Below are 115,343 nucleotides of genomic sequence, written 5' to 3' on the forward strand. Positions count from 1 at the left end.
CCGGCAACCGCGCCCAGGCGCTGGGCTACCCGGCCCTGCAATTGTTGATCGAGCGGGCCATGTCCCATCAGGACAGCTTTGAACTGAGCGAGGCCGAGCTGCCGCTGGCGATTGATATCTGCCAGCGCCTGGACGGCATTCCCCTGGCCATCGAACTCGTGGCGGCGCAGATCGAACGCTTCGGCCTGCCCGGACTGCTGGTGCAAATGGAAGACAACTTTCGCCTGCTCACCCGAGGCCGGCGCAGCGCCCTGCCCCGTCATCAAACCCTGCGCGCCACCCTGGACTGGAGCTTTGCGCTACTGACCGCCTGCGAACAGATCTGCCTGCGTCGCCTGGCGGTATTTCGCGGTGGGTTCAGCCTGGCCAGCGCAGCGGCGGTGATTGCCGGGGAGCAGATTGCACCACACGAAGTGCTGGGTTCGATCACCCAGTTGGTCGCCAAGTCCTTGCTCAATGTGGAAGCCGGCGATGACGAGATGGTCTACCGCCTGTTGGACATCACCCGCACCTATGCCCTGGAAAAACTCAGCGTCGCCCAGGAACTCCACGCTACCCGCCAGCGCCACGCCGAGCGCTGCCTGGCGCTGATGAACCAGGCCCAGGACGATTGGGAGCTGATCGCAACCCAGACCTGGATCGACCGTTATGCGCCGCTGCGCGAAGACATCCGCGCCGCCCTCGACTGGGGCCTGGGCGACCAGGGTGCGCACCTGCTGGGCATTCGCCTGACGGTGAGTGCGATGCCGTTGTGGCAGGAGCTGTCGCTGCTGCGCGAACATGGCTTGTATGTGGGCAAGGCCCTGGCGCGACTGAGGCAATCGAATGCGCCGAGCCAGCGCTTGAACATGGCCTTGCAGCTGGCGCTGGGCAGTTTTTCCTATCACACCCAGGGCGGCACGCCGCAGACCATTGCAGCATTCAGTTGCGCGCGTCGCCTGGCGGAAGCCGGCAAGGACCTGGCCGGCCAGTTACGTGCGGTATCGGGGCACATGGCGGTAAACCTGTGCTGCGGCAACTACCGGGAGGCCTTGGCGCAGAGCCTGCACTTCGACCAGCTCGGCCCCCGTGCCGAGCCTTTGCTGTCCCTCAGTGCCCAGCGCCTGCGGGTGTTGGCGCAGCACTTCGCCGGTCACCAGGCCCTCGCGCAGCACAATGCCGAGCAAGTGATCCAGCGCATGGCCCAGAGCGGCCATCTCAACCGCTTTACCCATGGCTTTGGCGTGCAGTACGACCAGAGCGTCGCCTCGCTGACCATCCTTGCACGCATCCTGTGGCTGCGCGGTTATCCGGAGCGTGCGTGGCGTACGGCGAGCCAGGCGCTGGCGCTGGCCTTGCAAATCAATCACGGTACGTCGATCTGCTACACCCTGGCATTGGCCGGGGTGGTCATCGCTCGCTACAACGGCGACAGCGCCATGGCCCACGAACACCAGGATCAACTGCTGCAGCAGGCGCAAAAGCACTCGGTGCAGTTGTTTCACACCTGGGCGCGTTGTTATGAGGGCACGCTACCCATCGCGGATGTGCAGGGGTTGGGCCTGGTCGAGGATATCCTGGTGACCTTCAATGCAATCGAGGTCAGTGACGCGGCCTTCGAGCGCGCCAGAAGTGGCGCAGCCGGCTGGTGCACCCCGGAAATCCTGCGAGTGCGCGCCGAAAGCCTGGCCGACAGCCGTGCGGCAGAAGCCCTGTTGCTGGAAGCCCTGGGCCTGGCGCACCAGCAAGGCGCGCTGGCCTGGGAATTACGCAGTGCAACCTCGTTGGCAAGCCTGTGGCAGACGCAAGGCCGCGTACAGGCGGCGCGCGATTTGCTGGGTTCGATCTACGCCCGCTTCACCGAAGGCTTTGCCACCCAGGACCTAGTCCGCGTACGCAGCCTGCTCGACCAGTTGCAGGACAAACGGCCGGCCTGAAAACCGCCCTAGGTAATGCCCGTAGCCCTGTTGCAAACGCGCCACCTGCAACGGGTCGCGCAGTTGCGCCAGGGCGTAGCTGCGCATGCAATTGAGCAGGCGGTAACGCGGGCTGCCTGGGCCCGGCTCTCGGGTCAGCAGCGACGTACCCACCAAGCGCCCCAGCAGGTAGGACAGGTCGGCGTGTTCCAACTCGGTCCCGGCGACCAGTTCACTCAAGGTGGGCAAGGTCACGGCCATCTTGAATAAACCCAATTGCAGGAATAGCCAGCGCTCCGGCAGGCTCAGGCGCTGGTAGGTCCAGTCCAGGGCCGCCGTCAGGGATTGGTGGCGTTCCACCGCGGTGCGCCGGCCTCGGGTCAGCACCTGCAAGCCCGCGCGCAACTGCTGCTGCAAACCGCGCACACCGAGTGCATCCACTTGGGCGGCGGCCAACTCCAAGGCCAGTGGGATACCGTCCAGACGCCGACAGATGTCTCGCAGCGGCGCCAGGTCATGGAGGCGCAGCGCGAACCCTTGCTGGCTGGCACGCACCCGCGCAACAAATAACTGCACCGCCGGGTAAGCCATCGCCTGTTCGATACTGCCCATGGCCGCCGGCGCCGGGATCGCCAGCCTCGGCACACGCTGTACCCATTCACCGGGGACTTGCAGGCTTTCACGGCTGGTCACCAGCACGCTGACCTGAGGCGCGGTTTCGCGCAGCACACGCACCAGATGCCGGCAGGCGCCGAGCAGCAGGTCTGCGCCGTCGAGCACCAGCAACAGTTGGCGCGAGGCCAATTGACGGCACAGCTCGCTGGCGTGGGCGCAGGGTTCCAGGTGCAGCGCGGCAGCCAGGTCGCGCAGCATGGTCATCGGTGCTTCCACCGTGGCCAGGTCAACCCACCACACGCCGTCCCGGTAGCGCGGCAACACGCGCTGTGCCAATGCCAGGGCCAGGGTGCTTTTGCCGACACCGGCGCACCCGGTGAGGGTCATCAGGTGTTGCCCGGACAGACGCCGAACCAGCACGCCCAACACCTCGTCACGGCCCACCACCGCACTGAGCCGCGCCGTCAGGTTGTGCCGAGGCAGCGCGGCGGGCTGCGCGCCCTGCACCGGGGCTGCGAAACAGTAGCCGCGCAGAGGGTCATTAAGAATGAACTGCTGCCCATCGAGCACGCGACGCAGTGCGGCGATGTGCACCCTCAGGTTGTTTTCTTCCACCACGCTGTTCGGCCAGACCCGCTCGATCAGGGTGGCTTTGCTGATGAACTGCCCGGGCGCTTCGAGCAGCGCCGTGAGGATATCCAGCGCACGCCCGCCCACAGGCACCGGCCAACCCGACTTGCTGACCAACCGCTGCTGCCGGTGAAACACATAGGCACCGAAGCGTACCGTGCCATCAGCGTCAATCGCCTGAGGATTGTTCATGTGTGCAATAGCGCTGAAACACCCGGCCCTGGGCGTTTGCGCATCCTTTTCCGTGGGCTTGACGCTATCTTGCCAGCTACCCGTGACAGGACAATGCTGGCACAGGGAGCGATACGGACATTCGGGTGCGCGAGACGGACATTCTGTCGTTAACTGAACTGCTGTCGGTATTGGGTCGGGTTGAGGCCCAGTTTTTCACTGAACAGAAAGCGCATATGCCGCACGCTGCCGAAGCCTGCGTGAAAAGCCACGGTCTTGAGCGGCAGGTCGGTGGTTTCCAGCAATTGCCGGGCGCGGTCGATGCGCGCGCCTTGCAGGAAGACCATGGGCGTCATCTGCACTTCCTTGGCGAACAGCCGCGCAAAATGGCGGGCGCTCATGCCGGCCAACTCAGCCATGGACTCGATGGTGAACGGTTGGTCCAGATGCGCCAGCACATGGTTCTGTACCCGGGTAATCGTGGTTTCCTGCGGTGCCACCGCCGCCGTCATCGGGCTGAACTGCGCCTGGCCGCCCTGGCGTTTCATCACCACCAGCAACACCTTGGCCACGTCCACGGCGACTTGTTTGCCATGGTCCTGGGCCACCACCGACAGCGCCAGGTCGATGCCGGCCGTGACGCCGCCCGAAGTGATCAGGCGCCCGTCCTGCAGGTAGATGCGATCCGTTTCGACCATTGCCTTGGGAAACGCCTTGATCAGTCGCTCGGTGTAGTGCCAGTGCGTGGTCACGCGGTGACCGTCCAGCAGCCCGGCATGCCCCAGCACAAAGGCCCCGGTGCAGATCGAGCCGAAGCGCCGCGCCCGCGGAGCCGCGGCCCTCAGCCACGGCAGCAGCGCCGGATGACATTCGTTATAGGCACCGGGGCCGCCGGGTACCAGCAGCAGGTCGTAGGCATCCTGGGCCTGGTCCAGCAGCAGGTCAGTCTGCACGGCTACGCCATTGGAGGCGCGCAATGGACCGGGCTCGGTGCCGAGGGTGAGGATCTGGTAGTGCGCCGACGCCGGCAGGTAACGGTTGGCAATGGAAAACACCTCGAGCGGCCCTGCCATATCGAGCAGGAGAAAGTCCGGAAACAGCGCCATGGCCACGGTTTTCATAGCGGGAAAGGTCCATCGGGAAGGAGTACGGCAGGCATTATGACACGCTTGAAACTGTCAACTTTAAAGCGACAGTAATTCAGTTTTCATCTTCTTAATGAATATTCCAGTAACCATTAACCTTCTTCTCAACGCAAGAGCCCTGCATCCCGCAGCCCGCTCTCACTTGAGGACAAGGCCATGCTGACCCTTCGCAAAGCTTCCGAACGCGGCGCCGCCAATCACGGTTGGTTGAAGTCGTTCCACACCTTCTCGTTCGCCAACTACTGGAACCCGCAAGAACAGGGGTTTTCCGACCTGCTGGTGATCAACGATGACCGTGTCGCCGCCGGCAAAGGTTTCGGCCAGCACCCACACCGCGATATGGAGATCTTCTCTTATGTGCTCGAAGGCGCCCTGGAACACAAGGACACCCTGGGCACCGGCTCGGTGATCCGCCCCGGCGATGTGCAACTGATGAGCGCCGGCAGCGGCGTGGCCCACAGCGAGTTCAACCACAGCCAGACCCGTGGCGTGCACTTCCTGCAAATCTGGATCGTGCCTGCCGTGGCCGGTGCCGAACCGCGCTACCAGCAGGAACACTTCAGCGAGGCCCAGAAGCGTGGGCGCCTGCAGTTGATCATCTCGCCGGACGGTGCCGATGGTTCCCTCAGCGTGCGCCAGGACGCACGGGTGTATGCCGGGCTGTTCAACGGTGATGAAACCGCGACCCTGGACCTGCCGCCCGATCGCCATGTGTACCTCCATATGGCCCGGGGCAGCGTTGAAATCAACGGCCAGCGCTTGCGCGAAGGCGACGGCGCCCGGGTGCGGGATGAGCGGCAGATCCGCTTGAGCCACGGTGAAGATGCCGAGGTGCTGGTGTTCGACCTGCGCCCGCAGGAACTGCCGCAGATGCCATGACCGGCCCCGCGATGGCTCGCAAAAACGAGCCATCGCTGGCGTCGATAGTCACCATCAGCCCAATGAAGTTCTCTTGAAAAATGCAACGCGTAACATCAACCCCATACCAGGCAACACCCCAACCAACACACTCGGAGCACACTCTCATGAAACGCCAAATCTTGCTTAGCCTCGCTTTCTCGGTACTCGCTGCCAATGCTTTTGCCCACCCGGTCGTGGCTGAAGGCGGTTCGGATCGCCTGATTGAAAGCCGCGTCGCCGAGGGTGGTGCCGACCGCCTGCAAGGCAACCGTGTTGCCGAAGGTGGTTCGGATCGCCTGCTGGAACGCCGTGTCGCGGAAGGTGGTGCTGACCGTCTGCAAGGTAACCGCGTAGCCGAAGGTGGTGCTGATCGCCTGCAGGAACGTGGCCTGGCCGAAGGCGGTGCTGATCGTCTGCAAGGCAACAACGCATAATCCCGCGCTGTTTGCGGGAACCCCAAACCGGCCTGATCAGCCGGTTTTTTTTCGTCTGCGGGCGCTTGATGGACCTGATCGGCGCGACCACCGAATAGGCGACACCGACCCGTTAAGATCCAGGCCTTCAGTGCCGGGGACAATACAACGTTATCCAAGGTCAGCCTTGGCGCATGCAAAACCGGTGGATAATTCGCCCGGACATTAAAAATGCAATTAATTGATATCCAATCAGTTGGATAATTCCACACTTTAATAATTAGGTTAGAACCAATCGGCATTTTACAGACCCCGCCCCTGCCCCTACTTTGGACGCGAATAACCGACCCCCTGCCCGGTGGAGGTGGTAATCACACCCAAGACAAGGACAGACCATGAGCATCGAATTCATCGGCTACATTGGCGGCCATCACGCTTCCGAGATCCATCCGCGCAGCGGCCCTACCCTGCAACCCGACTATGTCGAGAGCGTGGCCCGCGCCCACGAAGAGGCCGGTTTCGACCGTGCCCTGGTGGCCTTCCACTCCAACAGCCCGGACAGCACGCTGATCGCCTCCCACGCCGCCAGCGTGACCACCAGGCTGCAATTTCTCATCGCCCATCGCCCCGGTTTCGCCCAGCCCACACTGGCCGCGCGCCAATTCACCACCCTTGATGTATTCAACGGTGGGCGTACGGCGGTGCACATCATCACCGGCGGTGACGACCGCGAACTGCGCGCCGATGGCAGCCATATCGGCAAGGACGAACGCTACGCCCGCACCGACGAATACCTGAGCGTGGTACGCCAGGAATGGACCAGCGAACAGCCCTTCGACTTCAAGGGCACCTACTATCAGGTCGAAGGTGCGCACTCCACGGTGAAGTCGCCGCAGCAGCCGCATATCCCGCTGTATTTCGGCGGCTCGTCCAAAGCCGCAATCGAAGTGGCGGGCAAGCATGCCGACGTGTATGCGCTGTGGGGCGAAACCTACGAGCAGGTGCGCGAGATCGTGACCCAGGTACGCGCCGAAGCAGCCAGGCATGGGCGTACGATCCGTTTCAGCTTGTCGTTGCGGCCGATCCTCGCCGAGACCGAAGAGCTGGCATGGGCCCGGGCCGAGCGCATCCTGCAGCAGGCGACCGAGCTGGCCGAGAAAAACGGCTTTGTGCGGCGTGAACCGCCCAACGAAGGCTCGCGCCGCCTGCTCGCCGCGGCGGCTCAAGGTGCCCGGCTGGATAAGCGCTTGTGGACCGGGATTGCCGGGTTGCTCGGTGCACAGGGCAATTCCACCTCGCTGGTGGGCACCGCTGAGCAGGTCGCGGAAGCCTTGGTGGATTACTACGACCTGGGGATCACCACGTTCCTGATTCGCGGGTTCGACCCGCTCAATGATGCGATCGATTACGGCAAGCGCCTGATCCCCCTCACCCGCCAATTGATCGCAGAACGCGAACAGGCACAACAAGTAGCCTGAGAAAAACACAAAAACCAATGTGGGAGGGGGGCTTGCCCTCTCCCACATCAAGCTCAGTTTTTGTAGTCGGTATCGCTACGCTCCAACTGCCGGACCAGCGCATTCCAATGCCGCGCCACGCCCGGACCTTCGCCGCTGGCGTGCGCCTTGGCCTGTTGCTCGACTTTGCCCACCACTTCCTGCGGTGGGAAGATCAATTGCGCATTCCCCGCTGCCTGGGCTGCAATCTGGATATTGCAGGCCCGCTCCAGTTGCTGCAGTTGCTGAAACGCATGCTCTACGCTGACGCCCGCGGTCAACAACCCATGATTGCGCAGGATCATCACACTTTTGTCGCCCAGGTCAGCGACCAACCGCTCGCGCTCGTCAAGGTCGAGGGCAATCCCTTCATAACCGTGATAGGCCACGCGCCCGGAAAAACCGATGGAGTGCTGGGAGATCGGCAGCAAGCCGTCTTTTTGCGCCGATACCGCAATGCCGTCGCGGGTGTGGGTGTGCAGCACGGCTTGCAGGTCGTGACGCGCGCCATGGATGGCGCTGTGGATCACATAGCCGGCGTAGTTGATGCCCAGGCCCGTCGGGTCATCCACGATAGTGCCGTCGAGGTCGACCTTGACCAGGTTGGACGCACTGATTTCATCGAACAGCAGCCCAAAGGCATTGATCAGGAAATGCTCCTCCGGGCCCGGCACACGGGCGGAGAAGTGGGTATAGATATGGTCGGTCCACTTGTACAAGGCCGCCAGACGATAGGCGGCGGCCAGCTTGACGCGTACTTCCCATTCTTCTGGCGTGACGCGTTGTCGGACGGTGTTGCTGGAAACGCTGGAAATCGAGGTGACGCTGCTCATGGCAAAACTTCCTGGATGGCCTTAAGGACTTCCAGGCAAGCCTAGGGGATGCAAAAAAATAATAAAAAGCACATTTTAATCTAAGCTAATTATTATTTTTTTTCATATCATGCAGCCTCCTTGATCTTGTGCAACGAGGCAGCGACCAGCTTGCCAAACGCATCCACCGGCCCCTGCAGGTTGCCCAGGAAGTGCGGATAGATCAGCCACAGGTCCATCACCGGCTTGAAGTCCTTGAGCGGCATCACCGCCAGGTGTTCGCGATGGGCGCTGCGCTCCAGCAACGGTCGCGGCACCAAACCCAGGCCCAGGCCGTCCGCCACCAGGCCCAATTGCAGCTCGGTGCCGAAGGTTTCCAGGTTGACCCGCAACGCCAGGCCCTGGTCAGACAAGGTGCGCTGCAGACCGGCGCGGAAGCCGCAACCATCCGGGTTGAGAACCCAGCCGTTCTGGTACACATCCGCCAGCTTGCACGGTTTCTTCGGCAACTGCGCCTTGGCGCACACCACCACCAGTTCCATCTTGCCGATGGACTCGCCGACGATGTTGTCCGGGAAAATCTTGCCCGCCGGGAACAACGCCGCCGCCGCATCCAGCTCGCCGCGCTCGATCTTGCCCACCAGTTGGCTGCCCCACCCCGTAGCGACCTGGGCACGCAGGTCGGGGTATTCGGTGCGCAGGTGCTTGAGGGCATCCAGCAGCACCACGTCGCCGATGGTCTGCGGCACGCCCAGGCGCAACAGGCCAGTGGGGGGCGCATCGGTGGCTACCAATTCGCGCAGCGCGTCCATCTCGCGCAGGATCAACCGGCACTGCTCGTAGACGCGGGTGCCGATCAACGTGGGCTTGAGGGGCTTGGTGTTGCGGTCGAACAACTCCACCCCCAATGCCTGCTCGAAGTTCTGCACGCGACGGGTAATGGCCGGCTGGGTCAATTGCAACGACTCGGCGGCGTGGCTGATGGACTGGCAACGAATCACTTCGACAAAGGCATCGATGTCGTCAATTTTCATTTGGGCCGCACATAGAGAACAGTCATTAAGATGTGTGCGAAGCATAGTTGCAGGAAAGCCGCCTGGATAGCCCGCGCTGTGATCGATAACGTCTAACGCTATTCAGACCAGTTCTAAATTACCTTCAGCTATAAGCTAATCATTAAAAAATAGCATATTAACTATAAACATTATGCTTAGATAAACCCATCACCACCGACCACACGATGGAACTGTCATGACCCAGGCCCGACACCCCGAGAGACTCAGAGCCTTCATAGGCGCCCTGGCGGAATTGATCGACGGTAATCCACGCGAAGGCGACCTGCTGCACCGTGGCGGCAAGCTGCTGGCGCAACTGGTCAGCCATGACGACTGGCTTCCCGACGAATTCGCCCAACCCGATCCCGAGCGCTACCAGCAGTTCCTGCTGCATGCCGATTCACGCCAGCGTTTCAGCATCGTCAGCTTTGTGTGGGGGCCGGGGCAAAGCACACCGATCCATGACCACCGGGTATGGGGCCTGATTGGCATGCTGCGCGGCTCAGAGTTTTCCCAAGGGTTTGAACGCGCCCCTGACGGCAGCCTGGTGGCTGAAGGCAAGCCGATACGGCTGGTGCCGGGCCAGGTTGAAGCGGTGTCGCCCAAGGTCGGCGACATCCACCAGGTGAGCAACGCCCATAGCGACCAGGTGTCCATCAGTATCCATGTGTACGGCGCCAATATCGGTGCGGTGCGCCGCGCGGTGTACCAGCCCGACGGCAGCGAGAAACTGTTTATCTCCGGTTATTCCAACGCCTTTCTCCCGAATATCTGGGATTTGTCCAAAGAAAAGAGCCCTGCCCTATGACCACCCTCTCCACCCGCAGCTTTGCGCGGATTCGCCAAGCCCTGTTGGACCAAGAAGAAGTCGCCCTGATCGATGTGCGCGAAGAAGCGCCGTTCGCCGAATCCCATCCACTGTTTGCCGCGAACATCCCGCTGTCCAAGCTGGAACTGGAGGTGTATGCGCGCATTCCGCGGCGCGATACCCAGGTCACCGTGTATGACAATGGTGAAGGCCTGGCTGCCCGCGCTGCCGAACGCCTGGTTGCCTTGGGCTACACCCAGGTCAGCCTGCTTGAAGGAGGCCTGGACGGTTGGCGCAAGGCCGGTGGCGAGCTGTTCATCGACGTCAACGTACCGAGCAAGGCGTTCGGCGAACTGGTGGAAAGCGAACGCCATACGCCGTCCCTGGCCGCTGAAGAGGTGCAGGCGCTGCTCGACAGCCAGGCTGACGTAGTGGTGCTCGACGCCCGGCGTTTCGACGAATACCAGACCATGAGCATTCCCACCGGCATCAGCGTGCCGGGGGCCGAACTGGTGTTGCGCGCCCGCGAACTGGCGCCGGACCCGGCCACCCGCATCATCGTCAACTGCGCCGGGCGTACCCGCAGCATTATCGGCACTCAGTCGCTGATCAATGCCGGCGTGGCCAACCCGGTGTCGGCCCTGCGCAACGGCACCATCGGCTGGACCCTGGCCGGGCAGAAGCTTGCCCATGGCCAATCTCGACGTTTTGCGCCGACCAGCGAGGAGCATCGCCTGGCCGCCGCCATCGATGCACGCCGCGTGGCCGACAGGGCCCGCGTGGGCCGTGCCACCCTGAGCGACCTGCGTACCTGGCAGCAGGACACCACACGCACCACCTACCTGTTCGATGTACGCACCCCGGAAGAATTCGAAGCCGGCCACCTGCCAGGCGCGCGCTCCACACCGGGCGGGCAACTGGTGCAGGAAACCGATCACGTTGCCAGCGTGCGCGGTGCGCGGCTGGTGCTGGCGGATGACGACGGCGTACGCGCGAACATGTCTGCGTCCTGGCTGGCCCAACTGGGCTGGGAAGTGCATGTGCTGGATGACCTGCAAGCGGAGCACTTCAGCGAGCAAGGTACCTGGGTCGCGCCGGTGCCGGCGCCGCCCCAGGCCGAACCGATCAGCCCCTCGACCCTCGCCGACTGGCTGGCCCATGGCGACACGGCGGTACTGGATTTCACCGCCAGCGCCAACTACGTGAAGCGCCATATCCCCGGAGCCTGGTGGGTACTGCGTGCGCAACTGCCCCAGGCTCTGGCCAAGGTGCCCGCCGCCCAGCGCTACGTGCTGACCTGCGGCAGCAGCCAACTGGCGCGCCTGGCGGTGGCTGAAGTCGAAGCCCTTACCGGCAAGCCAGTGTTCCTGCTGCAGGACGGCACCGCCGGCTGGATCAATGCGCAACTGCCGCTGGAAGAAGGCGAAACCCACCTGGCCTCGCCGCGTATCGACCGCTACCGCCGCCCGTACGAAGGCACCGACAACCCCAGGGAAGCCATGCAGGCCTATCTTGACTGGGAATTCGGCCTGGTCGACCAGCTGGCACGCGACGGCACCCACGGTTTCTATGTGATCTGACCCGCCCACCGCGCAGCCTCGAGCGTGCAAGGTCACCCCGGCGACCAATGAGCACGCGATCCCTTGTGGCCGGGGCTGCCCCCCTCTCACACCTTTCCAAGTCCATCGGGAGATACTAGTGTAGGAAGCGAAACAGGATGATTGGCATGGAGCATTGATCAATGAACAGGTCAGAACAGGCAAAGCCCGCCGCCGCACACCTGCACTGCGCGGACACCCCAGCGCTCTTCAGCATCCAGAACAATGATCTCGGTATCAAACTACCTCTGCACCTGAAACAGATGGGTGCTCCCGAACATTGCGGTCACCGCTCGGGTTGGCGCCATGTCATGGATCATCTTCGCCAATGCCAACGACCTGCCGGCATGCTGCTGGATGACTTTGTCGAGCGCACCTTCCAACACCCAGGCTCCACGCAGGAGTGGCACGAACCCTGGATCGGAATTTTTCATCACCCACGCCACGTGCCCCACTGGTACGACCCCAGCGCCGTGCCATCGGTGATCTTTCAAAAAACCACCTTTCGCAACAGCCTCAAGCACCTGGCCGGCGCTGTGACGTTGAGTACCACCCTCGGCGATTGGCTGGCAAAGGAGCTGGTCGTTCCAGTGAAGGTACTCAAGCACCCCACTGAAATTCCCGACCAACAGTTTTCCATCAACCAATGGGAACAGCAGGCGACCAAGACCATCGTGCAAGTGGGCTGGTATTGCCGCAACAGCCGGGCGATTTATCAGCTGCGCGTACCGGATGACTACAAAAAGGTGCATCTACTGCAAGATCGCCCCTGGGTACACAACGCCCTGCAACGAATCGACAACCTGTCACCGACCCGACACCGCCCGCTGATCGGTGATGTCCAGGTGATCGAGCCGCTCGACAATCCGTCCTACGATAGCTTGCTCGCCCACAACCTGGTGTTCTGTGAATACCTGGATGTTTCCGCCAGCAACACCGTCATTGAAGCCATCGCGCGCAATACTCCTATCGTAGTCAACCGACATCCCGCTCTCGAAGAATACCTCGGCATCGACTATCCGCTCTTCTACGAGCACCTCGATGAAGTGGCCGCCCTTCTCACACAACCGGGATTGATTCGCAGCGCCTACCATTACCTCGGTGCGCTGGATAAAAGCTGGTTATCTGCCGAGACCTTCACCCGGCAGCTGATGACTTTCGTTAACCAGATCGGCACTGGAACGACAAAATGAGGGCCGCTTATGGCTACCGGGTCGAATCCGTTTTCTGTCCTGGGTGAGCGCGTACCCGCCGACGTTGTCCAGGCGCTGCGCCAAGAGATCGTCGAGCACTATTCCCTTGGCGCAACGCCTGCCCAACGACGGGAAGTCGCCTACACCACAGCCTGTCGCGAGCTGGTGGACATCAGCAGTCAAGCTTGGCGGCGCGGCTTGCACGACACAACCCCACTCAATCGATTACAGCATCTGGTACAGGAACGACTACGACCGGTGCTTCCCCATCTCGATGAACAGCGCTCGTTTGGCCGCCCGCAAATCGCCGTGCGCGAACCCGCAGGGCTGGCTACCTCACCTCATCTTGACGGACTTGAACAGGGCGCGTTGACGCAACACCCAGACCTGCCGACCGCGATCATAGGGGTCTACCTGGACGATGTGCTGATCCCGGACGACGCAGCACTGACTATCTGGCCCAGACAGGCGGACCAGGTCGCTCAGCTCCTGGCAAGCGGTACTGAGGGCTGCGCATTGTCAGCACACCTTGTCGCCATTAGCGATGCCTGCCTCGTGGGCGATCCGCATGCTCAAAATGTGCTTGGGCCATGCGGGTACATCTTTCTCCTCCTCGGGACCGTTCCCCACTGCAGCCTCAAGCGCATCACCGCAGGCCTGCGAATTGCCGTTTATTTTCGAGTGTATGCCACCCGAAAATCCGAATATAAAATGCATGATAAAAATAATAAATAATAAATGTCATCAGCTTTTTCAATAATTACGATATAACCAAAAAGAACTTCACATCAGTTTTTTATAGGAATAGTGTTAAATCACTCACCGACCCCTTCTCCAGGCGGAGGTAATCGAACCCTGACTTGATCTGCCTGGAGCCTGCATCCCATGGTCATTACCCTCCCTTTCAAACGCCTGCTCCTGGGCACCGCCCTCGCCCTTGGCCTGATCGGCAGCGCCGCTGCCGCCGACCTGCAACCGCTGCGGGTGGCCAACCAGAAATCGACGATCAAGGCGCTGCTGGAAGCCTCCGGCGAAACCCGGAACGTGCCTTACACAATCCAGTGGTCGGAATTCCCGTCTGCCTCACCGTTGGGCGAAGCACTCAACGCCGGTGCCGTGGACATCGGCGCCCTCGGTGATGCGCCGTACGTGTTCGCCCTCGGTGCCGGTGCGTCTCTCAAGGTGGTCAGCATCATCCACTCCGAAGGGCGCAACACCACCGCCCTGGTCGTGCCCAAGGACTCACCGATCAAGACCGTTGCCGACCTCAAGGGCAAGAAGATCGTCACCGGGCGCGGTTCCATCGGCCATTACCTGGCGATCAAGGCCCTGGCCACCGCCGGCCTGACCACCCGGGACGTGCAGTTCATTTTCCTGCTGCCCAGCGAATCACGCCTGGTGCTGGATAACGGCACCGCCGACGCCTGGGCCACCTGGGACCCATACACCACCGTAGTGACCTCGCAAAGCCAGGCACGCGTGCTGGTCAGTGGCAATAAACTGCTGAGCAACCACCTGTACCTTGCCGCCACCAGCCAGGCCATCGCCGACAAGCGCCCGCAGCTCGACGACTTTGTCGCCCGCGTTGACCGTGCCTATGCCTGGGCCAACACCCACCCCGATGAATACGCCGCCGCCCAGGCCAGGATCACCGGCCTGCCGCTGGACGTGCATGTGACGGTGGCCAAGGACACCCGCCTGAACCCGGTCACGATCGACGACGCAGTGATCAGCGGCCTGCAAGCGACCGCCGACACCTATCAACAGGAAGGCCTGCTGCTCAAGCACATTGACGTATCGCAGGGCTTCGACAAGAGCTTCAACGCCAAGCGTGTCCCCTTCAACCAAGCCTCGCGCTAAAAGGAGCAGCACATGAGCAAGCCACGTCATTTGAAACTGGGAGCCATGGTCCATGGCGTCGGTCACGGCTGGGGCGAATGGCGCCACCCGCAGGCCCAACCGAATGCCAGCACCAGCTTCGGCTTCTACAAGCAGCAGACTGAATTGGCCGAAGCCGCCAAGTTCGACTTCGTGTTCATCGCCGACAGCCTGCATATCCACGCCAAGTCCAGCCCGCATTACCTCAATCGCTTCGAACCACTGACGATCCTGTCGGCACTCGCCGCAATCACCACACATATCGGCCTCGTCGCCACGGTGACCGTCAGCTACACCGAGCCCTACCAGGTGGCGCGCCAGTTCGCGTCCCTGGACCATATCAGCGGCGGTCGCGCCGGTTGGAACGTGGTCACCTCGTGGCTCAGCGGCACCGCCGACAACTTCGGCAAGGCCGAGCACCCGCCCCACGCCGTGCGGTACCGCATCGCCAAGGAGCACCTGGATACCGTCAAGGGCCTGTGGGACTCCTGGGAAGACGATGCCTTCACCTACAACAAACAGTCCGGCGAATTTTTCGCCCCAGGCAAGCTGCATGCACTCAACCACAAGGGCGATTTCTTCTCGGTGAAAGGCCCGCTGAACATCGCGCGTTCGCGCCAGGGCCAGCCGGTGATTTTCCAGGCCGGCACCTCGGAAGACGGGCGCAACTTCGCGGCGCAGAACGCCGATGCGATCTTTGTGCACGTGGACAGCATCGAAGAAGGCCTGGCCTATTCCCAAGACCTGAAACGCCGCGCCAAGGGCTTTGGCCGCGATCCGCAAAGCCTGTCGATCCTGCCGGGCATCCGCCCGATTGTCGGCCGCGACGAGGCCGAAGTGGAAAGCCGCTACCAGCAGGCCGTGGAGCTGGTCACCGTGGAAGATGCCATCGTCGCCCTCGGCCGCCCGTTCAATGACCACGATTTCAGCCAATACCCGCTGGACGCGCCGTTCCCGGAACTGGGGGACCTGGGGTCCAACAGCCAGAAAGGCGGCTCCGACCGCATCAAGCAACTGGCCAGGGACGAAGGCCTGACCCTGCGCGAAGTGGCCCTGCGTTTCTCGCGGCCCAAACGTGATTTTGTCGGCACCCCGGAACAGGTCGCCGATGCGATCCAGACCTGGTTCAAGCGCGGTGCCAGTGACGGTTTCATCATCAACTCGGTGCTGCCGGATGGCTTGCAGTACTTCACCGAACTGGTGGCGCCGGTGTTGCAACAACGCGGCCTGCTGCGCAGCGAATACAGCGGCCAGACCCTGCGCGACAACCTGGGCCTGGAGGTGCCGGTGAACCGCTACAGCGTCGCCGCCGAGGTTGAAGCGCAGCAAGAGGCGCTGGCATGAGCCAATCCTCGCAGCCCTCCTTGCGCTCCGTGGAAGTCGCCCACTTCGACGCCTTGCTCGAACGCCTCACCACCGAGCTGACCAGCACCGCCCATCTCTACGACGAGAGCGGCGCCTTCCCTCACGCCAACTTCAAGTTGCTGCACGAGCACGGCCTGCTCGCCCTCACCGTGCCCAAGACCCTGGGCGGCGGCGGGGCCAGCCTGTCCCAGGCACGCAAGGCGATCAGTGCGATTGCCAAGGGCGAGCCGTCCACTGCGCTGATCCTAGTGATGCAATACCTGCAACACACCCGCCTGCAAGACAGCAAGACCTGGCCCGCGCACCTGCGCAGGCAAGTGGCCGTAGACGCGGTGCGCAATGGCGCCTTGATCAACGCCCTGCGCGTCGAGCCCGACCTCGGCACCCCGGCCCGTGGCGGGCTGCCGGCGACCACCGCCGTGCGCACCGCCGAGGGCTGGCGCATCAGCGGGCGCAAGATCTACTCCACCGGCAGCCACGGCCTGAGCTGGTTCAGCGTGTGGGCCCGCAGTGACGACGCCGACCCGCTGGTGGGCGCCTGGCTGGTGCCCAAGGCCAGCCCCGGCGTGAGCATCATCGACACCTGGGACCACCTGGGCATGCGCGCCACCTGTAGCCATGAAGTGGTGCTCGACAACGTGCTGGTGCCGCTGGACCACGCTGTCAGCGTCAGCCCCTGGAGTGCGCCGGCGCCAGAGTTGGACCCCGAGGGCTTCCTGTGGATGTCAGTGTTGTTGTCCTCGGTGTACGACGCCGTGGCCCAGGCCGCCCGGGACTGGCTGGTGAACTGGCTGGAGGAGCGCCAACCGTCCAACCTCGGTGCGGCGCTGTCGACCCTGCCACGCTTCCAGGAAACCGTTGGACATATCGACACCCTGCTGTTTGCCAATCGCAGCCTGCTCGACGCTGCTGCCGAGGGCCACACCCCGGCCGCCAACGCCGCGCAATTGAAGTACCTGGTAACGAACAACGCGATCCGCGCCGTGGAGCTGGCCATCGAAGCCTCGGGCAACCCTGGCCTGTCGCGCCATAGCCCGCTGCAACGGCACTACCGCGACGTGTTGTGCAGCCGCGTGCATACCCCACAGAACGACGCGGTATTACAAGGTGTCGGCAAGGCCGCCTTCGCCCAACGCCACAAGGAGCGCACATGAGCCAGGTGATTATCGCCAGCCAGCTGGACGAGGATTACAACGAGGTGATCCGCCAGCGCCTGGCGTCGATCCATCCCGAAGCCCAGGTGATCGGGGTGCCCGTCGGGGTGCCCAGCGACCTGCCGCCCCAGGCGAATATCCTGCTGCTGCGCCCGATCAACGTGCGCGGCTACACCGCCCCGGACACTCCGCCACCCGGTTGGCCCTATGGCGCACAGTGGGTGCACCTGGTGTCGTCGGGCATCGACTTCTACCCGCAGTGGCTGTTCAACGGCCCTCCGGTGACGACATCGCGTGGCAGCGCCGCCGACAACCTGGCCGAATTCGCCCTGGCGGCGATCTTTGCCGCGTCCAAGCACCTGCCGGCCATCTGGGTCAAGGATGACCAGTGGCACTTCACCCCGCTGCGCCCGCTCAAGGGCACCACACTGGGCATCCTGGGGTTTGGAGCGATTGGCGAACGCCTGGCGCAGAAGGCCCTGGCCCTGGGCATCAGGGTGGTGGCGCTGCGTCAAAGCCCGGCGCCGTTCAGCGCAGGCGTGGAAGCCGCCAGGGACATCCACGACCTGTTCGCCAGAGCCGATCACCTGGTGGTGGCGGCGCCGCTGACCGAGGCCACGCGGCATATCATCAACCGCGACGTCCTCGCCAGCGCCAGGCCGGGGTTGCACCTGATCAACATCGCACGGGGTGGGTTGCTGGATCAGGAGGCGTTGCTGCAAGCGCTGGACAATGGGCAGGTTGGTTTGGCGTCGCTGGACGTGACCGAGCCGGAGCCATTGCCGCTGGGGCATCCGTTGTACACCCATCCGCGGGTAAGGCTGTCGCCGCACACCTCGGCGATTTCCACCCGCAGCAAGGAGGAAATCGCCGATACGTTCCTGGCGAACCTGGCGCGGTATGCTGCCAATGTTGAGCTGTACAACCGTGCCAATTGATCGCCGCTTACTTGATGCGGTAATGAAAGGTATTGCGCACCGCCGGCACCGCAACAGCCTTGCCATCGACGATCCTCGGCTGGTAACGGAAGGTATTCGCCGCCGCCAGTGATGGCCGCATGAACAGCGGATGGCAGCCGTCCAGCACCCTGGGGTTTTCCACGCGGCCCTGGGTGTTGACGGTGTACTCCACCGAACAATCGCCTTCGATGTTTTTGTCCAGGGCACGCTCGGGGTAGTCCGGCGCTTCCTTGCTCAAGGGCTGGTACTGGCGACTGTCGAACGCCGGTGCCGCAACCGGTGTCGCGGCCCGCGCTGTTTCAGCGGCCAGGCGCTGCTGGTCAGCACGCTGTTGTGCCTGCTCACGATTGTGCTGTTCAGTGGCCAGCCGTTGCTGCTCCTGCTGTTTTTCATCGACGCGTTTGCGCGCCAGGGCGGCCTTTTCGAGTTTGCGCGCCTGGATCTGCGGATCGAGCGTGGGCTTTACCGGTACGGGAACCGCGACGGGCTCCGGGGGTGTGACGGCCACCGGTTCAGGCGCTGGAGCTGGAGCTGGAGCTGTCGCCGCCGGCAGCATCACCAGTTGGGTACGCATCACCCTGGGGGCCTCCACTGGCGGTACTTCCGTGGACCAGCCAAGCATCAATGCGGCCAACACCCCCACATGCAGCGCCACCGCCAGGCTGGCCGCCAAACTGTTTCGCCAGAATCCGGAAGGCCTCCGGGAAGGCATCGTCAGCGTCGGACTGTGCATGATCATCGCCGTCATTGCGGGGCCTCGGTCACCAGCCCCAGGTTGCTCACCCCACCCTTCTGCAACACCGCCATGGCCGCGACCACACGGCCGTAACCGGCGTTATCGTCGGCGCGGATGTACACCTGGGTGTCGCTGCGCGCCGCCACCACCTGCATGACCTTGGCGCCCATTTCGTCGAGGGTCACCGCGCTGTCGGTCTGGTGCCGGGTGTCGAGTTCACCGCCGAGGTTCCAGTAGTAGCCGCCATCGGCCTTCACCGACAGCGTGAGGATCTGCTGGCGGGTGTCGGTGGCCAGTGCCTCGGCGGCGACCTTGGGCAGCTCGATCTTCACGCCCTGGGTGAGCATCGGTGCGGTGACCATGAAGATCACCAGCAGCACCAGCATCACGTCGATATAGGGCACCACGTTCATCTCGGCCTTGGGCCCGTGCTTGCGTTGCGGCCTTGCTAACATGAAATCGCTCCTGTTCAGGCGGCCACGGCCAGGTGGCTCGACGTGCCGCGCAGCGTGCGGTGCAGGCGTACTTGCAGTTCGTTGCCGAAGGCGTAGTAACGGGTGAGCAAGGTCTGGCCGCGTGCCGCAAAGCGGTTGTAGGCGATCACCGCCGGGATGGCCGCGAACAGGCCGATAGCCGTGGCGATCAGCGCTTCGGCGATGCCCGGCGCGACCGTCGACAGCGTGGCCTGCTGCACCTGGGACAGGCCGATGAACGAATTCATGATGCCCCATACGGTGCCGAACAGGCCGATGTAGGGGCTGACCGAACCCACCGTCGCGAGGAATTGCAGACCTTTTTCCAACTCGATTTCCTGCTCGGTGATCGCCACCTGCACGGCGCGCTCGACACCGTCCAGCACCGCCGGATCATGGCTGTGCAGGTGCTGGTATTCCTGAACGCCGGCGATAAAGATCGGCGCAATACCGCCCTCGCCCGCCTGCACGGTGTCGCGGTACAGCGGTTGCAAGTCCGGCGCAGCACGAAAGCGCTGCACAAAGCCATTCAACTGGCGCTCCAGGCGCCGCAGCACACTGCCGCGCTGGATGATCAGGTACCAACTGAGCAAGGAGGCCAGCAGCAAGGTGATCATCACCGCCTTGACCAACAGGCTGGCGTCGCTGATCAAGCCCCAGATCGTCATATGTTCCATCGTCGCGTGCATGGTGAAGCTCCTATTCGATAAAAAAGTGATGACCAGGTGATGACGGCTCAGGGCAACTTCAGCGCGCGAGTCACCTCGACCCAGGGCACCAACTTGAAGTTCTGGGTCTGCTCGGGCATGCGCTTGCGCCCGTCCTGCACCACCAGCATGCCTTGGCTCCACGGCCCGCCGAGGTTGAGGGCGGTGACTTCCAGGCCATCGGTTTCCGAGGCTCCATCGATCCCGGCCGGCGCATTCAGGCCGACGCGGAAGGCACCGTGGGTCGCGAACGGCGGCTCGGCATCCAGCACCAGGTAGCTGTCATTGCCCTGGCTGGAGATCACCAGGTAGTCGCGCTTGTCGCTCTGGTACAACGCCAGGCCCTCGACATCGGCGTGCAGCTGCGGGCCAACCTTGATCACGCTGGTGAGGGTGGCCGGCTGGTCGGCACGCGCATCCACCGCCCAGACACCGACGTCTTCTTCCCCGATAAACAGACGCTGGCGCTGGTCATCGGCCACGCAACCCTCGGGCTGGCTGTCGACCTTGAACTGGCGCACCAACTCGCCCTGCACACGACCATCCGGTGCGCTGAGGCGGTATTGCAGTAAGGTGCCGTCCTTGCCGTTGGCGATCGCGTAGATCTCGCCACTGGCGGGCTGGTACAGGCAGATACCGTAGATCTCCTTGAGCGGTGTCGGCACTTCACCGGCTTCGCGCAGTTCGCCGCTCTGGCGGTCAATGCTGAACAGGCTCAGGCTGTTGTGATCGCGATTGCTCGCCACGGCCAGGTCGACAGTCTGCGCGCCGAGCTTGAAGTCGGGGCGTACGTCGACATTGTTGAGACGGCCCACCGCCAGCTCCTGCAACAGCTTGCCGTCAAGGTCGTAGGCCAGCAGGCCCTGCTTCTTGTTGGTGCCGAGTACGCGGCTTTTTTCCGGTTGCGCGGGGTGAACCCAGATCGCCGGGTCATCCGCCGCGTCGCCCTGGCGACCGACCGGGTCGGTCTGGCGTACAGCGGCGACTTCCGGCAGTACCGGTCCAGCCGTCACGGGTTTGGCTTTCCAGTCAAGCCTGCCCTGGTAAAGCTTGCCATTGTCGTCATCGCGCACCAGCAGTTGCTGACCGTTGACGCTGAGTTGTTCCGGCTCCTTGAGGCCTGGCAGCGTCAGGCTCGATTGTTCGACCCAGCGCTTGCCGGTGTGCTGGAACAGGTGCAACTGGGCCGTCTTCGGATCGAGGGCGACCATCCCGCCCGGCACCAGCGCCATGGCGCCCGCTTCACGCCTGGGGTTGTCGAACAGCGCTACCGGCGTGCGCTTGACCTCGGCTTCCGGGTGCGCCGGGTAGGCCCACCAGCCGACGTTTTGTTCATTCACCACCAACTGATGGGTTGTGTCATCCACCTGGCAGAACTGCGCCGACGGCGGCAACGGCAGACCGCGTACGCGCTGGGGTTCGCTGAGCAGTGTGGCGCCATTGCCCACCAGCCATTGCTCGCCCTTGCCCTCTTCACCCACCAGGAACACAAACAGGTGGGCGGCGCCGTCACGATAAAGGCACAGGCCGTTTACCGGGTAGTCGCGAGCGGGCAGGTACAGCGGTGTGCCAAAGGTTTTGGCGGACGCGTCAAGGTTGATCAGCACGGCTTGCTGGCGGTCGTTGTCGAGGCTGGCGACCAGTACCTGGGTGCCTGCAGCGCGGGTGTCGAGGCTGCTGAAGTTGCCGTTGAAACGGGCGAGTTCGGTGCCTTTGGCGTCGAGCAGTTGCAGGCCGTTGCGGGTGCTGGCGGTGAGGCGCTCGGTGCTGCTCAGCACGGCCATGGCCTCGGCATTGAGGCTGGGTGCCCAAGGGGTCAGGGCCAGGTCCGTGGCCATTGCCGGCGCACAGAGGGTCAAGGCTATTAGTAGGTACAGCTTGGAAATCTTCATGTACGGCTCAATCCGTCAAAAACAATGGAGATCCAATGTGGGAGGGGGCTTGCCCCCCGATAGCAGTGTGTCAGTCAACACAGATGCCAGCTGGGCCACAGCCATCGGGGGCAAGCCCCCTCCCACATTGGAATGGAGGTGTGGGTTAGAAGTGGGTGAAGGTCAGGCCCAGCTTGTAGGTCGGGCCGTACTCTTCGTATTGGCCGTTGTAGCTGCGGTGGCCGGTGTAGACGAAGTACGACTCATCGGTGAGGTTCTGCGCTTCGAAGCTGACTTGCAGGTTCTTGGTCAGCGAGTAGCGCGCGCTGAAGTCGACAAAGGTCTGCGCGTCCACATGCAGGTCGTGGGCCTTGTCGTTGATCGACGCCAGCTCAAAGAGGTAGGCCGATTTGTAGTTGGCCGACAGGCGCAGACTGAGCGTGTCGTCTTCCCAACCGAGCATCAGGTTGCCGACGGTGTCGGACTGGTTGGGCAGGCTGATGTGGCGCTTGCGGTTCGTACCACTGGCACTGTCGAAACCTTCGATGTCGGCGCTGGAGCGGCTGAACGTAGTGTTGGCGCCGATCAGCAGGCCGTTCCACGGCGCGGGCAGCCAGTCGAATTTCTGTGAGTAGGCCAACTCCAGGCCGTAGAGCCTGGCGCTGTCGCCGTTGGCGTAGGTGTGGGCCTCGGCGAAGTTGGTCCAGGCGCCGGTGCCGGCCAGGTCGGTGTTGTAGACGAAGTTCTTGATGTCCTTGTAGAACACGAACGCCGAGACGGTGCCGGCGCGGCCCATGAAGTGCTCGATGCCCAGGTCCAGGTTGCTCGATTCCAGGGGCTTGAGGTCCGGGTTGCCGAAGGTGGCTTCGTCATCATCGATCACAAAACCCGGCGCCAACTGGCCAAAGGTCGGGCGGACCACGGACTTGGTCCAGGCCGCGCGCACCTGGGTGTTCTTGTCGATCTGGTAGCGCGCATGCAGGCCCGGCAGCCAATGGTGATAGCGACGCTGGGTGTCGGTCGGGGTGAACACGCCATCGGTGGCGCCGGTGCCCTTGGCTTCGAACTCGGTGCCTTCGTAGCGCAGGCCAGCGATGAAGCGCCAGTCGTCGATGTCGACGGTGTTCATCAGGTAGCCGGCGTTGATGTCTTCGCGAATGGTGAAGTCGTTGACCCGGGATTCGGTCTCGTCGTAGAAGTCCGCCGGGTTGAGGCCGCCTATCAGCTGCTTGATCGCGCTGGGGCTGATGCCGGGGCCGTAGCTGCCCAGGCGGTAGTCGACAGTGCCCTTCTGGAACTGGCTGAGATTGAGCTGGTCGGCAGTGAAGCCGAGGGTGTCGAAGTCTTTGTAGACCCAGGCCTCCAGGTCGTTGTCCTTGTTACGGCGGCTGACCTTGCCGCCAAATTTGACCTGGGACGCATAGCCGTTCAGGTCGTAGTCGCGGGCCAGGTCCAGGCGCAGGTTTTTCTCGGTGTCCTGGGTGTTCTGTTTTTCCCAGTCGACTTTGTCGAGGCTGAAGTTGCGCGCGTCGTAGAAGGCGCTGCCGATGATCGGGCGTGGCTTGTCCTTGTCATGGAAACCACTGTTGGCAAAGTCGCCGCCGTCAAAGGTGGCACCGGCGATGTGCGCCGGGCTGTCTTCGCTGGATTGGCTGAAGCCGGCCTGGCCGCTCAGGGTCCACAGGCCGAGCATGCGTTCGCCGCCGAATACGTAGGACTGGATTTCCTGGGTCTCTTCGCGGTTCTTCAGCTTGCGCTTGCCCTCGGCATCGCCCAGTTGGCCGGGGGCCTGCGGGTCGGCGAATTCGAGGCTGGTGGAGTTGCGGGTTTCGGTGTCTTTGTAGCGGCTGTAGAGAGTGCGCAGGTAGTAGCTGCTGAAGTCGTCGGGCTTGTAATCGAAGTTCAGGCCGCCACCGGCCCGTTCGCGGCTGATGTCGTAGTCACGCTGTTCGAACTCGTTGAGCCGGGCGCCGTCGGTGAAGTCCCAGGCGCCGCCGGTCTCGACGTTGTCCGAGCCGAAGTCGCGCTTCTGCCAGCTCAGCGCGGCGGCGACGCCGAAGTTGTCGATGCCGTCGCCGAGGCTGAAACGGTTGCTGGCCGCGCCGGAGAATTTGGGGCTGGTCTGGCTCGTGTTCTTGTCGTAGCTGGCCTCGGTGCTGCCGGTGTAGAACAGGCCCTTGTGGTCGAAGGCCGACAGGCTTTGCACATCGACGGTGCCGCCAAGGGAGTTGGCGTCCATGTCCGGGGTGAGGGTCTTGATCACCGACAGCGACTGCACCAATTCCGCGGGCAGCACGTCGAGGGCCACGGCGCGGCGGGCGCTCTCCGGGGCAGGCACCAGGGTGCCGTTGATGGTCACGCTGTTGAGGTCCGGGCCCAGGCCACGCACGCTGACGAAGCGCCCTTCGCCCTGGTCGCGCTCCACGCTGATACCCGGCAAGCGCTGCGCCGCTTCGGCGACGTTTTCATCCGGTAGCTGGGCCACGCCGTCGGCATGCACCACGCTCTTGATGCTGTCGGAATTGCGTTGCTCCTTGAGCGCCTGGTCGATGGCCGCTGCCTGGCCGACCACTTCGACGTGCTCAGTGTTGGCCGCCTCGGCCGCGTTGAGCCGCTCACTGGCAATCGCCAGGGCCAAGGCAGTTAGCGTAAAGCTGACGAGCCCGGTGCGCTTGTACATGCAATCCTCCCCAAGAGTCCGTTGGCGCCAGGCAAGAGGCCCGGCAACTGGGAGGGCACGCTAGGGGTGGGGGATGACGGTTCTGTGACAGAGTGTGGTAGGAAGGCCCGTAAACCGGGGGTTTGAGCAGGATCCTGAGTTGGAATGAGCTGAAATGACCTGTGAAGATCAACTGTGGGAGGGGGCTTGCCCCCGATAGCGGTGGTTCAGCCCATGGTTTCTCACTGACGCACCGCTATCGGGGGCAAGCCCCCTCCCACATTTTCTGCTTTTCATTGTCGACGGGATGAGCTGATTCGACCCTCCCCTACCGTCATGCAACCGTCACATCCATCTGCTGTGCTGGCGCCCACGACTGAACCTTGCAAGGACTCGCGGCCATGTTTTCCGTGCTCAAACCCCACCGCTGGAAACTCTCCCTGCTGCTGATCGCGGCCAACCTGGGGCTGATCCTGCACCTGGCCTGCGGCGAGTTGAAAAGCGTCAGCGAGTGGGCATGGCTGGATATCTTCGGCGAAGGCGGTTCCGCCCTGCTCGCCCTGGTCTGGCTGGGGCTGGTGCTGAAAAGCCGACCGGCCGGGCGCGTGACCAACTACCTGGCGCTGGGCCTGTCATGCATCTTCTTCTCCTGGTGGATCGACAGCCTCGACGAATTCATCCGCCTGCCCGACAGCATCACCTGGGACCACTGGCTGGAGTCCGGGCCGATGCCGGTGGGCATGATCCTGCTGACCATCGGCATCTACCACTGGCACCGCGAACAACTGGCGATCAGCGCACAGATGGAGAAACGCGAACGGTTGTTCCGCGAGCATCGGCTGTTCGACAAACTCACGCCCCTGGCCGGCGCCGACTACCTCAAGCGCCAGTTAGCCGACAGCCTGCAAGACAGCCAGACCCAGCAGCAACCACTGTCCCTGCTGGCCCTGGACCTGGATCACTTCGCCGCCATCAACCAGGCCTACGGGCATGCCGAAGGCGATGCGGTGTTGCAGGCCCTCAGCCATTTGCTGTTGCTCAACCTGCGTCGCCAGGACCTGCTGTGCCGCCTGGCCGGCGACCGTTTTGTGGTGCTGCTGCCCAACACCGGTGAGCGCCAGGCCAAGGAGCTGGCGCTGGAGTTGCAGCAGGCGGTGCGCGGCCTCGCACACAAGACCCGGCTGCACGGGGAACGCCTGCAACTGGTAGCGACCACCGCCGTGGTCATGGCCCTGGACGAGCCGCCCCAGGACTTGCTCAAACGCCTCAACCTGGCGCTGGCCAGGGCCAAGCAACCCCTGGCGAAAAGCGCCTGAGATGGCCGTGAAAACCAGCTGGTATGAAGCCGACAGCCGCTTCATACCAGGGCACTGCCAACCCGCCACGCTGATCGACCTGGCCTTGTCCCGGGACATCGACAGCCATCGCCTGCTGCGCGGCACGGGACTGTTTCACGAGGACATCCTGGCCGGTACGGCGCGGTTGAGCCCGCAGCAGTTTTTCGGGTTGATCGGCAACAGTCGCAAATTGCTCGACGCCGACGACAGCAGCTTTCTGTTCGGCCAGCGACTCCTGCCCGGTTATTACGGCGCGGCCAGCCATGCCCTGGGCCATGCACAGAACCTGCACCAGGCCCTGGAGATCCTGATCCAGCAACAGGTGCTGCTCAGCCCGCTGGTCACCTTGCACCTGGAACTGGATGCGCACCATGCCTACCTGTACTGGCGGGACAGTTGCGGCGCCGGCGAGCATTGGCGGTTTTTACTGGAAGCCAGCATGACCTCGCTGGTTGCCATGAGCCAGTGGCTCAGTGGCGAGCGCTTGCCGTGGGTGTGCTGTTTCAGTCATGCCGAACCGCGCTACATCGAGCAGTATTGGGTGCACCTGGGCGAAGAGACGCGCTTCGAACGGCCGCTGGATATGCTGAGCATCCCCCGCGAGTACCTCACCCGCGCGTGGCCGGGCGCCTCGGCCACCGCCGGCCAGGTCGCACGCCAGCAGGCCCGCGAACAGATCGAACAGCTGGGCTTTGCCAGCAGCTTTCTCGACTGCCTCTACGACTACCTGCGCGAACAGGTACGCCAACCGCCCAGCCTGGAACAGGCCGCGCAGGCCTTCGCCATGAGCCCGGCGACCCTCAAGCGCAAGTTGCACAAGCATGACACCGGCTTTCAGCAGCAGGTGGACCGCGTGCGCAAGCAGGTGGCGCTGCACCTGTACCAGGTCAAGGGCTACAGCAATGATGAAGTGGCGGCGTACCTGAACTTCAACGATGCGGCGAACTTTCGCCGTTCGTTCAAGCGCTGGACCGGCAGTACGCCCAACCTGATCCGCCAGCTGTTCAACAGCCGCTAGCCAGGCGTTCGCGCAGGAACTCCACCAGCGCCTGCACCGGCCGCGAGCTTTGCCGGTGCTGGGGGTACACCGCCGACAGTGTCAGGTCTTCGGGGGCGAACTCATCCAGCACCGTGACCAGGCGGCCATCCTTCAACGCCTCGCCGACGATAAAGGTCGGCAGGTAGGTCACGCCCAGGCCGGCGATGGCGGTATCGCGCAGCAAGTCGCCATTGTTCACGCGCATGCGCCCACTCACGCTCAGCGCCTGCAACTTGCCCTTGAAGCGCCACTGCACCTGGCGGCCATGGCCGTAGGGCAGGCAATCGTGGTCGGCGAGGTCATCGGGTTTCTGCGGCGTGCCGCGCACGGCCAGGTAGTCGGGGCTGGCGCAATACACCCGGGGGATGCTGGCGATACGCCGAGCGATCAGGGTGGAATCTTCCAGGGTGCCGATGCGCAAGACCAGGTCGTAGCCTTCGCCGATCAGGTCCACGGGGCGGTCGCTCAAGTCGACCTCCACCGCCACCTGGGGATGGCGCTGCAGGAACAACGGCAACAGACAACCCAGATGGGCCATGGCAAACGACAACGGCGCGCTGAGGCGAATGGTGCCGCGCGGTTCGCTGTTCTGGCCGGCAATGCCCTGCTCCACTTGCTCGACTTCACTGAGCAGGCGCAAGGCGGATTCGTAGTAACTCTGGCCGAGTGGCGTGACATCCAGGCGGCGGGTGGAGCGATTGAGCAGGCGTACGCCAAGGCGATCTTCCAGCTGGATCAGGCGGCGGCTGACGAATTGCTTGGACAGGCCCAACTGTTCGGCGGCGGCGGTGAAGCTGCCGGATTCCATGACTTGGCAGAACAGGCGCATGTCTTCGAAGGGGTTCATTGTCGCTTCTCGGTGGACATTTGGTGGTTTTTATAACGGGTATGTCGCCACACCACAAATCAAATGTGGGAGGGGCGGTGCGACGATTCGACTTGCCCCCGATGGCAGTGTGACTGACACACCGCTATCGGGGGCAAGTCGAATCGTCGCACCGCCCCTCCCACAGGGATCACCTACAGACTTGAGAGCCAGTTACTTGGTAAACGCCGAGTAGCTGTTCATCAGGTTGCGGTAGTTGGGGATGCGTGGCGACAGCAGGTTGGCCAGGCCTTCCATGTCGTTGCGCCAGTCGCGCTGCAGTTCGCAAGCCACGGCGAACCAGTTCACCAGTTGGGCACCGGCGGCGGTCATGCGCGCCCAGGCGGCTTGTTGTACGGTTTCGTTGAAGGTGCCGGAGGCGTCGGTGACCACGAACACCTCAAAGCCTTCCTCCAGGGCGCACAAGGTCGGGAACGCGACGCACACGTCCGTCACCACGCCGGCAATGATGATCTGCTTGCGGCCGGTGGCCTTGACGGCCTTCACGAAGTCTTCGTTGTCCCAGGCATTGATCTGGCCAGGGCGGGCGATGTACGGCGCGTCCGGGAAGAGTGCCTTGAGTTCGGGCACCAGTGGGCCGTTGGGACCGCTTTCGAAGCTGGTGGTGAGGATGGTCGGCAGGTTGAAGAACTTCGCCACATCGGCCAAGGCCAGGACGTTGTTCTTGAATTCGTTGGGGGAGAAATCCTGCACCAGGGAAATCAGGCCAGTCTGGTGGTCGACCAACAGTACAACGGCGTCATCTTTGTTCAAACGAGGGCTAGCCATGGTTCAACTCCTACGGGGGGATGGGTAATCAAAACGCAAAACACGAGCAGCCGAACGCACCCCAGAAACCCTGGAAGTCGCTGACCGGCACGCTGGAATGGCGGGCTTTTTCGTGGCTGTGGGCATGCACGCCGCACGGGCCGCTGCACTGGTGCACCTGCGCCTGCAACGGCGAGCCTGGACGCCAGTGCCCTGGCACCTTGACCACCGGCGACCAATCCGGCAGTACCGGCACGCGCGGGGGTGCGAAGTCTTCGAAGTCACCGGCACCGTAGACCACCTTGCCGCCGACCACGGTGAGGACCGACTCGATCCACTTGATGGCTTCCTCATCGACACTGAAGAAGTCCGCCGACAGCGCCGCCACGTCCGCCAACTGCCCGACCTTGATCTGGCCCTTCTTGCCCTGCTCGGACGAGAACCAGGCGCTGCCGTGGGTGAACAGTTCCAGCGCGGTCAGGCGCGGCAGGCCTTCGGCATGCAGTTCCAGGCCACCGACGGTGCGGCCGCTGACCATCCAGTACAGCGAGGTCCACGGGTTGTAGCTCGATACCCGCGTCGCATCGGTGCCCGCGCCCACCGGCACGCCTTCGGCCAGCATGCGTTTGATCGGTGGCGTGGCTTCGGCGGCCTTGGCGCCGTAGCGCTCGACAAAATATTCGCCCTGGAACGCCATGCGGTCCTGGATCGCAATACCGCCACCCAGGGCACGTACACGCTCGATATTTCTCGGGGTAATGGTTTCGGCGTGGTCAAAAAACCACGGCAGGCCATTGAACGGAATGTCGCGGTTGACCTTCTCGAACACGTCGAGCATGCGCGAGATGGACTCGTCATAGGTGGCGTGCAAACGGAACGGCCAGCGCTGTTCAACCAGGTGGCGCACCACCGGCTCCAGTTCCTGCTCCATGGTCAGCGGCAGGTCGGGACGCGGTTCCAGGAAATCTTCGAAGTCGGCGGCCGAGAACACCAGCATTTCGCCAGCGCCGTTGTGGCGCAGGTAATCGTCGCCCTGGTGCAGGGTGACGCTGCCGGTCCAGTTCTTGAAGTCGCTGAGTTCTTCCTTGGGCTTCTGGGTGAACAGGTTGTAGGCGATACGCACCGTCAGCTGTTGGTCCTTGGCCAGTTGCTCGATCACTGCGTAGTCATCGGGGTAGTTCTGGAAGCCGCCGCCGGCGTCGATGGCACTGGTGAGGCCCAGGCGATTGAGTTCACGCATGAACTGGCGGGTGGAGTTGACCTGGTATTCCAACGGCAGTTTCGGGCCCTTGGCCAGGGTCGAGTACAGAATCATCGCGTTCGGCCGCGCCACCAGCATGCCGGTGGGGTTGCCGTTGCTGTCACGCACGATCTCGCCACCCGGCGGGTTCGGCGTGTCCTTGGTATAGCCGGCCACACGCAGCGCTGCGCGGTTGAGCAAGGCGCGGTCGTACAGGTGCAGCACGAACACCGGCGTATCGGGCGCGGCCTGGTTCAACTCTTCCAGGGTCGGCATGCGTTTTTCGGCGAACTGGAATTCGTTCCAGCCCCCCACCACGCGCACCCATTGCGGGGTCGGCGTGCGGTCGGCCTGGTCCTTGAGCATGCGCAGGGCATCGGCCAGGGACGGCACGCCTTCCCAGCGCAGCTCGAGGTTGTAGTTCAAGCCGCCACGGATCAGGTGCAGGTGCGAGTCATTGAGGCCGGGGATGACGGTGCGGCCCTTGAGGTCGATGACCTGGGTACCACTGCCGCGCAGGGCCATGGCTTCACCGTCGGTGCCCACGGCTACAAACCGCCCCTCACGGATGGCGACGGCCGTGGCGCGCGGGTTTTCACGGTCCACGGTGTGGAACTGGCCATTGAACAGAATCAGGTCGGCGTTCATAGGGTTTCCTTTACAGAGGCTTCGAGCCAGGGAGCGAACAGGCGGGTGGCCGCCGGCATCAGCAGGTAGACCACCAGCACGACGATGGTCACGGTTACCAGAAACGTGGCGACCACGTAGTTGGAGAGAAACGGGTGCAGGCGCAGCACCGGGCCCCATACGATCGGCACCAGCAGGGTCAGCGGCAGGATCACGCACAGGGTGACCACCGCCTGCTTCCAGCGCGGCGGCTTGGCGGCGTTTGGGGTTTCGGGGTTGAACCAGAATTCGTTGACCCCATTGATTTCGGTGTTGTCGCCGTCGGCGAGCATGGGCGCGGCTTCGGCGATCAGGGTTTTGCGCTCGGGGGAGTCGAGCCAGGTTTCCAGGTCGTCGGTGGAGCGGTAGCGCAACACACAGGTAAACAGCGCCAGGTTGCCCTGTTTGCCGCGTACCACGTCGACACCGAGGTGGCCGGCACGGGCGCCGGCGATACGCACGATGCGGCGCAGCCAGGCTTCGTAGTCAGCCTCCAGGCCGGGTTTGATGAGGTGCTTGACCACCAGGGTGACGACTTCGTCGGGGCCTGGTTTTGTGGTTGGGTCCATGGGGTATCCCTCTGCCGTGAAGATTCAGCGATGAGGGAGTTTGAGGGGCGATGGGGTGGGGAAAATTGGATGTACGTGCTGTTTGGGGGGGGGTTGTGCTGAGTACATATCCGTTATTTGGGTGATGGCGGATATTGGTTCCGCCCTTACGGCGGGTCACTTTTGAAAAGAGCCCAAAAGTAACCAAAAGGCTCTTGCCCCAACACTCGGCACCTCGCCTAGGCTCGGTGTGCCCGTAATCCGACAGGGATTTGGGGGGGGGCGCCTAACATCAAAATCAAAAGCAGATCAAAAGCCAGAGCCAGAGCAAACCACCCTTCAACTGATACATGAAGATCAAACTGTGGGAGGGGGCTTGCCCCCGATGGCGGTGTGTCAGCCAACTCATCAGCGACTGACCCACTGCCATCGGGGGCAAGCCCCCTCCCACACTTTGACCGAGTACCGGCCATACAATCCGGTCGGCTCTAAGGTCGCCGCGCTCTTGCTTTTGATCTTGGGCGCCCCGTCAAACACGCTGGCCGGAGTGAGGGCATGCCGAGCCTAAGCGAGGCACCGAGTGTTGGGGCGAAGGCCTTTTGCTTACTTTTGGCTGGGCCGGCTTCCGGCCTTTCCAAAAGTGAGCCGCTGTAAGAGCGGAACCATAGGTGGCCGTTACCGAAGCAACGGATATGTACACAACACGACACCACCCCGCCATCACCCCGGCACCGGAATCACCCGCAACCCCCTCACCGACTTATAGGAAAAACTTGAATAAATCTCCTTGACGCAAGGCAACGTCTGCAACACCTCCCGCGCAAACTCCCCAAACGACTCCAGATCCCTCGCCACCACTTCCAACAAAAAATCATACCGCCCCGACACGTTATGGCACGCCACGATCTCGGGAATCGCCAACAACCGCTGCTCGAATGCCCGGGCAATTTCCTGGGTATGACTCTCCATCATGATGCTGACAAACGCCGTCACCCCATACCCCAGCGCCTTGGGCGAGAGAATCGCCTGGTACCCGCTGATCACCCCGCTCTCCTCCAGGTTGCGCACCCGGCGCCAACAGGGCGAGGTCGTCAGGGAGACGCGGTCGGCCAATTCAGCCACCGTGAGGCGGGCATTGCCTTGCAGCGCGTTTAAAAGCGCTTTATCGGTGCGATCCAGACGGATGGGCATAACGTGCCTCTATTCGTTATTTTTATGAGGTTTTTATCCCGGGACGCGGGAATTACCGGCAAATATTGCAAAGTTCATCTCTGGTTATGAGCATAGCATTGTAGGAAATAAGGAGCGTCCGACATGAACAATAAACACAATGCATTCGGCTTTTCCACCCGCGCCATCCACCACGGCTACGACCCCAAAGACCACCACGGCGCGCTCGTCCCGCCGATTTATCTGTCGGCCACCTTTGCCTTCCCCACCGCCGAATACGGCGCCGCCTGTTTTGCCGGCGAAGCCAGCGGCCACTTCTATACGCGCATTTCCAACCCGACCCTGGCGCTGCTGGAGTCACGCATGGCGACCCTGGAAAACGGCGAGGCGGCGGTGGCCTTCAGTTCCGGGATGGGGGCGATTGCCGCGACGTTCTGGACCCTGCTACGCCCCGGCGACGAGGTGATCGTCAGCCAGACGCTGTACGGTTGTACCTTCGCCCTGCTGCACCACGGCATCGGCGAGTTCGGCATCAAGGTGCGGCATGTCGACCTCACGGACCTGGCGGCCCTGCAAGCCGCGCTCAGCCCCGCAACGCGCATGATCTACTGCGAAACCCCGGCCAACCCCAACCTGCAACTGGTAGATATCGCCGCCGTCGCCACCCTCGCCCACCACCAGCCCAATGTCACCGTAGTGGTCGACAACACCTACTGCACGCCCTACCTGCAACGCCCCCTGGAACTGGGCGCCGATGTGGTGGTGCATTCGGCCACCAAATACCTCAGCGGCCACGGCGATATCACCGCGGGCATTGCCGTGAGCAGCCAGGCGCTGGCCCAGCGTATTCGCCTACAAGGCCTCAAGGACCTGACCGGCGCCGTCATGTCGCCCCAGGATGCCTCGCTGTTGATGCGCGGCCTCAAGACCCTGGCCCTGCGCATGGACCGCCACTGCAGCAACGCCCAGGCCGTGGCCGAAGCCTTGCAGGCGCACCCGGCCGTGGAGCGCGTGACTTACCCGGGCCTGCGTTCTTTCCCTCAATACGAACTGGCGACACGCCAGATGAAAATGCCCGGTGGCATGATCGCCTTCGAACTCAAGGGCGGGATCGAAACCGGCCGGCGCTTCATGAATGCACTCAAGCTGTTTACCCGCGCGGTCAGCCTGGGCGACGCCGAATCACTGGCCCAGCACCCGGCGAGCATGACCCACTCCACCTACACCCCGGAAGAGCGGGCCGCACACGGCATCAGCGAGGGGTTGGTGCGCTTGTCGGTGGGGCTTGAAGACATCGCCGACCTGCTGGCGGATGTACAGCAGGCACTGGCCAAATGCACGCGCACGCTGCAACGTCCTTCCAGGCTCGTGAGTCTTTAAATCCGATTTTTTAAGATTGGATCCCCTTCCCGCCGCCAGGCTGTACTAGCATAGGTTCCGGCGGGAAGGACTATCACGGTAGGTTATTCGCATTGGCTTGCATCTTAATCCCCGCTGCTATAAGGCCGAATACCTGCACGCCTCATGGATGAATTGATGAACTCACAGTTGTTTCCGCATATTGGCAAGGTCATCGCCAGCACCGGCAGCCGCCATTTTCCGCGCATGCTGCATGACCTGATCCTCACCCAACTGGCCGTGGACGCCACCCATATCACGCAACTGCAGGTGAGTGCCGAAGGGCAGGTCCGGCGCAAGATCAGCCCGGTCTACACCGACTCGGTAGAAGCCTTGGGCGAAGAGCAACCTGCCGCACAATTGCACCTCACCCGCCGCCGCGACGACGTGCGCTATGTGTTGTCGGTGTATCGCTCACACCAGTCCGAAAATTTCTCGCCGCAGGAGCGCAGCATGCTGCAGGACTTCTCCACCCTGCTGCTGCCCATGGTCGAAAAACACATCGCCGCGATCCAGCCTTGCCGCCAGGACAGCGAGCCGGTGACCGCGGAAAACCAGGGCCTCGAAACCCTGCGCCGGCGCATCGAGGAACGCCTGGTGCAATCGGGGCTGACCCTCTCCAACCGTGAACTCGAAGTGTGCGTCGGCCTGCTGGCCGGGCGCACGGCGCCGGAGCTGGCGGAGCAATTGGCATTGAAGGTCAACACCATCGAGAGTTACCTCAAACGTGCGGCGATCAAGCTGGGGATCAGCGGGCGGCATTCGTTGTTGCGGTGGATGTATGCCACCGAGGAAAGTACGGGGCTTTAAGCTCACACCGATCAAAATGTGGGAGGGGGCTTGCCCCCGATGGCGGTGGGTCAGCAACCGAAATTGTGGCTGATACACAGCAATCGGGGGCAAGCCCCCTCCCACATTGGGTTCTCATTGACAAGCAGGACTCAATCCCTTGCCAAGGCCTCGATCGGATCGAGCCGCGCCGCATTCCGCGCCGGCACAAAGCCAAACACGATGCCGATCAATGTCGAACAGGCAAACGCGGTCAGAATCGAGCCCAGGGAAAACACCATCTCCCATTCCTTCACGAACACTGAAAACAAAAAGCCCAGGGCATAGGACAGCGAGATTCCGATCAGCCCACCGATCAAACACACCATCACCGCCTCCACCAGGAACTGCTGGCGAATGTCCGATTGCCGGGCGCCTACCGCCATGCGAATACCGATCTCGCGGGTACGCTCGGTCACCGACACCAGCATGATGTTCATCACCCCGATACCGCCCACCAGCAGCGAAATCACCGCGATCAACGACAGCAACAGCGCCAGGGAGCGACTGGTTTTCTGCACCGTCTGCATGATGCTGTCGAGGTTGTTGGTGAAGAAATCCTTGGTGCCGTGACGTTGCAGCATCAGCTTGTTGACGTTGTCTTCCACCACCTTGCTTGGCTGACCGTCCTTGATGCGCACGGTGATACTGTCCAGATGGCGCTGCCCCAACAGGCGCCCCGCCGCCGTTTCATAGGGCACCCACACATTCAATGCCTTGCTGGCGGCGAACATGTTTTTATTGTCGGCCGTCACGCCGATCACCGTGCACGGCAGGTTACCCACCAGGATCACTTGGCCCAGCGGGTCGACGTTCGGCCCGAACAGGCGATGGCGGGTGTTGTGGTCGATCACCACCACTTGGGCCTGGCGCCGTGCGTCGCTTTCGCTGAAGGCGATGCCGGCTTCAAGCTTCAGGCCCTTTACCTTGAAATAGCGGTCACTCACACCGTTGACCTGCGCATCCAGGTCGATATTGCCAAAGCGCAGCAACAGGTTGCGGCCCACCACCGGCGTGGCGCTGTCGACGTAATACAGCTGGTTCAACGCGTCGACATCCGAGGGCATCAACGTCTCGATGGCCGAGGCGCGGCTGTCACCGAAACTGGTGCCGGAAAAGATATCGATGGTGTTGCTGCCGATCGCCTGGATGTCCTTGAGCACATAACGCTTGGCGCCTTCGCCGATGGCCGAGATCGACACCACCGAGGTAATACCGATGACGATACCGAGCATGGTCAGCAAGGTGCGCATGCGATGGGACACCAGCGCGACCCAGGCCATGTTGAACGCTTCCTTGAACAACCCCAGGCTCGCCACCAGACGCCTGGCGCCATTGCGCCTGGGTTCGATGGGCGTTTCGCCGGGCAGCGCCAGGCCGACACTGTCGTTGGCCTTGTCGCTGACAATCTCGCCATCGCACACCTCGACGATGCGCTGGGCGTTCGCCGCGACCTTGGGGTCGTGCGTCACGATAATCACCGTGTGCCCCGCAGCGTGCAGCTCGGCGAGGATACGCATGACCTCCTTGCCGCTGTGGGTGTCGAGGGCGCCGGTGGGTTCGTCGGCCAGGATCACTTCACCGCCGTTCATCAACGCACGGGCAATACTCACCCGCTGCTGCTGCCCGCCCGACAGCTGGCTGGGACGATGGGTGGTGTGGCTGGCCAAGCCCAGGCGGGCCAGCAACTCCCGCGCACGGCTATGGCGCGCGGTCTCCGGCGTACCGGCATAGATCGCCGGCATCTCCACGTTGTGCAACGCGCTCAAGTGCGCCAGCAAGTGGTAGCGCTGGAAGATAAAACCGAAGTAGTCACGGCGCAGTTCGGCCAATTGCTCGTCGCCCAATGAGCGGGTTTCGATGCCATTGATCTTGTAGCTGCCGGCCGTGGCGTAATCCAGGCCGCCGAGGATGTTCATCAGGGTGGACTTACCCGAGCCCGAGGCGCCGATGATCGCGACCATTTCCCCGGCGTGAATCGTCAGGTCGATGCCCTTGAGCGCAATGAACTCACGCTCGCCGGCCATGAAACTGCGGGTGATGCCCTTGAGTTCCAACAGTGGCTGGGTCATCCGTCAGTTCCCCGCCACAGCCGGCGTGGCTTCGCCGATCACCACTTTGTCACCTTCGGCCAGGCCTTCGAGGATCTGCACCTTGACGTTGTTGTTGATCCCGGTCTTCACATCCCGCGACACCGCCTTGCCCTTGGCATCCAGCACCCGCAGCGGGTAGCTGCCATCGTTGTTGCGCGCACCGAGCGCCGCCACCGGCACCATCAACGCGGCCTGGGCGGTGTCGAGCACGATACGCACCTGGGCGGTCATGGCGATACGCAGGCGGTGATCGGGGTTGGGCACGTCGAACAGCGCGTTATAGAACACCGCGGTGTTCTGCTTTGGCGTACCGGCGGTCTGGGTTTCCAGGAAATTCTGCGGCGCCGGCTCGGTGCCGCGCAGCTTGGCGTAGTAGCGCTTGTCGGCCTCGCCGAGGATGGTGAAGTACACCTGCTGGCCGGGGCTGATGTGGATCACATCCGCCTCGGAGACCTGGGCCTTGACGGTCATGGTGTCCAGGTCCGCCAATTTGAGCAGTACCGGCGCCAGTTGGCTGGCGATCACGGTCTGGCCTTCCTGGGTGACAATGCCCACCACATCGCCGTCGATGGGCGCGACGATGCGGGTGTAGGCCAGGTTGACCTTGGCGGTGTCGATCTGGATGTGCGCGCTTTTGATCTGCGCATCCAGGGACAGCAGGTTGGCCTGTTGCACCTGGAAGTTGGACTCGGCGTCTTCGAAGTCCTGACGGGATACCGACTCGTCGATCTGCAGGCCTTTATAGCGCTCGTACACGGACTTGGCCTGCTTGAGCTGGGCCGCCGTGGCGCGGCGTTGGGCCTGAAGGTTTTCTTCGTCGACCTGGGCCTTGCGCAGGGTGTTTTGCAGGACCAGTGGGTCGATTTCGGCGAGCCATTGACCCTTTTTCACTTTGTCGCCGACCTTTACTTTCAGGGACTTCAATTGGCCGGAGACTTGGGCGCCCACGTCGACCTGTTTGATGCCTTCGAGCAGGCCGGTGGCCAGCACGGCGTTTTCGATGTCACCGCGTTGAGCGGTGGCTGTGAGGTATTGGGGGGCGTCGGCGGGGGCCTGGACCGTGTAGATGATCAGGCCGATGGCGACTGTGATTACTGTGAGCATTCCTAGTTTGCGTAACTTTGACTTTTCCATGGGTGGCCTTTGATCGAGTACATATCCGTTACTTGGGTAACGGCTGATAGGGGTTCCGCCCTTACGGCGGGTCACTTTTGAAAAGAGCCCAAAAGTAACCAAAAGGCTCTTGCCCCAACACTCGGCACCTCGCTTAGGCGCGGTGTGCCCGAACGCATGCCAGCGTGTTTGACGGGGCGTCTGAGAGCAAAAGCCAGATCACCAGCAGATCAAAAGCAGGCTGATATCTACCTGATGTATGGAGATCAAACTGTGGGAGGGGGCTTGCCCCCGATTGCAGTGGGACAGCCACAGATGCATCAACTGACACACCGCCATCGGGGGCAAGCCCCCTCCCCCATTTGAGCCGCGCTCGACAAACACAATACCGGTCGGCCCTGAGGCCGCCGGGCTAGCCGTTACCGAAGCAACGGATATGTACACCGACAATCCACTCACGAAACCACCTCCCCAACCACCACGCCCCCCAGCCACCACCGTGCCAACCCCGCCACATTCGGCGCCTTGAGCAACGTAAAGTGATTCCCCCCGCCATACCAAACCTGCAACCCACTCCCCTGTCGCCGCCACCCCTCGACCATCATCCCCTGCTCCCGCTGATTCCCCGCCGCATCCAGCGCCGGATCCTCAGCCAACACCAACCGCACCACGCCCTTGAACCGCGCACCAGGCCGATACGCCGTACGCAACGCCGCCGCATAAGTGCGCGCCGGCCCCTCCATCGCATCCACCGCAGAACGCCCCGGCAACAATCCCACCCCGACCATGCCGGCATGTAACCGCTGCCGCTGCGCCTCCTCATCACACGCGGCAAAATCTCCAGGATCAATTCCCAGCGACCTGCCCGCCGACAACTGCATCGCCTCGATCAACCGCAGCAACGCCGCCGTCGTGGTGTACACCTTCGCGGTCCCCCCAGGTGCCTCACTGTCGATCACCGTCAATGACGCCACCTCCCGCCCGGCCGCCTGCAACCGCAGCGCCATCTCCAGCGCGACCCAGCCCCCGAACGAATGCCCCACCAGATGCACCGGCCCGTGCGGACATTCCTGCTCCAAGGCCATCAAGTAACAAGCCGCCGCCGCTTCCACCTGGCTATGGGGCACCGCTTCGCCGTCCAGCCCACGCGGCTGCAAGCCAAACAAAGGCCAGTCACGCCCCAGTGCCTCGCCCAAGCCGACGAACCCGGTGACACTGTCTCCTGCCCCCGGTACGCAGAACACCGGCGCATACCCCGCCCGGCCACTCTGAATGCGCAACAACGGCTGATGCGGCGCCTGGGCCTGCGGCAAACAGGCCGCCAGCACCTCGCTCATCGCTCGCCCCAGTGCCTGGATATGCGGCGTTTGCATCATGCTCTGGTGATCCCCCGGCACCTGTACCTGGCGCAACTGGCCTGGCGCCAATACCTCATGCCACCCCAGGGACTCACTGCGCCGCGACAACTCGGTCGGCCGCTCATCCGCGCTGAACAGGTGCACCGCCACGGGCAACGGGAACAGGCTGTAGTGCGCCAGCGCATGCCCGTGCCCCACTTCCCGTTCGATAAAGCTCAAGAGGTCCGCGTCCGCAGCCGCCGCCATTTGCGCGTATAGCAGACCTTGATCGCGACAGCGTTGCAGCAGGCCCGCAAAGTCCAGCTGTTCAATCTGCGACGCCAACTGCCCAACGTTCGCCAGTTCATCCACACCTCCCTGTGCTTTCCAATACGCCGTGCACTGCAACAACAAATGCCGCTTGAGCGCGTCCGGCCCACTCCAGCGCGCCTTGCCCTGGTCGGTCATACGCGGCACGTAGCTGTCGATCAAACCGAGGAATGCCACCGGTTCATCCAGCCCCACTAGTTGCATCGCCACTTCATAGGCCAGCACCCCGCCAAACGACCAGCCGGCGACCCGGTAAGGCCCATGGGGTTGAATACCCCGAATCAACCCGACCAGGCGCGCCGCCAGGCCTTCCATGGTGTCCAGGTGCGGCTCGCCGAGCGCCAGGCCCGGCAGGCCGTAAATCGGGTAGTCGCCGGGCAGATGCTGGCCCAGCGCCGGGAAATACACATCCATGCCACTGAATTCATGCACAAGGAACAACGGCGCCTGCGAACCACTGCTGCGCACCGTGATCACCGCAGGATCGCGCACCGGCTCATCAGTGCGCTGACGCAGCATCGCGGCGACGGAGGCCACGCTGGCATGCTGGAACAACTCCGCCAGGGACACGGACAAACCCGCTTCCTCCATCAGGTTGACCAACCGGATCGCCAGCAGTGAATGCCCGCCCAGTTCGAAAAAGCTGTCGTGACGCCCGACCTGTTCCAGCTTCAATACCTCTGCCCACAGCGCTGCCAGGGTCTGCTCCAACGCATCCACCGGTGCTTCAAACTCGCGGCGGTGCAAAGCTTCCAGGGCGGGCACCGGCAAGGCTTTGCGGTCGATCTTGCCATTGGCTGTCAACGGCAGGGACTCCAGCGGCACAAAGGCCGACGGCAGCATGTAGTCCGGCAACTGGTCTTGCAGGCAAGCCCGCACGCTGTCGATGCCGACAGGCGTGTCGCCCCAGGTGAAATACGCCACCAGGCGCTTGTCCCCTGGGGCGTCCTCGCGGGCCAGCACCACCACATCCTGGATACCCGCAACGTTGGCCAGGCGCGCTTCGATCTCACCCAGTTCGATACGGAAACCACGGATCTTCACCTGGTCGTCATTGCGCCCGATGCACTCCAGCAAACCCTGCGCCGTCCAGCGGCCAAGGTCGCCGGTGCGGTACATCAAGGCGTCTGGGATAAACGGGTCCTGCACAAACTTTTCAGCGGTCAGTTCAGGACGGTTCAGATACCCCTTGGCCACGCCATCCCCACCGATGCAGATTTCACCGGTCACGCCCACGGGCACCGGTTGCAACTGCGCATCCAGCACATGCACCTGCGTATTGGAGATCGGCCGGCCGATGGGAACGCTGTCGGCCGTTTCGGCCAGCGACCGCACTTCGTAGGTGGTGGCGTAGGTGGTGGTTTCGGTCGGCCCGTAGCAATGCACCAGGCGCAATGCCGGTGCCTGGGCCAACAGACTGCGGAACGCCGCCGGGTCGGCCCGTTCACCACCGCACAGCAGGATGCGCAGGCCCGCCAGGGCCTGGGGAATCAGCTGCACGTACTGGTTGAACAACGCCGTGGTGACGAACAATACCGTCGCATCCGCCAACGCCAGGCCAAACGCAGCGGGATCGAGCAAGGTGGCGTGGTCGATCACCTGCACCTGGCCGCCATTGAGCAACGGCCCCCACACGTCCATGGTACTGGCGTCAAACGCCGGGTTGGAGGCGAAGGCGACGCGGTCACTGGCGTTGAAGTCGGCGTAGCCGTTATTCAGCACCAGGCGCGTGATGCCGCGATGGGGCACCAACACGCCTTTGGGCGTGCCGGTGGAGCCTGAGGTGTACATGATGTACGCCACGCTGTCCGAGGACTGCGACAGGTCCGGGTTGTGGCTCGGTTGCGGATCGAGGGCCAGGGTGTCGAGGTCCAGGCGTTGCACGGCGTAGTCGACGGCACGCTCGCTGCCGGTCAACAACCAGGCCGCGCCGCTGTCCTGCACCATGAACGCCTGGCGCTCCGCCGGGGCGTTGATGTCCAGCGGCACATAGGCGGCGGCGCACTTGAGCACGGCCAACTGGCTGACCAGCAGGTCCAGCGAACGCGGCAACAGGATCGCCACGTGATCGCCGGGGCGTACTCCAAGGCCCAGCAAATGATGGGCCAGGCGATTGGCGCGGCTGTTCAGCTCGCCATAACTGAGTGACTGCTCGCCCTGCAGCGCCGCCAGCGCAGCCGGCCGTGCATGGGCCTGGGCTTCGAACAGGCGTTGCACCGTATGTTCACGCGGGAATGCCCGGGTGGTGGCGTTCAGGTCCAGCAATTGCTGGCGTTCGGCGGCGGGCAGGATCGGCACATAGGCGATGGCAAGCGTACCGCCCTGTTCCAACGCCTGTACCAGTTGCTCCACCGCGATGTGCAGGTAGTCGCACACGCGACGGGCGCCCTGCCCCACGACTTTCAAGGAGAAACCCGCGCCCAGGTCATCCACGCTCACCGACAGGCCATAGTTGCTGTGTTCCTCGGCCTTGAGCAACCGGATGCCCTGCCAGGCCTCGCTCGCCACCTGCGGCGCACTGTGGCGATAGTTGAACAGCGTATCGAACAGCGGCGTGGTCACCGGCACGCCACTGCAGCGCTGGGCCAAGGCCAACGGCGCCTGCTCATGGCTGAGCAATTGAGTGAGGCGTGCGTGGGTGGCGCGCAACGCGTCGCGCACGCTGTGCCGACCCAGGTCGACCCGCAGCGGCAGGGTGTTGATGAACACGCCCATGGCCCGCTCGGCCCCTTCGCCGCCTTGCAGCCGGCCAAGCATCACGCTGCCGAACACCACTTGCTCCCGACCCGAGACCTTGCCCAGCACCTGCGCCCAGGCCAGGTGCATCAGGCTGGCGGCGCTCACCCCGGATTGCCGGGCCTGGGTGCGCAGGCGTTGGCTCAGCTCCAGGTCAAGGGGGCAGTGAACCTGCTCATTGCCGCCAAGGGTTTCCAGGCGGGTCGGCTCGTCGATCTCGCCCAGCATCTCACGGAAGAATGCCTCGTGATCGTCAACCCCAAAGCGGGTCTGGGCCACATAGTTGCGATACGGCACCGGCGCGCCCAGGGTGTGTGGCGTGCCCGAGAGAAACGCCTGCATTTCGTGCTGCAAAATCTCCAGGGCGATGTGGTCCATCACCAGGTGGTGGAACAGCAAGATGGCACTGCCGTCACACACCACCAGGCGCATCAGCGGTGCCTGGGACAGGTCCAGACGCTCCGGCACCGGCCCGTGTTCGACCCGCAGCGAAGCCTCGCGCCACACCACCTGAACCGGTTCTTCCAGGCCGTCCCAATGGAACGACGAACGCAGGATGTCGTGACGCTGGATCACCGCCTGCAAGGCCAGGGCAAATGCCTCCAGTCGCCGGGCGCTGTCGAATGCAAACTGCGCCCGTAGCACATAGTCGTCACCGCCCTGCGCGGCGCGATGGTGATAGAGCATGCCGGCCTGCAACGGCGCCAGCGGGTAGATGTCCTGCACATTCGCCGCGCCGCCGGGGATACAGGCGACGATACGCTCGATGGCCGGCTGATCCAGTTGGATCAGCGGCAACATGTCCGGGGTGATCGCCGTGCAATCGGCCGTAATGCCATTGACCGGCACCGCCACTTCACGCCCTGCGCCCAAGGCCGCCGCCAGGGCCGACAAAGTCGGCTGGCCAAACAGCACTTTCACATCCGCCGACAACCCGAGGCCGCGCATGCGCCCCATCAGGCCCACCGCAAGCAACGAGTGGCCGCCCAGCTCGAAGAAGTTGTCGTGACGGCCCACGCGCTCCACGTTGAGCAGCTCGGCCCACAGGCTGGCCAGGGCGATCTCCGTGTCGCCCTGGGGCGCTTCGTACTCGCGCACCACCACCGAGTCCAGGCCCGGCGCGGGCAGTGCCTTGCGGTCAAGCTTGCCGTTGGGGCTCAAGGGCAAGTTATCCAGGTGCACGAAAATCGACGGCACCATGAATTCCGGCAGATGCTGCAAAAGATGCGTGCGCAAGGCGTCGATCTCGCTGGACACACCGGTGTAGTAGGCAATCAGGCGATTGTCGCGGGCGATCACCGCGGCTTCATTGACCTGCGGGTGGTCGGTGAGGCGCGCCTGGATTTCCCCCAGTTCGATGCGCAGGCCACGGATCTTCACCTGATCGTCGTTGCGCCCCAGGTACTCGATCGTCCCGTCCGCCAGGTAGCGACCAACGTCGCCGGTGCGGTACAGGCGCCCATCGGTGAACGGGTCCTTGAGGAAGCGTTCGGCGGTCAGTTCCGGCCGGTTCAGGTAGCCGCGCGCCACTTGCACGCCACCGATGAACAGCTCGCCGACCACGCCCAATGGCACGGGCTGCATCTGTGCGTCGAGCACGTACATGCGGGTGTTGGCGATCGGTTTGCCGATCGGCGTGTTGTCCGGCGTCACCGGCCCGGCGCAGTTCCATGCGGTCACATCGACAGCGGCTTCGGTCGGGCCGTACAGGTTATGCAATTGGCTACCTGGCAATTGCTGCTTGAAGCGCCGCACCAGGCTGCCCGGCAGGGCTTCGCCGCTGCACATCACACGCACTAACCCTTCGGCCTGGCTCACATCGCCATGGGCCAGGAACACATCCAGCATCGACGGCACGAAGTGCAGCGTGGTGATCTGCTCGGCGGCAATCACCTCGCACAGGTACGCCGGGTCTTTGTGCCCGCCCGGGCGCGCCATCACCAGGCAGGCGCCGGTGAACAGCGGCCAGAAGAACTCCCACACCGACACGTCGAAGCTGAACGGCGTTTTTTGCAGCACCCGGTCATGGGCTTGCAGGCCATAGGCGTCCTGCATCCACAGCAGGCGGTTGACCACGCCGGAGTGGTCGTTGATCACGCCCTTGGGCTGGCCGGTGGAGCCGGAGGTGTAGATCACGTAGGCACTGACGGCTGGCACGTGAGGGTTGCTGACAGGCTGGTGCTGCCAGCTCGGTTGGTCGAGATCGACCACCGGCACATCCCCCAGCAATGCCCGCGTCGCCCCCTGGGCCAGCACCGCCACCGGTGCGCTGTCCTCCAGCATGTAGGCAATGCGCTCCAGCGGATACGCCGGGTCCAGCGGCACATAGGCGGCACCGGCCTTGAGGATCGCGTACAGGCCGATGACCATGTCCAGGCCGCGCTCCACGCAGATCGCCACCCGTGAATCCGGCTGCACACCCAATTCCAGCAGGTGGCGGGACAGTTGATTGGCCCGCGCATTCAGCTCGGCATAGGTCAACACGCCGTCATCGGCTTTGACGGCAATGGCGTCCGGCGTCCGCGTCGCCTGCGCTTCGAACAGGCCATGCAAGGTCTGCTCGAGGTCATAAGCGACTTCGGTGGCGTTGAAATCAAACAGCAGGTGCTGGCGCTCACGCTCATCCACCAGCGGCACCTGTTCCAGCACCGCCTGGTCGTTATCCACCATGGCCTGCAACACGCGGGTGAAGTAGCCGACGTAACGCTGCACCGTCGATGCGTCGAACAGCGCCACTGCGTATTCCAGCGCGCCGATGAGGGTGCCCTGCACTTCCGACAGGTCCAGGGACAGGTCGAACTTGGCGAAGTGACTGTCCTCGACGATGCCTTCCAAGGCCAGGTCGCCCAGGGCCAGGGTCGGCGCACTGCTGTCCTGCCAGGTCAGCAGGGTCTGGAACAGCGGGCTGTGGGCCAGGCTGCGCGGTGGCCGGGTGATCTCTACCACTTGTTCGAACGGCAGGTCCTGGTGGGCCTGGGCTTCCAGGGCCTGGGCCTTGACCCGCGCCAACAGCGCTTCGGTGCTCAGCTCGCCCGAGGTGTCGATGCGCACCGCCAGGGTGTTCACAAACAGGCCGATCAGTCCTTCCACTTCGCTGCGCGTGCGGTTGGCCACGGGTGAGCCGATCACCACATCGTGCTGCCCGGAGAGCCGTGCCAGCAGTGAGGCCCAGGCGCTCATCAAGGTCATGTACAGCGTGGTGCCGTGGCGTTGGCTCAAGGCCTTGAGCCCGGCGGTGAGGCGTTCGTCCAGGCGCACCTCGACGCTACTGCCGGCGTAGTCCTGCTGCGCGGGGCGCGGGCGGTCGGTGGGCAGCGTGAGCAAGGCCGGCGCACCGGCCAGCGCCTGTTGCCAAAAGGTGCTCTGGCGCTGCAGCACTTCACCGCTGAGCCACAGACGCTGCCATACCGCGAAGTCGCCGTACTGGATCGGCAGCGCCGGCAAGGGGTCGGGCTGGCCGTGGCTGAAGGCCTGGTACAGCGCCATCAGTTCGCGGGTGAGCACGCCCATGGACCAGCCATCGGACACGATATGGTGCAGCGTCAGCAACAGCACATGGTGATCGTCGGCCATTACCACCAGACGCCCGCGCAGCAGCGGGCCGCGCTCCAGGTCGAACGGCGCCGAGGCCTCGCCATGGATCAACGCGTCCAGCGCCTGCTGTGGTTGCGGGTGGCGGCGCAGGTCCTGCACTTGCAGGGGCAACACGTCTTCGGCGGGCACGATCACCACCTGGGCCTCGTCGCCGCGCTGGGCAAAGCGGCTGCGCAGGGTTTCGTGGCGTGCGACGATGCGCGCCAGCGCCCGTTGCAGCGCCTCCACATGCAACTGCCCACGCAGACGCAGCCCGATGGGAATGTTGTAGGCGGTGTTGGCGCCTTCCATCAGCGCCAGGAACCACAGGCGCTGCTGGGCGAAGGACAGCGGCGTGGGCTCATCACGATTGGCCGGGAGGATAGCTGGCAAGGTGCTGCGACCGGACTGGGCCAGCACCTCGGCCACCACCGCCAACTCGGCATTGGCAAACAAATCGCCGAGCAGCAACTCCACACCCAGGCGCTGGCGGATCTGCGAGACCATGCGCATCGCCAGCAAGGAATGCCCGCCCAGTTCGAAGAAATGATCGCGACGCCCGACGCGCTCCACCTGCAGCACATCGGCCCAGATCTGCGCCAGTACGGTTTCGATTTCACCTTCGGGAGCCACGTACTCGCGGGTAAACACTGCGGCCATGTCCGGCGCCGGCAGGGCCTTGCGGTCGAGCTTGCCGTTGGCGGTCAGGGGCAACGCGTCCAGCTTCACATAGGCGACCGGCACCATGTAGTCCGGCAGGTGCGCCACCAGGTGGGCGCGGAGTTCGGCTACCACCAGCGGGTCGAGCTGGCGGTTTTCGGTGAAATACGCCACCAGCCGCTCTTCACGCACCAGCACCACGGCTTCCTGGATACCCGCCAACTGGTTGAGTTGGGCTTCGATTTCGCCCAGTTCGATGCGCATGCCACGGATCTTCACCTGGTCGTCATTGCGCCCCAGGTACTCGATAGTGCCGTCCGGCAGCCAGCGTGCCAGATCGCCGGTACGGTACATGCGCCCGGCGTTGAATGGGTCCTGCAGGAAACGTTCGGCCGTCAACTCCGCACGGTTGAGATAACCCCGCGCCACGCCTTTACCGCCCACATACAACTCCCCCGCCACCCCCAGCGGTACCGGCCGCTGCTGCTCATCCAGCAGGTACACCGTGGCATTGGCGATGGGTTTGCCGATGTGCAACGGCTGGCCGGCCTCGACCTTGCCGGAGGTGGCGACCACCGTGGCTTCGGTCGGCCCGTAGTTGTTGATCAGGTCGAAACGTTGGGCGCGACCGAACTGGCGCAAGCGATCACCACCGATCAGCAGCGTGCGCAGCGTCGGGTGTTCGAGCTGCTGGCTGAATGCGTACTCGGCCACCGGCGTGGGCAGGAAGCATACGTCCAACGGCTGCGCGCACCACCAGGCCAGCAGTGCGTCGACATCCTCGGTGCCGTCATGGGCCGGTGGCAGGTGCAGGGTCGCGCCCACGCACAGCGCCGGCCAGACTTCCCAGGCCATCGCGTCAAAGCCGAACCCGGCGACGCTGGCGGTGTGGCGCCCGGCGCACAGGTCAAAGGCATGGCAATGCCAGTCAACCAGATTGGCGACGGTGTGGTGCTCCACCATCACGCCCTTGGGCAGACCGGTGGAGCCGGAGGTGTAGATCACATAGGCGAGGTTGGACGGCGTGACCGCAACCTTCGGGTTGCTCGCCGAATGGTGCTGCCAGGTGTAGCGGTCGAGGTTGATCACCGGCACGTCAAGGGCCGGCAGGCGCTCGAGCAAGGCGTGCTGGGTCAACACCGCCACCGGGGCGCTGTCGCTGAGCAGGTAGTTGAGGCGCTCAGCCGGGTGCGATGGGTCCACCGGTACATAGCAGGCGCCGGCCTTGAGAATCGCCAGCAGGCCGGCCAGGGTATCCAGCCCGCGACGGGCGACGATGGCGACGCGGTCGTCAGGCCTGACCCCCAGCGCCAGCAGATGATGGGCCAGCAGGTTGGCTTGCTGGTTGAGTTCGGCATAGGTGAGCTGGCGACCCTGATGCACGGCGGCAATGGAGTCGGGGCTCAGCGCGGCCTGGGCTTCGATGCGCCCGTGCAGCGTGGTGCCTTGGGGGAAATCCGTGTGGGTGGAGTTGAAGTGTTCCAACAACCACTGCTGCTCGGCGAACGGAAGCACTGACACCTGGTTGAGCGCAGTGTCTGGCGCCTGTTCGAGCGCAGTCAGCAGGTTTTCCAAGGCGGTCTGCACGTAGGCACAGACGCGCTGCGGATCCACCAAGGTGCTGGCCAGCAGACTCAGGGCAAAGTCATCGCCGAAGTCGTCGACACTCAGGGTCAAGGGGTAATTGGTACGTTCCTCGGCGCTCAGCGCAGCGATGCCCTGCCAGGCGGAGATCGCTTCGTCACTGGCCGCCGAGGCACTGTGGCGATAATTGAGCAAGGCGCTGAACAACGGCGTCGGCGCCACCACGCCGCTGCACCGCTGGGCCAGCGCCAACGGTGCGTGCTCATGCCGCAGCAACGTCGTCAGCCGCGCATGAGTCGCCTTGACCCCGGTGCGCACGTCCTCGCGGCCCACGTCCACGCGAAACGGCAAGGTGTTGATGAAGATACCCAGCGCCCGGTCTGTGTCATGACTGCCCTGCATGCGGCCCATCAATACCGTGCCGAACACCACCTGTTCCTTGCCGGCCAACACCCCCAGCACCTGCGCCCACCCCAGATGAAACAGGCTGGCTGCGCTGACCCCCAGTTGCCGTGCCTGTGCTCGCAACCGTTGCGACAACGCCGCCGGCAGCGCCAGGTGTACCTCGGTAATCCCCCGCGCATCGCCCTGCACATCGCTCAAGCCAAACGGCAAGGTGGGTTCGCTGATGTCGCCAAGCATCTGGCGGAAGAAGTGTTCGTGCGCCTGCTCGCTGATCCCCAACCGCGCCTGAGCCACGTAGTTGCGAAACGGCACGGCCTGGCCCAACGTCGCGCCCTGCCCCAACAGGCAGGCCTGCAGCTCGTGGCACACGACTTCCAGGGCACTGTGATCAAGGGCCATATGGTGGAACAGCAGGCTGGCAACGATACGTTGATTGGCCACGTCCTCGGCCCGCACCAGACGCAGCAACGGCGCCTGGGACACGTCGAGGCGATAGTGGCGGGCATCAAATAGCGCGCGCAGTTGCGTGGCGATGTCGCCGTCGGCCGGGTCCAGCGCCAAGGCCTGCACCGGCAGGCGCGCGCGGCGCCACACCACTTGCGACGGTTGCTGCACACCCTCCCAGACCACTCCTGTGCGCAGGATGTCGTGGCGGTCCATCACCGCTTGCAGCGCCTGGGCAAACGCCTCGAACCGCTCCAGGCTGTCGAAGGAAAACTGCGATTGCATCACGTACGGGTCGCCCCGCTCGGCACTGACGTGGTGGAACAGAATGCCTTCCTGCAAGGGCGCCAGCGGGTAGATATCCTGGATATTCGCCACGCCGCCATCGACGCTGGCGACGATGCGGTCGACCTCGTCCTGGCTCAGCGTCGACAACGTCAACATCGACGGCAGGATGCGCTCGGCGTCCGCCGGTATGCCATTGGCGGGTACGTCGACTACGCCCGCCTTCGTCGCCGAGTATTCACCGGCCTTGATCAGCTCGATCAACGCCGGTTTGTGCTCGCGCAGGGCGGCGAGGATCGCCGGGTCGCTCAAGGCTTGCTTGTTGCCCTGGACCGATAGCTGTTCGCCCTTGAGCGCCAGTTGGATGTCCTTGGTCTTCAGCGTCGCCAGCAGTTGGTTGATGCTCACAGGACGATCTCCATTCGTTCAGTCAATGCGGCGTAGCCAGCCAGGGTCGGCTGTTCGAACAACGCGCGCACGTCGGCTTCCATGCCTTCCTGGCGCAAGCGCCCGATGAGGCTGACGGCGAGCAGCGAGTGCCCGCCCAGTTCAAAGAAATTGTCGTGGCGCCCTACCCGCTCCACGTTGAGCAGTTCTGCCCAGAGCCGGGCCAGCAGGATTTCGGTCTCCCCTTCGGGGGCTTCGAACGCGCGTACCAGCCGTGCTTCCATGCCCGGTGCCGGCAGGGCCTTGCGATCGAGTTTGCCGTTGGGGCTCAAGGGCAACGCGTCGAGGTGCACGAACAGCGCGGGCACCATAAAGTCCGGCAGGTGCAGTAGCAGTTGGGCACGCAGGCTTTCGACGGGCGCATGTTCTCCGGTGTAGTAGGCGACCAGGCGCTCGTCGCGGGCCACCACCACGGCGTCCTTGACTGATGTGTGCTCGGTCAATCGCGCCTGGATTTCCCCCAATTCGATACGCAGGCCACGGATTTTTACCTGGTCGTCGTTACGCCCCAGGTACTCGATATTGCCATCGGGCAGGTAACGACCCACATCCCCTGTGCGATACATGCGCCCGCCGGTGAACGGGTCTTCGAGGAAGCGCTCGGCCGTCAGTTGCGCACGGTTCAAGTAACCCCGCGCCACTTGCACCCCGCCGATGAACAACTCGCCCACCACGCCCAATGGCACCGGTTGCAACTGTGCATCCAGCACGTACATGCGGGTATTGGCGATGGGTTTGCCAATCGGTGTGTTGTCCGGCACCTCGGGCCGCGCACAGTTCCAGGCGGTCACGTCCACCGCCGCTTCGGTAGGGCCATACAGGTTGTACAGGCCGATGCCCGGCAATTGCTGCTTGAAGCGCCGCACCAGGCTGCCCGGCAGGGCTTCGCCGCTGCACATCACACGCACTAACCCTTCGGCCTGGCTCACATCGCCATGGGCGAGGAATACGTCGAGCATCGATGGTACGAAGTGCAAGGTGGTGATCCGCTGCGCCTCGATCACTTCGCACAGATAGGCCGGGTCCTTGTGCCCGCCCGGGCGCGCCATCACCAGGCGTGCGCCAGTGAACAGCGGCCAGAAGAATTCCCACACCGACACGTCGAAACTGAACGGGGTTTTCTGCAGCACTGCATCCTCAGCATTGAGCCCGTAGGCGTCCTGCATCCAGAGCAAGCGGTTGACCACCCCGGCGTGCTCGTTGATCACCCCCTTGGGCTCGCCGGTGGAGCCGGAGGTGTAGATCACGTAGGCGGCGTGGCGAGCGGTGAGGCCCGGGACCTGGAGGTTGGTCGCGGGCTGGCGTTGCCACGTGACGTGATCAAGCTCGATCACCGGCACGTCGCCCAGCAGCGCACGGGTGGTCGCTTGCGCGAGGACCACCACCGGCGCGCTGTCCTGCAGCATGTAGGCGATGCGCTCCTGGGGGTAGGCCGGGTCCAGCGGCACGTAGGCGCCGCCGGCCTTGAGAATGGCGAACAGGCCGACCACCATGTCCAGGCCACGCTCGAGGCAGATCCCCACCCGTGTATCCGGCTGGACGCCGTGCTCACGCAGATGATGGGCCAGGCGATTGGCGCGTTCGTTGAGTGCCCGGTAGGTCAGCCGTTGCTCGGCGGCAATCACTGCCACCGCCTCCGGCGTGCGCTCGACCTGGGCTTCGAACAGCGCCTGCAGGGTCTGATCGAGATCGTACGGCACCTCGGTTGAGTTGAATTCGACCAGCAGCTTATTGCGCTCTTCGACGCCCAGGATCGGCAAACGATCGAGCGCGTGTTGCGGCGCGTGCTCCAACGCCTCGACCAGGCCCGACAACGCCGTGTGCAGGTACTCGCACACGCGTTGCGCATCGGCGCGTGCCAGGGCGGTGATGTCATAACCGTCGCCCAAGTCGTCCACGTTCAAGGTCAACGGATAGTTGGTACGTCCGTCGTTGGCCAGGGTCTGCATGCCTTCCCAAGCCTGCTGCGCCTCCTGCGAGCGGGTGGCCGTGCCACGATGACGGTAATTGAGCATTGAGCTAAACAGCGGGGCCGGGGCAGCGACCCCACTGCAACGCTGGGCCAGCGCCAGGGACGCGTGTTCATGGCCAAGCAAGGCGCTGAGCCGTTCGTGGGTCGCCCGTACGGCGGCACGTGCGCCTTGACCGTCGATATCCAGACGCAGCGGCAAGGTATTGATAAATACCCCCAGGGCGCGGTCGGCGCCCTCGCCACCTTGCAGGCGACCGACCAATACGGTGCCGAACACCACACTGTGGCGGCCCGATGTCGCCGCCAGCACCTGGCCCCACGCCAGGTGAAACAGGCTCGCCGTGCTCACCCCCATCAGCCGGGCCTGGGCCCGCAAGCGGCGGTTGAGGTCGCTGTGCAGGCGCAGGCTGTGTTCCTCGACGGCGCTGCCGTCGCCGCGCACGTCCTGCCAGCCGAAGGGCAATGTCGGCTCGTCGATATCGCCGAGCATGGCGCGGAAAAAGCCTTCGTGCTCCTGTTCGCTCACGCCCAACCGCGCCTGCGCCACGTAGTTGCGGTACGGCATCGGTGCAGCCGCGGGCACTTGCCGGCCGAGCAGGAAGCCCTGCATTTCCCGCAGCACGACGTCAAACGCGGTGTGGTCGAGGACGATATGGTGATACAGCAATACCGCGACCACCCGTTGGTGGGAGGGATCCTGGGCGTACATCAGGCGGATCAGCGGAGCCTGGCTGATGTCCAGGCGATAGCGTCGTGCATCGAAACGTTGGTGCAGGCCGGCCAGTACATCGCCTTGCAGGTGCAGCGCCTGCACCTGCAGTTCGGCGGTGCGCCACACCACTTGCAGCGGTTGCGCCAACCCCTCCCAGACCACACCGGTGCGCAGGATGTCGTGACGATCGATCACCTGCTGCAACGCCTGGGCAAAGGCATTCAGGCGGTCGAGGCTGTCGAACGCCAGGTGCGTTTGCAGCAGGTACGGGTCGCCCTGCTCAGCGGTGATGTAATGGTAGAGGATGCCCTCTTGCAACGGCGCCAGCGGGTAGATGTCCTGCACATTGGCCACGCCACCGGGCACTTGCGCGACCACTTGATCGATGGTTGCCTGGTCGAGTTCCACCAATGTCAGCAGGTCCGGCGTAATGCGCCGGCAGTTGGCGGGAATGCGATTAACCGGCACCTGCACTTCGCGACCGCTGCCGACAGCGGCGGCCAGAGCGGCCAGGGTCGGCTGGCTGAACAGCACGCGCACATCGGCACTCAGGCCGACCTGGCGCATGCGTTCGATCAGACTGACGGCCAACAATGAATGGCCGCCGAGCTCGAAGAAGTGGTCATGGCGACCCACCCGTTCAACCTGCAGCACTTCGGACCAGATGCGCGCCAGAGTGGTTTCCACGTCGCCCTGGGGGGCTTCGTATTCGCGGGTCAGCAGCGCGGCCTGATCCGGCTCCGGCAGGGCCTTGCGGTCCAGCTTGCCGTTGGCGGTCAGGGGCAGTGCCTGCACCTGCACATAGGCGACCGGCACCAGGGCCTCGGGCAACCGGGCTTGCAGGTCGGCACGCAGGGTCTCGATAGCCAGCGGTTGCCGTGCGGTGAACCAGGCGATCAGGCGGCCTTCACGCACCAGCACCACCGCTTCGCCGACGCCTTCCACGGCAGCCAGGCAGTTTTCGATCTCCCCCAGCTCAACCCGCACGCCACGCACCTTGACCTGGTCATCGTTACGGCCCAGGTACTCGATATTGCCATCGGGCAACCAGCGCGCCAGGTCGCCGGTGCGGTACATGCGACCGGCGTTGAACGGGTCTTGCAGGAAGCGTTCGGCGGTCAGGTCCGGACGGTTCAGGTAACCCCGTGCCACGCCGCTGCCGCCCACGTACAACTCGCCCGCCACGCCCACCGGCACCGCACGCAAGTGCGCGTCCAGCAGGTAGACACGGCCGTTGGCGATGGGCCGCCCGATATGCAGCACCTGCCCGGCGCGTACGCGGCCAGAGGTGGCAACCACCGTGGCTTCGGTGGGGCCATAGTTATTGATCACGGCAAAGCGCCGCTCCTGGGTGAACTGGCGCAGGCGATCACCGCCGATCAGCAGGATGCGCAAGGTCGGGTGTTGCAACTGCTGGCCGAAAGCGTATTCGGCCACCGGGGTCGGCAGGAAGCTGACGTCCAGTGGTTGTGCCAGCCACCAGGCCAGCAGTTCGTCGATGTTTTCATTGCCGACATCGGCCGGCGGCAGGTGCAAGGTAGCGCCCACACACAGCGCCGGCCAGACTTCCCAGGCCATCGCGTCAAACCCGAAACCGGCGACGCTGCTGGTGTGGCTCGTCGCATCCAGGCCAAAGGCCTCGCAGTGCCAGTGCACCAGGTTTTCCACGCTGCGGTGTTCCACCATCACGCCCTTGGGCTGGCCAGTGGAGCCGGAGGTGTAGATCACGTAGGCCAGGTGCGCAGGGGTCAGGAGGCTGAGCTGCGGATTGCTGACGGCATGTTGCTGCAGACATGGGTCGTGCAGGTCCACCGTGGCGATGTTGCCCAACAGGTCGCGGGTACTGGCTTCGGCCAGCACCGCCACCGGCGCGCTGTCGTGTAGCAAATAAGCGATGCGCTCGGCGGGATACGCCGGGTCGATGGGCACGTAACCGGCACCGGCCTTGAGGATGCCCAGCAAACCCACCAGCATCTGCGGGCCGCGACGACAGCACAGGGCTACTCGGTCGTCGGGCTGTACACCGAGTGCCAACAGGTAATGGGCCAGTTGGTTGGCGCGCCGGTTGAGCTGTTCGTAGGTCAACGCCTCACCGTCTTGCATCACCGCGATAGCCTGGGGTTGGCGTTCGGCCTGCACCTCGAAGGCACCGTGGACGGTGTGCCCCTGCGGGAAATCCTCGGCCGTGGCGTTGAAATCACGCAGCAGGGTTTCACGCTCTGCCGCCGGCAGGATCGTCAGCTGGTTGAGCAGGGTCTTCGGTGCGTTTTCCAGGCAGGCCACCAACTGTTCTACGGCGTTATGCATATAGGCACACAGGCGCTGGGCGCCGATCTGCGGCAGCGCCAGTACCGTGAGACCAAAGCCTTCACCCAGGTCATCCACGCTCAAGGTCAGCGGGTAGTTGCTGCGTTCTTCGCCGCCGAGCAATTGCACGCCTCCCCAGATGCCGTGGCCGTCGCGGGCCATTTCACCGGGGCTGCTGTGACGGTAGTTGAGCAAGGCGCTGAACAGCGGCGATGCACCTGCCACGCCGCTGCAACGCTGGGCCAGCGCGAGGGACGCGTGTTCATGGCCGAGCAAGGCACTCAAGCGCCCGTGGGTGGCCTTGACCGCAGCGGCGGCAGTGGCTGCCACGTCCACGCGCAAGGGCAAGGTGTTGATGAACATGCCCAGCGCACGGTCCGCGCCATCACCGGCCTGCATGCGCCCCATCAACACGGTGCCGAACACCACGTCGTCACGCCCGGATACCAGCCCCAGCACCTGCGCCCAGGCCAGGTGCATCAGGCTCGCGGCGCTGACGCCCAGTTGCCGCGCCTGCTCGCGTACCCGTTGGGCCAGCGCGGCATCCACGGCCTGTTCAGCTTCCTCGATATCGCGCCCATCGCCCTGCACGTCCTGCACGCCGAACGGCAAGGTCGGCTCATCCACATCGGCGAGCATGTCGCGGAAGAACGCCTCGTGTTCCTCCACGCTGACGCCAAGGCGAGCCTGAGCCACGTAGTTGCGAAACGGCGCCGCCTCGGGCAAGTCCTGGGCCTGGTTGAACATGAACGCACGCATTTCCTGGCCCACCACCTCCATGGCGGTGTGATCGAGCGCCAGGTGATGGAACAGCAGGATCGCCGCCACACGCTGATTCGCCGGATCCTGGGCATACACCATGCGCAGCAACGGTGCCTGGGTGATGTCCAGGCGGTAGTGACGGGCATCGAAGCGTGCATGCAACTGCTCGATGATGTCGCCTTCGGCCGGGTCCAGGTCGACCTCTTGCACGATCAGTTTCGCCTCGCGCCACACCACTTGCACCGGGCTGTCCAGGCCTTCCCAGACCACGCCGGTACGCAGGATGTCGTGGCGGGCCACCACCTGTTGCAGCGCACCCATGAACCCCTGCAAACGCTCCAGACTGTCGAACGCCATGCGCGATTGCAGCAGGTACGGGTCGCCCTGCTCGGCGCTGATGTGGTGATAAAGAATGCCTTCCTGCAACGGCGCCAGCGGGTAGATGTCCTGCACATTCGCCGCGCCGCCCGGCACGTTCGCGACGATACGTTCGATGGCTGCGGGGTCGAGTTGCACCAGCGTCAGCATCGACGGCGTGATCCGGGTGCAATCCTTGGGGATGCCATTGGCCGGCACCACGATTTCCCGGCCACTGCCCACGGCAGCGGCCAGCGCCGCCAGGCTTGGCTGGCTGAACAACACGCGTACGTCGCAGCTCAGGCCGACCTGGCGCATGCGTTCGATCAGGCTGACCGCCAGCAGCGAATGCCCGCCCAGTTCGAAGAAATGATCATGACGGCCAACCCGCTCCAGCTTGAGCACGTCCTGCCAGATCTGCGCCAGCTGGGTTTCCACTTCGCCTTCCGGCGCCTCGAAGCCGCGGCTGAGCAGCGCGCTCTGGTCCGGCACCGGCAGGCCCTTGCGGTCGAGTTTGCCGTTGGCGGTGAGCGGCAGCAGCTCCAGCCACACATACGCCGACGGCACCATGTAGTCCGGCAACTGGCCTTGCAGGTGAGCGCGCAGGGCTTCAATCTCCAGCGCCACACTGGCCGTGTAGTAGGCCACCAGGCGCTTGTCACCGGGCTGGTCTTCGCGGACCAGCACCACCACGTCCTTCACGCCCGGGAAACTGGCCAGGCAGGTCTCGATCTCGCCGGGTTCGATACGGAAACCACGGATCTTCACCTGCAGGTCATTGCGCCCCTGGTACAGCAAGGTGCCGTCGGCCTGCCAGCAGGCCAGGTCACCGGTGCGGTACAACAGGCCCTCGCCGAAGGGGTTCGGGATAAATTTCTCGGCTGTGAGTTGCGCTTGGTTCAAATACCCCGTGGCCACGCCCGCACCGCCGATGTACAGCTCGCCGACCACACCCAACGGCAGTGGTTGCTGGCGCGGGTCCAGCACGTACGCCTGGGCATTGGCGATCGGGCGCCCGATGGGGATGCCGCCCTCGCCGACCCGGGTGATTTCGTGGGTGGTGGAAAACGTGGTGGCTTCGGTGGGCCCGTAGCCATTGAGCAGGTGCCGGGGCTTGCCGTGCCTGAGCACCCGGTCGATCACCTGCGGGTCGAGGACGTCGCCGCCGACGATCAGGTAGCGCAACTGCGCGAATACCGGCAACAGCGCGTCAGCGTACTGGTGGAACAGCCCGGCGGTCATCCACAGCACGCTGACGGATTGCTCCTGCAACAACGCGGCGAACGCGGCCTGGGACAACAGCACCGCATGCTCGACCACCACCACACAACCGCCATTGAGCAGGGGCGCCCACACGTCGAGGGTGCTGGCGTCGAATGCCGGGTTGGAGGCGAAGGCCACGCGGTCGCGGGCATTGAAATCGGCATAGCCGTTATTGAGCACCAGGCGCGAGATGGCGCGGTGCGGCACTTGCACGCCTTTGGGTGCGCCGGTGGAACCGGAGGTGTAGAGGATATAGGCGACGCTTTCGGCAGACTGCGGCAGCTCAGGGTTGCGCGGCGACAATGTGTCCAGGTTCAAGTCGGCCAGGGTCGTGAGCACCCGGTGCGCGCCGCTGTCCTGCACGATGAATGCCTGGCGTTCGACCGGCGCGTTGATGTCCAGCGGTACATACACCGCACCGCACTTGAGGATCGCCAGTTGGCAGATCAGCAGGTCGAGCGAGCGCGGCAGCGCGAGCGCCACGCTCTCGCCAGGTTGCACACCCTGGTTGAGCAAGTGATGGGCCAGGCGGTTGGCACGCCGGTTGAGGTCGCGGTAACTCAGGGACAATGCGCCCTGCACTGCCGCGACCGCTTCCGGACGGGCCAGCGCCTGGGCTTCGAACAACTGGTGCACGGTCAGGTGCGCCGGGTACTCACGGGCGGTGGCGTTGAAGTCCACCAGTATCTGATGACGCTCGGCGGCCGGCAGGATCGACACGGCCTGCAACGGCGTGGTCGGTGCCTGTTGCAACGCCGCCACCAGGTGGCGCAGCGCGGTGAGCATATAGTCCCCCACGCGCTGCACATCCAGGCTCGCGACGCCTTGTACCGTCAGGGCAAAGCCTGTGCCCAGGTCATCGACGTTGAGCACCAGCGGGTAGTTGCTGCGTTCCTCGGAACTGAGGATCTGAATGCCGGAGGCCGCGAACGGGTTGTCTCCCGGCGCGTCCCCCGGCGCACTGTGGCGATAGTTGAGCAAGGTGCTGAACAGCGGCAGCGAACCCGGCACGCCACTGCAGCGCTGGGCCAGGGACAACGACGCATGTTCATGCCCGAGCAACTGCGCCAGGCGCGCATGGGTGGCGCGCACGCCGGCTTGCACACCCACGGCACCGAGGCTGACCCGCAGCGGCAAGGTATTGATGAACATCCCCAGCGCCCGGTCGGCACCTTCGCCGCCTTGCATGCGCCCCAGCAGCACGGTGCCGAATACCACCGACTGCTGGCCGGACACCTGCCCCAGCACCTGCGCCCAGGCCAGGTGCACCAGGCTCGCGCTGCTCACGCCCAGTTGCCGCGCTTGTTCGCGCAGCCCCAGGCTCAGTGCCGGCTCCAGGGGCAAGTGGGCCTCGATGATGCCGCTGCCATCGCCATTCACGTCCTGCAGGCCGAAGGCCAGGGTCGGCTCGTCGATATCGCCGAGCATCTCGCTGAAGAACGCTTCGTGCTGGGCCTGGCTGACCCCAAGCCGCGCCTGGGCCACGTAGTTGCGGTACTGCACGGCGGCGGGCAGTTGCGCGCTGTTGCCGGCCAGGCTGGCGCTCATTTCTTCCACCAGCACTTGCAAGGCCGTGTGGTCGAGCAGGATATGGTGCAACAGCAGGATGCCGACAAACCGGCCCTGCTCTTCGGCGTAGACAAAGCGCATCAGCGACGCACGGCTCAAGTCCAGTCGGAAGTGACGCGGGTCGAAGCGTTGCTGCAACTGCGCCAGCGGTTCGTCGATACGTTCCACGGTCAGCGCCGCCTGGCGCAACACCACCTGCACCGGCTCGTTGAGGCCTTCCCAGAGGATCGCGGTGCGCAGGATGTCATTGCGCTCGATCACGCTGTGCAGCGCATGGACAAACGCGTCCACCGCCACCTGGTCGTCGAAGCTGAACTGCACCTGCAACACGTAGGGATCGCCCTCGGTGGTTGCCAGGTGGTGATACAGGATGCCGGCCTGCAACGGCGCCAGGCCGTAGATGTCCTGCACATTGCTGATGCCGCCGGGCACGCCCTGGATAATGTGGTCGAGGCTGGCCTGGTCCAGCTCCACCAGGGGCAGCATGTCCGGGGTGATGTGCTGGGTGGCGGTGGTGATCCGGTTGGCCGGTACCAGCACCTCTTGCTGCCCCCCCACTGCGGCGGCCAGCGCCGCCAGCGTCGGTTGGCCGAACAGCACGCGCACATCGGCGCTGAGATCGACCTGGCGCATACGCTCGATCAGCTTGACCGCCAACAGGGAGTGGCCGCCGAGTTCGAAGAAGTTGTCGTCACGCCCCACCCGGTCAAGCTTGAGCAGGTCTTGCCAGATCGCCGCGATGGCCGTTTCCACCGCGCCTTGGGGCGCCTGATAACCCCGGCGCGCCAGGGCATCGGCATCGGGTGCGGGCAGCGCCTTGCGGTCGAGCTTACCGTTGGTGGTGAGCGGCAATTTATCCAGTTGCACAAAGGCACTGGGCACCATGTAGTCGGCCAGGCTCTGCAACAGATGGTCGCGCAGATCGGCCACACGCAGCTCGCCCTCGCTTATCACGTAGGCCACCAGGCGCTTGTCGCCCGGCTGGTCTTCCCGGGCGATGACTACCGCGTCACGCACGCCGTCGGCGCTGGCCAGGTGCGCTTCGATCTCGCCCAGTTCGATACGGAAACCGCGGATCTTCACCTGGTCATCGTTGCGGCCCAGGTATTCGACGCTGCCGTCGGCCAGCAGGCGGCCAAGGTCGCCGGTCTTGTACAGGCGCTGGCCGGTGGCCGGGTCGACCAGGAAGCGCTCGGCGGTGAGCGCCTCACGGTTGAGGTAACCGCGCGCCACCCCGGCACCGCCCACGTACAGCTCGCCGACTACGCCCAGCGGCAACGGCTCGCGGCGCGCGTCGAGTACATACAACTGCAAATCGGGAATGCGCACGCCAATCGGGCTGACGCCGACCAACTGCGCATCCGCCGCTTCCAGGGCGCGATAGGTCACGTGCACGGTGGTTTCGGTGATGCCGTACATGTTCACCAGTTGCGTGCCGGCGTTGATCGCCCGGGCGTACCACGGCTTCAGCACGCCCGGTTCCAGCGCCTCGCCGCCGAAGATCACCTGGCGCAGGGAATGGGACCGGGGGTTCTGGCCTTGCGCGGCGATCAATTGGCGGAAGGCGCTGGGCGTCTGGTTGAGGATGCTCACGCCCGCCTCGCAGAGCAGCGTGTAGCACTCGTCCGGCGAGCGGCTGACCAGTTGCGGCACGATCAGCAACTGGCCGCCGTGCATCAGCGCGCCCCAGATTTCCCATACCGAGAAGTCGAAGGCAAAGGAATGGAACAAGGCCCAGACGTCGTTGCGGTTGAAGCCGAACCAGTGTTCGGTAGCGGTGAACAAGCGCGCGACCTGGCGGTGTTCGATCATCACGCCCTTGGGCTGGCCGGTGGAGCCGGAGGTGTAGATCACATAGGCCAGGTGGGCCGGGCTAAGGTCGACGCGGGGGTTGACGATGGATTCGCCGCGCAAGCCGTTGAGGTCGATCTGCGGCAGGTCGCCGCCCAGGTGGCGCGTATTGGCCTGCACCAGCACCGCCAAGGGTGCGCTGTCGGCCAGGGTGTAGGCGATGCGTTCCTGCGGGTAGGCCGGGTCGATCGGCACGTAGCCGGCGCCGGCCTTGAGGATGCCCAGCAGGCCGATGATCATCTCCGGGCCGCGCTCCACGCAGATCGCCACGCGATCATCCGGGCGGATGCCCTGGGCCAGCAGGCGATGGGCGACCTGGTTGGCACGTTCGTTGAGTTGGCGGTAGCTGATGCGCTGATTGTCGAAGCGCAGCGCAATGGCGTCAGGCTGGGCGGCGGCGTGGGCTTCGACTTGAGAGTGGATCAGCGCGGTATCGGCGTAATGCGTGGCGCTGTGGTTGAGGCCGTGCAGCAGGGTATGGCGTTCGGCGTCAGGCAGGATGTTCAGGCCGCTGAGCGGCATATCCGGTCGCTGCTCAAGGGCGTCGGCCAGGCTTTCCAGGGCGGTGTGCAGGTAGGTGGCGACACGTTCGGCGCCGATGGAGGCATCGACCATCACCGTCAGCGCGAAATCTTCACCCAGATCGTCGACGTTGACCGTCAGCGGGTAGTTGGTGCGCTCCTCGGCGCTGAGCACGCGGATGCCCTCGGCCACCTCGATCACCTCGGCCATGTCCGTGGCGGCGCTGTGGCGGTAGTTGAGCATGGCGCTGAACAACGGCGTCGGTGCCGCCACGCCACTGCAGCGCTGGGCCAGCGCGAGGGACGCGTGTTCGTGGCTGAGCAATGCCGTGAGGCGCTCGTGGGTGGCCTTGACCCCGGCCCGCACGCCCTGCTCGCCCACATCCACGCGCAATGGCAGGGTGTTGATGAACATGCCCAAGGCCCGTTCACCGCCCTCGCCCGCCCCCATGCGCCCGAGCATCACGGTGCCGAACACCACTGAGTCACGCCCGGCGACCACGCCCAATACGCGGGCCAGCGCCAGGTGCATCATGCTCGCCACGCTCACGCCAAGCGGGCGGGCCAGGGTGCGCAGACGGCGGCTCAGTGCGCTGTCGACGGGCACCCGTGCCTCGTCGATGCCCAGGCCATCGCCCTGCACATCCTGCAAACCGAACGGCAGGGTCGGCCCGTCGATATCCGCCAGCATCTCGCGGAAAAACGCCTCATGGGCCTGCTCGCTGACGCCATGGCGCACCTGGGCAATATAGCTGCGGAACGGCACCGGCTCACCGGCCTGGGCTTGCTCGCCGGCCAGGTACAGCTGGATCTCGTGGCGCACTACGTCAAGGGCGGTGTGGTCGAGGATGGTGTGGTGAAACAGCAACGTTGCCGCCACACGCCCGTCCGCTGGATCTGCGGTATACACCAGGCGCAACAGCGGTGCCTGGCCCAGGTCCATGCGATCGGTGCGCGCCTCGAAGCCAACGGCCTCGCACGCCAGGGTCGCCTTGCGCCACACCACCTGCAACGGCTCATCAAGTCGCTCCCAGACCATCGAAGTGCGCAGGATGTCGTGGCGATCGATCACCCACTGCAAAGCTTCGGCAAACGCCTGCAAACGTGCGTGGCTGTCGAACTCGAACTGCGCGTGCAGCACGTAGGGATCGCCCTGTTCCGCCGACAGATGGTGGTAAAGCATGCCCTCCTGGAGCGGCGCCAGCGGGTAGATGTCCTGCACATTCGCCGCGCCACCGGGGATGGCAGCGACGATACGGTCAATGGCCGCCTGGTCGAGGCTGACCAGCGGCAGCATGGCCGGCGTGATGCGGTAGGCCGGGCTCAGCCAGTCACCGCCATGTTCGGCGACCAGCTCCAGCAGGCGCGGCTTGTGGGCGATCAGTTGGTCCCACAGCGCATCGTCCAGCGCCTCGTCGTCACCCAGGATGACCAGGTCGCCTTCTTCCCGTTGCAGACGGATCGCATGGGTGGAAATCGCTGCCAATAATTCGCTGAACTGCATGGGGGTAACCTGCCTGATAAGTCACGGTTGAGGAGAAAGTCCGTTTTCAGCTGCCGCTTGGATCGGGTCTGCTGGACGCCCGCCATTAAAAAAAGCGGGCGCCGCCGGGGGCCTGGAGAGGCTTCCGGCAGGCTTGGAAAATTAAGGGATTTGGCGGACGGGGGGTGACATGGGAAGCGGGGACAAGGCGGGACGGGGTTGGTTCAATTTAGCTTGCTGTGGCGAGCAGGCTTGCCCTGCGTTGGGCTGCGAAGCGGCCCTAATCCGGCCACCTCGTTTTACCTGAAAGAACACAGCGGTCTTGATGGGGCCGCTTCGCGCCCCAACGCAGGGCAAGCCTGCTCGCCACAGCAAGCCTGCTCACCACAACAGCCCCATTCACCACAGCAAGCCTGCTCACTACAGGTTCAGGCAAGTTTCAGGTGACGGGCATACCACGGTCGTCTCGGCACCCGCTTGAACAGCCCCTGCAGCCTGTTCTCGTCTTCACCGAAAGTGATGCGCAACGCCAGCTTCATGGTCTCCGGATCCATCTCCATCGAACGCCCCATCTGCAACCCCGGCGTGGTGCTGCAGCCATGGGTATCCGGGCCCAGCCAGGGGTCGCCGACTTCCACCCAGCGGCCCGGCGCGAACCAGGCTACACCGTTGACTTCCATGCGGCGGACTTCCCCTGGATTGAAACGCTCATGGGCGCGAAACCAGTCTTCGATGCGGTCGTCGATCCAGCCGTGGAAGTGCCAGAACACCGGGTTGACGTGGGAGGAAAACGGATCGCCGAGGAAATCGTTTTCCGCCGCGTACCAGCGCGCAGCAAAGTCGGAGGGGTCACGGGCCATGGGCACCGGCGCACCGTTGGACGGGTCGCGGGGCACCGAGGCCCAGCGCATGTGCAGCCAGTCGTGCAGGCCCAGCTCCATTTCGGAACCGAGCTGCCCCAGGGTGAATCTGGCCAGGTAGCGTGGGTCGCGGTACTGCGACTCCCACACCTGGAAGTTGCTGTGGTAGGTCTCAGCACTCTTGATGTCGCTGACCCACTGGGTGTAGTCGCTGTCGTCCGGCGCCGACCAGGTCGGCGGCAGCGCAAAGCCGTCGTGGTTGTCGAAATAGCGCAGAAAGCCCAGGCGATCACGCTCCAGGGCCGGTTGCGGCTCGGGGAATTGCGGCCATGAGGGCAGGTCCTGCATGGAGCGCGCGGTGCCGAGCATGTGGCGGTGCATGAAGAAGAAATCGATGCCCGAGCCGTTGCGGTCCTTGCGCTTGCCCCGGGCGTCGCGTTCCTGGCCCCGTGGCCCGGGTTGCCAGCCGATGCCGCGCAGGGCGTCGCGCTTTTCTTCGGAGAGTTTGTGCCACTGGTCACGGGTAGCGTGCCACAGTTGGTGGAACAGACGGTGTTCGGGGGAAATCAGCCAGGCCAGCAGGGTCGGGTTGAGGCCGATGCGTTGCCGCGCCTCGGGGAACCACTGTTTGCGGGCGATGAAGCGGTTATCGCGCTCGACCAGCGCCAATGGCCGAGCAAGGTCAAGGATCTGCCCGCTGAGCGTGCTGCTGCCGGCATTGGCAAAATCCGCCCAGACTTCGTCAAGGGTCATCTTGAATTCATAGGCGGGGGCGCCGTCAATCGAGTCGCGGTCGATCAGGCGCCAGTAGAGCACGGCGCTCTCGCCTGTCAGCAGATCACCCAGCACGCGGTAACGCGGCTCGCCCTCGGCGCGCAGGTTGCCAGCGGTGTCCAGGTACCCTCGCAAGCCACGTCCACGCGGGGCGATGTCGAGCAGCAGCTCCAGACCTTCCAACGGCAGGCCCTTGAGGCCGGCGTCGCGGCCTTCCAGGCGCAGGCTCCACACCCCACGCAGCATGTTCGCCAGGTGCTGGCCGGCGGTGTCGGCCAGGTCCACCGTGGCTTCGCCGGGAGTGATGGGCAATTCTTCTTCGCGCGTCAACTCGCGATGGGCATAGAAGGCGGCCGGCACAGCGGCGCCGGTCAGCGCCAGGCCTGCGATGAACCCACGTCGAGAGATGGTCATTGTCTACCTTAGGAAACGGCTTTATCAGAGCTAGAACGTTTGCACGCCGGGGAAATTTACCGGCGCGCCCTGCCCGCCTAAATTTCCCCGCCCATCACTCGTTCCTCCCTGATAGCGAAGGCCTCAACTGACTGAGATGGCAATGACAAAACCACGTTCGAAAAAGGCGCTGTATATCGGCTTGCCGTTGGCACTGGCCATCGGTGCCGGGGCCGGTTTCCTGGTCTGGGATCACTGGTTCAAGGGCAGTGCCGGTTACCCGCTGGAGGTGATCAAGCAGGCCAATGAAATGCAGGACCGGCTGTTGTCGTTCGACAGCCATATCACCGTGCCCATCGATTTCGGCACCGCCGGCAACGAGGCGGACAAGGACGGCAGCGGCCAGTTCGACCTGGCCAAGGCGGCACGCGGGCGCCTGTCCGGTGCGGCACTGACGATTTTCGGCTGGCCGGAAATCTGGAACGGCCCCAATGCCCCGCACAAGCCCACCGATGGTTTTGTCGAAGCAGCCCGCAACGAGCAGGAAGTGCGCTACAAGATCATCAGCGGCATGGTGCGCGACTACCCCAACCAGGTCGCCATCGCCTACACCCCGGATGATTTCCGGCGCCTGCATGGCGAAGGCAAGTTCGCGATCTTCATCAGCATGCTCAACGCCTACCCGCTGGGCAACGACCTGAACCTGCTGGACCTGTGGGCGGCGCGCGGCATGCGCATGTTCGGCTTCAGCTATGTGGGCAACAACGCCTGGTCGGACTCGTCGCGCCCGCTGCCGTTTTTCAATGACTCCACCGACGCCCTCGACGGTTTGTCGGACATCGGCAAGCAAGCGGTGCACCGCCTCAATGACCTGGGAGTGATCATCGACGTGTCGCAGATGTCGACCAAGGCCCTGGAGCAGGTCGCGCAATTGAGCCGCACGCCGATGGTGGCGTCCCACTCGGCGCCGCGCGCGTCGGTGGACATCCCGCGCAACCTAAGTGACAAAGAGCTGCAACTGATCAAGCAAAGTGGCGGCGTGGTGCAGATCGTGGGCTTCTCCGCCTACCTGCGCCCGTTGAGCCAGCCGACCCAGGACAAGCTCAACGCCCTGCGTGCGCGCTTCGACCTGCCGCCCCTGCCCAACCTGGCCGTGGCCTTGATGCCGGGCGACGCGATCATCGCCGCGTGGCCGGAACACAAGTTCGGCGAATACGCCAGCGCGCTGTACGGCATCCTCGATGAAGAACCCAAGGCCACCCTCAAGGACCTGGGCGATGCCATCGACTACACCGTGCGCAAGATCGGCATCGACCATGTCGGCCTCGCCTCCGACTTCAACGACGGCGGCGGCGTGCAGGGCTGGAACAACGTCGGTGAAATCCGCAACGTCACCGCCGAACTGATCCAGCGCGGTTACTCCGAAGCCGATATCGCCAAGCTGTGGGGAGGCAACTTCCTGCGGGTGTGGGACCAGGTACAAAAAGCCGCCAAGCCGTTGGCCAACCGTTAATCATCCAGAAGCCAGTCCATGACCGACCGCCGTACGTTCCTCAAGCAGGCCGGGGTGTTTGCCGCCAGCCTGCCACTGGGCGCCGCCCTGCTGCCCCAGGCCATCGCCGCCCCTGCATCGAATGACCCATGGACGGGTTTCAAGCAACTGTTCAACCAGGACCCGGACTACCTGCACTTTTCCAACTTCCTGGTGGCCACGCACCCCAAGCCGGTACGCGAAGCCATCCAGCGCTATCGCGCACAGATCGACCGCAACCCAGGCCTGGCCATGGACTGGGGCCTACAGGAAACCTGGAAGCGTGAAGGCCAGGTACGCGAGTGGGCCGGCCGCTACCTGAAGGCCACGCCGGCGCAGATCGCCCTCACCGGCAGCACCTCCGAGGGGCTGGCGATGATTTATGGCGGAATCAAGGTACGACCCGACCAGGAGATCCTCACTACCGTCCACGAACACTACGCCACCGAGTTCAGCCTGGACTTCCGGGTGCGCAAGGAGCAGACCCGGGTCCGCAAGATTCGCTTGTTTGAAAACGCCAATCGCGTGTCCGTCGACGAGGTGCTGGGCAATATCCAGCGCAATATCCGCCCCAACACCCGCGTGCTCGGCATGACCTGGGTGCAGTCCGGCAGCGGCGTGAAACTGCCCATCAGCGAGATCGGCAAGCTGGTGGAAGAACACAACCGCAACCGAGACGACAGGGACCGCATGCTCTATGTGGTGGACGGTGTGCACGGTTTCGGCGTGGAAAACCTCGACTTCCCGGACATGCACTGCGACTTTTTCATCGCCGGCACCCACAAGTGGATGTTCGGCCCGCGAGGCACCGGACTGGTGTGCGCCCGCGACCCGCAAAACCAGTACGTAACCCCGATGGTGCCGACCTTCTCCGAAGACCAGGACTTCGCCACCACCATGACCCCGGGCGGCTTTCACGCCTTCGAGCATCGCTGGGCGGCGGATGAGGCCTTCAAGCTGCATCTGCAACTGGGCAAGGCGCAGGTGCAGGCGCGCATCCACGCCCTGAATACCGAACTGAAAGACCACCTGCTGGCGCATCCGCAGATCGAACTGGTCACCCCACGCAGTCCCGAGCTGTCGGCCGGCTTCACCTTCTTCCGGGTCAAGGGCCAGGACAGCGATGCCGTGGCCGACTACATGATGAAAAACCGCGTGGTGATCGACGCGGTGGACCGTGATGTCGGCCCGGTGATCCGCACCTCTCCCGGCCTGCTCAATTCCTCCGATGAGATCCAGCGTTTCATGACGCTGCTGGGCCAACGGGTGTAACGCACAGTTTTTCCACTTTGAATGAGAGGACCCCATGAACAAACCCCTCACGGCACTGGCACTCACCGCCCTGTGCGGCGCCTTGCTGCCCAACCTGGCCCACGCCGCCACACCGCAACCTGGCAAAGTGTTCAAAGACTGCAAGGACTGCCCGGAGATGGTGGTGCTGCCCGCCGGCACCTTCACCATGGGCACCCCCGAGGATGAAGTCGGCCGCGAGCCGGATGAAGGCCCGATGCACGAGGTGACCTTCGCCAAGCCGTTCGCCATGAGCCGCTTCCACATCACCGCCGGCGAGTGGGACAGCTATATCCGCCAGACCGGCGTGAAGATCGCCGACGGCGATACCCGCCCCGGCCGCGAATGCATCGCCAGCAAGCCGCGCTACCCCCAGGGCCCGCGCCAGCCGGCAGTGTGCATGGACATGGACGATATCAAGCAGTACGTGGCCTGGCTGTCGAAGAAAACCGGCCAGCAGTACCACATGGTCAGCGAAGCCCAACGTGAATACGCCGCGCGCGCCGGCTCCACCGGGCCGTTCCCCTTCCCGTTCGATGAGGGCAAGGGCTACAGCATCGCCAAGCACGCCAACACCTATGGCCCGGCCGATGGCTACAGCTATTCGTCGCCGGTGGGCAGCTACCCGCCGAATGCCTTCGGCATGTACGACATGCATGGCAACGTCTACGAGCGCGTGGCCGACTGCGAACACCCCAACTATATCGGCGCGCCCACCGACGGCAGTGCGTGGATGGAGCCGAACTGCGAGGGCTACATGATTCGCGGCAATGACTGGGGCGAGGCGCCGGTGTTTTCGCGCTCGGGCAACCGCAACAACATCTACCCGCAGACGCGGGGGGATTGGATTGGGTTTCGCGTGGTGCGCGACCTCTAACCGCACTGGAAATCCATTTGTGGGAGGGGGCTTGCACCCCGATGGCGGTGTATCAGTCACTACCGCCATCGGGGGCAAGCCCCCTCCCACATTTTTAACCGTGCCTGCTTTAGGTTGCCTTCTGCGCCAACAACGCCAACCCTTCATGCAACGCCGGGAACAGGCTGTTGTTGAAGTTGTTCCAGCGCAACTCAAGGATGGTGTCGTCCGGCGCGATCTCGGTCTTGAGCACGTCGTGGAACACTTCACCCGAATCTATGCCGTTGTCCACGTAGTGGAACGAGGCACCGGTGAGGTACAGCGGCTCGGATGGCGTGGTGGCCTTGGTCGCCCAATCCGTGACCGTCAGCCCCCGTGCGCCGTACAGCGCGTTCCAGGTGGCATAGGCGCCACGGCGCTCGTACGGCGATTCGATGCGGGTAATGCCGGGATGGATGTTCATGATGCGGCCGGCAAACGGCGCGCCAGGGCGCACCAGTTCATCCAGGATCACCAGCAGGCCGTCGAGCACCACGATGTCCGCCTTCAATTCCACCAGCGTGTCGTGCAGGCGGCGCTCGAAGTCCTGCTTGCCGGCAATGTGTTCTGCGCTGCCCCGTGGCAAGCGCCGGTAGGTGGACGGCACACTCAGCAGCAGGTCATTGACCAGCCGCCCCTGCACGCGCAGGTCGGCCGGGTACAGCCATTGGCGGCCCGGCTGGTAGGCAAAGCCGTAGTCGCGGACGAGTTGCTGGTCACGCGGATTCTGCTCGTCATCGTCGTACACCACGCCCACCAGGTTGTAGGCCTCGCCCAGCGGCGTGTCGTTCAGCGCCCCTGCCAGGGATTCCAGCACCGACATCATGTAGCGTTCGTGGTCCTTGTAGGCCACTGGCTGCCCGGCCTTGTCGGCGGCGGCATTGCGCAGTGACCACACGTACACCAGATTCCTTTTCGTCATTGTTTCGCTCTCGCTGGATAGATCAGGCACGCGCCAAAACGCGTGCGGCTACTCCACAAGAACGAACCAGGCCCCGCCTAATTTATCCATCCGCGCGCCACCGCCGGGCGCGCCGCGCTAAATAGTCGCGCCAATCTTTCGTTTGTCATGGGTAAGGGTCTGTGTGCCCAGCCCCCTCTTGTTCACTTTCCGGGAAGTATTTATGACCGACCCCAAGCGCGGCGCCTTCAAAGGTTTGCTCGCATTGCTCAGGCCTTTTCGCACCATCGTGACCGTCTCCGTCGCCCTGGGCATGGCCGGCGGCCTGGCCATCACGTTGTTGCTGGCGACGATCAATAATGCCCTGCACTCGCCACAAGGCATGACCCAGGGCGTGATCCTGACTTTTGCAGCCTTGTGCGTGCTGGCGCTGGTCAGCTCGATCATTTCCGACATCGGCACCAACTACGTCGGCCAACGGATCATTGCAGCCCTGCGCAAAGAGCTGGGTGAAAAGGTGCTGTCGGCGCCCATCGGGCAAATCGAGCGCTACCGCTCCCACCGACTGATCCCGGTGCTTACCCACGATGTCGACACCATCAGCGACTTCTCCTTCGCGTTCACGCCCTTGGCCATTGCCGCCACGGTGACGCTGGGCTGCCTGGGCTACCTGGCGTACCTGTCGGTGCCGATGTTCCTGATGATGGTCGTCGCCATCGTGATTGGCAGCGCCGTGCAGTTCATCGCCGGCGGCAAAGGTATCCAAGGCTTCGACCTCGCACGCAGCCATGAAGACGAATTGCAGCGTTATTACAACGCCATCGCGTCCGGCGCCAAGGAACTGCGCATGCATCGGCCACGGCGCTTTCGCATGAACACCCACCGTATCCAGGAAACGGCGGACCGCATCAGCGATATTCAGGTGCGTTCGGTCAACATCTACATCCTCGCCAAGACCTTCGGCTCAATGCTGTTCTTCGTGGTCATCGGCTTGGCCCTGGCGATGCAGGCCTATAACCCGAACCCGGACCCGACCGTGATTACCGGCTTCGTGCTGGTGCTGTTGTACATGAAAGGCCCGCTGGAACACCTGCTGGGTTACCTGCCCGTGGTGGGCAAGGCGAAGATTGCCTTCGGGCGTATCAGCGAGTTGTCGGAGCGCTTCTCCTCTCCTGAACCGCACCTGCTGATGGATGACAGCGAGGCGCCGACACCGATCGTCAACAGCCTTGAGCTGCGAAACGTAAGCTACAGCCCTCCGACCGTGGAAGGCAGCGAGCCGTTTCACCTGGGGCTGATCAACCTGAGCATTGCCCAAGGCGACATCGTATTTATCGTCGGCGAAAACGGCAGTGGCAAGACCACGCTGATCAAATTGCTGCTGGGGCTCTACCCGCCGCAGTCCGGCGAAATCCTGCTCAACGGCGAGGCCGTGACCGACCCCGAGCGCGATGACTATCGCCAATTGTTCACCACGGTATTCGCCGACTACTACCTGTTCGACGACCTGGTCCAGGGCAGCGCCACCCAGTCACTGGACAGCGCCACTAAATACCTGGAACGCCTGGAGATCGCGCACAAGGTCAGCGTCAAGGACGGTGTGTTCAGCACCACCGACCTGTCCACCGGCCAGCGCAAGCGCCTGGCACTGGTCAACGCCTGGCTGGAAGAACGCCCGGTGCTGGTGTTCGACGAATGGGCCGCCGACCAGGACCCGGCCTTCCGCCGGATTTTCTATACCGAGCTGCTGCCGGACCTCAAGCGCCTGGGCAAAACCATCATCGTGATCAGCCATGACGACCGCTATTTCCACATCGCCGATCAGCTGGTACGGCTGCGCGCCGGCCAGGTAGTGCATGAAATGGAGCCTGCATGAAATTTTCTTTTCCGGTTTTCCGAGGTAGGAACGTCTCACTAGTGGTAATGAGAACTAACCTCAACAAATATCAGAATTTGCCCACTTAAAACATAGAAGAGAAACCATCCATGTCAGCACGACTCGGTCTCAGCCCACTGAGCAAAGCGCTAACCAGGGCCCTGAACATCAACCTCCTGCCGAGCGCGCTTACCCTGGCGGTATCGCTGCCGGTTGCCGGCTATGTGCAGGCACAGGAGATCGAGTTGGATATTCCAGCACAGGCACTGGGGAGTGCACTGCAGGAATTCGGCCGCCAGGCCAACCTGCAGGTGCTGTACAGCCCGACCGACGTGGCGGGAAAAAACAGCACGGCGATCAAAGGTAAACTGGATCCGCAGCAGGCGATCAACACCTTGCTGGCAGGCACTTCGACCACTCACAGCCTCAGTGGCAACGCGCTGACCGTTACCGCCGCCGGCGCGTCCGCCGGGCTGGAGTTGAGTCCGACCCAAGTGACCGGCAACGTGCTGGGCAACATCACCGAGGGCTCCGGCTCCTACACGCCGGGCACCATTGCCACGGCCACGCGGCTGACCCTGACCCCGCGGGAAACCCCGCAGTCGATCACGGTGATTACCCGCCAACATATCGAGGACTTCGGCCTCAACAACGTCGATGACGTGATGCGCCACACGCCTGGCATCACTGTATCGGCCTATGACACCGACCGTACCAACTATTACTCGCGTGGGTTCTCGGTCAACAGTTTCCAGTACGACGGTATTCCGTCCACCGTGCGCAACGTCGGCTACTCGGCCGGGAATACCCTCAGCGACATGGCGATCTATGACCGCGTCGAAGTGCTCAAGGGTGCCACCGGCCTGCTCAACGGCGCCGGCTCCCTGGGCGCGACCATCAACTTGATCCGCAAGAAGCCGACGTCGGAGTTCAAGGGCCATGTGCAACTGGGCGCCGGCTCCTGGGACAACTATCGCAGCGAAGTGGATGTGAGCGGCCCGTTGACCGACAGCGGTAATGTCCGGGGCCGTGCAGTGGCGGCGTACCAGGACAAAAAATCCTTCATGGACCACTACTCGCGCAAGACCGAAACCTACTACGGCATTACCGAGTTCGACCTGTCCCCCGACACCATGTTGACCGTCGGCTTCGACTATCAGGACAATATTCCGAAAGGCTCCAGCTGGTCCGGTTCGTTCCCGTTGGTCAACTCCAACGGCAGCATCAACAAGATGCCACGCTCCTACAACAACGGCGCCACCTGGAGCTCCTGGGAACAGAACACCCGCACCGCCTTTGCCATGCTTGAGCATGATATGGGTGACGGCTGGGTCACCAAATTCCAGCTCGACCACAAGATCAACAGCTACCATGCCGACCTCGGTTCGATCCAGTTTGTCCAGCCGGCAGCCGATGGCACCGCCGAGGTCAACGGTCAGAAATACACCGGCGAAACCAAAAGCACCTCCGCCGACCTCTACGCCACCGGGCCTTTCAGCCTGTTTGGCCGCGAACATGAACTGGTGGTGGGCGGCTCGATCGGCACGTCGCGCTGGCAAGGCAAGGGGTACTGGTTGCCGGAATGGCCAGGCGGCAACAAAGTCGATTTCTATAACTGGAATGGCCACATTGCCAAGCCGATCTACGGCCCTGTCCAGCAATACATCGACGATACCATCCGCCAGACCGGCTACTACGTGACCACACGCTTGAACGTGATGGATGACCTGCACGTGATCCTCGGTGGGCGCGTCGCCAACTACCACGTCACCGGTATCAACCCTTCCTACAAGGAAACCGGCCGGTTCGTGCCGTATGCCGGCGTGATCTACGACCTGAACGACAATCTCTCGGTGTACACCAGCTACACCGATATCTTCCAACCCCAGGAAAGCACGTACAAAGACCGCAACCAGACGTTGCTGGAACCAGACGAAGGCCAAAACTACGAGCTGGGCCTGAAGGGCGAGTTTCTCGACGGTCGCTTGAACACCAGCATTGCCTACTTCGAAGTGCATGAAGACAACCGTGCCATCCCGGACGATGCCTATAACAACCAGACTCCTTCCCCGCAAAACTATGCGTTCAAGAGCTCCAAGGCCGTCACCAAGGGTTACGAAGCAGAAATCTCAGGTGAGCTGGCGCCCGGCTGGCAAGTACAGGGCGGTTACACCCACAAGATCGTGCGGGACGCAGACGACAAGAAGATCTCCACCTTCGAACCTGAGCACCAGGTCAACCTGAACACCACTTACAAACTCAAGGGCGACCTCGACAAGTTCACCATCGGTGGCGGCCTGCGCTGGCAGAGCAAGGGTTGGAATGAAATCTACAACTCGCCGCTCAACACCAACCAGGACATCACCCAGGAGTCCTATTGGCTGGTGGACTTGATGACCCGCTACCAGGTCACCAAGAACCTCTCGGCGACTGTCAATTTCAACAACATCTTCGACAAGTCCTACTACACCAACGTGGGCTTCTATAACTCGGCCGCTTATGGCGAGCCGCGCAACGTGATGTTCAGCACCCGCTGGGACTTCTGATGTGATGCCTTGATCGCCCTGGCGGCGATCAACCAAAAGCCCGATGGAAGCGCTGCTTTCATCGGGCTTTTTTGTGCCCCGCCCTCCCCTGTGGCGAGTCCCCTGTGGCGAGAGAGCTTGCCCCCTCGACACAGGTTCAGTGTTCATCACTTGAGGTGTTATTCCATGGCGGCCACCAGGCTACGAATGAACTCGGCACTGTCGATGATCCCGTCGTGATCAGTCTCGATCACCACTGAACGTTCGATCCGCCCCTGAACAAGGGTGCTTGCCATGTGCTGCTCGATCAGCTCCTTGAACTGCCCGGCGCGGCTCATGGACGCCCACCAGCAACTGACCGGGGCCTTGATCGGCTTGAAGTCCGCCGCCGACAGACGCTCACTGAGCGCGCGGTCGACCTCCCAGGAAATCTGCGCCTCATTGCCACGCAGCAACTCGTTCTTGATACCGGTAAAGGTGTCGCCCAGGGTCTGCTCGGCCCAGGCGATAAACCCTTGCCATTGCCCAGCTTCGTCTTGGGCATCGCGCTGACATTGCTGCCAGGCCGCCTGAATCCGCTCGGCAAACGCCGGGAACATCACGCCCAACAACGCCGCACGCCGCTCGTTCGCCGAGACTTCACGGTCATCCTCGGTGACGACCGCCTGCCAATAGGGCGTGAGCCACTGCGGCGGCGCGGAGTCGATCCAGCCGACAAACTCGACGTCGCGTCCCGCTTGCTCCAGCACGTAGGCGACTTCCATCGCCAGGTTGCCACCCAACGACCAGCCTGCCAGGCGGAAGGAGCCCTGGGGCTGGGCCAACAGGAGTTGCTCGGCGTAATCCTCGACCATGGCTTGCCATTCGGGCACCACTGCACCGTCTTCGGCCAATGCACGGCAAATCACCCCGAACACCGGACGCAGCTCCCGGAGCGCGAGGGCAATCGCGGTGTAGCAATGCACCGAACCGAAGCTTGGGTGGAACATGAACAACGGTGTGCCTTCGGTCTGGCTGTTGAGCTTGACGATCAACGAGCTGCGCGCGTCGCCCTTCAGGCAGTTGACCTGGCTGCGTACCGTCGGGTTAAGCATCAACTGGCTGACGGACAAGCCGACACCGATGACTTTACGGATACGCTCCTTGAGCATCAGCACCAGCAAGGAGTGACCGCCCAACTCGAAGAAGTTGTCGTTCAGCCCTACGCGCTCGACACCGAGGACATCACGCCAGATCGCCGCGACTTGCTGCTCGACGGCGCTTTGCGGGGCCTGATAAGCGTCCGCGCCTTGCGCCTCCGGTTTAGGCAACGCCTTGCGATCCAGCTTGCCATTGGGGCTCAGCGGCATCTGTGTCAACACCACCCACTGCGCCGGTACCATGTAGTCCGGCAACTGCGCCGCCAGGTGCATCGCCACCTGTGCTTTCCAATCCTCGCTCGGCGCCTGCAGCACCAGGTAGCCCACCAGATGCGTGCCGTCCACGGCGAGCACCGCCGCTTCACGCACACACGCGTGCTCCAGCAGGCGGGCCTCGATTTCACCCAATTCGATGCGCAAGCCACGCAGCTTGACCTGGTGATCGATGCGCCCGGCGTACTCGATCACCCCATCGTCGCGATAACGCGCCAGGTCCCCGGTGCGATACAAACGGGTGCCACTGCCGAACGGATCGGTCACAAAGCGTTCGGCGGTCAGCGCCGGCCGACGGTGATAACCGCGCGCCAGGCCGACGCCGCCGAGATAGAGTTCACCCAACACGCCAACGGGTGCCGGTTCCAAGTTGCCGTCCAACACGTAGCAGCCCAGGTTGGCGATCGGCCGACCAATCGGCACGGCGTCACCCCCTTCGTCGACGCAGGTCCAGTGCGTCACGTCGATTGCCGCTTCGGTCGGCCCATACAGGTTGTACAACCCGGCACGCGGCAGTTTGGCGAACACCTGTTGCTGAGCATCCACCGGCAGCGCTTCACCGCTGCACACAATGCGCTGCAGGCTGTGACAGGCGCCGACGCCGGCATCCTGCAAGAAGGCCTGGAGCATGGATGGCACAAAGTGCAACGTAGTGACTTGCTCGGCGTTGATCAGGCTCACCAGCCTGGCCGGGTCACGATGGTCGCCCGGCGCGGCCACCACCAGGCGCGCACCGGTCATCAGCGGCCAGAAGAACTCCCACACCGACACGTCGAAACTGAACGGCGTCTTCTGCAAGACCGTATCACTGCCGTCCAGGCCATACGCCTGCTGCATCCAGCACAGCCGGTTGGTCAGCGCCGAATGGCGGTTACCCGCACCTTTGGGTTGGCCGGTGGAGCCCGAGGTGTAGATCACATAGGCAAGGTTTTCGCCATCGACGGCGACCTGCGGATTCCGCTCGGCGTAGGCCTGCAACCCCTCATCGCCCTGCTCCAGCACCAGGCTGTGCAAGCCCGCTGGAATCGGCAGTTGCTCCAGCAAATGCGCCTGGGTCAACAACAGCTTCACGTCGCTGTCTTGCAGCATGTAGGCCAATCGATCGCGGGGGTATTCCGGGTCCAGCGGCACATAAGCGCCACCTGCCTTGAGTACCGCCAGCAGGCCAACGACCATTTCAATCGAACGCTCAACCGCCAGCCCCACGAGGACATCCGGCCCCACGCCGGCCGCCATCAGGCGATGCGCCAGGCGGTTTGCCCGGCGGTTAAGCGCGGCGTAACTCAATACCTGCCCGGCAAATACCAGCGCCGGTGCGTCCGGCGTGCGCACCACCTGGGCTTCGATCAACTGATGCACCGGAAGGTGCAGCGGGTAGTCCGTGGCCGTGTCATTCCAGGCATGCAGGACCGTTTCGCGCTCGGAACGGGCCAGCGAAGGCAACGTTGCCAGACGCTGGGCGCCATCCACTGCCAATGCCTGCAACACCTGCTGGAAGTGCTCGGCCAACCGTTCGATATGCGCCGCGGTGAATGCCTGGCGGTCGTAATTGAACTCCAGGCCCAAGGTGTCACCGATGCCCAGCAAGACCGTCAACGGATAGTGGGTTTGCTCCAGGCTGTGGACGGCGCCAAACGTGAGCCCCGAAGGTGCGCCCTGCTCCAGCGCTTCGGACACCGGGTAGTTCTCAAACACCAGAATGCTGTCGAACAGCGCCTCGCCACCCAGCCCGGCCCAACGCTGGATCTCGAACAGCGGCGTATGCTCCTGCTCACGCAAGCGCACGTTTTGCGCCTGGATCTGCTGCAGCCACTGGCTGACCGTCATCTGTGCATCCGGCGTGGCCACGACGGGCAAGGTGTTGATGAACAGACCGACCTGTTGTTCGATACCGCGCAATTGCGCCGGACGGCCTGCCACGGTGGCGCCGAACGCCACGGTGGACTGCCCGGTGTGATGCTGCAACAGCAGCAGCCAGGCGCTTTGCACCAGCGTATTGAGGGTGACTTTATTGCGCTGGGCGAAGGCCTTGAGCTGAGCGGTCTGGCTGGCGTCGAGGTTCAGACGATGCTCGCCGTTGACGGCCAGCGCCTCGCTGTGCGCAGCCTGTAGGCCACGGGCCAGGCGGGTTGGTTCTTGCAGGTTGAGCAGTTGCTCTTTCCAGAATGCCTCGCTGACCGACTTGTCCTGCGCCTGCAGCCAGGCAATGTAATCGCGGTAACGCCCGATGGGCGCACGTAGCGGTTCACCGGCGTAATGCTGCAACACCTCGCCAAACAACTGCGAACCACTCCAGCCGTCCAGCAATATGTGGTGGTTGGTGTAGATCAAGTGATAACGGGACGCCCCCGTACGGACTACCGTCAGGCTCAGCAACGGCGCCTGCTCCAGCACAAACCCCTGGGCCCGCGCCGACTCGGCCAGGCTATCGAGTGCCACACTGCTGTCAGGACGACCTTGCCAGTCCAGCTCGGCGAACGGCATTTGCATCTGCTTGTAGACCACCTGCAACGGCTGCTCAAGCTCGGTCTGCCAGAGAAAACCGCTGCGCAGGATCTCATGGCTGTCGAGCGCCGCCTGCCAGGCCTGGCGGAAGCGCGGTACATCCAGGCCCTCGACATCAATGCGCATCTGGTTGATGTAGTCGCCCGAGCCTTCGCCGTACAACGATTGGAACAACATGCCTTGCTGCATCGGCGACAGCGGGTAAACGTCTTCGATATCAGCCACCGTCACCGGCAAGCTGTCCAGTTGCGCCTGGGACAAGCGCGCCAACGGGAAGTCCGAGGGCGTGACACCCCGGTTGACACCACAGTGCTCGATCAACGCCTTGAGTTCCGTCGCGTAGTCATCCGCCAGGCGTTGTACGGTCGCTTCATCGAACATCTGCTGGCTGAAGCTCCAGTTCAACTTCAATTCACCGGCGTAGACCTGGCCGTTGATTTCCAACCAGTTACCCAGCGGTGCCTCGGCACTCTGTTCGGAACCACTGCCATCACCGGAGGGGACGAACAAGCCTTCTTGTTCGCCGCCGTCAAAACTGCCATCGAATTGCCCCAGGTAGTTGAAGGTGATGCGTGGGCGCGGCAGTTCACTCAGGGCCTGTTGAGCGTCGGCATTCCCCAGGTAACGCAGAGCACCAAAGCCCAGGCCCTTGTCGGGAATCGCGCGCAGCTGCTCCTTGATCTGCTTGAGGGAGCCGCCCAACGAATCGGTCGGCACCAGCTTCACCGGGTAGAGGCTGGTGAACCAGCCGACGGTACGGGTCAAGTCGATCTCGTCGAACAGGTCTTCACGGCCATGGCCTTCCAGGCGGATCAACATCGACGCGTCACCGGTCCAGCGCACAACGACGCGAGCCAGTGCAGTCAGCAACAGGTCATTGATCTGGGTGCGGTAAGCACTGGGGGCGTCCTGCAACAGACGCCGCGTGAAGGCCTGATCCAGATGGGTGGTCACGCTCAGCGCATGCCGGTTGCTCAAGCTGGCGTTTGGATCGGCCCCCGGCAGTCCGGTAGGGCTGCCTTGCAACTGCGTCTGCCACCAGGCCAGTTCCTGCGCCAGTGCGGCGCTGCGTGCATAGGTTTGCAGACGCTCGGCCCAGGCACGGGTCGCACTGGTCTTGGCGGGCAACACGACCGTGGCACCTTGGGCAAGCAGGCGGTAAGCCGTTTGCAGGTCTTCCAGCAGGATGCGCCAGGACACACCGTCCACCACCAAGTGATGAATCACCAGCAGCAGGCGCTGGGAGCCGTCGGCGAGGTCGACGAGCACTGCTCGCAGCAGCGGCCCTTCGCTCAGGTCGAGGCTGCGCTGGGCTTCCTCACCCAGGGCCTCTAACTCTTCGACTGCATTCAAGGTGGTCTGCCACAGGACCTGCTCGGCCTGATGCTGCTGCGGCCCGCGATACGCCGCGCTCCAGCCTGCCGCGCCCTGGACGAAACCGATGCGCAGGGCGTCGTGATGCACGATCAACGCCTGCAGCGCCGCCACCAGCAGCGGCGCCTGCAACGCCTGGTGTGGCTGTAGCACCACCGACTGGTTCCAGTGGTGACGCTGGGGAATGTCATCGGCAAAAAACGCCTGCTGGACGGGCAGCAACAACAACTCGCCGGTCAATGCAGACTGATCCATCACCACCGCGCCCTCGCCTTCCCGGGCCACGGCCGCCAGGCTCTGGACCGTCTGGTGCTGGAACAGATCCTTGGGCGTGAAGCGCACACCGGCCTGGCGGGCACGGCTGACCACCTGGATCGAGATGATCGAGTCACCGCCCAACTCGAAGAAGTTATCGTGCAAACCGACACGTGGCAGACGCAGCACGTCGGACCAGATCGCCGCGATCTTCTGCTCCAGCTCACTCTGTGGCGCCACGTACACCTGCTGCATCTGGCTGACATCCGGGCGCGGCAGGCCCTTGCGGTCGAGCTTGCCGTTCGGCGTCAGCGGCATGCGCTCAAGGAACATCAGGTGCGTGGGTACCATATAGTCCGGCAAACGGGTTTTCAGGGCGCGGCGCAAGGCTTCGCGGCAGGTCGACTGCGCCACTGCGTCGTCGACGAGCAAGGGGTCCAGCGGCACCACATAGGCGACCAGTTGCTTGCCACTCGGCCCTTCCTGGGCCACCACCACGGTTTCGCCGACACTGTCCTGCTCGCGCAGGCGCGCTTCGATCTCGCCCAGCTCGATACGGAAGCCACGGATTTTCACCTGATGGTCGACACGGCCGAGGTAATCCACCACGCCATCCGGGCGGCCACGGGTCAGGTCGCCGCTGCGATACACCCGGCTGCCGGGCTTGCCGAACGGGTCCGGTACGAAGCGTTCGGCGGTCAGGGCCGGACGCTCCAGGTAACCCCGGGCCACGCCCTCGCCGCCCAGGTACAACTCACCGGCCACACCGATGGGTTGCAGGTTGAGTTGCGCATCCAGCACGTAGCCGCTGCGGTTGCCCAACAGTGTGCCGATCGGCGCGTAGACGGCACCACAGGGATCGTCCTTGCGCGCTTTCCACAGCAACGGCGTGACCACGGTTTCGGTCGGGCCGTAGCCGTTGAACAGATAAGTCGGCTTGAGCGCGCGCCACGCCAGGTCATAGCTGGCCTGGGCCACGGCATCGCCACCGAAGCAGTACACCCGCACCTTCGGCGGGTTGCCGTCACGCTCGGCATGCTCGGCCAACTGTTGCAGATACACCGGCGGGAACACCGCCATGGTCACGTTGTGACGGTGCATTTGTTGGTAGGTGTACTCCGGCAGCCACAGGCTGTCATCGCGGATCAACACGCTCGCGCCGTTGATCAGCGGGTGCATCCAGCCTTCGTGGGACCCGTCGAAGGCGAACGACATGAAGTGCAGTTCGCAATCGGCGGGCGAGGTTTCATAACGCTCGCCGGTGGCGATGATATGGGCCACCAGTGGACCGTGAGATACCGCCACTCCCTTGGGCAGCCCCGTGGAACCGGATGTATAGATCACATAGGCGAGGTTGTCGCCGTCCAGTTTCACCTGCGGCGCCGTGTCGCTGAAGCCTGCCCACTCCTCGGTACGATCAATCGCCAGGCAATCAAGGCCGTCGGGGATCGGCAGTTGCTGCAAGGCACTGCTGTGGGTCAGCAGCAACCGGGCACGGCTGTCCTGCATCATGTACAGCAGGCGATCACGCGGGTATTCGATGTCCAGCGGCACGTAGACGCCACCGGCTTTCATCACCGCGAGGAACGCCACCATGATCTCGGCGCTGCGCGGCATCGCAATCGCGACGCGCACTTCGGGGCCGACACCACGGGCGATCAACGCATGGGCCAGGCGGTTGGCCTGGCGGTCCAGCTCGCCGTAAGTCAGCTGTTGCTCGCCAAATTTCACCGCCACCGCCTCGGGGGTTTCCCCGGCGCGGTCGGCCACCAACTCGTGCACCAGGCGCTTGGCCGAGAAGCCGGCGTCGCTCTGGTTCCACAGTTGAAGAATCTGTTGCCGTTCGGCGTTGTCCAGCAGGTTTAATTGGCTGATATTCTGCCGTGGGTCGGCAACCATACCTTGCAACAGGTTCTGCCAGTGTCGCGCCATGCGTTGCACGGTACTCGCCTCAAACAGGTCCTGGGCATAGCCGAGCGTGGCCCAGATACCTTCGGTGGATTCCTGGATATCCAGGTCCAGGTCGAAATGCGCCGTCTTGCTTTCCCATTCCAGCCCTTCTACCGAAAGATTCGTCAGTTGCTGCTGAACCTGAGCCTGGCCCACGTCGGTCTGGTGGTTGAACATCACTTGGAACAACGGGTTGTGGCTCAGGCTGCGCTCGGGTTGCAGCGCTTCCACCAGTTGTTCGAAGGGCAGGTCCTGGTGAGCCTGGGCGTCCAGCGCCCGTTGCCGGGTCTGTTGCAACAGTTGCACGACGCTCATCTGCCCGTGGAGATCGGCCTTGAGCACCTGGGTGTTGACGAAGAAGCCGATCAAACGCTCGGTCTCGCTGCGATTGCGGTTGGCGATCGGCACACCGACACGGATCTCTTCCTGGCCGCTGTAGCGATGCAGCAAGGTCTGGAACGAGGCCAATAGCAGCATGAACAAGGTCACGTCCTGCTGCTTGGCCAGGGCCTTGAGGCCTTGGGTCAACGCGCCGGGCAGTTCGAATGCCAGGCGCGCGCCACGATGGCTTTGCACAGCAGGACGCGGGTGGTCGAACGGCAACGCCAACACGCTCTGCTCACCGCCGAGCATGTCGCGCCAATACGCCAGTTGACGGGCCTTCTCGCCCGCCTCCATCCAGTTGCGCTGCCATACGGCGTAGTCGACGTACTGAATCGGCAGCGCCGGCCATTGCAACACCTGTCCCTGGCTGTAGGCCGCATACAGTTGCACCAGCTCTTCAACCATCAGCTGCATCGACCAGCCATCGGACACGATGTGATGCTGCACCAATACCAATACATGTTCATCAGCGGCGATGCGCAGCAACGAAACCCGCAGCAAAGGCCCTTGTTCCAGATTGAAGGGTTGGGCTATTTCGGCCTCGACCCGCGCCTTGAGCTGCGCTTCCTGCACCTCGGCGTGCGCTATCGGCAACGACACCTGCGGTGAAATGATTTGAACCGTGCGGTCGCGCTCCTGGCGCAAATGGGTGCGCAGGCTTTCATGCCGGGCCAGCAAGGTATCGAAACTGCGTTGCAGTGCAACCAGATCAAGCTGCCCTTTCAAACGCAAGGCGCTGGGGATGTGGTACGCGGCGCTTTGCGGCTCCAGTTGCCATAAAAACCATTGGCGCTCCTGGGCGTAGGACAGCGGCAACGGCTGGTCCCGCCCTACCGGCAACAGCGCGGGCGCGTTCGGCGCGCCTGGGGCCTGGGTGGTCAGTGCGGCGACAAACCCCTCCAGGCGCGGCTGTTCGAATAGCAATTTGAGCGGCACTTCGAGCTTCAATGCCTGACGAATGCGCGAGACCACTTGCATGGCCATCAGCGAATGCCCGCCCAGTTCGAAGAAGTGGTGGGTCAGGCCCACACGCTCGACGCCAAGAATATCGGCCCAGATCGCCGCAACCTGCTGTTGCAGTGGCGTAACCGGTGCCTGCCAGGTCTGTTGCACCGCGCTGCCATCGGGTTTGGGCAGCGCCTGGCGGTCAAGCTTGCCGTTGGGGTTCAACGGCATGCGGTCGAGAAAGATCAGGTGCGCAGGCACCATGTAATCGGGCAGTTGCTCACTCAAGGTGGCTTTGAGCGTTTCGCCCGCTGCCGCATGCTCGGCGGCGGACAACGGCTGGGCTGGCACAAGGTAAGCCACCAACTGGTTGTCGGCCGCCAGCAGGAAGGCTTCGCGCACCGCCTCCTGGGCCAACAGCAGCGCTTCGATCTCACCCAACTCGATTCGGAAACCGCGGATTTTGACCTGATGATCGACGCGACCGACGTATTCGATCACCCCGTCGGCGCGATAACGCGCCAGGTCACCGGTGCGGTAAAGACGCTCACCCAGGGTGCTGAACGGGTCGGCGACAAAACGTTCGGCGGTCAGGCTCGGGCGTTGCAGGTAATCACGGGCCAAGCCACTGGCACTGGCAATGTACAGCTCACCCACGGCGCCAACCGGCAACAGGTTAAGGTCACGGTCCAACACATACAGGCCGCGCCCCGGCAACGCGCGGCCAATCGGGCTGGCAGTGGCGCCAATCACGGCGTTGTCGTCGCTGCAATCGAGCACGCTGGATACCACCGTGGCCTCGGTCGGCCCATACGTATTGAGCAGCCGTACATGCCCCAGCCCCGCGCGCTGCCACAACACCGGGCCATCCAGCGGCATCGCTTCGCCGCCGATATGCACCTGCCGCAATGCGCCATAGGGCCGTGGCCCCGCTGCCAGACAATCCTGCAGGAACAGTTTCCAATAGGCGGTGGGCAAGTCGGCCAGGGTGATGCCTTGGTCGATAATCTGCCTGTACAGGTCAGCGCCGTCCCACAACTGCGGCCCGCGCAACACGACCGTCGCGCCCAGGGTCAGGGCCGGGTACAGCTGCTCGACAAAACCATCGAAGTTCAGGGTCGCGAACTGCAGTACGCGGTCGTCCGCGACCAGGCGCGAATACTCGGCCGCGATACCGGCGAATTCGCTCAATGCCGCATGGTTGATGGCAACGCCTTTTGGCTTGCCGGTGGAGCCGGAGGTGTAGATGACATACGCCAGGCTGCGGGGCTCGAACGCGGTAGGCGGGTTGTGCTCGGCACATTGCGTCAACTGCGCGTCGGCCAGGTCGATGGCCAGCGCCGTCAGATCGGGCGGCAATGGCAAGCGGTCGCGCAAGTGGGATTGGGTCAAGACCAGTCGCACACCACTGTCATCGAGCATATGCACCAGGCGTTCACGCGGGTATTCAGGGTCAAGCGGCACGTAGGCGCCACCCGCCTTGAGCACCGCCAACAGGCTGACCACCATGGCAAAAGAGCGCTCGACCGCGATCCCCACCAGCACTTCCGGGCCTACGCCTTGGGCGATCAGGTAGTGCGCCAGGCGATTGGCCTGGCGGTTCAGTTCACCGTAGCTGAGCGTTTGCTTATCCAAGGCCAGTGCCTGGCGCGCCGGATGTTCGCGGGCCTGCGCCTCAAACAACTGGTGCACGGCGTGCGACGCCGCGACGGTGACGGGGGCATTCCAGTCCTTGAGCATCCGCTGTTGTTCGGGTGCATCGAGCATCGACAGCGTGCAAAGACGGCTGCGTGGTGCACTCACTGCCGCCTGGAGCAGGTTCTGCCAATGCTGCGCCAAGCGTTCGATGGTTGCGCTTTTGAACAGGTCGGTGGCGTAGGTCAGCGCCGCCCAGAGGCCCTCGCCGGACTCATGGGTGTCCAGGCTCAGGTCGAAATGCGTGGTCCGGCTCTCCCAATTCAGCTCCGCCACCCGCAGGCCAGGCAATGGCTGGTCATCGCGCCCGCCCTGGGCGTCGGTCTGGTGGTTGAACATCACTTGGAACAGCGGGTTATGGCTCAGACTGCGTTCAGGTTGCAGCGCCACCACCAATTGTTCAAACGGCAAGTCCTGGTGCGCCTGGGCTTCCAGGGCGCGGCGCTTGGCCTGTTGCAGCAGTTCGGCGAAGCTCATCTGCCCGTCGAGGTCGGCCTTGAGTACTTGGGTGTTGACGAAAAAGCCGATCAGCCGCTCGGTTTCCACGCGGTTGCGGTTGGCATTCGGCACGCCGATGCGGATGTCCGACTGGCCGCTGTAGCGAAACAGCAGGGTCTGGAACGAGGCCAGCAACAGCATGAACGGGGTCACGCCCTCTTGCTGGGCCAGGCGCTTGATACCAGCCACCAGGTCCGCCGGCAGATGCACCTGCAAGCTGGCGCCGCGATGGCTTTGCTGCGCCGGGCGCGAATAGTCGAGGGGCAACTCCAGCACCGGTTGCTCACCGCCCAACAGGTCCTGCCAGTAGGCCAATTGACGAGCCTTCTCCCCGGCTTCCATCCAGCTGCGCTGCCACAGCGCGTAGTCGGCATAGTGGATCGGCAAGCCCGGCAATTGCACCTCCTGGCCTTGGCTGTGCGCGGCGTAGAACTGCACCAGTTCCTCGACCATGACCTGCATCGACCAGCCATCGGAAATGATGTGGTGCTGCACCATCACCAGCACATGCTCGTCTTCGGCCAGTTGCAGCAAGGTCACGCGCAACAACGGCCCCGCCTGCAAATCGAAAGGCCGGGCTATCTCGGCTTCGATGCGCGCGATCAGTTGGTGTTCGTCGGCAACGTCCTGGTGTATCTCGATGCGCGCCTCGGGGGCTACGTTTTGCAGCAGGCGCTCGCCGTCCTGTACCAGGCGTGTGCGCAGGCTTTCATGGCGGGCCAGCAGGCTGTCGAACGCGCGTTGCAGGGCCGCCAGGTCCAGTCGGCCCTGCAGACGCAGTGCGCCGGGAATATGATAAGTAGCGCTGTCCGGGTCCAGTTGCCAGAGAAACCACTGGCGCTCCTGGGCGTAGGACAACGGCAGCCTCTGGCCGTCCTCGCGGATCGAGGCAATCGGCAGCTGGGCGAAGCTCATGCCCCGGCTTTGCAGGCGCTGGTAAAACTGCTGGCGCTGTTCCAGAGGCAGGCGAAGAAAGCGCGAAACCAGATCGATATTAGGGTTGGAAAGCATGGGTCAAATCGCCTCTAGTTCGCTCAAAAAGTCACGAAGATCATCAAAGTCTTCCGCGCTGCCGGCGCGGAAGGTGGCGGCGGCCTGCACATAGGCACGCAGCGTTTCGGTCTGGAACACTTCCACCAGCGGCACTTCCAGGCCCAGTTCGGCCTGGACCCGCGAGGTGATCTGGATCGCCAGCAGGGAATGGCCGCCCACTTCAAAGAAGTTGTCGTTCAGACCCACTTGCGGCAGACGCAGGACATCGGCCCAGATCGCGGCGATCTGCCGTTCCAGCTCGGTTTCGGGGGCCACATAGGCCTGTTGCAGCAGGCTCGCATCCGGCTCGGGCAGGCCCTTGCGGTCGAGTTTGCCGTTGGGGGTCAGCGGCATTTGCGCCAGGAACATGAAGTGTGTCGGCACCATGTAGTCCGGCAGGTGGGTTCTCAGGGCGCGGCGCAGGGTGTCGCGGAACTCGGCTTCATCGGCCAGGTGGGTGTCTGTCGGTACCACGTAGGCGACCAGTTGTTTGCCGGTCGGGCCTTCATGGGCCACCACCACGGTTTCACCGACATTGTCCTGCTCGCGCAGGCGCGCTTCGATCTCGCCAAGCTCGATACGAAAGCCACGGATTTTCACCTGATGGTCGACACGGCCGAGGTAGTCCACCACGCCATCCGGGCGGCCACGGGTCAGGTCGCCGCTGCGATACATACGGCTGCCGGGCTTGCCGAACGGGTCCGGTACGAAGCGCTCGGCGGTCAGGGCCGGACGCTCCAGGTAACCCCGGGCCACGCCCTCGCCGCCCAGATACAGCTCACCGGCCACACCGATGGGTTGCAGGTTGAGTTGCGCATCCAGCACGTAGCCGCTGCGATTACCCAACAGTGTGCCGATGGGGGCATAGACGGCGCCGCACGGGTCGCCCTTGCGCGCTTTCCACAGCAATGGCGTGACCACGGTTTCCGTCGGGCCGTAGCCGTTGAACAGATAGGTCGGCTTGAGTGCGCGCCAGGCCAGGTCGTAGCTGGCTTGCGCCACGGCATCGCCACCGAAGCAGTACACGCGCACCTTCGGTGGGTTGCCGTGACGCTCGGCATGCTCGGCCAACTGTTGCAGGTACACCGGTGGGAACACCGCCATGGTCACGTTGTGGCGGTGCATTTGCTGGTAGGTGTATTCCGGCAGCCACAGGCTATCGTCGCGGATCAACACACTGGCGCCGTTGATCAGCGGGTGCATCCAGCCTTCATGGGAGCCGTCGAAGGCGAACGACATGAAGTGCAGTTCGCAGTCGGCGGGCGAGGTTTCATAACGCTCGCCGGTGGCGATGATATGCGCCACCAGCGGACCGTGGGACACCGCCACGCCCTTGGGCAGGCCGGTGGAGCCGGAGGTGTAGATCACGTAGGCCAGGTTGTCGCCGTCCAGTTTCACATCAGGCGCCGTGTCGCTGTAACCGGACCATTCCTCGGTGCGATCAATCGCCAGGCTGTCCAGACCCTCGGGAATCGGCAGTTGCTGCAAGGCACTGCTATGAGTCAGCAGCAACTGGGCACGGCTGTCCTGCATCATGTACAGCAGGCGGTCACGCGGGTATTCGATATCCAGCGGCACATAGACGCCACCGGCCTTCATCACCGCCAGGAACGCCACCATGATTTCGGCACTGCGCGGCATGGCAATCGCCACGCGCACTTCCGGGCCGACGCCACGGGCGATCAGCGCATGGGCCAGGCGGTTGGCCTGGCGGTCCAGTTCGCCATAGCTCAGGGTTTGTGCGTCGAATTTCACGGCGACTGCATCCGGGTTTTCCCGGGCGCGGTCGGCCACCAACTGGTGAACCAGGCGTTCGGCCGAGAAGCCGGCATCGGTCTGGTTCCACAATTGCAGGATGTGCTGTTGCTCATCCTCGCCCAGCAGGTTGAGTTGGCTGATGGGTTGCTGTTGATCGGCAACCATCGCCTGCAACAGGTTCTGCCAGTGGCCGGCCATGCGCTCGATCGTGGCTGGGGCAAACAGATCAGTGGCATAACTCAGGGACGCACGCAGCGTCGCCTGGCTTTCCTCCACATCCAGCGCCAGGTCGAACTGCGCCACACCTTCATCCCAACCCAGCACCTCGACATCCAGTTCGGCGAGGCGTTGCAAGTGATTGGCGGCCGAGGTCACGCGATGGTTGAACAGCACCTGGAACAGCGGGCTCAGGCTCATGCTGCGCTCGGGTTGCAGGGCTTCTACCAGTTGCTCGAACGGCAGGTCCTGGTGGGCCTGGGCCTCCAGGGAACGCTGGCGTGCCTGTTGCAGCAGTTGCACGACGCTCATCTGCCCGTGGATATCGGCCTTGAGTACCTGGGTGTTGACGAAGAAGCCGATCAGCCGCTCGGTTTCCAGGCGATTGCGGTTGGCAATCGGCACGCCGACACGCACGTCTTCCTGGCCACTGTAGCGGTGCAGCAACGCCTGGTAGGACGCCAGCAGTACCATCGGCAACGTCACACCGGCGGCTTGCGCCAAGCGGCGCAAACCGGCCAGAAGCTGCGGTTGCAACTCAATGCCCAGGCGGGCGCCACGGTGGCTTTGTACCGCGGGGCGCAGGTAGTCGAAAGGCAACTCCAGCACCGGCTGCATGCCACCCAACTGGGCCTGCCAGTACGCCAGTTGGCGGGCCTTCTCGCCGGCCTCCATCCAGTTGCGCTGCCACAGGGAGTAGTCGGCGTACTGGATCGGCAAGGCTGGCAAGTCTGGCACGTGGCCTTGGCTGAAGGCGGCGTACAGCTGCACCAGTTCCTCGACCATCAGTTGCATCGACCAGCCATCGGAGACGATGTGGTGCTGCACCAGCACCAGTACGTGCTCATCAACAGCCAGGCGCAGCAACCTGGCCCGCAACAGCGGCCCGCGCAGCAGGTCGAATGGCTGCGCAACCACTTCTGCGACCCGCGCCTTGAGGCTGTCTTCTTCGGTGTCGAGCAGGCTGATCTCGATCAGGCCCGAGTCTTCAATCACCTGAACTGCGCCGCCAGCGTCCTGGCGCACATAGGTGCGCAGGCTTTCATGGCGTGCCAGCAAGGTGTCGAAACTGCATTGCAGCGCGGCCAGGTCAAGCGGCCCTTTCAAACGTAATGCGCTGGGGATGTGATACGCCGTGCTTTGCGGGTCCAGTTGCCAAAGGAACCATTGCCGCTCCTGGGCATAGGACAACGGCAGCGGTTGATTGCGGTCAGCCTTGAGCAACGCGGGCGCAACCACGCCCTCCTCGCCCAGCGCCTGAACGAAATCCTCCAACCGTGGGTGTTCGAACAGAGTCTTGAGCGCCACTTCCAGCGCCAGCACCTGGCGAACCCGCGAGACAACACGGGTGGCCAGCAGCGAATGCCCGCCGAGTTCGAAGAAGTGATCGTCAAGGCCGACCTGCGGCAGCTCCAGCACCTCGGCCCAGATCGCCGCGACCTGCTGTTCACGCAGTGTCACTGGCGCTACATGGCCTTTGCTCAATCGTGCCACGTCCACCGCAGGCAACGCCTTGCGGTCGAGCTTGCCGTTGGGGGTCAGGGGCAGGCTATCGAGGAACACCAGGTGCGCCGGCACCATGTAGTCCGGCAGGCGCTCGCGCAGGGCCGCCTTGTAGACTTCTGGCGTGTCGGGTGCGGAACTGACCAGGTAGGCGACCAAGCGGTCGTTGTCGGCCAGGACCACGGCTTCGCGTATACCGGCCTGCTCGCGCAGGCAGGCTTCGATTTCACCCAGTTCGATGCGGAACCCACGTACCTTGACCTGATGGTCGACCCGGCCGATGTATTCCACCACGCCATCGGCACGGTAGCGGGCCAGGTCGCCGGTGCGGTACAGGCGTTCTCCCGGCGCACCATACGGGTTGGGCACAAAGCGCTCGGCCGTCAGCGCGGGGCGCTCGTGGTAACCGCGAGCCAGGCCGACGCCGCCGATCAGCAGTTCACCGGCGGCCCCCACCGGGCTGGGCGTCAAACCGGCATTGAGGATGAACAACGTGGTATTGGCGATAGGCCGCCCGACAAAAGGCTGGGCCTCGTGCAGACGATGGGCAGCGGACCAGATAGTGGTTTCAGTCGGGCCATAGAGGTTCCACAGCGGGCCTTGCAGGTCGAGCAGGCGCTGGGCCAGGTCCGACGGCAGTGCTTCGCCGCCGCACAGGCTTTTGATACCGCGCAGCCGTTGGGCGCGCGGGCTTTCCAGCAGCATGCGCCAGGTCGACGGTGTGGCTTGCAGCACGTTGGCCGATTGGCTGTGGACCAGATCGATGATCGCTTCCGGGTCGAGGGCCAGCTCCTGGCCGCTCAGCAGTACCGTGGCACCCACCGTCAGGGGCACGTACAGCTCCAAGGCGAAGATATCGAACGAGAAGGTGGTCAGTGACAACATCCGTGCGCCAATGCCGATGTCCAGGGTATCGGCCATGCCGCAGGTAAAGCTGCACAGCGCCCGGTGGCGTACCATCACACCCTTGGGCTTGCCGGTGGAGCCGGAGGTGTAGATCACGTAGGCCAGGTGTTCCGGCGTGACCTCGACCTGCGGGTTGTGCTCCGCAGCGTCGGCGGCGTCGACCATCAATACCTGCACACCGTGCGGGTGCGCCAGGCGCCCTATCAGGTGTGGCTGGGTCAGCAGGACCCGTGCACGGCTGTCGTCGAGCATGAACGCCAGGCGATCCGCCGGGAATTGCGGGTCGAGGGGCACATAGGCGCCACCGGCCTTGAGGGTCGCCAGCAGGCCGACCACCATATCCAGGGAACGCTCGACATGCACCGCCACCAATACGTCCGGCCCCACACCTGCCGCAATCAGGCGATGGGCCAGACGGTTGGCGCGGCGGTTGAGTTCGCCGTAGCTCAGGGTTTGGCCATTGAATTGCACCGCGAGGGCTTGCGGCTGTGCCACGGCCTGGGCTTCGAACAATTGGTGCACGCAGCGTTCGCGGGGGTAGTCGACAGCGCTGTCGTTCCACGTTTCGACCATCTGCTGCCATTGCGGCGCGCTGAGCATCGTCAGTTCATCCACAGCCTGGGACGCGTCCTGCACCACCGCGTGCAACAGGTTTTGCCAATGCTCGGCCAGGCGATCCAGGGTAGCGGCGTCGAACAGATCGGTGGCGTAGGTCAGAGAGGCCCACAGGCCTGCGGCAGACTCCTCCGTCTCGAGATTCAAGTCGAACTGGGTGCTGTGCCCTGCCCAATCCAGCGCTTGCAGGTCCAGGCCGGGTAACTGCAGCGGGGTGGCGCGCAGGCGGTCCTGATGATTGAACATCACCTGGAACAGCGGGTTATGGCTGAGGCTACGCTCCGGTTGCAGGGCCTCCACCAGTTGCTCGAACGGCAGGTCCTGATGGGCCTGGGCTTCGAGGGCACGCTGCTTGACCTGGACGAGCAATTGGTCGAACGCCATCTGCCCGTGCACGTCGGCCTGCAGCACCTGGGTGTTGACGAAGAAGCCGACCAGGCGCTCGGTTTCGAGGCGATTGCGGTTGGCAATCGGCACACCGACCCGGATTCGGGATTGCCCACTGTAGCGATGCAGCAAGGCCTGGAACGACGCCAGCAGCAGCACAAACAAGGTTACGTCCTGACGCTGGGCCAGGGCCTTGAGCCCGGCGACCAACGCGCTGTCCAGGTGCACCTGGCGGCGTGCGCCGCGATGGCTTTGCACTGCCGGCCGAGGGTGGTCCAGGGGCAGTTCCAGCACGGCATGCTCGGTGCCCAGGCGCAGGCGCCAGTAGTCGAGTTGACGTTGTTGCTCACCGGCCGCCATCCAGTCCCGTTGCCACTGGGCATAATCGGCGTACTGGATGAGCTGCGCCGGCAGTTGAGCCTGGCCCTGATACAGCGCCACCAACTCATCGACCATTACCTGCATCGACCAACCGTCGGAGATGATGTGGTGCTGGGTGATCACCAGTACGTGGTGCTCGGCCTCGATCTGAAGCAATTTGACGCGCATCAGCGGGCCATTGATCAAGTCGAACGGGCGCTGGATCTCCTGCGCCACGGCAGGCTCGATCGCCGAGACCTCGACCTGTTGGTGTTCGATCGGCAGCGCAAGGCTCGGGTGAATCCGTTGCCAGGTGTGCTCGCCCTCTTCCACAAAGGTGGTGCGCAACGGTTCATGGCGTTGCACCAGGGCCTGGAACGCCTGTTCCAGCGCCGCGACGTCCAGACGGCCACGCAGGTGCAGCGCGCTCGGCACGTGGTAGGCGGCGCTGGACGGGTCCAGTTGCCAGAGGAACCATTGGCGCTCCTGGGCGAACGACAGCGCCAACGGCCGATCACGCGTCAGCGCCACCAGAGGCCGTGCAGTGCTGGCCTGCAACCCAGCACAAGCATCGGCGAACGCCTCCAGCGTCGGTTGTTCGAACAGCGCCCGCAACGGCACTTCCAGTTGCAGTGCGTGGCGCACCCGCGAAATGACTTGGGTGGCCAGCAACGAATGACCGCCACGTTCGAAGAAGTGGTCATTGAGCCCCACCTGATCCACTTGCAACACCGCCTGCCAGATGGCGGCCAAGCGCGTTTGCAGCGGGGTTTGCGGCGCCCGGTAAGCCTGGCGCGCCTGGTTCAGGTCCGGTGCCGGCAGTGCGCGACGGTCAAGCTTGCCATTGTTGTTCAACGGCAAGGCGTCGAGGACAACCCAGTGCCCCGGCACCATGTAATCCGGCAAGGACTGGCGCAAGGTGGCCGCCAATGCCGGGGAGTCCACGCTTTGCCCGTTGGCGGCGACCACATATGCCACCAATAGCGTGCCCGTCGGGCTCGATTGTGCGATGACGGCCGCTTCACGCAGCTGCGGCAAGGCTTGCAGGCTGGCTTCGATCTCACCCATTTCCACGCGGAACCCGCGGATCTTCACTTGATGATCGATGCGCCCGACATACTCCAGCGCACCCGCCTGGTTATAGCGCGCCAGGTCGCCACTGCGGTAAAGCCGCGCGCCGGGCACGGCGGAAAACGGGTTTGGCAAAAAGCGCTCGGCGGTCAGCGCCGGGCGATCGAAGTAACGCTGGGCCAAACCGTGTTCGGCGCCGATGCACAGCTCGCCCACGCCGTCGGTGGCCAATAATTCGAAACCACTGTCCAGCACATACAACGAGCGACCGTCGATGGCCCGGCCAATCGGCACACCAAACGCATCGCTGGCATCCACCAATTGGCAGTCATGCACGCTGGACACCACGGTGGCCTCGGTGGGCCCGTAGGTGTTGACCAAACGCACGTCACCCAACCCGGCGGCGTACCAAGCGCGCAGCCCTTCCACCGACATCGCCTCGCCGCCGACATGCACCTGACGCAGGTTGCCCAGGGTGCGCTGGTCGAGGGCGCACTCCTTGGCGAGCAAATACCAGTAGGCGGCGGGCAGGTCGGCGAGGGTCACGCCCTGCTCGACGATTTCCCGCGCCAATTGCCCGGCATCCCATAGCTCATCGCCGCGCATGACCAACGCTGCGCCCACACACAGCGGCGGGTAGCATTGCTCGACAAAGCCGTCGAAGCTGAACGTGGCAAATTGCAGCACGCGATCCGCCGCGCTCAACCGGCTATAGGCCTCGGCACTGTCGCAGAACTGGCCGAGGGCGGCATGGTCGATGGCCACACCCTTGGGCAGCCCGGTGGAGCCCGAGGTGTAGATCACATAGGCCAGGTCGGCAGCGGTGGCATGGTTGGTTGGATTGGTCGACGGGTAGCCTGCCAGTTCTTCGCCGGACGCGGTGAAACTCTCGCGCGCCAGCCCTTGGGGCAACGGCAGGTCGGCCAGCAGCCCGGTTTCGCTGAGCAACAGGTCGAGCCGGCTGTCTGTCAGCATGTAGTCCAGGCGTTCGGCGGGGTAGTTCGGGTCCAGCGGCACATAGGCGGCGCCACTTTTGAGCACCGCCAGCAGGCTGACGATCAACTGCGGACCACGTCGTGCCGCCAGGCCGACGCGCTGGCCTGGGCCAACGCCCAGTTCCAGCAGGCGATGGGCAAGCCGGTTGGCGCGAGCATTGAGCTGGGCGTAGCTCAGGCGTGCCTCACCCGCCTGCACGGCCATCGCGTCGGGTGTGGCGCTGGCCTGGGCGGCTATACGCTCGTGCACGCGCAGGTGACGCTGGGCCTGGCTGGGCGACTGGCTGAGGGCAAGCATGTCGCGCCGTGCGGCCTGGTCGAGCAGAAGCAGGTTGCCAATGGGCGCCTGGGCATCCGCGAGCATCTGCACCAGCAGGTGGTGCAGGTTGCGGCTTAATTGAGCGACCTGCCGAGCACTGAAGCACGCCTGGTCATAACCAAACTCCAGGCGCAGGCAACTGCCCAGCTCAATGCCCAGGGTCAGTGGATAATGGGTCTGCTCGTGGTTATGCAGGCGGCCGAACGTCAGGCCGGCAGGCGCGCCCTGCTTCAAGGCCTCGGCCACCGGGAAGTTTTCGAACACCAGCAAGGTATCGAACAGCGCGCTGCCCTGCTGTCCTGCCCATCCCTGGATGTCATAGAGCGGCACATGTTCATGGTCGCGCAGGCTCAGGTTGAGGGCTTGCAGCTCACTCAGCCAGTCGGCCACCGGCTGCGCCGGCGACGCTGCATTGATGATCGGCAGCGTGTTGATGAACAGGCCCAACTGCTGTTCGATCCCCGGCAATGGTGCCGAGCGTCCCGCGACGGTGGCACCAAAGGCCACGCAGTCCTGCCCGGTATAGCGTTGCAGCAGCACGCTCCATGCGCCTTGGAGCAAGGTGTTGAGGGTGACTTTGTGGTGGCGGGCAAACTCACTCAGGGCACGCGTGAAGTCGTCGCTCAGCACGACCTGATGGTCAGCCATGCCCTTGCCTTCGAACGGCACACGCAGCGCCTGCGCAAGCAGGGTTGGCGCTTGCAGCGGCGCCAGCGCAGACTTCCAGAACGCCTCGCCCGACGCTTGCTGTTGCAGCCAGCCCAGGTAATCGCGGAACTGCCCCTGCGGCACCGGCACGTTTTGCCCGGCGTAATGGGCGATCACTTCGCCGAGCAACTGGGCGTTACTCCAGCCGTCCATGAGGATGTGGTGGCTGGTGAAGATCAGGTGCCAGGCACCGCCGGCACCGCGCACCAGCATCAGGCGAAACAGCGGCGCAGCATTCAGCGCAAATCCCTTCTCGCGTTCGGCAGCGGCGAATGCATCAAAATCAGCATCGACATCTTCGATCACTTGCAACTGCACATCGACATGACGCTGAATCACTTGATGGGCACTGTCCAGGCCGAGCCAGTGGAAGCTGCTGCGCAGGATGTCATGGCGATCCAGCGCGGCTTGCCAGGCACGGCCGAATGCGAGCAAGTCCAGGCCTTCAATGTCCAGGCGCAACTGGTTGATGTAAGCCTCGGCCTCGGGCGCATACAGGGTATGGAACAACATACCCTGCTGCATCGGCGACAACGGGTAGAGATCGGCAATCGCCGGCCCGGCGATGGGCAAGGCGTCCAGTTGCTGCTGGGTCAGGCGCGCCAGGGGGAAGTCCGAAGGCGTGACCTGCCCCGCCGGCGTGGCGCAGCAGTGTTCAATCAAGGCCTGGAGTTCAGCGGCATAGTCATCCGCCAGGCGTTGGACGGTCGCCACCTCGAACATCTCACGACTGAACCCCCACCGCAGGGCCAGCTCACCGCCGTACACCTGCCCTTCCACCGTCAGCCAGTTGGCCAGCGGTGCCTCGGGGTCCTGGGCCTGTCCGCTGCCCTGGTCAGCCGGAACGAACAGCGCCGCCTCGTTGAATTGGCGGTCGAACTGCCCCAGGTAGTTGAAGGTGATGCGCGGCACGGCCTGTTTGGACAAGGCCTCACGCGCCTCGGGTGCGCCGAGGTAGCGCAGCAGGCCATAGCCGATACCTTTGTGCGGCACCGCACGCAGTTGCTCCTTCACCGACTTGATCGCAGCCGACAGCTCACCCTCGGCTTGCAGGCGCACCGGGAACAGGCTGGTAAACCAACCCACGGTGCGGCTCAGGTCGAGCGTGTCGAACAGGTCTTCGCGACCATGGCCTTCCAGCTGGATAAGTGCGGCAGGTTGCTCGCTCCAGCGGCTGATGACCCGCGCCAACGCAGTCAGCAGCAGGTCGTTGACCTGGGTGCGGTAGGCCGCCGGAGCGTCTTGCAGCAGTTGGCGGGTGTGGTCGGCGCTGAGGCGGATTTCGAGTGTACTGCCCAGGCGATTTTGCAGGCCGCCCTGGGGGTTGTCGCACGGCAGGTCAGCGCTTGCGGTCTGTGCCTGCCAATACGGCAGTTGCGCGTCCAGCGTCTGCGCGTGGGCCTGCAACTGCTGCGCCCACTGCTGGTAGGCGCTGGTCTTGGCCGGCAATGCGGCGTTGACGTAGGCCTGTTGCAGGTCTTCGAGCAGGATACGCCACGATACGCCGTCCACTGCCAGGTGATGCACCACCAGCAACAGGCGCTGGGTGCGGTCGGCCATCATTGCCAGGACCGCACGCAGCAGCGGGCCCTGTTCAAGATCAAGGCTGCGTTGAGCCTCGTCGCACAGTGCGGCCAACTCAGCCTCGCCGGCGACCTGGGACTGCCATAACGAAGCCGATGCAACCGGCTCGGCGTGGGCCTGGCGCCAACCGTCCGCCTGCAGCACAAAACGCAGGCGCAGGGCATCGTGGTGGTTGATCAAGCGGGTCAAGGCGGCCTCTAGGCGCACGGGCTCCAGCGCCTCACGCGGAGTCAGCAGCAACGACTGGTTCCAGTGCTGGCGCGCCGGGATCGCCTGCTCGAAAAAGCTGTGTTGCACTGGCGTGAGGAACACCTCGCCGGTGACCGGCCCCTGGTCGATGAGGGTCGCCTGCTCGAAGCTCGCCACCAGCGCCAGGCTGCGTACGCTCTGGTACTGGAACAGGTCCCGCGGGCTCAGGCGAATGCCCGCCTGGCGCGCACGGCTGACTACCTGGATGGAGATGATCGAATCGCCACCCAGTTCGAAGAAATTGTCTTCCAGGCCGACGTGTTCCACACCGAGCACATCGCTCCAGATTGCTGCCAGGGCTTTTTGCACGTCGCTTTCCGGGGCTACATAGGCCTGCTGGGGCGCAGCATCCGGCAATGGCAAGGCCTTGCGGTCGAGCTTGCCGTTGGCGGTCACCGGCAGCCTGGCCAGGTGCACCAGATGGGTCGGCACCATGTATTCCGGGAGGCTTTCGAGCAGCCAGGCCTTGAGGTCGGCAGGCGTTTCGTCGGCCAGTACCAGGTAGGCCACCAGTTGCTTGCCGCCTTGCACCAGCACCACGGCTTCGCGCACCGAAGGGTGTTGCATCAGGCGCGTTTCGATTTCGCCCAGCTCGATACGCAGGCCACGTAGCTTGACCTGATGATCGAGGCGACCCAGGTATTCGATCACCCCATCGGCACGCTGGCGCACGCGGTCACCAGTGCGATACAGACGCACACCGTCACCGAACGGGCTTGGCACGAAACGTTCGGCGGTCAGTGCCGGGCGCCGGTGGTAACTGCGTGCCAGGCCGGCGCCGCCCAGGTACAGCTCACCGCTGACGCCCGCAGGCACCGGGTTCATCTGGGCATCGAGCACGTACGTACCGAGGTTGGCGATGGGTCGACCGATGGGCACGCTGTCGGCGCCTTCGTCGACGCAGGTCCAGTGGGTCACGTCGATGGCGGCTTCGGTCGGGCCGTATAGGTTGAACAAGCCCGCCTGTGGCAACTTGGCGAACACTTGCAACTGCGCATCCAGCGGCAAGGCTTCGCCGCTGCAGACAATGCGTCGCAGCGTGTTGCAGGCTTGCACGCCCGGCTCATGGATAAACGCCTGAAGCATCGACGGTACGAAGTGCAAGGTGGTAATGCGGTGTTGCCCGATGGTCTCGATCAACCGCGCCGGTTCGCGGTGTTCACCGGGCGCAGCGACGACCAGGCGGGCGCCGGTCATCAGCGGCCAGAAGAACTCCCACACCGAGACGTCGAAACTGAACGGGGTTTTCTGCAGCACCGCATCGCTGGCGTCCAGGCCGTAGGCCTGCTGCATCCAGCACAAACGGTTGACCAACGCACGGTGGCTGTTGCCGGCACCCTTGGGCTTGCCCGTTGAGCCGGAGGTGTAGATCACGTAGGCCAGGTTCAGCGCCTGCAGGTCGACGCGTGGCGACTGACGGCTATAACCGTCGAGCCAGCTCGCGGGCTGGTCCAGGGCAATCACCTGGATGCCCTCGGTCGGCAGCAATGGCAACAGGTCGCGCTGGCTGAGCAGCAACTGGATGCCGCTGTCGTCGATCATGTAGGCCAGGCGTTCCCGGGGGTATTCAGGGTCCAGCGGGACATAGGCGCCGCCGGCCTTGAGAATGGCGAGCAAGCCGACCACCATTTCGATGGAGCGCTCGACGCAGATCCCTACCAGCGTGTCAGGGCCGACGCCCTGCTCGCGCAAGGCGTGGGCCAGCTGGTTGGCGCGGGTGTCGAGCTGGGCGTAGGTCAGCGTGGTTGCACCGAACACCAGCGCCGGTGCATCCGGCGTGGCCTGCGCCTGGTCTTCGATCAGGTGATGAATGCCGCGCTCGGTCGGGTACGCCTCGGCGGTCTGGTTCCATGCGTGAACCAGCACCTGCTGCTCATCCGCCGCCAACATCGGCAATTCGCCGATGCGCTGTTCACCGTCGGCCACCATGGCCTGCAACAGGCTGAGCCAATGCCCGGCCATGCGCTCGATGGTTGGCGCGTCGAACAGGTCGTTGGCGTAGGTCAACGCGGCATGCAGGGTGCCGGATTTTTCATAGGTGTCGAGGGTCAGGTCGAACTGGGTGGTGCGGCCTTGCCATTCCACCAGCGCCAGCTCCAGGCCGGAGGCGGTGCTGACGCTGGCAATGTCGGCCACCACCGGCTGGTGGTTGTACATCACCTGGAACAGCGGCGTATGGCTCAGGCTGCGTTCTACCTTGAGGGCTTCCACCAGGCGTTCGAAGGGCAATTCCTGATGGGCCTGGGCACCGAGGGCGTGCTCCTTGATGCTGTGTAGCAGCTCAGTGATGCGGGTTTGCCCGGTCAGCTCGGTGCGCAAGACCTGGGTATTGACGAAGAAGCCTATCAACCCTTCGACTTCAGTGCGGTTGCGGTTGGCGATCGGCACGCCGACGCGGATATCGTGCTGCCCGGTGTAGCGATGCAGCAACACGTTGAAAGCACCGAGCAACAGCATGAACAGGGTGACGTTGTGTTTTTGCGCGCAACTACGCAACTGTATGGCCAGCTCAGGTTCAATCATGAAGTTGTGGCGCGTGCCCTGGTAGCTCGGCATCGCCGGACGCGGGCGGTCGGTGGGCAGCTCCAGCACCGGGTGCTCATCGCCCAGGCGCGCTTGCCAGTAATCCAGTTGCCGCGCCTGCTCCCCCGCTTCCAGCCAGCGGCGCTGCCACAGGGCGTAATCGCTGTACTGGATCGGCAAGGCCGGCAGTTGCGGGGTTTCGTTGCGCTCGTGGGCGTCGTAGCAGCGGATGAACTCGTCGATCAGCACATTCATCGACCAGCCATCGGAGACGATGTGGTGCAGGGTCAACAGCAGCACGTGTTCCTGCGCGTCGAGCTTGAGCAATTGCACGCGCAGCAACGGACCGTTTTCCAGGTCGAACGACAGCAACGATTGACGGGTCGCGGCCTCGTTGACGGCCTGTTCGCGCTCGGCGGCGACCAGGTGGCTAAGGTCCAGGTGCTCGACGGTCAACGACGTGTCTGCCGGCACCTGCATCAGGCGCTCGTCCGCCTGGCGCTGGAATACTGTGCGCAGGGTTTCGTGGCGCGCGACCAGGCTGGCAAAGGCCTGCTCCAACGCGCCGAGGCTCAACGCCCCCTTGAGCCGTACCGCTCCCGGCAGATTATAGGCGCCGCTGGCCGGGTCCAATTGCCAAAGAAACCACATGCGTTGCTGCGCGTAGGACAACGCTTGGCGATCCTCCACTTCCACCCCCGCCGGAATGGGGAACCGGGAAAAATCCACGCCTTCTTTCTGCAGGGCCTGCAGGAACAATTGGCGTTTTTCCAGGGGCAACCCGATAAACCGGCGAGCAAGTTTCAAGGAGTCTTCAGCATTCATTTCTTGGAGTCCGGAGCAGTAGGCAGGAAGCACAAAGGCACGTCGTCCCTATAAAACGAACCGGAGAGGGAAAAATTAGCGGGGGATGGGAGGCGCGGCGCACAGTGTCATCAAGGGTTACATCAATCTCGGGAAGACCACCCGAACAGCAGCTAGCATTGACGAACACTACTTTTTGCAACTACATTTAGTTACACGCAGGGAACGCCGTGTCCAAAAATGAAAAGCTGCTGACCAAACTGCTCAACGAGCAAATGACATTTACCTGGCCCGAGCTCGTCACGCTGCTGCGACGACTGGGCTACACGCAGATTGAAGGGGCTGGAAGCCGCGTCAAATTCGACATCGGCGACCCCAGTGCAATGATCACCTTGCACAAGCCTCACCCTGGCAACGAGTTGAAACACTACATTCGGCGCCAGATCATCGAACAATTGAAATCAGGAGAGCTGATTCAGTGAACAACCAACTGAAACACAACGGCTACATCGGCTCCATCGAAGCCAGCCTCGAAGACAACTGCCTGTTCGGCAAGGTCTTGTTCATCAAGGCGCTGGTGAGCTACGAAGGGAAAACCGTCGCCGAACTGGATAAGGCCTTTCGGGAGGCGGTGGATGATTACCTCGCCACCTGCCAGACCCTGGGGCATGCACCAGAGAAACCTTGCAAAGGTTCCTTCAACGTCCGGGTCGGCCATGATCTGCATCTTGCTGCCGCCCTTGAGGCGACGCGCAAGAAAGTGACGCTCAACGACCTGACGCGCCAGGCGTTGAACGAGTTTCTGCAGCATCACAGCGCAGACGCTTGCCCTGCGATCAACTGATCATCCCAGCCGCCGATACCCCGACACCGCAGCCCCCAACACGACCGCCCCCGCCGCCAGCGCCACCCAGAACCCGCTGGTGGCGCCAAAGTGATCGATCATCCACCCGGAGCTGGCCGCGCCTATGGCCACGCCGATGCTGAGCCCGGTGATCAGCCAGGTCATGCCCTCGGTCAGTCGGCTGGCGGGCACGACCTGTTCCACCAGGGCCATGGACACAATGAGGGTGGGGGCAAAGAACAGCCCGGAGACAAAGACCGCCACCGCCAGCCCTGCGATGTTGGTCACCAGCAGCAACGGCAAAGTGGTCAACGCCGTGGCGATGCCACACAACAGGAACTGCCGGGGCAACGGCGCCTTGAGCTTGAGGGTGCCGAACGCCAGCCCCGCCAGGCACGAACCGATGGCGTACACCGACAGCACGATACTGGCAGCCGCCGGCTGGCCTTGATGCTGGGCAAAGGCGACACTGACCACATCTACCACGCCGACGATCACACCCATGGCCAGCAGGAGAATCATCAGGATCAGCACCGAGGGCGAGGCGATCAGCCAGCGACCGTGATGCCCGTGATGCGCGTGCACCGGCGGCTCGGTCTCACGCTGCAACACAAAGGTGGTGACGCCCACCGCCAGCAACAACGCAGCCACCAGCGGCCCGGCTTCCGGGAACAGCACCACGCACAAACCCACCGAGATCGGCGGGCCGATGATGAAGCACACCTCATCCAGCACCGACTCCAGGGCAAATGCGGTCTGCAACTTGGGCTGGCCTCGGTACAACTCGGTCCAGCGCGCCCGCACCATGGCCGACATGTTGGGCATGCAACCGGCCAGGGCGGCGAACAGGAACAACGTCCAGTTCGGTGCCTGCAAGCGGGTGCACAGCAGCAACATCAGCAACGCCCCGCCGCCGATCAACGCGGCAACCGGCAACACCCGCCCTTGGCTGTAGCGGTCCACCAGCCTGGATACCTGCGGCGCGCAAAACGCCGTGGCCAGGGCAAATACCGCCGCCACCGAGCCCGCCAGTCCGTAACCGCCGTGCACCTGCGAGAGCATGGTGATCAAGCCGATCCCCGTCATCGAGACCGGCATGCGCGCCAGCATCCCCGCCAGTACAAAAGCCCGGGCGCCAGGGACCTGGAACAATTCGGCGTAAGGGTTTGCCATGGCTCAGAAACCTTCTGTCCTTAAGGTGCGCAACCTTTTATCACACCAACCGCTTGATCTGCTTGTGTCGCCACACCAGCCGATAATACGCAGTCTGCAACGCCAGCATGGCCAGGTAGGTCACCGGAAATGCCATCCACACCCCTTCCAGGCCGAAGTGGGCGTTGAGCAGGTACGCCATCGGCAGTTCCACGCAGAGCACGCAGAAGATCGAGATCGCCACCGGCATCAACACCACGCCGCTTGCGCGCATGATCCCGCCGATCACGGCCTGGAAGCCGAATACCAAAATGCTCCACAACATGATGTGCAACAGGTGTTCGGCATTGACCCGGGCCGCGTCATCGGTGATGAACAGGCCGAGCAGCCAGTGGGACAGGACATAACCCAGCACAATCAGGCCACCGGTCAGGCAGGTGTTGATCAGCAGGCCGGTGCGCAGGATCGGGCCGATGCGCTCCAGACGCCCGGCGCCAATCGCCTGGGCCCCGAGGATCGATGCGGTGATGGCAATCGACAGCGCCGGGAACTGCACGTAATTGACGATCTGCGTCACCGCGCCATAGGCCGCCGTGGCCTGGGAACCGTGACCGTTGACCAGCGCGAGGATGACCAGCTCCGACAGCGACAACACCACCATCTGCAAGCCCGTGGGCAAGCCGATGCGCAGGACCTTGCCGAGAATGATCCGATCCAGGCGCAGGGCCGCCAACAATTCACGGTCCGGCGCCATCACATGGTTCTTGTGGCGCAGCCGCATTATCAGAAACAGCATCGCTGCCGCGTTACCCACCAACCCGGCGTACACCGCGCTCTGGATACCCAAGGGCGGCAGGCCGATCCAGCCGCGGATCAGCGCCGGTGTCAGCAGCAGGCCCACCAGGGTCGAAACCATCAGCGCGAGCAACGGCGAGATCGTGTCGCTGACACCACGCAGCAATTGGGTGTAGAGGATAAAGACCAGCAGCAGCGGCATGATCAACATCATCATCTGCGCATAGCCCACCGCATCGTCGAGTACATCCACCGGCGTGCCGAGCGCGTGCAAGGCCGGGCGCGCAAACAGGCTGCCGAGCACCGCAGCGATCACCCCCACCAACGCCCCCAGAGTCAGTGTGGCGCCGGTGATCACCTTGACCAACGCGGTTTCCTGTGCGCCCCAGGCCTGGCCGATCAGTACCGAGGCGCCCGCCCCCAGGCCGATCACCAGGGCGATAAAAAAGAACACGATGGGAAACATCCCAGATACCGCCGCCAGCGCCTGGGTGCCGAGCATCTGCCCGACGTAGATACCGTTGAGGGTGCCGGAAAAGCTTTGCAGGAAGTTGGACAGCACCATCGGTGCCAGAAAGATCAGGTAGATCTGCCACAACGGCCGTTGCTGGGTGACTTCCATGAGGGTTCGGATCCAGGAGTTGTTATCAGACAGGGAACGCGTCGCGCGACAGCCAGGCCAGGTAGGCCTGCACGTCTACCGGCCAGTGCGCGATCTTGCTCGAAAAATCCGCCGCATCAGAGGCAAATAACGCACGCGAGGCGTCTTCGAAGCCGGGCAGGTCACCGCCGATGGCGCTCATGAACCGATAGCCGGCTTCCTTGGCCTGGCGTATCCGGTCACGGGAAGCATGGGCAGTGCGCGCTTCATCCACCAGCCGCCGCAACGCCGCCGAAGCACCGCCGCGTTGCTGGCCCAGCCATTCCCAATGACGCGGCAACAGCGTGACTTCCCGCGCGACCACCCCCAGCTTCGGGCGCCCGACCGAGGGGGGAGCGGGAGGCTCGTCAGTCATGTCGACCTGGGCAGGTGGTTCGGGCGCATAGCCCTCAGGCCAGGGAAAGTCGACCTGGTTGCCGGTGGCATCGTCGAAGACCAGGAAGCTGCCCGCGGGCTGGTCAAGCTCGGCGAGCGTCGTGGCGACGTCGGCATAGGAACCTGCCGCCACACGTTGGTGGCGAACAAAGGCTGTGCAAGCAGGAAGGGGGTGTGTAGGCATGTTTATTACCCGGGCGATATGTGTTTTACCCGGATCATATTAGCCAAAGTTTTACCAGATGCAAGGTTATTGTCGTATGGGTCAGAGGTTGTCGCGCTTCATTTGCAGGGTCAGGTGAAACGGCATGCTGGATAGACCGTTTCCGACACCGCAATCAGCCCGCCATCCTCATCACGATACTGGCGGATGATTTGATAGCGACAGTGCTGAATCCGCTGCTGGGTTATGACTGTGTGGCGCAAATCACCCGAAAGACGGCGGTGCAGTTGGGACTGATCACCGCCGAAGAGTATGAGCGACAGGTACAGCCGGAAAGAATGATCAGCCCCGACCGGTCACGGAATGTGGCGGCCCACAATCAACCACGCGACGAATGCGCTTGTTTTTCTTTTATTACGTATTCGAGATTGACCCAATTAAACCTTCCATCTTCTGCGCCTCTATTGCCTTTGCCATCAGTGCCAATATCGAGCTCCTTCATCAGGCCCGGGCGCTTGAGAAGTTCAGCCGCGAGTTCAGACATATCTGTCGGTGGGCTCTTTTCAGCCTCACGCTTTAAACTATCGAAGCTGATGTAGTTATCCGCCCCCCAGTACTGTTTGAACTTTTCCTCAAGGGCCTGAAGCAGGTCAACATCACTCATTTTTTTATAGCTTGGCGCTGCATCCCGCTCGGATACCCTTCCAATAGTGTCGCGCCCGATTTTCCCGTCAGGAATGTCAGCATCATGGTCGGAATCCAGTTTTCTATTGAGCCCCGGCCGACTGATGATTTCCTTGGCCAACAGGGTCATTCGGTCATCCACAGGGTTATCAGTCAAAGGACGATTTGCAACTTCACGAAGCGATTTCTGAGTGATCTTGCCATGCTCGTTTGGCTTGAAGTAATCAAAGTTATTACCCAACTCCGTCGTTAAATCTGAGTCTTTGGCCTGTTTGAAATTATTTGCGACCTCAGCATTCTGCGGGCTCATGCCGCTCGCTGCCGGATAATAATTGCGTGCCCCATTGGCGCCATATCCATTTTCAAAACGACTGCGCTGCATGCCACCGTAATACCCCTCTTGCTGGCTCTGCATATCGCCGTAATAATTCACCGGCGCTCCTTGCATACCACCATAATTCCCTCCTGGCCCAACTCGCATGCCACCGTTATACGCATCCGGTCCACCCAGCATGTACGCTCCCTCCTGGTCTTCGTACTCAAAGACCACCGCCTGCGCATCACCCAGGCTGATCAGACCATCTTCATGGCCGCCATGGTTGATACCATCGAGTGACTCAAACATTCCTGGACGGCTAAGAACGTCCCTTGCCAGCTGTGTCATTCGATCGTGATACGGATCCCCGGTCGGTAGACGATTGGCAGCATGCTCAAGCGTTGCCCTCGTGACAAAACCAGATTCTCCCTGGAAATAAGGGAAGGCGTCGACAAAGGCCCGTGCAACTGTGGAAGGGGGAGGCAGCTGAGAGGTCCCCAGTAAGGTCCTCATTGCGGGCTCATTACCAAACCTGGCGCCCCTGTCCAACAGATTAGAGTAAGGGCAGGGACTTTGTATGAACGAACCGTAAAGAGTAGTCATTGCAATACCTCAGATAGTTGATGCGAATAAGCCGACCAACGCGCCAGTTAGCATTAAGTCAACATCCATCTGTGGCAACATGTAAAAGGACAGTTCCATTAAACATGAACAAAAAAACTTACCTGCTGGATAACTAATTCGCACCCATGTGTATGTTCAGTACGACACGACGGCCAGGTCGGTAGTGTTGACCGCCATCTGAACTACCTACCAAAGGTTTGTGAGGGCCTGCGTAACGTCGGATCAAACGGATTGATCCTGGGCCCGATCGCCGCCGCTTCGCGCTTGAGCAACTCCACCACCATCGGCAACCGGCTCGGCCCCAGGCGATCGCTGATGGTCGCCACACTGAGCGCCGCCACCGCGTGCCCGTCCCGATCGAGGATGGGCACGGCCAACCCGGCCATGCCTTCCAGCACCCCGGTATTGCGCGCCGCATACCCCAGGTTGCGCACGTTCTCCACTTCCGAGCGCAACAGCACTTCGTCATACAGGTGGAAGTCCTTGAGCCGTGGCAGGTTGTAGCGGATCACGGTTTCGCGCTCTTCCTCCGGCAGAAAGGCCAGGATCGCCAAACTGCCCTGCCCCACCCCCAATGCCACGCGCCCGCCGATATCGCCGGTGAAGGTGCGGATCGGGTACGGGCCTTCGCTGCGGTCCAGACAGATCGCATCGAAACCGCTGCGCGCCAGCAGGAACAGCGAGTCGCCCAATGACGCACTCAGGCGCAGCATGCTCGGGCGCACCAGGTCGCGCAGGTTGCCGGTCTTGCCCGCGTTCGCCGCCAGGGCGAAGAACTCCAGGCTCAGGCGATAGCGCTTGCTGCGTGCGTCCTGTTCGACCATGCCTTCGTCCATCAGGCTGCGCAGCAGGCGGTGGGTAGTGGGCTGCGAGAGGCCGACCTGTTGCGCAAGTTGAGTGACGCGTTCGCCGCCCTCCGGCACTTTACCCAAGGTGCGCAATAGCGCGAACAGACGAGACACCCCGCCCGCCCCGACCTCTTTGCTACTTTCGTTTCGATTAGTGGAATCCATAACACTCAATCTCTTTGTAAATTCCGGTGAGTGAATAAATCTGAAAATAATAGTCCGTTCAGTGAAATTCCATCTTCCGCCCATCCTAGTCTTCGTCCTAATCTGCGTCCACAGGGGCGAAATGAACAACAACCGGCAGCCGACTCAAGATCGAGCGCCAACGCACCGGCAACACCTCATTCGCATCTGCCCAAAACAAAAAAGCGCGTTTCGACGCGACTCAAAAAAGGTGGAACGCAGACATGGCATTTCTCCAACTCAACGCCTTGAGCAAACGCTACGGCGCCGTCGACGCGGTGGTCGCCACCGACCTTGCGGTGGAAAAAGGCGAGTTCGTTTCCCTGCTCGGCCCTTCGGGCTGCGGCAAGACCACCACCCTGCAAATGATCGCCGGCTTCGTCGACGTGAGCGGCGGGCAGATCCTGCTCGACGGCCGCGACATCACCCACGCCAAGCCGGCCAGCCGTGGCCTGGGCGTGGTGTTCCAGAGCTATGCGCTGTTCCCCCACATGAGCGTGCGCGACAACGTCGCCTTCGGCCTGAAGATGCGCAAAGTGCCGGCCGCAGAGATCGTCAGCAAGGTGAAAACCGTGCTGGAACTGGTGCGCCTGGCCCCCCACGCCGAGCGCTACCCACGGGAGTTGTCCGGCGGCCAGCGCCAACGCGTGGCCCTGGCGCGTGCGTTGGTGATCGAGCCGCCGGTGTTGCTGCTCGACGAGCCGCTGTCCAACCTCGACGCCAACCTGCGCGAAGAGATGCAGTTCGAGATCCGCCGCATCCAGTGCGCCGTCGGCATCACCACCTTGATGGTCACCCATGACCAGGCCGAAGCGCTGTCCATCAGCGACCGCGTGGTGGTGATGCAGGCCGGGCGCGTGACCCAGATCGACGCGCCGTACAAGCTCTACGAACACCCGCGCACGCGCTTCATCTCGGACTTCGTCGGCAAGGCCAACCTGCTGGCCGGCGATTACGACCCACTGGGAACGCCGCAAGTGCGGCATCAAGGCGGCGACGGCGAGCTGGTCCTGAGCCTGCGCCCGGAAAAAATCACCCTGGTGGACGCGGGGGCCGGTCGCCTGCAAGGCAAGGTGCATGATCGTTACTTCTTTGGCAGCCAATGGCTGTACCGCGTCCACACCGACCTCGGCGAGATCACCGTGGTGCGCAGCAACGACGGTAGCGCGCCGCTGGGCTGCGGCGCGGCGGTGGGCCTGGACTGGCATGCGGACTTGCTACGCGTACTGGCAGCCGACGAGGTGCACGCATGAGTCGCGGTTACCTGCTCTCCTTGCCGGCGCTGGTGCTGTTTGCCGGGCTGCTGATCTTACCGCTGGGCCTGACCCTGGTCCTGTCGTTCAACGTATTCGACTACCAGGTGGGCGTGAAGGCCGATGAATGGACCTTGGCCCATTACCTGTCATTGTTCAGCGACTCCTACTTCTACGAGATCTTCTGGCGCACCTTCTGGATCAGCGCGCTGGTGACCCTGCTGTGCGTGGTGATCGGTGTGCCCGAGGCCTACATCCTCAGCCGCATGGGTACGCCGTGGCGCTCGATCTTCCTGATCCTGATCCTCACGCCATTGCTGATTTCGGTGGTGGTGCGCGCCTTCGGCTGGAGCCTGCTCTTGGGCGCCGATGGTTTGGTGAATCAACTGATCCAACTGCTCGGCGGGCGCCCGGTGAAGCTGCTGTACACGCCCTTCGCGGTGATCATCGCGCTGGTGCACGTGATGTTGCCGTTCATGATCATCCCGGTGTGGACGTCCCTGCAAAAACTCGACCCGTCGGCTGAACAGGCCGCGTTATCGCTGGGGGCCAGCCAGGCCACAGTGATGCGCAGGATCGTGCTGCCGCAGGTCATGCCTGGCGTGCTGTCCGGCACGCTGATCGTGTTCGGCCTGGCCGCCAGCTCCTTTGCGATCCCCGGCCTGCTTGGCGGGCGCCGCCTGAAAATGGTCGCCACCGTGGTGTACGACCAGTACCTCTCGGAACTCAACTGGCCCATGGGCGCGACCATCGCGGTGGTGCTGCTGTTGGTCAATCTGCTGATCATGCTGAGCTGGAACCGCATGGTCGAAGGCCGCTATAAAAAGTCCCTGGGGGTTTAAGCGCATGTCCAGAAACGGTCCTTTGGCCCTCGGTTTCCACGGCTTGGTGGTGCTGTTCATGATGGCGCCGCTGGTGGTGGTGTGCCTGGTGGCGTTCACCCCGGAAAACACCTTGAGCCTGCCCATCTCGGGCTTCTCCCTGCGCTGGTTTCGTGCGGTATTCGAGCGTGCGGATTTTATCCAGGCGTTCTATAACAGCCTGGTGCTGGCCTTCACTGCGGCAAGCCTGGCCACATTGATTGCGGTGCCGGCAGCGTTGGCGATCAGCCGGTATTCGTTTCCCGGGCGTAATTTTTTCAGTGCGTTGTTTTTGTCGCCGATCATCATCCCGCACCTGGTGCTGGGGGTGGCGATGCTGCGGTTGTTCGCGCTGATGGGGGTCAACGGCAGCTTTACCTGGCTGATGCTGGCCCACGTGGTGATCATCACGCCGTATGTGCTGCGCCTGGTGCTGGCGGCCGCCATCGGTATTGATCGCAGTGCCGAACAGGCGGCCGAATCCCTCGGGGCCAGCCGCTTTACGCTGTTTCGCCAGATCACCCTGCCGATGATTCTGCCCGGTGTCGCTGGCGGCTGGTTGCTGGCGTTCATCAACAGTTTCGATGAGGTGACGTTGTCGATCTTCGTCAGCTCGCCAGCCACGCAAACCCTGCCGGTGCGCATGTACGTGTACGCCACCGAGTCCATCGACCCGATGATGGCGGCGGTGTCGGCGCTGGTGATTGCGCTGACGGCGGCCACCATGATTCTGCTGGACCGGGTCTACGGCCTGGACCGCGTGCTGGTGGGGAAACATTGATGGCCCTGTTCAAACGCTTGGCCGAGACCGCGCGCCCTGCCCTGTCCTTCACCCTGGACGGCCAACCCGCCAGCGGCTTGCTCGGCGATACCCTGCTCACCGCCATGCTGACCTGCGCCGAGCACCTGCGCGGCAGTGACTTCAGCGCCGAGCGCCGCGCCGGTTTCTGCTTGATGGGCGCCTGCCAGGATTGCTGGGTGCGCCTTGAAGACGGTCGCCGCGTGCGCGCCTGCTCGACGCTGCTGGAAGAAGGCCAGGCGATCAGCCGCGACCCGGGGCGCCAGCCATGAAGCCGGTGGTGATTGTGGGCGCAGGCCCGGCCGGGATCAGCGCGGCGCGCACCCTGCTCGACCATGGCGTCACACCGTGCCTGATCGATGAAAACCTGCGCGGCGGCGGGCAGATCTATCGGCGGCAACCCTTGGGCTTTCAGCGCAGCGCCAGGCAGATCTATGGCTTTGAAGCGAGCAAGGCGCAAGCCGCGCACCGCACGATGGATGAGCTGGCGCCGCTGATCGACTATCGACCGCAAACCCTGGTGTGGAATGCCGAGGACGGTCGCCTGGACCTGCTCGACAACGGCCGTGCCGAGAGCGTCGACTACGCCAGGATCATTGTCGCAACCGGCGCCACCGACCGTATCCTGCCGGTGCCGGGCTGGACCCTGCCCGGCGTGTACAGCCTGGGCGCGGCGCAGATCGCCTTGAAATACCAGGGCTGCGCCATCGGTGAGCGCGTGGCGTTCTGCGGCAGCGGGCCGTTGCTGTATCTGGTCGCCTACCAATACGCCAAGGCCGGAGCCAAGGTGGTGGCGGTACTCGACAGCGCGCCGTTCAGTGCGCAGTGCCGTGCGTTGCCGGCGCTGCTTGGGCAGCCACTGACCCTGGCCAAGGGCATGTATTACCGCGCCTGGCTGACGGCCCATGGGATTCCCGTGCATCAGGGTGCCACGCTGCAGAAAATCGACGGAGAACAGCGAGTCAGCGGTATTCGCTGGGATGACCATGTTTTGGCGTGCGATGCCGTCGCTTTCGCTCATGCCCTGCGCAGTGAAACCCAACTGGCGGACTTGCTCGGCTGTGAGTTCGCCTGGAACACCTTGAACCGTGCCTGGTTGCCGCAACGGGACAACGCCGGGCGCAGCAGCGTCAACGGTGTGTACCTGGCCGGCGACGGCGCAGGGATCATGGGTGCGGACGCCGCGAAGATGGCCGGTGAGCGTGCGGCACTGGCGGTGCTGGAAGATTCGGGCGTGGCGATTGATCAGCGCCGCCCCGCCGTATTGGAGCAGCAACTGGCGGGCATCCAGCGTTTTCGTCATGGGCTGGAAACCGCGTTTCCCTTCCCCGAGCAGTGGGCGGCCCAAGCGCCGGACGCATTGATGGTGTGCCGCTGCGAAGAAGTCAGCGCCGGCGAGATACGCGCGGTGGTGGATGAAGGTCACTGGGAGCTCAACCGGGTCAAGGCTCACTGTCGCGTTGGCATGGGTCGTTGCCAGGGCCGGATGTGTGGGCTGGCGGCGGCGGAAATCGTCGCCGAGCGCAGCGGTCGCGGGATTGAACAGGTGGGCCGCCTGCGCGGCCAGGCACCGATCAAGCCGCTGCCGTTTGGCGTGGAGGTGCAGCCATGATCGATGTGATCGTCCTCGGCGGCGGCATCGTCGGCGCCTCGGCAGCCTTGATGCTCGCGCAGAAAGGCCAGCGCGTGGCCCTGGTGGAGCGGGATTTCTGCGGTTCCCATTCCAGTGGCGTCAACTATGGCGGCGTGCGACGCCAGGGTCGGCCCCTGCACCAACTGCCCTTGTCACAGCGCGCCCATCAACTGTGGGCCGACTTGCCGGGGTTGATCGGCATCGACGGCGAATACGTGCGCTCCGGGCATTTGAAGCTGGCGCGCAGTCATGCCGACTTCGCCGCGTTGCAGGCGTATGCCGAGCAGACGCGCGGCTTTGGCCTGGGCCTGCAGTTGCTGGACTACGCCGAGTTGCGCGCACGCTTCCCCTGGGTCGGCGATATTGCCGTGGGCGCCTCGCTGTGCCCGGAAGACGGGCATGCCAATCCGCGCCTGGTATCTCCTGCCTTCGCCCGTGCCGCGCAGCGTTGTGGCGCCGCCGTGTACGAGCAAGCCGAGGTGATCCGCATCGAGCATGACAGCCGCCGGTTCCAGGTGCATTGCGCCAACGGCCTGCATCTGCAGGCAGCGTGGCTGCTCAACTGCGCCGGTGCCTGGGCCGGAAGCGTCGCCGCGCAGTTTGGCGAAGCGGTGCCGATCACCTCCGCGCACCCGGCGATGCTGGTCACCGAGCCGTTGCCGGTGGTGATGAACGTGAGTACCGGCGTTGAAGGCGGCGGGATTTATGCGCGCCAGGTCGCCCGGGGCAACTGCATCCTGGGCGGCGGTCGCGGCTTTGCCCTGGGCCCGTTGACCGCGCGCCCAGGGCAGGCGGCGGTGCTGGAGATCCTGCGCAACGCCGGCGAACTCTACCCCTTTCTCAAAGGTGCCCAGGCCATCCGCACCTGGAGCGGCACCGAAGGTTACCTCCCCGATCACGAACCGGTGATCGGCCCCAGCAGTACCCAACCGGGCTTGCTCCACGGTTTCGGCTTTGCCGGCGCCGGGTTCCAGCTCGGTCCCGCGGTCGGTGAAGCCCTGGCAGAGATCGTCTGCGCCGGGGCCAGCCGCCACCCCATCGAAGCGTTTTCCATTCGTCGTTTCCAAGCCTGAGAGGAAAAACATCCATGAACCCACGTATTGCGCTGTCCTGCTTGTCCCTCGCCCTGGCCGCCTCAACGGCGCACGCCGCACCCACGCTGTACCTGGGCATGAACGGCGGCACCATGGAACGGGTGTATGCCGACAAGGTGCTACCTGCGTTCGAAAAGGCCAATAACGTAAAGGTGGTGATCGTGCCCGGCACCTCGTCGGACATCCTCGCCAAGGTCCAGGCCAACAAAGACAACCCGCAGATGCACGTGATGTTCCTCGACGACGGCATCATGTACCGCGCGATCTCCATGGGCCTGTGCGACAAACTGGCGCCGAGCCCGACCCTGGAACAGATCCCGGCCAAGGCGAAGATCAAGGACGAAGCCGTGGCCGTGACCCTCGGCGTGACCGGCCTGGGCTACAACGCCAGGATGTTCAAGGAAAAAGGCTGGGCCGCGCCCACCTCGTGGATGGACCTGGCCGACCCGCGCTTCAAGGAGAAAGTGGTGTTCCAGTCCCTGGCGTCGTCCACCTTCGGCCTGCACGGCTTCCTGATGTTCAACCGCATCCAGGGCGGCGACGAAACCAACGTGGAGCCCGGCTTCAAGGCCTGGCCAAAAACCGTAGGCCCCAATGTGCTGGAATACATCGCCAGCTCGGCAAAAATCTCCGAGATGGTGCAGACCGACGAAGCCGCGATCTTTCCTTTGACCCCAACCCAGGTCGCCACCCAGAAACTGCTCGGCGTGCCCATGGAATACGCGCAGCCCAAGGAAGGCGCCGTGGTGCTGAACGTGGCCGAATGCGTGATCGCCCGCAATGACCAGCCAGAACTGGCGCAGAAACTCGCGGCCTTCCTGCTGACCGCCGAAGCCCAGGCACCGGCGCTGGAAGAAGGCGACCAGATTCCGTCGAACCCGACCACGCCGACCACCGACAAGACCCGTGCGCGGGTGGAAGCGATGCAGGGTTACTTGCAGACGGCAATTTCGATCGACTGGGACCAGGTGAACCAGGCGCGGCCGGAGTGGAACGCGCGGTGGAGTCGGTCGATCGAGCGTTAATCAAAGGGGCGCAATCGGCAGCGCGCGTTTGTGTGCTGTCTTGCTGTACGCGCCCTCGACAATCGTCCTCACCCGCTCGCTCACCGGTTCGCCCATCAGGTAGGCGTCGATCTCTGCATACGTGCAACCGTAGGCGTGCTCGTCCAGCTTGCCCGGTACCAGCTCTTCCAGGTCGGCCGTCGGGTGTTTGTGCACCAGGTTGTCCGGTGCGCCGAGGGCTGTGGCGAGCAGGCGCACTTGGGTTTTGGTCAGGCCGGACAGCGGGGCCAGGTCGCAGGCGCCGTCGCCGAACTTGGTGAAAAAACCCATCAGCGCTTCGGCGCCGTGGTCGGTGCCGACCACCAGGCCATTGTGCAGGTTGGCCACGGCGTATTGCGCGATCATGCGCGTGCGGGCCTTGACGTTGCCCTTGATGAAATCGACATGCTCGGCGCTGGCTTCGGCGGCGGTCAGGCTGGCCATCAGGCCGTCGACGCTGGCGGCGATGTTGAGGGTGTCGATGTGGTCCGCAGTGATGAAGTCCAGGGAGGCCTGGGCGTCGCGTTCATCGGCCTGGGTCTTGTAGGGCAGGCGCATGGCGATGAAGCGTGCGGCGTAACCCTCGCTGCGCAGTTGCTCTGCCGCCATTTGGCACAGGCGGCCGGCGGTGAGGGAGTCGACGCCGCCACTGATGCCCAATACCAGGGCCTTGCAGCCCGAGTGGCGCAAGGTGGTCTTGATGAAGTCGATGCGCCGTTGGATTTCCTCGGGCTCGCCGCCTTGGGTCAACGCGCGATTGATGTTCAGTTCCCGTGCGATACGTTCTTGCATGTCACACCTCCACACTGCCAACGTTGAACACTTGTGCTGCGTACTGCAAAAACGAGGCGTCTTCGCAGACGTTCTTGATCGGGTCATCGGAGAACTTCACCACTGGCTCGCCGTGCACCCGCACCAGTTTCATCACGATGCTCAGCGGCTCAACGCCGTCCACATCGCAGGCCAGGCTGGTGCCCATGCCGAAGCCGAACCTGGCCTTGCCGCGCACGTGACGCAGGATCGGCAGGCATTTTTCGAAGTTCAGGCCATCGGAGAACATCAGGTCCTTGGTCATCGGGTCGATGCCCAGTTGCTTGTAGCGGGCCAACACCTTGTCGGCCCAGGCGATGGGGTCGCCGGAGTCCTGGCGCAGGCCGTCGTAGAGCTTGGCGAAGTACAGGTCGAAGTCCTTGAGGAAAAAGTCGGTGCTGATGCAGTCAGTCAGGGCGATCCCCAGGCGACCACGGTACTCGCGCACCCAGTTTTCCAGGGCGGCGTTCTGGCTCTCGCGCAGCCGGCCCAGTTGCTGGTGCACCATCAGCCATTGGTGGGCCATGGTGCCGATCAGCGGCAGGTCGAATTCGTAGGCCAGGTGCGCGTTGCTGGTGCCGACGAACTGGCCGGGGAAATCGCGGCGCATGATGTCGACCACTTCACGCTGGGCCTTGAACGACAGGCGCCGACGAGTGGAGAAGTCCGATACACGCAGGTCGGCCAGTTCATCGCGGCTGAGGTTTTTCTCCAGCCAGTCGAACTTCTGGTAGAGCTTGCGGGTGACGTCTTCAAGGGTTACATCGGGGTATTTGTCGCGGTTGCGCAGCTCGCTGACCAACGCCAGTACCGGTTGCTCGAACATGATGCAGTGCAGCATCGGCCCGACCACGCGGATATTGAGTTGGCCGTCGACTTCACTGACGTGGATGTAGCGCAGGTTGAAACGGAACAGGCCAAGGAAGCGCTCGTAATCCGGGGTGAGGTATTCGCGAAAACGTGGGTTGAACAGGAAGCGCAACTCGCCTTCGCGCATCCGCAGGCTGGCGAGTTTCTCCAGTTCGGCACGGATTTCAGGAATCAGGTGGCCGAGCTTTTCCCTGGAGCGGACGATGAAGTTGTACTCCACATCAACGTTGGGGTACTGGTGCAACACCGCCTGCATCATGGTGAAGGTGTAGTAATCGGTGTCGAGCAACCCCTGGATCACCGGGGATTCGTAGTCGTACGCACTTTCCATGGTGTCTCTCCTTAACGCGTGGCCATTGCGGCCAGTTCTTCGCGGGTGCGGCTGATAGCGGCACCGGCCTTGAGCAACTCATTGACCGCCTGTACACCGCCCTCCTCGCTGATGCCTCGGCACGCCGGCAAGTGCAGCACCACTTCCAGGCCGGCCTTGAGCAACTGCAACGCGGTGGTCTTGACACAGTAATCCAGGGCCAGGCCGCCGACGATCACGCGAACCACGCCTTGGGCTTTCAAATACTCGATGACGCCGGTGGACAGCTTGTCGTGCAGGTCGTGGTAGCAGGCGCCGTAGGGATGCAGGTCGGGTTCGACGCCTTTCCAGATGAAGTAGTCGTAGTCATAAGGCGTGGGCAACTCATCCAGCAGGGTGAAGCCCTCGGTGCCGGGTACACAGTGGCTGACCCAAGTGACATCGGCATGGGCCAGGCCGGTGGGTTGCAGCATGTCGCTGTGCTGCGCCACCACCCAGGGCGCGTGCGGGGTGTGGGCGTCCTTACTGCCGACACGATGGCCGGCAAGGCTGGCCATGTAGTTGAGCTCGGCGCCGATCCGGTCACCGCCGGCCACCGGCAACTCGTTGGGGCACAGCGGCGTGAAGCTCTTCTGGGCGTCGACGTCGAATGAGGCAATGGCGGTTGTCGCGAGGGTCATGGTGGTTCTCCTGTGGCCTGGAAACAAAAGTACACGTCATGTACTTTCATTGCAACA

Annotated in this window: 60 protein-coding genes (1 of these 60 cut by a window edge); 30 read left to right on the plus strand and 30 right to left on the minus strand. The window is 63.5% G+C overall.

Annotated features, from left to right (window positions below; all coding sequences use genetic code 11):
• Positions 1–1,916, plus strand: the 3' portion of a protein-coding gene (locus BM026_RS12135; RefSeq protein WP_092245641.1) for an ATP-binding protein. The gene continues 847 nt to the left of window position 1, outside the view; only the last 1,916 of its 2,763 coding nucleotides appear in the window; its start codon lies off the left edge, out of view; it ends in the stop codon at positions 1,914–1,916.
• Here the strand turns inward: BM026_RS12135 and BM026_RS12140 are convergent.
• Positions 1,863–3,332: an ATP-binding protein gene (locus BM026_RS12140; protein ID WP_093528669.1), complete on the minus strand. Its 1,470-nt coding sequence runs from the start codon at positions 3,330–3,332 to the stop codon at positions 1,863–1,865. The genes BM026_RS12135 and BM026_RS12140 overlap by 54 nt on opposite strands.
• Positions 3,333–3,481: 149 nt before the next feature.
• Entirely contained in the window at positions 3,482–4,432 is a 951-nt protein-coding gene (locus BM026_RS12145; RefSeq protein ID WP_093513641.1) for a GlxA family transcriptional regulator, read from the minus strand.
• A gap of 180 nt (positions 4,433–4,612) precedes the next feature.
• Here BM026_RS12145 and BM026_RS12150 point away from each other — a divergent pair, with 180 nt between their 5' ends.
• The 3 genes from BM026_RS12150 to BM026_RS12160 all read left to right on the plus strand — a co-directional run bounded on the left by BM026_RS12150 (position 4,613) and on the right by BM026_RS12160 (position 7,247).
• Positions 4,613–5,335, plus strand: coding sequence for a pirin family protein (locus BM026_RS12150; protein ID WP_093528672.1), 723 nt, complete (start codon positions 4,613–4,615; stop codon positions 5,333–5,335).
• Positions 5,336–5,481: 146 nt separating this feature from the next.
• Positions 5,482–5,790, plus strand: a complete 309-nt coding sequence (locus tag BM026_RS12155; protein ID WP_093513644.1) for a hypothetical protein — start codon at positions 5,482–5,484, stop codon at positions 5,788–5,790.
• 374 nt (positions 5,791–6,164) lie between these two features.
• Complete coding sequence (locus tag BM026_RS12160) at positions 6,165–7,247, plus strand: LLM class flavin-dependent oxidoreductase (RefSeq protein ID WP_092245654.1); 1,083 nt, start codon at positions 6,165–6,167, stop codon at positions 7,245–7,247.
• 53 nt (positions 7,248–7,300) lie between these two features.
• Here BM026_RS12160 and BM026_RS12165 read toward each other — a convergent pair whose 3' ends face one another.
• On the minus strand, positions 7,301–8,098 hold the full coding sequence (locus BM026_RS12165; protein WP_092245657.1) for a class II aldolase/adducin family protein: 798 nt from the start codon (positions 8,096–8,098) through the stop codon (positions 7,301–7,303).
• Positions 8,099–8,205: 107 nt separating this feature from the next.
• Positions 8,206–9,111 carry a LysR family transcriptional regulator gene (locus BM026_RS12170; RefSeq protein WP_071490094.1) on the minus strand — a complete coding sequence of 302 codons (906 nt, stop codon included), beginning with the start codon at positions 9,109–9,111 and terminating at the stop codon, positions 8,206–8,208.
• A gap of 217 nt (positions 9,112–9,328) precedes the next feature.
• Between BM026_RS12170 and BM026_RS12175 the strand changes: the two genes are divergently transcribed.
• From BM026_RS12175 to BM026_RS12210, 8 genes are all read left to right on the plus strand, one after another.
• On the plus strand, positions 9,329–9,940 hold the full coding sequence (locus tag BM026_RS12175) for a cysteine dioxygenase family protein (RefSeq protein WP_092245660.1): 612 nt from the start codon (positions 9,329–9,331) through the stop codon (positions 9,938–9,940).
• Entirely contained in the window at positions 9,937–11,520 is a 1,584-nt protein-coding gene (locus BM026_RS12180) for a rhodanese homology domain-containing protein (RefSeq protein ID WP_093528675.1), read from the plus strand. Before BM026_RS12175 ends, BM026_RS12180 begins: the two co-directional genes overlap by 4 nt.
• Positions 11,521–11,849: 329 nt before the next feature.
• Positions 11,850–12,731 (plus strand): hypothetical protein, encoded by an 882-nt coding sequence (locus tag BM026_RS12185; protein ID WP_139217552.1) that lies wholly within the window; start codon positions 11,850–11,852, stop codon positions 12,729–12,731.
• Between the two features lie 9 nt (positions 12,732–12,740).
• Positions 12,741–13,466, plus strand: a complete 726-nt coding sequence (locus tag BM026_RS12190; RefSeq protein WP_093528677.1) for a hypothetical protein — start codon at positions 12,741–12,743, stop codon at positions 13,464–13,466.
• Positions 13,467–13,616: 150 nt separating this feature from the next.
• Positions 13,617–14,591, plus strand: coding sequence for an ABC transporter substrate-binding protein (locus tag BM026_RS12195; protein ID WP_092245671.1), 975 nt, complete (start codon positions 13,617–13,619; stop codon positions 14,589–14,591).
• A gap of 12 nt (positions 14,592–14,603) precedes the next feature.
• Entirely contained in the window at positions 14,604–15,953 is a 1,350-nt protein-coding gene (locus BM026_RS12200; RefSeq protein ID WP_093513653.1) for an LLM class flavin-dependent oxidoreductase, read from the plus strand.
• Positions 15,950–17,128, plus strand: coding sequence for an acyl-CoA dehydrogenase family protein (locus BM026_RS12205; protein ID WP_093513654.1), 1,179 nt, complete (start codon positions 15,950–15,952; stop codon positions 17,126–17,128). Before BM026_RS12200 ends, BM026_RS12205 begins: the two co-directional genes overlap by 4 nt.
• Positions 17,125–18,066, plus strand: coding sequence for a D-isomer specific 2-hydroxyacid dehydrogenase family protein (locus BM026_RS12210; RefSeq protein ID WP_071490100.1), 942 nt, complete (start codon positions 17,125–17,127; stop codon positions 18,064–18,066). The genes BM026_RS12205 and BM026_RS12210 overlap by 4 nt, the downstream gene beginning before the upstream one ends.
• Before the next feature lie 7 nt (positions 18,067–18,073).
• On the opposite strand, the gene BM026_RS12215 is transcribed toward BM026_RS12210, so the two are convergent.
• The 5 genes from BM026_RS12215 to BM026_RS12235 all read right to left on the minus strand — a co-directional run bounded on the left by BM026_RS12215 (position 18,074) and on the right by BM026_RS12235 (position 24,554).
• The gene (locus tag BM026_RS12215; protein WP_093528680.1) at positions 18,074–18,835 is read right to left on the minus strand and encodes an energy transducer TonB; all 762 of its coding nucleotides are present in this window, start codon (positions 18,833–18,835) and stop codon (positions 18,074–18,076) included.
• Entirely contained in the window at positions 18,832–19,278 is a 447-nt protein-coding gene (gene tolR, locus BM026_RS12220) for a protein TolR (protein WP_071490102.1), read from the minus strand. The genes BM026_RS12215 and tolR overlap by 4 nt, the downstream gene beginning before the upstream one ends.
• Before the next feature lie 14 nt (positions 19,279–19,292).
• Positions 19,293–19,985 (minus strand): protein TolQ, encoded by a 693-nt coding sequence (gene tolQ, locus BM026_RS12225; protein ID WP_092245680.1) that lies wholly within the window; start codon positions 19,983–19,985, stop codon positions 19,293–19,295.
• A gap of 47 nt (positions 19,986–20,032) precedes the next feature.
• Complete coding sequence (locus BM026_RS12230) at positions 20,033–21,895, minus strand: phytase (RefSeq protein WP_093528683.1); 1,863 nt, start codon at positions 21,893–21,895, stop codon at positions 20,033–20,035.
• 145 nt (positions 21,896–22,040) lie between these two features.
• Positions 22,041–24,554, minus strand: a complete 2,514-nt coding sequence (locus BM026_RS12235; protein ID WP_092245685.1) for a TonB-dependent receptor — start codon at positions 24,552–24,554, stop codon at positions 22,041–22,043.
• Between the two features lie 380 nt (positions 24,555–24,934).
• On the opposite strand from BM026_RS12235, the gene BM026_RS12240 reads away from it, so the two are divergent.
• Both BM026_RS12240 and BM026_RS12245 read left to right on the plus strand, forming a co-directional pair.
• Complete coding sequence (locus BM026_RS12240) at positions 24,935–25,849, plus strand: GGDEF domain-containing protein (RefSeq protein ID WP_093126833.1); 915 nt, start codon at positions 24,935–24,937, stop codon at positions 25,847–25,849.
• A gap of 1 nt (position 25,850) precedes the next feature.
• On the plus strand, positions 25,851–26,888 hold the full coding sequence (locus BM026_RS12245; protein WP_092245691.1) for an AraC family transcriptional regulator: 1,038 nt from the start codon (positions 25,851–25,853) through the stop codon (positions 26,886–26,888).
• Here the strand turns inward: BM026_RS12245 and BM026_RS12250 are convergent.
• The 5 genes from BM026_RS12250 to BM026_RS12270 form a co-directional block, all read right to left on the minus strand.
• Entirely contained in the window at positions 26,875–27,756 is an 882-nt protein-coding gene (locus BM026_RS12250; protein ID WP_093528686.1) for a LysR family transcriptional regulator, read from the minus strand. The genes BM026_RS12245 and BM026_RS12250 overlap by 14 nt on opposite strands.
• Before the next feature lie 192 nt (positions 27,757–27,948).
• The gene (gene ycaC / locus BM026_RS12255; RefSeq protein WP_071490108.1) at positions 27,949–28,563 is read right to left on the minus strand and encodes an isochorismate family cysteine hydrolase YcaC; all 615 of its coding nucleotides are present in this window, start codon (positions 28,561–28,563) and stop codon (positions 27,949–27,951) included.
• A 28-nt stretch (positions 28,564–28,591) separates the two neighbouring features.
• Positions 28,592–30,430, minus strand: a complete 1,839-nt coding sequence (locus BM026_RS12260; RefSeq protein ID WP_092245694.1) for an amidohydrolase — start codon at positions 30,428–30,430, stop codon at positions 28,592–28,594.
• Positions 30,427–31,017 (minus strand): antibiotic biosynthesis monooxygenase, encoded by a 591-nt coding sequence (locus BM026_RS12265; protein ID WP_093528689.1) that lies wholly within the window; start codon positions 31,015–31,017, stop codon positions 30,427–30,429. The genes BM026_RS12260 and BM026_RS12265 overlap by 4 nt, the downstream gene beginning before the upstream one ends.
• Positions 31,018–31,716: 699 nt before the next feature.
• The gene (locus BM026_RS12270; protein ID WP_092245699.1) at positions 31,717–32,187 is read right to left on the minus strand and encodes an Lrp/AsnC family transcriptional regulator; all 471 of its coding nucleotides are present in this window, start codon (positions 32,185–32,187) and stop codon (positions 31,717–31,719) included.
• 123 nt (positions 32,188–32,310) lie between these two features.
• Between BM026_RS12270 and BM026_RS12275 the strand changes: the two genes are divergently transcribed.
• Both BM026_RS12275 and BM026_RS12280 read left to right on the plus strand, forming a co-directional pair.
• A complete protein-coding gene (locus BM026_RS12275) occupies positions 32,311–33,546 on the plus strand; it encodes a methionine gamma-lyase (protein ID WP_092245702.1) in 1,236 nt (411 codons plus the stop codon).
• A gap of 156 nt (positions 33,547–33,702) precedes the next feature.
• Positions 33,703–34,374 (plus strand): helix-turn-helix transcriptional regulator, encoded by a 672-nt coding sequence (locus BM026_RS12280; RefSeq protein WP_170856082.1) that lies wholly within the window; start codon positions 33,703–33,705, stop codon positions 34,372–34,374.
• A 131-nt stretch (positions 34,375–34,505) separates the two neighbouring features.
• Here the strand turns inward: BM026_RS12280 and BM026_RS12285 are convergent, their stop codons facing one another.
• The 5 genes from BM026_RS12285 to BM026_RS12305 all read right to left on the minus strand — a co-directional run bounded on the left by BM026_RS12285 (position 34,506) and on the right by BM026_RS12305 (position 64,244).
• Entirely contained in the window at positions 34,506–36,464 is a 1,959-nt protein-coding gene (locus tag BM026_RS12285) for a MacB family efflux pump subunit (protein ID WP_093126808.1), read from the minus strand.
• A 3-nt stretch (positions 36,465–36,467) separates the two neighbouring features.
• Entirely contained in the window at positions 36,468–37,619 is a 1,152-nt protein-coding gene (gene macA / locus BM026_RS12290) for a macrolide transporter subunit MacA (RefSeq protein ID WP_093126801.1), read from the minus strand.
• A 434-nt stretch (positions 37,620–38,053) separates the two neighbouring features.
• A complete protein-coding gene (locus BM026_RS12295) occupies positions 38,054–49,360 on the minus strand; it encodes a non-ribosomal peptide synthetase (protein ID WP_093528692.1) in 11,307 nt (3,768 codons plus the stop codon).
• Positions 49,357–62,217, minus strand: coding sequence for a non-ribosomal peptide synthetase (locus BM026_RS12300; RefSeq protein ID WP_093528696.1), 12,861 nt, complete (start codon positions 62,215–62,217; stop codon positions 49,357–49,359). Before BM026_RS12300 ends, BM026_RS12295 begins: the two co-directional genes overlap by 4 nt.
• 407 nt (positions 62,218–62,624) lie before the next feature.
• On the minus strand, positions 62,625–64,244 hold the full coding sequence (locus tag BM026_RS12305; protein WP_093528699.1) for a pyoverdine maturation tyrosinase PvdP: 1,620 nt from the start codon (positions 64,242–64,244) through the stop codon (positions 62,625–62,627).
• 142 nt (positions 64,245–64,386) lie between these two features.
• Between BM026_RS12305 and pvdM the strand changes: the two genes are divergently transcribed.
• Genes pvdM through BM026_RS12320 form a run of 3 tightly spaced genes read left to right on the plus strand, consistent with a single transcriptional unit; the run spans position 64,387 to position 67,921 of the window.
• Positions 64,387–65,736 carry a pyoverdine-tailoring dipeptidase-like protein PvdM gene (gene pvdM, locus BM026_RS12310; RefSeq protein WP_093528702.1) on the plus strand — a complete coding sequence of 450 codons (1,350 nt, stop codon included), beginning with the start codon at positions 64,387–64,389 and terminating at the stop codon, positions 65,734–65,736.
• 18 nt (positions 65,737–65,754) lie between these two features.
• Positions 65,755–67,026 (plus strand): pyoverdine-tailoring periplasmic protein PvdN, encoded by a 1,272-nt coding sequence (locus tag BM026_RS12315; protein ID WP_093528705.1) that lies wholly within the window; start codon positions 65,755–65,757, stop codon positions 67,024–67,026.
• A gap of 34 nt (positions 67,027–67,060) precedes the next feature.
• Complete coding sequence (locus BM026_RS12320) at positions 67,061–67,921, plus strand: dihydropyoverdine dehydrogenase (protein WP_093528708.1); 861 nt, start codon at positions 67,061–67,063, stop codon at positions 67,919–67,921.
• A gap of 109 nt (positions 67,922–68,030) precedes the next feature.
• On the opposite strand, the gene BM026_RS12325 is transcribed toward BM026_RS12320, so the two are convergent.
• Complete coding sequence (locus BM026_RS12325; protein WP_058427531.1) at positions 68,031–68,861, minus strand: formyl transferase; 831 nt, start codon at positions 68,859–68,861, stop codon at positions 68,031–68,033.
• A 202-nt stretch (positions 68,862–69,063) separates the two neighbouring features.
• On the opposite strand from BM026_RS12325, the gene BM026_RS12330 reads away from it, so the two are divergent.
• Positions 69,064–70,716 carry a cyclic peptide export ABC transporter gene (locus BM026_RS12330; RefSeq protein WP_093528711.1) on the plus strand — a complete coding sequence of 551 codons (1,653 nt, stop codon included), beginning with the start codon at positions 69,064–69,066 and terminating at the stop codon, positions 70,714–70,716.
• Between the two features lie 110 nt (positions 70,717–70,826).
• Positions 70,827–73,262, plus strand: coding sequence for a TonB-dependent siderophore receptor (locus tag BM026_RS12335; RefSeq protein WP_093528714.1), 2,436 nt, complete (start codon positions 70,827–70,829; stop codon positions 73,260–73,262).
• 158 nt (positions 73,263–73,420) lie between these two features.
• Here BM026_RS12335 and BM026_RS12340 read toward each other — a convergent pair whose 3' ends face one another.
• Positions 73,421–85,270, minus strand: a complete 11,850-nt coding sequence (locus BM026_RS12340) for a non-ribosomal peptide synthetase (protein WP_093528717.1) — start codon at positions 85,268–85,270, stop codon at positions 73,421–73,423.
• A 3-nt stretch (positions 85,271–85,273) separates the two neighbouring features.
• Positions 85,274–99,310 (minus strand): non-ribosomal peptide synthase/polyketide synthase, encoded by a 14,037-nt coding sequence (locus tag BM026_RS12345; RefSeq protein WP_093528720.1) that lies wholly within the window; start codon positions 99,308–99,310, stop codon positions 85,274–85,276.
• A 209-nt stretch (positions 99,311–99,519) separates the two neighbouring features.
• Between BM026_RS12345 and BM026_RS12350 the strand changes: the two genes are divergently transcribed.
• Positions 99,520–99,771: a type II toxin-antitoxin system HicA family toxin gene (locus tag BM026_RS12350; RefSeq protein ID WP_058424734.1), complete on the plus strand. Its 252-nt coding sequence runs from the start codon at positions 99,520–99,522 to the stop codon at positions 99,769–99,771.
• Complete coding sequence (locus BM026_RS12355) at positions 99,768–100,133, plus strand: type II toxin-antitoxin system HicB family antitoxin (RefSeq protein WP_092245743.1); 366 nt, start codon at positions 99,768–99,770, stop codon at positions 100,131–100,133. Before BM026_RS12350 ends, BM026_RS12355 begins: the two co-directional genes overlap by 4 nt.
• Here the strand turns inward: BM026_RS12355 and BM026_RS12360 are convergent, their stop codons facing one another.
• From BM026_RS12360 to BM026_RS12390, 5 genes are all read right to left on the minus strand, one after another.
• Complete coding sequence (locus BM026_RS12360; RefSeq protein ID WP_093513671.1) at positions 100,134–101,306, minus strand: MFS transporter; 1,173 nt, start codon at positions 101,304–101,306, stop codon at positions 100,134–100,136.
• A gap of 40 nt (positions 101,307–101,346) precedes the next feature.
• Positions 101,347–102,702 (minus strand): MATE family efflux transporter, encoded by a 1,356-nt coding sequence (locus tag BM026_RS12365; protein ID WP_093528723.1) that lies wholly within the window; start codon positions 102,700–102,702, stop codon positions 101,347–101,349.
• Positions 102,703–102,727: 25 nt separating this feature from the next.
• Positions 102,728–103,300 carry a DUF2239 family protein gene (locus BM026_RS12370; protein ID WP_093513673.1) on the minus strand — a complete coding sequence of 191 codons (573 nt, stop codon included), beginning with the start codon at positions 103,298–103,300 and terminating at the stop codon, positions 102,728–102,730.
• Between the two features lie 358 nt (positions 103,301–103,658).
• Entirely contained in the window at positions 103,659–104,792 is a 1,134-nt protein-coding gene (locus BM026_RS29200) for a hypothetical protein (RefSeq protein ID WP_175507944.1), read from the minus strand.
• Between the two features lie 293 nt (positions 104,793–105,085).
• Positions 105,086–105,916 carry an IclR family transcriptional regulator gene (locus BM026_RS12390; protein WP_093513676.1) on the minus strand — a complete coding sequence of 277 codons (831 nt, stop codon included), beginning with the start codon at positions 105,914–105,916 and terminating at the stop codon, positions 105,086–105,088.
• A 242-nt stretch (positions 105,917–106,158) separates the two neighbouring features.
• Here BM026_RS12390 and BM026_RS12395 point away from each other — a divergent pair, with 242 nt between their 5' ends.
• From BM026_RS12395 to BM026_RS12425, 7 genes are read left to right on the plus strand one after another with little or no spacing between them, the layout of a single operon-like run.
• Complete coding sequence (locus tag BM026_RS12395; RefSeq protein WP_093528729.1) at positions 106,159–107,187, plus strand: ABC transporter ATP-binding protein; 1,029 nt, start codon at positions 106,159–106,161, stop codon at positions 107,185–107,187.
• Positions 107,184–108,029 (plus strand): ABC transporter permease, encoded by an 846-nt coding sequence (locus BM026_RS12400; protein WP_092245769.1) that lies wholly within the window; start codon positions 107,184–107,186, stop codon positions 108,027–108,029. Before BM026_RS12395 ends, BM026_RS12400 begins: the two co-directional genes overlap by 4 nt.
• Before the next feature lie 4 nt (positions 108,030–108,033).
• Complete coding sequence (locus tag BM026_RS12405; protein ID WP_093528732.1) at positions 108,034–108,828, plus strand: ABC transporter permease; 795 nt, start codon at positions 108,034–108,036, stop codon at positions 108,826–108,828.
• Positions 108,828–109,118 (plus strand): (2Fe-2S)-binding protein, encoded by a 291-nt coding sequence (locus tag BM026_RS12410; RefSeq protein ID WP_093126731.1) that lies wholly within the window; start codon positions 108,828–108,830, stop codon positions 109,116–109,118. The genes BM026_RS12405 and BM026_RS12410 overlap by 1 nt, the downstream gene beginning before the upstream one ends.
• Positions 109,115–110,458 (plus strand): FAD/NAD(P)-dependent oxidoreductase, encoded by a 1,344-nt coding sequence (locus tag BM026_RS12415; protein ID WP_092245780.1) that lies wholly within the window; start codon positions 109,115–109,117, stop codon positions 110,456–110,458. Before BM026_RS12410 ends, BM026_RS12415 begins: the two co-directional genes overlap by 4 nt.
• Positions 110,455–111,552, plus strand: a complete 1,098-nt coding sequence (locus BM026_RS12420) for an NAD(P)/FAD-dependent oxidoreductase (RefSeq protein ID WP_093528735.1) — start codon at positions 110,455–110,457, stop codon at positions 111,550–111,552. Before BM026_RS12415 ends, BM026_RS12420 begins: the two co-directional genes overlap by 4 nt.
• 14 nt (positions 111,553–111,566) lie before the next feature.
• The gene (locus tag BM026_RS12425; protein WP_093528738.1) at positions 111,567–112,598 is read left to right on the plus strand and encodes an ABC transporter substrate-binding protein; all 1,032 of its coding nucleotides are present in this window, start codon (positions 111,567–111,569) and stop codon (positions 112,596–112,598) included.
• Here the strand turns inward: BM026_RS12425 and nadE are convergent, their stop codons facing one another.
• From nadE to BM026_RS12440, 3 genes are read right to left on the minus strand one after another with little or no spacing between them, the layout of a single operon-like run.
• A complete protein-coding gene (gene nadE / locus BM026_RS12430) occupies positions 112,599–113,408 on the minus strand; it encodes an ammonia-dependent NAD(+) synthetase (RefSeq protein WP_071491257.1) in 810 nt (269 codons plus the stop codon). It abuts the gene before it with no gap.
• A 1-nt stretch (position 113,409) separates the two neighbouring features.
• Positions 113,410–114,627, minus strand: coding sequence for a nicotinate phosphoribosyltransferase (gene pncB, locus BM026_RS12435; RefSeq protein WP_071491256.1), 1,218 nt, complete (start codon positions 114,625–114,627; stop codon positions 113,410–113,412).
• 11 nt (positions 114,628–114,638) lie between these two features.
• Complete coding sequence (locus BM026_RS12440; protein ID WP_071491255.1) at positions 114,639–115,286, minus strand: nicotinamidase; 648 nt, start codon at positions 115,284–115,286, stop codon at positions 114,639–114,641.
• Positions 115,287–115,343: the final 57 nt, after the last annotated feature.

It is taken from the genome of Pseudomonas sp. NFPP24 (assembly GCF_900112095.1).
In the GTDB taxonomy this organism is placed as follows: Bacteria; Pseudomonadota; Gammaproteobacteria; order Pseudomonadales; family Pseudomonadaceae; genus Aquipseudomonas; species Aquipseudomonas extremorientalis.

Bases quoted from the DNA above. Each gene is read 5' to 3' on its own strand.
- BM026_RS12360 (WP_093513671.1), bottom strand. From the start codon at position 101,306: ATGGCAAACCCTTACGCCGAATTGTTCCAGGTCCCTGGCGCCCGGGCT.
- BM026_RS12155 (WP_093513644.1), top strand. From the start codon at position 5,482: ATGAAACGCCAAATCTTGCTTAGCCTCGCTTTCTCGGTACTCGCTGCC.
- BM026_RS12300 (WP_093528696.1), bottom strand. From the start codon at position 62,217: ATGCAGTTCAGCGAATTATTGGCAGCGATTTCCACCCATGCGATCCGT.
- BM026_RS12335 (WP_093528714.1), top strand. From the start codon at position 70,827: ATGTCAGCACGACTCGGTCTCAGCCCACTGAGCAAAGCGCTAACCAGG.
- BM026_RS12180 (WP_093528675.1), top strand. From the start codon at position 9,937: ATGACCACCCTCTCCACCCGCAGCTTTGCGCGGATTCGCCAAGCCCTG.
- ycaC (WP_071490108.1), bottom strand. From the start codon at position 28,563: ATGGCTAGCCCTCGTTTGAACAAAGATGACGCCGTTGTACTGTTGGTC.
- BM026_RS12185 (WP_139217552.1), top strand. From the start codon at position 11,850: ATGGATCATCTTCGCCAATGCCAACGACCTGCCGGCATGCTGCTGGAT.
- tolQ (WP_092245680.1), bottom strand. From the start codon at position 19,985: ATGCACGCGACGATGGAACATATGACGATCTGGGGCTTGATCAGCGAC.
- BM026_RS12410 (WP_093126731.1), top strand. From the start codon at position 108,828: ATGGCCCTGTTCAAACGCTTGGCCGAGACCGCGCGCCCTGCCCTGTCC.
- BM026_RS12150 (WP_093528672.1), top strand. From the start codon at position 4,613: ATGCTGACCCTTCGCAAAGCTTCCGAACGCGGCGCCGCCAATCACGGT.
- BM026_RS12325 (WP_058427531.1), bottom strand. From the start codon at position 68,861: ATGACGAAAAGGAATCTGGTGTACGTGTGGTCACTGCGCAATGCCGCC.
- BM026_RS12405 (WP_093528732.1), top strand. From the start codon at position 108,034: ATGTCCAGAAACGGTCCTTTGGCCCTCGGTTTCCACGGCTTGGTGGTG.
- pncB (WP_071491256.1), bottom strand. From the start codon at position 114,627: ATGGAAAGTGCGTACGACTACGAATCCCCGGTGATCCAGGGGTTGCTC.
- BM026_RS12170 (WP_071490094.1), bottom strand. From the start codon at position 9,111: ATGAAAATTGACGACATCGATGCCTTTGTCGAAGTGATTCGTTGCCAG.
- BM026_RS12260 (WP_092245694.1), bottom strand. From the start codon at position 30,430: ATGAACGCCGACCTGATTCTGTTCAATGGCCAGTTCCACACCGTGGAC.
- BM026_RS12305 (WP_093528699.1), bottom strand. From the start codon at position 64,244: ATGACCATCTCTCGACGTGGGTTCATCGCAGGCCTGGCGCTGACCGGC.
- BM026_RS12400 (WP_092245769.1), top strand. From the start codon at position 107,184: ATGAGTCGCGGTTACCTGCTCTCCTTGCCGGCGCTGGTGCTGTTTGCC.
- BM026_RS12285 (WP_093126808.1), bottom strand. From the start codon at position 36,464: ATGACCCAGCCACTGTTGGAACTCAAGGGCATCACCCGCAGTTTCATG.
- BM026_RS12250 (WP_093528686.1), bottom strand. From the start codon at position 27,756: ATGAACCCCTTCGAAGACATGCGCCTGTTCTGCCAAGTCATGGAATCC.
- macA (WP_093126801.1), bottom strand. From the start codon at position 37,619: ATGGAAAAGTCAAAGTTACGCAAACTAGGAATGCTCACAGTAATCACA.
- BM026_RS12330 (WP_093528711.1), top strand. From the start codon at position 69,064: ATGACCGACCCCAAGCGCGGCGCCTTCAAAGGTTTGCTCGCATTGCTC.
- BM026_RS12235 (WP_092245685.1), bottom strand. From the start codon at position 24,554: ATGTACAAGCGCACCGGGCTCGTCAGCTTTACGCTAACTGCCTTGGCC.
- BM026_RS12145 (WP_093513641.1), bottom strand. From the start codon at position 4,432: ATGAAAACCGTGGCCATGGCGCTGTTTCCGGACTTTCTCCTGCTCGAT.
- BM026_RS12425 (WP_093528738.1), top strand. From the start codon at position 111,567: ATGAACCCACGTATTGCGCTGTCCTGCTTGTCCCTCGCCCTGGCCGCC.
- BM026_RS12210 (WP_071490100.1), top strand. From the start codon at position 17,125: ATGAGCCAGGTGATTATCGCCAGCCAGCTGGACGAGGATTACAACGAG.
- BM026_RS12265 (WP_093528689.1), bottom strand. From the start codon at position 31,017: ATGGACCCAACCACAAAACCAGGCCCCGACGAAGTCGTCACCCTGGTG.
- BM026_RS12200 (WP_093513653.1), top strand. From the start codon at position 14,604: ATGAGCAAGCCACGTCATTTGAAACTGGGAGCCATGGTCCATGGCGTC.
- BM026_RS12395 (WP_093528729.1), top strand. From the start codon at position 106,159: ATGGCATTTCTCCAACTCAACGCCTTGAGCAAACGCTACGGCGCCGTC.
- BM026_RS29200 (WP_175507944.1), bottom strand. From the start codon at position 104,792: ATGAGGACCTTACTGGGGACCTCTCAGCTGCCTCCCCCTTCCACAGTT.
- BM026_RS12415 (WP_092245780.1), top strand. From the start codon at position 109,115: ATGAAGCCGGTGGTGATTGTGGGCGCAGGCCCGGCCGGGATCAGCGCG.
- BM026_RS12160 (WP_092245654.1), top strand. From the start codon at position 6,165: ATGAGCATCGAATTCATCGGCTACATTGGCGGCCATCACGCTTCCGAG.
- BM026_RS12240 (WP_093126833.1), top strand. From the start codon at position 24,935: ATGTTTTCCGTGCTCAAACCCCACCGCTGGAAACTCTCCCTGCTGCTG.
- BM026_RS12365 (WP_093528723.1), bottom strand. From the start codon at position 102,702: ATGGAAGTCACCCAGCAACGGCCGTTGTGGCAGATCTACCTGATCTTT.
- pvdM (WP_093528702.1), top strand. From the start codon at position 64,387: ATGACAAAACCACGTTCGAAAAAGGCGCTGTATATCGGCTTGCCGTTG.
- BM026_RS12215 (WP_093528680.1), bottom strand. From the start codon at position 18,835: ATGACGGCGATGATCATGCACAGTCCGACGCTGACGATGCCTTCCCGG.
- BM026_RS12190 (WP_093528677.1), top strand. From the start codon at position 12,741: ATGGCTACCGGGTCGAATCCGTTTTCTGTCCTGGGTGAGCGCGTACCC.
- BM026_RS12315 (WP_093528705.1), top strand. From the start codon at position 65,755: ATGACCGACCGCCGTACGTTCCTCAAGCAGGCCGGGGTGTTTGCCGCC.
- BM026_RS12370 (WP_093513673.1), bottom strand. From the start codon at position 103,300: ATGCCTACACACCCCCTTCCTGCTTGCACAGCCTTTGTTCGCCACCAA.
- BM026_RS12390 (WP_093513676.1), bottom strand. From the start codon at position 105,916: ATGGATTCCACTAATCGAAACGAAAGTAGCAAAGAGGTCGGGGCGGGC.
- BM026_RS12140 (WP_093528669.1), bottom strand. From the start codon at position 3,332: ATGAACAATCCTCAGGCGATTGACGCTGATGGCACGGTACGCTTCGGT.
- tolR (WP_071490102.1), bottom strand. From the start codon at position 19,278: ATGTTAGCAAGGCCGCAACGCAAGCACGGGCCCAAGGCCGAGATGAAC.
- BM026_RS12270 (WP_092245699.1), bottom strand. From the start codon at position 32,187: ATGCCCATCCGTCTGGATCGCACCGATAAAGCGCTTTTAAACGCGCTG.
- nadE (WP_071491257.1), bottom strand. From the start codon at position 113,408: ATGCAAGAACGTATCGCACGGGAACTGAACATCAATCGCGCGTTGACC.
- BM026_RS12275 (WP_092245702.1), top strand. From the start codon at position 32,311: ATGAACAATAAACACAATGCATTCGGCTTTTCCACCCGCGCCATCCAC.
- BM026_RS12280 (WP_170856082.1), top strand. From the start codon at position 33,703: ATGAACTCACAGTTGTTTCCGCATATTGGCAAGGTCATCGCCAGCACC.
- BM026_RS12245 (WP_092245691.1), top strand. From the start codon at position 25,851: ATGGCCGTGAAAACCAGCTGGTATGAAGCCGACAGCCGCTTCATACCA.
- BM026_RS12175 (WP_092245660.1), top strand. From the start codon at position 9,329: ATGACCCAGGCCCGACACCCCGAGAGACTCAGAGCCTTCATAGGCGCC.
- BM026_RS12165 (WP_092245657.1), bottom strand. From the start codon at position 8,098: ATGAGCAGCGTCACCTCGATTTCCAGCGTTTCCAGCAACACCGTCCGA.
- BM026_RS12440 (WP_071491255.1), bottom strand. From the start codon at position 115,286: ATGACCCTCGCGACAACCGCCATTGCCTCATTCGACGTCGACGCCCAG.
- BM026_RS12205 (WP_093513654.1), top strand. From the start codon at position 15,950: ATGAGCCAATCCTCGCAGCCCTCCTTGCGCTCCGTGGAAGTCGCCCAC.
- BM026_RS12340 (WP_093528717.1), bottom strand. From the start codon at position 85,270: ATGCTTTCCAACCCTAATATCGATCTGGTTTCGCGCTTTCTTCGCCTG.
- BM026_RS12230 (WP_093528683.1), bottom strand. From the start codon at position 21,895: ATGAAGATTTCCAAGCTGTACCTACTAATAGCCTTGACCCTCTGTGCG.
- BM026_RS12345 (WP_093528720.1), bottom strand. From the start codon at position 99,310: ATGAATGCTGAAGACTCCTTGAAACTTGCTCGCCGGTTTATCGGGTTG.
- BM026_RS12420 (WP_093528735.1), top strand. From the start codon at position 110,455: ATGATCGATGTGATCGTCCTCGGCGGCGGCATCGTCGGCGCCTCGGCA.
- BM026_RS12320 (WP_093528708.1), top strand. From the start codon at position 67,061: ATGAACAAACCCCTCACGGCACTGGCACTCACCGCCCTGTGCGGCGCC.
- BM026_RS12195 (WP_092245671.1), top strand. From the start codon at position 13,617: ATGGTCATTACCCTCCCTTTCAAACGCCTGCTCCTGGGCACCGCCCTC.